The organism is Streptomyces sp. SJL17-4, assembly GCF_036826855.1.
GTDB lineage: Bacteria > Actinomycetota > Actinomycetes > Streptomycetales > Streptomycetaceae > Streptomyces.
Genome location: NZ_CP104578.1, coordinates 5,149,288 through 5,264,630, shown reverse-complemented (window position 1 = coordinate 5,264,630; position 115,343 = coordinate 5,149,288). Strand labels below are relative to the sequence as shown.

The window sequence follows — 115,343 nt, the reverse complement described above, 5'->3', positions numbered from 1 at the left end:
CAGCCCGAGGGACCTCGCCGGATGAGCCATGTGCAGCGCCCGCAGGTTCCGCAGCAGCCGCCTCGGCACGACCAGGGGTACAACCCGAACTTCACCCAGGCCCAGGGTTCCGGTTACGACTCCGGTTACAGCTCGGGTCAGGTCTACGGCGGCCCGCAGGGCGGCGGTCCTCAGGGCGGCGGGCGCGGCACCGTGCCCCCGCAGTACGCGCCGGGCCCCGGCGCCGGCGGCCCCGGCCGCCCCGCGCCGAACTGGCGCAAGCGCATCAAGGTCGGCTCGATCGTCCTGGTCGTCGGCGTCCTCGCCTGGGGCATCGGCACCTACGCCTGGGCCAGCTCGCAGATGCGCAACGAGGTCGATCTCTCCAAGGTCATCGAGCGTCCCGCCGAGGGCGACTGCACGACGTATCTGATCGTCGGTTCCGACAGCCGTGAGGGCATGTCCGCCGAGGAGAAGAAGAAGCTCCACACCGGCTCCGCCGCGGGCAAGCGGACCGACTCGATGATGATCCTCGCGGCCTGCTCCAGCGGGGACACGATGGTCTCGCTCCCCCGTGACTCCTGGGTGACCATCCCGAGCTTCGTCGGCTCGGAGTCCGGCAAGTCGTACCCGGCGCGTGGCGGCGCCAAGCTGAACGCCGCGTACGCGATGGACGGCCCCGAGCTGCTCGTGCGGACCGTCGAGTTCAACACCGGTCTGCGCATCGACCACTACGCCGAGATCGGCTTCGCCGGCTTCGCGAACATCGTGGACGCGCTCGGCGGTGTCGACCTCAACATCGAGAAGGGCTTCAAGGACAAGAAGTCCGGGGCGGACTTCCAGGCCGGTGAGCAGACCCTCAACGGTGAGCAGGCCCTCGCCTTCGTCCGTACCCGGTACGCCTTCGCCGAGTCGGACTTCGCGCGGACGAAGAACCAGCAGAAGTTCCTCGCCGCCCTCGCCAACCAGGCGGCGACGCCGGGCACGATCCTCAACCCGTTCACGCTCTACCCGACGCTCGGCGCCGGTCTGGACACGCTGATCGTCGACAAGGACATGTCGCTGTACGACCTCGGGAAGATGTTCTTCGCCATGAAGGGCATCAGCGGCGGCGACGGCAAGTCCATGAACATGCCGCTCGCGGGCCCGGCTCCGCAGAACTCCTACAAGTGGGACATGGCGAAGGTGAAGCAGATGGTCGAGCAGATCCGGAACGACGAGAAGGTCACCGTCGAGTCGAAGTGACCCCGTCGCCCGTACGACGGGAAAGGGCGCCCTTCCTGCTGTGCGGGGGGCGCCCTTCGCGTACCTCTTACGGGAGGTTGCGGGCCATGACGATGCGCTGGACCTGGTTGGTGCCTTCGTAGATCTGGGTGATCTTGGCGTCGCGCATCATGCGCTCGACGGGGTAGTCGCGGGTGTAGCCGTAGCCGCCGAGGAGCTGGACGGCGTCGGTGGTGACCTCCATGGCGACGTCGGAGGCGAAGCACTTGGCCGCGGCGCCGAAGAAGGTGAGGTCCTCCTTGTCGCCTCCGGCGGAGACGCGCTCGCTCTTCGCCGCGGCGGCGTAGGTGAGCTGGCGGGCGGCTTCGAGCTTCATGGCCATGTCGGCGAGCATGAACTGGACGCCCTGGAAGTCGGCGATGGGCTTGCCGAACTGCTTGCGCTCGGTGACGTAGCCCTTGGCGTAGTCGAGGGCGCCCTGGGCGATGCCGATGGCCTGGGCGGCGATGGTGATGCGGGTGTGGTCGAGGGTCTTCATGGCGGTGGCGAAGCCGGTGCCCTCGGCGCCGATCATGCGGTCGGCGGGGATGCGGACGTTGTCGAGGTAGACCTCGCGGGTGGGGGAGCCCTTGATGCCGAGCTTCTTCTCCGGGGCGCCGAAGGAGACGCCCTCGTCGGACTTCTCCACGACGAAGGCGGAGATGCCCTTGGAGCGCTTCTCCGGGTCGGTGACGGCCATCACGGTGTAGTACTCGGAGACGCCGGCGTTGGTGATCCACCGCTTGACGCCGTTGAGGACCCAGAAGTCCCCGTCGCGCACGGCGCGGGTCTTCATGCCGGCCGCGTCCGAGCCCGCGTCGGGCTCGGACAGGGCGTAGGAGAACATCGCGTCGCCCTTGGCCAGCGGGCCGAGGTACTTGTGCTTGAGCTCCTCCGAGCCGGACAGGATCACCGGGAGGGAGCCCAGCTTGTTGACCGCCGGGATCAGCGAGGAGCTGCCGCACGCACGGGCGACCTCCTCGATCACGATGACCGTGGCGAGGGCGTCCGCGCCGGCGCCGCCGTAGGTCTCCGGGACGTGCACGGCGTGCAGGTCGTTGGCGACCAGCGCGTCCAGGGCCTCCTGCGGGAACCGGCCCTCCTCGTCCACCGCCGCGGCGAACGGCACGATCTTCGCCTCCGCGAGCGCACGCACCGACTCCCGGAGCATGTCGTGCTCCTCGGAGGGCCGATACAGGTCGAAATCAGACGAACCTGACACTCTTACTCACTCCCACGCTGCTAACTACCGTTAAGTAACCCAAAGCGTAGGGCGTGACCCGGCCCCGGACCAGAGCACGACTATGCTCGGGCAGGCATTCCGCCCGACGTTCACTGGAGACCCGCATGGCCCTCAAGATCACCGTGATCGGCACCGGCTACCTCGGCGCCACCCACGCCGCGGCCATGGCGGAACTGGGCTTCGAGGTCCTGGGGCTCGACGTCGTCCCCGAGAAGATCGAGCTGCTGTCCTCCGGCCGGGTCCCGATGTACGAGCCGGGCCTCGAGGAACTCCTCGCGAAGCACGTCGTCGGCATCGAGGGTTCGAGCGGCCGGCTGCGGTTCACCACCTCCTGGGAGGAGGTCGGCGCCTTCGGCGACGTGCACTTCATCTGTGTGAACACCCCGCAGAAGCACGGCGAGTACGCCTGTGACATGAGCTACGTGGACGCCGCCTTCGCCTCCCTCGCCGGGGTCGTACGCGAAGGGGCCCTGGTCGTCGGCAAGTCGACCGTCCCCGTCGGCTCGGCCGAGCGGCTCGCGGACGTGCTCCCGCAGGGCGTCGAGCTGGCCTGGAACCCGGAGTTCCTGCGCGAGGGCTTCGCCGTGAACGACACCCTGCACCCGGACCGGATCGTCGTCGGCGTGCAAGGCGAGCGGGCGGAGAAGCTGCTGCGCGAGGTGTACGCCAAGCCGGTCGGCGACGGCTCGCCCTTCGTGGTGACCGACTTCCCGACCGCCGAGCTGGTGAAGACGTCCGCCAACTCCTTCCTCGCCACCAAGATCTCCTTCATCAACGCGATGGCCGAGGTCTGCGAGGCCGCCGGCGGCGACGTCGCCAAGCTGGCGGAGGCCATCGGCCACGACGACCGGATCGGGTCCAAGTTCCTGCGCGCCGGCATCGGCTTCGGCGGCGGCTGCCTGCCCAAGGACATCCGGGCCTTCATGGCCCGCGCGGGCGAACTGGGCGCCGACCAGGCGCTGACCTTCCTCCGCGAGATCGACTCGATCAACATGCGGCGCCGCGGCCAGATGGTCGAGATGGCGCGCGAGGCCCTCGGCGGCAGCACCTTCCTGGGCCGCCGGGTCGCCGTCCTCGGCGCCACCTTCAAGCCGGACTCGGACGACGTCCGCGACTCCCCCGCGCTGAACGTGGCCGGTCAGATACACCTCCAGGGCGGCCAGGTCACCGTCTACGACCCGAAGGGCATGGACAACGCCCGCCGCCTCTTCCCGACCCTCGGCTACGCGGAGTCCGCCCTCGACGCGGTGCGAGGCGCGGACGTGGTGCTGCACCTGACGGAGTGGCGCGAGTTCCGCGAGCTGGACCCGGCGGCGCTCGCCGAGGTCGCCTCCTCACGGGTGATCCTGGACGGCCGCAACGCGCTGGACTCCGAGCGCTGGCGAGCGGCCGGCTGGACGTACCGGGCGATGGGCCGACCGCGCGCCTGAGCCGCGGACATGAACGCGCCTGAGCCGCGGACATGAGGAAGAGGGGGCGCCGGTGGCGCCCCCTCTTCCGTTCCCGCGGTCAGGCCACCGCCGGCCTGATGCGGTTCGTCCGCGACAGGAACTCCGTCTCGCGCAGCACCCGCGTCACGTTGGCGTGCGCGAGGCCGACCAGCTCCTGGGCGGTCCAGCCCCGGTGGAGGAGCTCCGCGAAGAGCGGCACGTAGCCGACGGCCGGGGCGGTGGTGTGGGAGACGCCCACGCAGTGCGCGCCCGCCTCCTCGCGCACCCGGTCCAGGACGTCGGCGACGGCGGCCGGATCGTCGGTCACCGTGACCATGCAGACGGCGCCGTTCTCGCCGAGCAGGCCCACGACGTCGTCGGGCAGGTCCTCCGCGGCCGCCCTGGTGAGCAGGGCGGGGGCGCGGGTGACCGCGAGGGTGCGGCGGACCGTGTCCTGGTCGGCGCCGGAGAGGTCCACGACCAGGCCGATGCGGTTCATCTCCCGTACCGCCTCGCGGGCGAAGCGGTCGAAGCGGGTGAGGTTGACGGCCCGTACACCCAGGGCCTGATAGGCCCGCAGGGTCGCGGCGGAGGCGCCGAGCGCCGTCCAGCTGACCGGGCCGAGCAGGGCGGCGACGCGGCCGCAGTTGCGGGCGTGGGCCATCTCCGAGGTCGTGTGGGCGAGGCGCAGGTCCTCGGGGCAGGCGGCGACGAGCGCGCGGACGGCGTCGATGCGCCGAATGGTCCCGATGACGCCCGCCGTGTCTTCGCCGGGTTCGACGTGCAGCGACCAGAACTGGGCTCCTGCCTCCGCCGCGCGGACGGGCGGGAGGTCCTCCGGGTCGAGGGACCCGGGCAGTTCGGTGTGTCCCTCGACGACGGGCTGGGCGGCCAGGATGGCGTGGGCGCGGGACGTCTCGTCGAGCGGCGGGGGTGGCTCCGGAGGGTCCGGCTCCCCGGCGGAGGCGGCAGCGACAGGGAGGGTGGTGAGGGTGGGATGGTCGTCCAGCAGTTCCGCCATGGTCTTACTCCAACTCGGCGATGCAGTACCGCCCCGCCGAGTGCGGCGGGGCAGTACCGTCCACCGTGCCACCGGGCCCGTGCGGGGGCCCGGCGGGCTGAGCCGTCCGGGTGAACGCGCCGGTCCGGAGCCTGGCCCGGAGCCGGTCCGGAGCCTGGCCCGGAGCCGGTCCGGAGCCGGGTCGTCCACGCGCCGTCAGGCGCCCGGTGCGTCCAGGGAGTCGATCGTCGCGTTCGACGGCGCCGTACGGCTCCGCAGGTCGCGCGAGACCGCTTCCGCGTCGCGGAGGACGCGGACGGCGTTGGACCAGGTCAGCTTCGCCAGGTCCGGGTGGGACCAGCCGCGGTGCAGCAGTTCCGCGACCAGGTTCGGGTAGCCGGCGACGTCGTCCAGGCCGGCCGGGGTGAAGGCCGTGCCGTCGTAGTCGCCGCCGATGCCGATGTGGTCGATGCCGGCGGCCTCGCGCATGTGGTCGAGGTGGTCGGCGACCGTGGCGGCGGTGGCGATCGGACGCGGGTTCGCCTCCTCGAAGGCGCGGTGCAGCTTCATCGCCTCGGCGGTGGTGTCGAGGTGGTCGAAGCCGTGCGCCCGGAGGTTGTCGTCGGCCCGCGCGGTCCACTCGACGGCCGCGGGGAGGATGAACTTGGGCACGAACGTGGCCATCGCGACACCGCCGTTGGCGGGCAGCCGCTCCAGGACGTCGGTCGGGATGTTCCTCGGGTGGTCGCAGACGGCCAGGGCCGAGGAGTGCGAGAAGATCACCGGCGCCGCCGAGGCGTCCAGCGCGTCCCGCATGGTCGTCGCGGCGACGTGCGAGAGGTCGACGAGCATGCCGGAGCGGTTCATCTCGCGGACGACCGCGCGGCCGAAGGCGGAGAGCCCGCCGACACCGGGCTCGTCGGTCGCCGAGTCGGCCCAGTCGTTGTTGTCGTTGTGCGTGAGCGTCATGTAGCGCACGCCGAGGGTGTGCAGGGCGCGCAGGGTGGCGAGGGAGTTGTTGATCGAGTGGCCGCCCTCGGCGCCCTTGAGGGAGGCGATACGGCCCTGCTCGCGGGCCGCCTCCATGTCGTCGGCCGTCAGGGCCGGGGCGAGGTCGCCCGCGTACCGCTCCAGGAGCTGGTCGACGACGTCGATCTGCTCCAGGGTCGCGCTGACCGCGTCGTCGCCGGCCAGCCGGCAGGGCACGTACACCGACCAGAACTGGGCGCCGACCCCACCGGCCCGCAGCCGCTTGAGGTCGGTGTGCAGCGCGCCGGTCTGGTCCGCGCCGATGTCCATCCGGTCCAGGTCGTAGCGGACGTGCTCCCGGAGCGCCCACGGGAGGTCGTTGTGGCCGTCGACGACGGGGTGGCCCGCGAGCAGTTCGCGGGCCTCCGCCAGACGGTCCGCCGCGGCGCTCAACTGCCGAAGCCGAAGGAGTCGGCGCCCTCGACCTTGGCTCGCAGCCGCTTGCCCTTCTCGGTCGCCTGGTCGTTGAGCTCCTGGAGGAACTCGTTCATCCGGGCGAGGAGGGCGGCGTCGTGCGCGGCGAGCATCCGGGCCGCGAGCAGGCCCGCGTTGCGGGCGCCGGCGACGGAGACCGTGGCGACGGGGACGCCGGCCGGCATCTGCACGATGGAGAGCAGCGAGTCCATGCCGTCGAGGTACTTCAGCGGCACCGGCACGCCGATGACGGGGAGCGGGGTGACGGAGGCGAGCATGCCGGGCAGGTGGGCGGCGCCGCCCGCGCCCGCGATGATCGCCTTCAGGCCCCGGCCCGCGGCCTCCTCGCCGTACGCGATCATCTCGCGCGGCATCCGGTGCGCGGAGAGGACGTTGACCTCGTAGGGGATCTCGAACTCGTCGAGGGCCTGCGCGGCGGCCTCCATGACGGACCAGTCGGAGTCGGATCCCATGGCGATGCCGACGACGGGGGAGGTGCTGTGGCTGCTCACTCGGTGATCGTTCCTCGCAGATAGCCGGCGGCGTGACGCGCGCGCTCCAGCACGTCGTCCAGGTCGTCGCCGTAGGTGTTGACGTGCCCCACCTTGCGGCCGGGCTTCACGTCCTTGCCGTACATGTGAATCTTGAGCTGTGGGTCCCTCGCCATGCAATGCAGGTACGCCGCGTACATGTCGGGGTAGTCACCGCCCAGGACATTGCACATCACGGTCCACGGGGCGCGCGGGCGCGGATCGCCGAGCGGCAGGTCCAGGACCGCCCGGACGTGGTTGGCGAACTGCGAGGTGATCGCGCCGTCCTGGGTCCAGTGGCCGGAGTTGTGCGGGCGCATCGCCAGTTCGTTGACGAGGATGCGGCCGTCCGTGGTCTGGAACAGCTCGACGGCCAGGTGGCCGACGACGCCGAGCTCCTTGGCGATGCGGAGGGCGAGCTCCTGGGCCTGTCCGGCGAGCTCGCCGTCGAGGTCGGGCGCCGGTGCGATCACCGTGTCGCAGACGCCGTCGACCTGCCGGGACTCGACGACCGGGTAGGCGACGGCCTGGCCGTGCGGGGAGCGGACGATGTTCGCGGCGAGCTCGCGCGTGAAGTCGACCTTCTCCTCGGCGAGGACCGGGACACCCGCCCGGAAGGGATCGCGGGCGTCCTCGGGCGTACGGACGAACCAGACGCCCTTGCCGTCGTAGCCGCCGCGCACCGTCTTGAGGATGATCGGGAAGCCCCCGACCTCGGCGGCGAAGGCCGCCGCGTCCTCGGGGTCCGCCACGATGCGGTGCCGGGGGCTGGGCGCGCCGATCTCGTCGAGCTTCGCGCGCATCACCCCCTTGTCCTGGGCGTGCACCAGCGCGTCGGGCCCGGGGCGGACGGGGATGCCGTCCGCTTCGAGGGCCCGCAGGTGCTCCGTGGGGACGTGCTCGTGATCGAAGGTGATCACGTCACATCCGCGCGCGAAGTCACGCAGCGTAGCCAGGTCGCGATAGTCGCCGATGACGACCTCGCTCACCACCTGCGCCGCGGAGTCCTGCGGGGTGTCGCTGAGGAGCTTGAACTTGATGCCGAGGGGGATGCCCGCCTCGTGGGTCATACGGGCGAGCTGACCGCCGCCGACCATACCGACTACCGGGAACGTCACCCTCTTAGGGTATCCGCACCATCCGGGAACACTCGTCCGGCTGTGGTTTGGCACAAGAGCGACGGGGTGGCGGGGAGCCGGTTCGCCGGCTGTTTCCCCGGTACACGGGCGGGTGACAGGAGCGCTGGTTAGCATGGTTGGGTTGACGTCACCCGGACGTCATCCGGACGGACGGGACACAGCCATCACCATGAGTGAACCCGGCGCGCTGCGCACGCGACTCGACCGGCTCGCCCGGGAGGTCGCCAAGTTCGGGGTGGTGGGCGGTCTGGGCGTCCTGGTGAACCTCGGCGTCTTCAACATCGTCCGGGGTGCCACGGACATCCCGATGGTCCGGGCCAGCCTGATCGCGACAGTCGTCGCGATCGTCTTCAACTACGTGGGGTTCCGTTACTTCACGTACCGCGACCGGGACAAGTCCGGGCGCACCAAGGAGATGTCGCTGTTCCTGCTGTTCAGCGTCGTCGGCATGGTCATCGAGAACGGTGTGCTCTACGCGGCGACGTACGGCTTCGGCTGGGACGGCCCGCTCGCGAGCAACTTCTTCAAGTTCTTCGGCATCGGGATCGGGACGCTGTTCCGCTTCTGGTCGTACCGCACGTGGGTGTTCCGCGCGCTGCCGGCGAAGGAGGCGGTGCAGACCGCCGAATCGTTCCTGGAGCAGGCGCCGCGGCAGGCGACCCGACGGCAGCCCGACCGGGTCTGACCCACCCCTCCCGACCTGCGCTTTTACCGTACGGGACGGTCCCGGTGCTTGTCCGCGACGCTGCGGACCTCCCGGCTCAGGAACAGCGCGAAGACCGCCGGCTGCTGCTGGAGCAGCTCAAGACGGCCGCCGTCCGCCTCCGCGAGGTCGCGGGCGACCGCCAGGCCGATGCCCGTGGAGCTGCGGCCGCTGACGGCCCGCTCGAAGATCCGTGCGCCGAGGTCCGCCGGGACGCCCGGCCCCTCGTCGGTGACCTCGATCACCGACTGGTTGCCGGTGACGCGGGTCCTCAGGGCGACGGTGCCGCCGCCGTGCATGAGCGAGTTCTCGATCAGGGCCGCGAGGACCTGGGCGACCGCGCCCGGCGTGCCGACGGCCCGCATGCCCTGCTTGCCCGAGTGGACGATGGCCCGCCCCGCGCTGCGGTAGGCGGGGCGCCACTCCTCCAGCTGCTGTTTGATGACCTCGTCCAGGTCGAAGGCGACGGCGGAGCCGGTGCGGGGGTCGCGGGAGTTCGTGAGCAGCCGCTCGACGACGTCGGTGAGCCGCTCGACCTGGGTGAGCGCGATCGTCGCCTCCTCCTTGACCGTGTCCAGGTCGTCGGCGAGCGCCACCTCCTCCAGGCGCATGGAGAGGGCGGTGAGGGGCGTACGGAGCTGGTGCGAGGCGTCCGCGGCCAGGCGTCGCTCGGCGGTGAGCATCCGGGCGATGCGCTCGGCGGAGGCGTCGAGGACGTCCGCGACCCGGTCCAGCTCGGGCACCCCGTACCGCTTGTGCCGGGGACGCGGGTCGCCGGAGCCCAGCCGCTCGGCGGTCTCGGCGAGGTCCGTGAGGGGGGACGTGAGCTTGTTGGCCTGCCGTACGGCGAGGAGGACGGCGGCGACGACGGCGAGCAGCGCGACCGCACCGATGATCATGAGGGTGCGGCCGACCTCGGCGGTGACCACCGAACGGGACTCCTCGACCACCACGGTCTCGCCGCGCTCGCCCTCGGCCAGGCCCCGTGTGACGTCGCCCTCCGGGCGGGTGCCGATCTCGATCGTGTCGCGGCCGGGGATGTGGATCTGGGCGTACCGCTTGGCGCCGCTCTGCTCGGACAGGATGTCCGGGTTCACCGGCTCGCCGCCGATGAGCCGGCTGTCGACGATGGAGACGATGCGGAGCGCCTCCAGGTCCACGCTCTCCTGGGCACTGCTGGAGATGGTGCGGGTCTCGACGATGACGAGGGAGACACCGAAGACGGCGATGACGACGAGCACGACGGCGAGCGTGGAGTTGATCAGACGGCGACGCATGGCTTAACGGTGGCTCAGCTCTTCTCGAAGCGGAAGCCGACGCCTCTGACCGTGGCGATGTAGCGGGGGTTCGCCGCGTCGTCGCCGAGCTTCTTGCGGAGCCAGGAGATGTGCATGTCGAGGGTCTTCGTGGAGGACCACCACGTGGTGTCCCAGACCTCGCGCATCAGCTGGTCGCGGGTGACGACCCGGCCCGCGTCCCGGACCAGGACCCGCAGCAGGTCGAACTCCTTGGCCGTGAGCTGGAGCTCCTCCTCGCCCATCCAGGCCCGGTGCGACTCGACGTCGATCCGTACGCCGTGGGTCGAGGGGGCGACGACGGGCTCGCTGGAGCCGCGCCGGAGCAGGGCCCGGACCCGGGCGAGGAGCTCGGCGAGCCGGAACGGCTTGGTGACGTAGTCGTCGGCGCCGGCGTCGAGCCCGACGACCGTGTCGACCTCGTCGGCGCGGGCGGTGAGCACCAGGATCGGGACCGTGTGCCCCTCGGCGCGCAGCCGCCGGGCGACCTCGAGACCGTCCATGCCCGGCAGGCCCAGGTCGAGCACGACCAGGTCCACGCCGCCCTGGAGTCCGGCGTCGAGGGCGGTCGGACCGTCCTCGCGGACCTCGACCTCGTACCCCTCTCTCCGCAGGGCACGGGCCAGCGGTTCCGAGATGGATGCGTCGTCCTCGGCGAGCAGTACACGGGTCATGGGGTGATGGTAGTCCGCGGGGGTGGGGCGCCGGGTCATGATCCCCAAGGACCGGGTGACCCCTGGGTATCGAGCGGGCATCCTGCTCATGACCTTCGAATAGCCTTGCGTGGTTGCATCAACGCCTGTGATCCATCTCTCAAGTCCTTCCATATCCGGCACTGTCGTGTCGTATGGTGGCTCGACGTCTGTAGCGGTAATCGGGGACCTTTGGCCAGCTTCATGCGCCGAGGTCCTCTTTCTGCGTGAGGTCGGCTCAGCCGAACCTTGAGGACACGAATGACCTGTGGGCCGGGTCCCGGGACGCGAAGACGCATCTCCCGGGGCGTGGATCCCGGTGGAGTCCACTCCGATTCCGCCGGTGCCGGCCACCCCCACCGGGCGCACCACGCTCACAAGGCGCGCGTCCCGACAGAGCAAGGATCGACCATGGCTTCCAGCCTGACGAAGGCTTCGCCGCCCCCGGCGCACGAGAAGACCTTCCTCGGCCACCCCATCGGACTGGCCACGCTGTTCATGACCGAGATGTGGGAACGTTTCTCCTACTACGGCATGCGCGCGCTTCTCGTCCTTTACCTGGTCTCCGGCGGCGTGGACGCGGCAGCGGGAAGCCAGGGCGGCGGACTCGCCTTCAAGGCCACGACGGCCACGGCCATCTACTCCGTGTACGTGGCGATGGTCTACCTCATGGCCATGCCCGGTGGCTGGTTCGGTGACCGCGTCTGGGGCGCCCGTAAGACCGTCGCCATCGCCAGCTTCGTCATCATGGCCGGTCACGTGGCGCTCGCGCTGCCCGGTCAGGTCGCGTTCTTCGTCGGCCTGCTGCTGGTCGCGGTGGGTTCCGGTCTGCTGAAGGCCAACATCTCCACGATGGTCGGCCACCTGTACAAGGGTGCGGACGACCCACGTCGGGACAGCGGCTTCACCGTCTTCTACATCGGCATCAACCTGGGTGCCCTGCTCGCACCGGTCGGCATCGGCATGGTCGGCGAGCTCGTCAACTGGCACCTCGGTTTCGCGCTCGCCGCGGTGGGCATGGGCCTCGGCCTCCTGGTGTTCCTGCTGGCCGGCCGCACGCTGAGCCCGAAGAGCAGCCTCGTTCCGAACCCGCTCAGCGCCGCCGAGCGCAACAGCATCATCACCAAGGTCGCCATCGGCGTCGTCGTCACTGCCGTGTTCTACGGTGCCGTGGTCGCGATGGACATGTTCACCATCAAGTGGGCGCTGTACCCGATCACCATCGCCGGCCTGGTCATCCCGGTCGCCGTCCTCACCCGGATCAAGCGGGACAAGGACCTGTCCACGGTCGAGCAGACCAAGATGAGCGCCTACATCTGGTTCTTCGTGGCCGCCGCGGTGTTCTGGATGATCTACGACCAGGGTGGCTCGACCCTCTCGCTGTTCGGCAGCGACAACTCCGAGCGCAACCTGTTCGGCTGGGAGATGCCGAACGTCCTGTTCCAGTCGCTGAACCCGCTCTTCGTGGTGCTCCTCGCCCCGGTCTTCGCCTGGATGTGGTTGGCGCTCGCCCGCCGCCGCCGCGAGCCCAGCACCATCGTGAAGTTCTCGATCGGCCTGGTCGTCGTTGGCGCCTCGTTCTTCGTCTTCAGCATCCCGCTGAACCAGACCGCCGGCACCGACATCAAGGTCACCATGTGGTGGCTGGTGCTCATCTTCCTGATGCACACCGTCGCCGAGCTGTGTCTCTCCCCGGTCGGCCTCTCCGTCACCACGAAGATGGCGCCGAAGAAGTACGCCTCCCAGATGATGGGTGTCTGGTTCCTCGCCGTCACCGCCGGTGACTGCGTGACCGGTCTGCTCGGCCTCGCCGAGGTGCCGCTGAACAGTGTCGGCGTGGTCCTCTTCGAGGCGGTCGCAGCCGTGGTCGCCGGTATCGCGATCTACTCGTACCGCAAGAAGGTCAACGCACTGATGGGCGACGTGCACTGACGCGTCCCGCCTGATCGGGCGAACGGCCCGGCACACCGGAAGGTGTGCCGGGCCGTCGTCGTGTCAGCGCCGCAGCCGCGCCCACGGGGTGAAGGTGAACACCGCGCCGCCGAGCAGGATCACCGTGCCCGCGACCAGGGCGAGGGCGCGCAGGGCGCCGTCGCTCTCGCCGCCGGTCTCGGCGAGGTTCCCGCCGTCGGAGCCGCCGGACGGGGTGCCCGAGCCGCCGCCGGACGGGTCCGTACCGCCGTCGGAGCCGCCGTTCGCCCCGCCCGCCTGCTTGCTCGTGTCCAGTTCGAGGGAGGCCTGGACGGCTCCCTTCACCTGGCAGGGGATCTCCATCTGGGACTCCCCGAGGGTGACCTTGATGGTGAGCGTGCCGGGGCTGAGGGTGGCCTTGCCGGTCGCGCCGGGCTTGTACGTGCCCTTCATGTCCGGCAGGTTCACCGGATCGCCCATCTTCAGGGCGGTGGGGTTGGGCGGTCCCGTCACGTTCACGGTGCCGCTGTCCGCTCCGCCGACCTTGATGGCCATGGAAGCCTTGAGGGCCCCGGCGGGGAGGGGGGCGGGGCTGTCCATGACGCCCTTGGCCGTCTTGACGGTGAGGTCGTAGGAGCCGCCGTTCTTCTTGGCGTCGATCGTCACCTTGGACGTGATGGCGTCGGGGCCGGGGGCCTGGCAGCTGAAGCCGACGGCCACCTCCTTGCCCGGGAACGACGTCTGCCCGCCGCCTGTGCCGCCCGAACCGGAGCCACCGCCCGAATTGGAGGATCCTCCGGTGGTGGTCGTACCGCCGCTCGTGGTCGTACCCCCGCTGGTAGTGGTACCGCCGCTCGTGGTCGTACCCCCGCTCGTGGTCGTACCCCCGCTCGTGGTCGTACCGCCACTGGTGGTCATACCGCCACTGGTGGTCGTACCCCCACTCGTGCTCGTACCGCCGCTCGTGGTCGTACCGCCTCCCCCGGCCGTCACCTTGATCTTCGCGGCGACCGGCACCGTCTCCTTCGGCGCGCACTTCGTGTCCGTCGACAGCGGCTTGGACACGTTGATGTTGTACTTGTCGGGCGTGAGGGTGACCTCGCCCGCCTTCGTCAGCTTCAGCTTCCCCTTCATCTCGGGCAGCACCATCGGGCTGTTCTTGGGAATCGGCGGGTTCTTCCGGGGTCCCTCCATCGCGACGGTGCCGGACCCCGCGCCGCCCACGGTGAGGGACCCGGTCGGCTTGACCGTGTCCGCGCCGAGGTCGAGCACGTCGGGGTTCTTCGACGCGGCCTGGACCGTCTTCCAGACGATCTCGACCTCGTCGCCGACCTTGGCCTCCGCCGGTGCCGTGATCAGCACCTTCGTCGTGCCCTGCACGGGTGGAAGTCCGGAGATGGACGGCGGGATGCACTCCGTCTTGTACGAGACCTCGGCGGCCTGGGCGGGGCCGGCGGAAATCATGATCCCCGCGCCGCCGAGCATCAGCGCGACTCCGGCCGCGCTCATCCTCCGTTGCGTACTCACGCATGTCCCTTCGTCGTCGGACTACTCTCTGGGGCTGACGGTGCGGAGTCAGGACTGAACCACGGCAGGACCGCGGTCGGTTCGTCGTCCTCCGGGCCCTGGAGCGCGGAGTCGCGCGCGGGGCCGGAGGCACGTGTACGGAGCCGGGCCAGGGGCCCGGTCCGGGGTTCGGTCCGGGGCCGGGAGCGGGGCCGGCTCCGGGGGCGGGGGCCGGGCCGGGCGGGGCTCGTCGCCGGGCGGACCCGGTCCACCACGGCCATCCCGATCCGGAACAGCGCCGCCGGGACGACCACGGCGAGCAGCAGCCAGAAGAGCGTCACGCCCCAGGGCCTGCCGACCCCCCACGGCTGCTCGACCAGGACCTTGCCCGCGTACCGCACGGAGACCTGGTAGTCGCCGTGCGCGCCCGCCGTCAGTTCGACGGGGAGCCGGACGAGGGCCTTCTTGCCGGGGGCGATCGTGCCGCGCCACTGCCGTTCCTCGTACTGCGGCGCGAACACGCCGTGGCTGGAGCCGACCTGGAAGACCGGGTCCTTCACGGGGGCGGAGCCGAGGTTGCCGACGGTGAAGACGACCTCGCGGCTCGGCGGCGCCCCGAACCAGGTGAGGAGGCCGCTGGAGCCGTCGAGGCGTACGGCGGCGAGGACGGCGAGCCGCCCGTCGCCCGAAGCCTCGGGGAGCGGCGCGACGGGATGCCCGGCGACGGTGAACTCCCGGTCCACGGCGTCCTGTTGGCCGGTCACCCCGGCGACGTGCACCACGCAGGGGCAGGGCTTGGGCGGTTCGGCGATCGGGAGCTTCGCACTGAAGCCGCCCCGGGCGTCGACGGTGGCGGCCCGGCCCTCGGTGTTGGCGCAGGAGTTGGTGCCGCCGATGACGCCCTTGTCGGGTGCCGCCTGGCCGCAGACCAGCAGCATGAGCAGGGCGCCGGGTTTCCAGCCGCTGCCGCTGACGGTGACCTCGCCGCCCTTGCCGCCCTCCGCCCGGGAGAGCTCGACGGCGGGGCCGGGGGCCGCGACGGCGGGGGCGGCCGGGAGGAGCCCGAGGGCGAGCACGGCCACGAACACGGCCACGAGCGCGTCCGCTGTACGTATCCACCTCATGTGTGCACTCCCGCCGGGGCTCGCTGGGTACGGGACCTGCCGCGCCGCCGTACCGCGTATCCGCCGCAGCCCGCCGCCGCGAGCAGCAGTCCGGCCGCCGCGACGAGCGCCGGGCCCGAGGCGAAGGAGGCCTCGGCGCGGGCGGTGGCCGGGGCCGCGCCCTCGGCGGTGGCGGTCAGCCGGACGGTGACGGAGTCGAGGGCGGGCGGGTCGGGCCAGGCTTCGGTACGGGTGGCCCGCTGACCGGGTCTCAGGGTGAGCGGCAGGGGCCGGCCCGGCCGGTCGAGGACGGTGCCGAGGACGCCTTCGGCGCGCACCGCGAGGTGCGGGGCGAGGACGGTGGTGCCCCGGTTGACCAGGGTGTAGCGGAGGGCGCCGGTCGCGGTGTCGACGTGGACGTCCTCGACGGTGAGTGCGGCGAGCCGGGGGCCGCTGACCCGCAGCCGCAGGTCGACGCGTACCTCCCGGCCGGCGGCGGTGGCCCGTACCGCCCCCCGGTGTTCGCCGGGCGGGGTGTCCGCGGTGACGGTCACGGCGAAGGGCACGTCCGCCCGGGTCCTGGCGGGCACGGTCACGGTCCGGGCGGCGAAGGACACCGGTGCGCCCTGCCCGCCGAGCCGTACGGTGAGCGGCCGGGCGCCCGGGTTGGTCAGCGACAGGGTGTCCTGGAGGACGCTGCCGGCGGGGCCCTCCAGATAGGCGTACGGCCGCCCGGCGGCGGGCGCCGCCGTCCAGGTGGCCGGGGCGCCGGGGGGAGCCGCGGGCTCCTGGACGGCGGGGGAGGCAGCGACCCGGACGAGGGAGGAAGCTGCCGCCTGGAGTCCGGAGGAAGCCGCGGCCCGGGAGCCGCCCGAGCTCGTCGCTTGCGCGGCCGTAGGCACCGCCACGGCCGCCGCGACCGCCGCGACCGCGCCGGCGAGGGCGGTCGCGACGGCCACGAGCCCGGTGCGTGCCGCCGTCCGCATCAGCGAGCCGTGCGCCGCGTGAGCCAGAGGACTCCGGCCGCGCCGGTGAGGAGGACGGTGCCGCCGAGGGTGCCGAGGGCCACGGCGGAGTCGAGCGGTCCTGTCCTGGGCAGTTCGGCGCCGGTGCCCTCCTCCTCCTCGCCCTCGTCGGCGGGCGGTGGGGTGTCGGAGCCGCCGGAGAGCCCCGTCACCTCCAGTTCGAGGGAGGGCCCGGGGCTGTTCTTGGTGGTGCAGACGGCCGCGTCCATGCCGAGCGCATGCACGGTGAGCGTCCCGGCCGTGAAGGTGACCTTGCCGTTCTTCTTCGGGGTGTACGTGCCCGTGAGCGTGCCGATCCTGATCGGGGTGTCGGGCGGGATGGCGGCGGTGTTCGGCGTTCCCTTGACCTTGACGGTGCCGGAGTCGTCGCCGCCGAGGACGAGGTCGGCGCGCGGGGTCATGACGCCCTTGGGCAGTTCGACCGGGCTGTCGGAGACGCCCTTCTCGAACGACATGGTGATCGTGTACGCGCTGCCGTTCTTGACGGCCTTGATGTCGACGGGCGAGACGGCGCTCTTGGGCCCGATCTTCGTCTCGCAGGCGTAGTTGACGTCGACGACGGCCGCCTGGGCGGTCGGCGCACCGGCGAGCACGGCCGCGCCCGCCACCGCGACCGCTGCCGTGAGCGCGGCGGTCGTTCTCCTCCGGTTCGGCTCCTTGGACACCCCGAGCACCCCTCACCGCAATGGAACTGACGGTCTTTCAGATTGGGCGTCAAGGTACGCCCGGGGCCTTGCGGAGGGAAGAAGAAGGAAGGAAGAGGGACTGTGAAAGTCCTAGGCGGGCGCGGAGAGTTCGGCCCAGACCGTCTTGCCGGGGGCGCCGGGGACGCGCTCGATGCCCCAGTCGAGGCAGAGCCGCTGCACGATGAACATGCCGTGGCCGCCCGGGCGCCCGGACCGGTGCGGCGTGCGGGGCGCGGGGGTTCCGGCGCCCCGGTCGGTGACTTCGAGACGCAGGACCTTGGACCGCCGCAGGACACGGAGGCGCTCGGGGCCCTCGGCGTGCAGACAGGCGTTGGTGACGAGCTCGGAGACGACGAGCAGGACGTCCTCGGCGGCGGCCCTGCGGTCGGCGGTGGCGGCCGGCAGCCAGCCCCACTCGTGGAGCGCGGACCGCGTGAAGTCACGGGCGAGCGGCACGGTGCCGCTGGTCTCGCCCAGGGCGAGCGTGCGGACATCGGGAGTTTGGTCCATCAGCGCTTCACCTCACCGATCGACGGAGCAGAGGGCAGGACGTACGGGCGGTGCGGGCGGGACCGGTCGTGGGGGCGGGCCCGGCAGGGGCCGGCTCAGCCGGGCAGGGCTGTGGCGAGTGTCTCGTGCACGGTGAAGACGGCGTCCGCGCCCGTGATGTGGAACACCCGGGCCACCGCGGGCCGCATCCCCACGAGATGGACGCCACCACCGGCGGCGTCCGCCCTCAGCCGGGCGCCGAGGAGCACGTTGAGCCCGGTCGAGTCGCAGAACTCCAGGCCCGCGCAGTCGACGACGAGCCGCGAACGGCCCGCGTCCAGCGCCTGGTCCAGGGGGGAACGCAGCAGTTCGGCGGTGTAGTGATCGAGCTCACCCACCGGAGCGAGGACCTCACTGTCGTCCACGGTCCGGACCTCGACCCGCAGCCGCGCGGGCGGTGCGCTGCCGATGTTCTCGCGGTCCATGGCCATCCCTCTTCTCGCTCGCACGGATGCCGACTGACGTGCCTCGAACCCTACAAGCGGCGCACGCTCCGATGCACACGAGGTCCACTACATAACGGGGCAAAGTGGACTATCGATACTTGCGACCTTCGGCGTCGAGCAGGTAGGGCTAGTAGAGAACACCCGACACGACCGGCTTGGAGGCGCCGCAAACCGCAGCAGAAGGAACCACGAAGGAGACCCATGTCACCCCGGCTCGACGCCCCGCGTACCCCCGACGCGCCGTCGGCAGCAGTCCCCCTGGACCACCCGCTCGACCTGTCTGCCGAGCTCCTCCACGAGCTCCCTCACGACCGAGCGCTCGCGCTCCCCCTCGACCGGCCGCTCGACCACATGGGACCGGTCGACGCACGCGCCCTGTCGAAGCAGCTCTTCGCCCGGCTCGCCGAGCTCGAAGAGGGCACCCACGACCACGCGTACGTCCGCAACACACTCGTCGAACTCAACCTGGCCCTGGTCAGGTTCGCCGCCGCCCGCTTCAGCACCCGGAGCGAGCCGATGGAGGACATCGTCCAGGTCGGCACCATCGGCCTCATCAAGGCGATCGACCGCTTCGAGCTCACCCGCGGCGTGGAGTTCCCCACCTTCGCGATGCCCACGATCATCGGCGAGATCAAGCGCTTCTTCCGCGACACCTCGTGGTCCGTGCACGTGCCCCGCAGACTCCAGGAGCTGCGGCTCGACCTCGCCAAGGCGGGCGACGCGCTCGCCCAGCGCCTCGACCGCGCCCCGACCGTCGCCGAACTCGCCGAGGAACTCGGCATCTCGCCGGAGGAGGTCGTCGAGGGCATGGCCGCGAGCAACGCGTACACCGCGAGCTCGCTCGACGCGCAGCCCGACGAGGAGACCGGCACCGGCGGCGAGGCCACGCTCGCCGACCGGCTGGGCTACGAGGACCACGGCCTCACCGGGATCGAGTACATCGCCTCCCTGAAGCCGATGATCGCCTCGCTGCCCGCCCGCGACCGGCACATCCTCTCCCTCCGCTTCGTCTCCGGCATGACCCAGTCGGAGATCGGCACGGAGCTCGGCATCTCGCAGATGCACGTGTCCCGGCTGCTCGCCCGCACCCTCGCCAGGCTGCGCCGGGGGCTCACTCTGGAGGAATGACCTCCACCGGCTTCCCCGAGCCGCCAAGATGGCTGCGGAAAGGGCCCGTTCACGGTCTTTCGACCCGTGACGGGCCCTTCCGCGCGCCACGTCCCGAGCCCTCTCCCGCGGTAGCCCGTACGGCCAACCGCACGGCCGCGAGGCCTTGTTGACGCGGCGTCCGGAATGGGCCACATTGAGCCCGGGGGTTCAGGGGGGAATCACATGGTTTCTGCGTACGCGGAACTGGAAGACCGCATGCGCGGCAGGCTCGGGGGCAGGGAGTGCCTCTATGTGCCGTCGTGCCGCCTCGGTCTCTATCTGGCACTGCGCCACTGGTGCGAACCCGGCGGCAAGGTCCTCATGTCGCCGGTCAACGACGACGTCATCTTCTTCGTCGTCCTCGCCGCCGGGCTCCGCCCCGTACAGGCGCCGCTCGATCCCCGGGACGGCTCGATCGACCCGGCCGCCGTGCCCGAGTCCGTCTGGGGGGACCTCTCCGCCGTCCTCACCACCAATCTGTACGGGAACCCCGACCCGGCTCCCGAGCTGCGGGGCCACTGCGACCGGCTCGGCATCCCGCTGATCGAGGACGCGGCCCACGCGATCGGCTCCAGCGTCGGCGGGCGCCCGGTCGGCACGTACGGCGAGGCGTCCGTCTTCAGCCTCTCGAAGCACACCGGCGCCAAGACCGGCGGCTTCCTCGCCCTCGCCGACCCGGCGCTGCGCGGGGAACTCGCCGCCGCCCGCGACGCGTTGCTGCACCCGGCCCGTCCCACCGCCGAACTCGCCTACCTGCTCCGGCCGTACGCCGAGGCCACCCTGCGCGGACTGCGCCTGGTCGGGGCCGCGCGGGCCGCCGTCCGGCGGCTCGGCCTCGAAGAGCGGGAGGAGATCCGGATGCCGCTGCGCGCCGAGGAGCTGGCCCGGGCCCTCACGGCGGCGCCCGCGCTCGAACCCTTCCACTCCTGGGTCCGGGTCGACATGCACGACTACCGGCTGCGGCCCGGCGCCGGGCGGCTCCGCCGCACCACCCGCAGGTTCGCCCGGCTCGACGAGGTCCTCGACGCCCACCGGGAGGGCACCGCCCTGCTCCTGGCCGCCGAGTACGGCACGGCGGAGGTGTTCCCGGGCGGTGTGCCGGAGGAGTCCCCGGCCGGCGCGCCGCAGCCGCTCTACCGGGTGCCGCTGCTCGTCGAGGACCGGGACGCGGCCGTCGCCGCACTCGCCCGGCGCCGGATCACCACCGGCTACCTCTACGACCCGCCGCTCGACAGCTACGCGGGCGAGGCCTTCACCGACCCCTCCCCCGCGCCGGAACCGGCCGCCTGGTTCGCCCGGCACGCCCTGCCGGTGGACCCGCGCCGCGCGGCCGAGGCCCTCGCCGTGCTGCGCGGCGCCGGGATCCGCCCGGCGCGGCCGTCGATGGTCCCCGGCAGGTCGCGGTGACGGAGACGGTACGGCTGCGGGGGCCCGACCGGGACGACGCGGCCGCCACGGCCGGCATGGGCGGTACGCCCGACACGGCCGGTCAGGCCGGTGACGCGAGTCGCGAGCAGCCCGCGTCAGCCGAGGCGAAGAACGGCAAAAGCTCCGGCTCCGGTGACAACTCCATGTTCCGCAACGCCTACGCCCTGATGCTCTCCACCGGCGTCTCGGCGGCCCTCGGGCTCGGCTTCTGGCTGATCGCCGCCCGCTACTACTCGGAGGAGGCCGTCGGCCAGGGCTCCGCCGCCATCGCCGCGCAGCGGATGCTCGCCTCGATCACGGCGACCACCCTGTCCGGCGCCGTCGTCCGGTACGTGCCCCGGGCCGGCCGGGCCACCGGCCCGCTGGTCGTGCGCCTGTACCTGGTCAGCACGGTCGTCGTCACCGTGGCCTGCGGCGTCTTCCTGCTCACCCTCGACCTGTGGGGGCCGTCGTACGCCCCGCTCGGCACCGTCTCCGCCGGGATCTTCTTCACCGCGTCCGCGGTCGGCTGGGCCCTGCTCACCCTCCAGGACGGGGTCCTCACCGGCCTGAGACGGGCGATCTGGGTCCCCGTCGGCAACGCCGTCTTCTCGCTGGGCAAGCTCGTCCTGCTGGTGCTCCTGGCGACCGCCGTGCCGGTCCTCGGCGTCTTCGTCTCCTGGTCGGCGGCGATCGTGCTCTCCGTCCTGCCGCTGGGCTGGCTCGTCTTCCGTCGGCTCATCCCCCAGCAGGCCCGAGCCGACCGGGACCGCGAGCCGCCGAAGATGCGGGAGATCGGCAGGTTCATCGCCGGTGACTCCGTCGGCGCGTTCTTCAGCCTCGTCATGATCAGCCTGCTGCCGGTGATGGTCGCCGTCCGCTTCGACGCCGCCCACAACGCCTTCTTCTACACGGCGTACACCGTCGGCGGCACCATGGAGTTCATGGCCATCAACATGGCCTCCTCGCTCACCGCGCACGCCTCGCACAGCCCCGAGTCCCTCGCCGAGGGGGTGCGGGGCGCGCTGCGCCGCATGGTGCTGCTGCTCGTCCCCGTCGTGCTCGTCCTCGTCGTCTTCGCGCCGCTGATCCTCGCCCCCTTCGGCCAGGGCTACCAGGACAACGGCTCCACCGTGCTGCGGCTCCTCGCCGCCGCCGCGCTCCCCCGGGTCGCCGTGGAGCTCTACATCGGCGTGCTGCGGGTCCAGGGCCGCACGGGCATGCTCGCCGCCGTCCAGGGCGCGATGTGCGTCCTCGTGCTCGGCAGCGCGGCCGTGCTGCTCGGCCCGTACGGGATCAGCGGGGCCGGGATCGCCGTCCTCGGCGGGATGACCGTGATGGCGGTGGCCTGTGTGCCGGGCCTGCGGGCCACCCTCAAGGGCCGGGCACCGGCCGAGCGCCCCCGGGCGGCGGCCCGGGTGAAGGAGCGCGAGGAGGACGGGTACGGCACCAACTGGGCGCGGGAGAGCGCCTATCTGCGCGGGGCGCACGAGTCGGTGACGCCCGCGTTCGGCATCCCCGTGTACGTACCCCGGCAGCGTGACGACGAGCCCTCGGGCCCGCTCGCGCGCCCGCTGCCGCCGCAGGTGTCCCGGACGGCGGCGCCGGACGCCCCCGACCGGTGGGGGCCCTGGCTGTGGCTGCTGCTCGGCCTGGCCGCCGGGCTGTTCTGGTTCCCGCTCGCCCGCTCCGGCGCACTGGACGTGGCCGCGCTGTCCGGCACCGGGCTGCTCGCCGCACTGCCCCCGGTCACCCTCCTCGCGGGGCTGCTCCTGGTCGCCCTCCAGGGCGCCGCCGTCGGGCTCCGGTTCTTCCGGCCCGTGTTCGCCGCGGCGGTCCTGCTCGCCACCTTCCTGGCCCTGCACACCGCGCCGCCCCTGCTGGGTCTGCGGCCGGCCGACGCGGCGGGTCCCGGGGCGACGCTCCTGGGCGACGGGGTCGAACGGGCCGTCGCGCCCATCGCCCTCCAGGCGCTGAGCCTGCTCCTGACGGCCGTGCTGCTGCGGGTGGTCGGGGTGGGCGCGCGGGTCACGGCCGGTGTGGTGTGGGTCCTCGTCTGGGCGGGCTGGGCGGGGCAGCAGGCCTTCGCCACGGCCCCGCTGCCGCTCTTCCTGGGCCTGGCGGGCGGCACGATGGCGGTGTGCGCCTTCCGGGGCCTGACGTCGGGGCGCCACTGACCTCTCGCACCCGGGTCAGCGGTTCGGCACGTCCTGGCGGAAGTACGGGTCCTGGCCCGCGGTCCGGTATCCCTCGAGGCCCGGGCCCGAGTTGATGGTCAGGTCGCAGCCGGGCCCGGGAACGGCCCGGTTCCAGTGGACGTACGCGCGCGCGTCCGGCAGGGTCGGCGCCACCTTCGGGATGGCGGTGTACCAGTCGCGCTGCCGCGCGGGCTTCTTCGGGTCGGGGGCGGTGGAGAACTCGGAGAGCATGATCGGCTTGTCGTCGGAGATGTTCTTCCGGAGCCAGTCGTAGCTGGGGCGCTGGCTCCGGTCGAAGTCGAGCCAGTCCGGCGACTTGTGGCAGAGGTAGTAGTTGTACTGGTCCATGCCGATCCAGTCGACGTAGTCGTCTCCCGGGTAGAGCGCCTGCATCCGCTCGGCGTTGCCGAGGTAGCCCGAGACGGTCCACACCCACACCACGTTGGTGACGCCCAGCTTCTCGAAGCGGTCGTGGAGGTGACGGTAGGCGGCGACGTACTCCTCGGGGGTCCCGGCGCCCTCGGGGATGCGGAAGTCCGCCTCCTGGTCGAAGGAGAAGAAGACCCGCTTGCCGTACTCCTTGATCCGGCGGGCCTGCGGGTCGATGACGGAGGTGTCGTACTTCCCGGAGGCGATGTTCTTCCAGCCGAGCTGCCGCTCGGTCCAGTTGGCGTGGTGCTTCTCGGTCCACACGGTGGACTCCCAGGCCAGCATGAGGAGTCGCTCACGGCCGAGTTCACGCTCGTCGGGGGTGAGCAGTTCGCCGTCCGCCTTGCTCCCCGACATGTCGTGGTACGTGTAGACGAGGTCGAGCTTGCGGCCGATCTTCTTCTCGAAGGCGTACACGGGCCGGGTGAGCGAGCTGTCCTCGTCGTGCGGGATGTACGCGCCCCACCAGGCCCCGCACGGGGCGACGAGGGTGGCGTCGGGGGTGCAGCGGTCGTCGCCCTCGGCGAGGGTCGACCAGACCCCTATCCCGGCGGTCAGGGCGCCGACGGCGGCGAGCGCGATCGCGAGCCGGGCCCAGGGCCCGCCCTGGGCGTGCCGCCCGGTCATCCGCCCCCACCGGCCCCTCGTGCGCGGAATCGCGGCGGGCGGAGCCGGAGCGTGCGGGTCCGGGAGGGCCGGGCGCCGTCGCGCTCGACGGCCCCGCGGGTGGCGGCGGGCAGCGGAACTCCGGGGAGGACGGCGACGACGCTCACGAAGAGGGCGAGGACGACGAGGAAGAGGGTGAGCGAGAAGGCCTCCGTCAGGAAGAGGGTGGTCGCGACGAGGGTGGCCACGGACAGGCTGACCGGTGCGGCCAGCGCCAGTGCTTCGAGTCGGGCGCCGGGGCGCAGTCCGAGGGGCTGCGGGAGCAGCAGGGCGAGGCCGGGCGCGAGGACGACGAAGGCGAGGACCGGGATCCAGCGCGCCGGGGAGCCGCCGGGGAGCGCGGTCGCCGCGAGGGCGACCCATCCGGAGGCCGCGAGGGCGGCTCTGCGCTGGACGCGTGGGGTCAGGCGTGGGTGGGCCATGGCGTACCTGCTCCTCGTACGGGTGGGCCGACGGGCGTGCCGTCGGAGGGGTGTGCGGCCGGTGGTGGGCGGTCGTGCCCAGCCGGTCGTGTTCAGCCGGTGGTGGTGGGCCGGTAGCGCAGGACGAGTCCGTACCGGCTCTCCTCCACGACCGCGAACAGCGGCGACGCCTTGAGCGCCTCGCCGACGCGGTCGAAGCCGCCCTCCGGGAGGTAGCCCTCGCCGATGACGGCCTCGCCCTGGGTGGGGGTGAGGATCACATAGGCCGGGCGGCCCGTGGGGATGCCGCCGGCGAGGTAGCCTGCCGGGTCCTTCAGCATGCGGAGGTTCTCGTCGACCTCCTGCTCGGTGAAGAACCAGCGCTCGTAGTGGTCGTAGCGGTAGTACGAGTCGGCGAACGCGCCGGTCGCGGCGAGGATCAACGCCCCGTCGGGCGCCCGGTCGAAGGCGCGGCGGGTGAGCGCGGTCTCGCCGGGCGGCGCGTAGTGCATGCCCTCCTTGCCGTAGTACGAGGGCAGGAAGCCGGCGAGCATGGCGACGAGGGTGAGGGGCAGGGCGACGGCGGCCGTGCGGCGGGCGACCGCGGCGGCGCGGCTCGCGGCCCCGGCGGCGGGGACGAGCGCGGCGGCGGCGAAGAAGGCGGCGCCGGGAAGACCGAACAGATAGACCCGGAAGATCATCTCGCCGCCGTAGTCGTTCACGGCGAACATCGGGAGGGGCGCCGCGGCGGTGAGCAGCAGCGGCAGCGCGCTGCGGACCAGCCTGCGGCGGAGGAGCACGGCGGCGGCGGCGAGCCCGCCGAGGGCGAGCACCATCAGGATGTTGGCGCTGCCGACGAGTTCCGGGCCCGGCCCGGTGGGGTCGCCCGCGAAGCCGGGGCGCGAGTTGCCGAGCAGGTCGCCGGCCTTCTCGCGCAGGGTGCCGAGGGTGTCGAGGAACAGCTCCCGGCCCATGGTCAGGTTCCAGACCAGCATGATCAGGCCGGTGACGGCGAGGAGCCCGAGGTTGCGGTAGCGGCGGGTGAGGCAGAGCGCGAACAGGCTCGCGCACAGCATCACGGGGGTGAGCTGGTGCGAGGCGTTGATGGTGGCGATGATCGGGACGAGGAAGAGGACGGCGACGGCCCGCTGCCGGGTGGTCGTGGGCGGCGGTACGGCCGCGGCGGCCGGGTCGAGCGTGGCGCGGTCGCGGAGTCTTCCCGCCGAGCCGGGCAGCACGAAGTGCCGGACGACGACGGCGAAGACGGTGAGGTAGAGCAGGTACGAGAAGCCCTGCGGCGAGAGGTAGTCCTGGCCCACCCAGTTCGCCAGCTGGAAGATCCACACACCGGTCCACACCAGGCGCCAGTCGTCGCTGAACGTGCGGTAGACGAGGATCAGGACGGGGACGGTGAGCAGACCGAGCGCGACGGGCGCCCAGTTGATGAACGAGGCGGCGGCGTCCACGCCGAAGGCCCGGACGAGGGCGGCGTCCAGCGAGAAGAAGCCGGGCCACTGGTCGTAGGCGGACATGCCGCCGGAGAGCTCGGTCCCGGGGTGGACGGTGCCCTGGTCGAGCAGCCTGCTGATGATCGCGTCGTGCTTGGACGCCCAGGCGTAGCGGACGGTGTCGTAGAGGATCGCGGGGGGCGCCTTGAGGGCGACGAGCATCGCCGCGCAGTACGTGGCCGGCCAGAGGGGCGCGGTGCCTGCTCGGCGCAGGGTGATGACGAAACCGCAGGTGAGGACGGCGAGGGCGGCGTAGAAGGTGAGCGGGAAGCGGTCGAGGAGACCGAACTCGTCCATGCTCCGGAAGTCGATGCCGGGCAGCGCCGAGAGCCAGAGGGCGCCCGCGACGAGGAGGGGGACGAGGTTGAGGGCGTCGGGGGAACGGAGGGCGGTGGCGAGACGGCCCCGGACGGCGGTGGCACCGCCGGTCTCCCGCTCCCCCGCCTCTCGGACCCCGGTCTCCCGCTCCTCCGCCCCCCGGTCCCCCGGCTCCTGGTCCGTGGCTGAGGGCTGCGGTGGCACACCGCTCCCGGTCACCGGTGCGGGCCCCTGACGCTGCACGGCCTCTCCCCCCACGAACTATCCCTTTCGCCGAAGTACAGGAACGTACTTCGGTTATGTTCGGGCTTTCAACTGCCGGGCGGATTGCCGGAGTTGTCGATCTTCGGACGGGCCGGACCTCAGCCGGCGAACTCGGGCCCCCTGAGCAGGGCGCGGGCTCTGCGGTACATCCGCCAGCCGACCGTGGGCAGCGAGTCGGGGTATGGCGCGGCCTTCGCCCCGCGCCCCTCCATCCACTGCTCGATGTCGGCGACGGTGTGGCCGCGGCGCAGGATGAGCCGGGCGATGCGGTAGATCTCGTCGGTCCCGGAGCTGAGCGCGTGCCGGACGGCGACGGCCGAGGTGTAGCCGGCGGCCGCGGCGGCCCGCCGTACGGCCGGGCTGTTGTAGCCGTGCGGGTAGGCGAGATGTCGGACCTCGTGCCCGAGGACGTCCTCCAGCACCGCCTTGGACTCCCGCAGTTCCCGGCGGAGCGCGGCCGGCGCGAGGGTGTCGAGCTGCGGGTGGGTGGCGGTGTGCGCGCCGACCTCCATCCCGTACTGCTCCAGGAGCGGCGCCTGGGCGAGGGTCATCATCGGCGCGGGCGGCAGCAGACACGGCCGGCCGCGGGTGATGGCCCCGGTGGTGAGGTACGCGGTGGACGGCAGGTCGCGGGCGGCGAGCGCCTCGGCGGTCGGCCCGACCAGGTCGGCGAAGCCGTCGTCGAAGGTGAGGACGACGGGGCGGGGCGGCAGCGGGGCGCCGGTGGCGAAGTGCGCGGCGAGGGCGCCGACGGTGACCGCGGTACGGCCGCTGGCCACGATCGCGTCGAGCTGGGCGGCGAACTCCTTGGGCGGGACGGTGAATTCGGCGATCCAGTCCGGCGGGTCCTCCATCACGGCGTGGTAGAGGAGGACGGGTATGCGGGTGCGCAGGGGGGCGCCGCTCATCGGGTGTCCGCCTTCCGCAGCCGGGCCTTCGCGTAGCCGATCGGGCCGTAGAGCATGCCGCGTCGCTCCAGTCGGGAGAGGGAGGCGGGCCAGGGGTGGTGCTGGGTGCCGTGCTCGCCGGGAACGCCCCCCTCGGGGATCTCCCCGCGCTGGGCGGTCATGGCCCGGGCGTGGGCGAGGCCGCGCGGCAGCCGGGCGAGCAGGGCGGGCAGCAGGCGGGGGCTGCGTACCAGGGTGGCGGTGAGGTACGCGGTGAGCCCGGCGCCGTAGCCGTACGCCTGGTTCCGCAGGTCCTGCCAGGTGTCGCGGTGGTGGTGCCAGACGAGGGCCTCGGAGGTGTAGCGGAGGCGGAAGCCGGCGGAGAGGACGGCGACGAAGGCGTACAGGTCGTCGCCGCCCCTGGCCGCGGTCCCGGTGCCGGTCGCCGGGTCGAAGCCGCCGGCCCGGCGGAGGGCGTCGGCGCGGAAGGCCATGTTGGCGCCGGAGCCGAAGCTGCCGGCGGTGAAGGGGAAGAGCGGTTCGTCGGCGGGCGGCCGGGCCGGGTCGTACAGCCGGGGCGCGAAGCCCTTGGCGAAGCCGCCGTGCGATTCGAGGAGGACCTGGGCGGGGGTGCTCAGCCGGGCGGGCAGGATGAGGCCGGTGACGCAGCCGAGACCGGGGTCGCCGGCGAAGGGCGCGGTGAGGGCGGTCAGCCAGTGCGGGTCGGCGATCACGTCGTCGTCGGTGAAGGCGACGACGGCGCCCTCGGCGGCGGCCAGTCCGGTGTTGTGGGCGGTGGCGAGACCGGGAGTGTCCTCGCGGACGTACCGGACGCGGTCGGCGTACTCGGCATGCTGGGCGTACTTGCGGGTGACGAGCTCGTGGGTGTCGGTGGTGCGGGGCGCGTTGTCGACGACGATCAGCTCGAAGTCCGGGTGGTCCTGGACGAGGAGCGAGTCGAGGGCCCGGGCGAGGGACTCGGGCCGCTCACGGGTGGCGACGACAACGGAGGTACGGGGCGGGGTGAGCGCGTCGGAAGCGTCCTCGGAAGAGCCCTCGGCAGCGTCCTCCCGGGCCGCGGCGAGTCGTTCGGCGTCGGTCCGGGGCTTCCCTTCCTGCGCGAGCCGCCGCCGGGCGAGGGCGGCGAGCACCTCGGCGGGGTCCTCGCCGTCGGCGACGGTACCGACGACGGTGGCGGCGGGCCGGCCCCGGAGCCGTACCAGCGCGTAGACGTCACCGGGCACGACGGCCGGACCGCCGGGCGCGGGCCGGAAGCCGAGGACGGGCCCGTCGGGGGCGTCGAGATCGAGCTCGGCGACGGAGAGGGGCCGGGGGACAGGGGGGCTGCTCATCGGGGGTCTCCCCAGAGGCGTACGAGGGCGGGTGCGGCGGGGACGGCGAATGCGACGGGTGCCGGGATCGCGCGGACGGCGAACGCGACACGTGCGGGGAGCGCGGGGACGGGGAACGCGACACGTGCGGGGAGCGCGGGGACGGGGAACGCGACGGCTGTCCGCCCCGCCGGCGCGGATCGCGGCTCCGTGGTGGGGCTAACGGTGGCCCCGCAGACGAGCGAGACCGTTGAGCGCGGCGCGCCCCCGGGCCGCGAGGGCCGGCCGGGTGCGGACGAAGCGGTGGACGCGCAGCGGGGGCTCCCGGCGCAGCCAGTGCAGGGCACCCCGCACACCGGGGCGGACGACGGCACCCTCGTGCACCGTCAACTCCCCCGTCTTCAGGGCGTCCTTGTACTCGGCGGCGCCGCGCCCCAGGTCCAGCATCCCGATCCCGGCGGCGGCAGCGGCCTCGGCCATCCGCAGATGGAGGACGAGCCCCGGCGAGTACTTCGCGAACTCGGGGTCGTACGCCGGGAACCAGCAGGACAGCACGGTGCGGGACCGCAGCCCGAAGTGGGCGGCGATCGGGCGCTCCCCCACGTACAGCACGGACAGGACGCCGGAACAGCCGGGTGTACGGAGCGTGTGGAGGCGGCGGACGAGGGCGCTGATCCACTCCTGGGCGAAGCGGTCGCCGCGGCCGGTCCTGCGGTACTGGGCGGACTTCCACTCCATGAGGGTGCGCAGGGCCGCCGGATCGCGCTCGTCGAAGACGAAGCGCACCTCGCCGTCCGCCTGGCGGCCGAGCCTGCGCTCCTTGGCGAGGGTGGTCTTCAGGAACTTGGGCGACTGGACGCGGAGCAGGGCCTCGTAGGCCGCGTACCCCTCACCGACGTCGATCACGGGCGAGGCGAAGAACTCGGTGGCGGCGCCCTCGAAGACCGGCTGCCCGTCCTCCAGGTTGTCGAACTCCCAGACGGCGAGACCGCAGACGCGCAGCAACGCCCGTGCTCCCGGGCGCAGTCCGGAGCGCAGGACGGCTCCCTGGCTGTCGGAGACCCCGAAACCGATGGCACGGCCCCCGCCGAGGAGACCCTTCTCGTACGGCAGGAAGCCGACCGGCTCGCCGTCCTCCCACCAGACGGCGACCCGCGAGCGCGGGCGGACTTCGGCGACCGCGCGGGTGAACTCCGGTTCCATGAAGGGATTCGCCGGCCCGCCGGACTTGGCACGCAGCTCCCGCCAGGCCTCGATCTCGCGCTCGCCCAGCTCCCCCGGACGCACGACGCGCACGCTCACAGCACTCACTTGCCGACCCCCCGGTCTACCCCCTGAGCACTACCAGGACAGGACGGTACCGGTCCGCGGTCGCCTGCGGCAGGGATACCGGGGCTTTCCGTGACCAACCCGTGAAGGAGGGGACGAAACCCGGTGGCCGGCGGACCGGGTCCGTCGGTACCGTCGGGGCCCCCGCGGACCGCGCCCGCGGCTGCCCCTGAGAGAGAGTGAACCCCCGTGACCGCCGCCCGACGCCCGACGACGACCCTGTGGCGCCCGACCGGTCCGGTCGAGCTGGACCTCGTGCGGGAGCTGGGGTGGCGGGCCTGGCCGCCGCGGCTGCCGGAGCAGCCGATCTTCTACCCGGTCCTCGACGAGGAGTACGCGGTGAGGATCGCGCGCGACTGGAACGTCAGACACGACGGCGCCGGCTTCGTCACCCGCTTCGAGGTCGACGCGGAGTTCCTCCGCAGGTACCCGGTCCGGCAGGCGGGTGGCCGGACGATCCTGGAGCTGTGGGTGCCGGCGGAGGAGCTCGACGAGTTCAACGCGCACATCGTGGGCGAGATCGAGCTGGTCCACACGTTCCGCTGACCCCCGACGCCTCGTCGCACGCTCAGACCACCCGCACGCCCGCCCGCCAGACCTCCGTCACCAGGGGGACCCCCGGACGGTAGGCGAGGTGGACGTGGGACGGGGCGTCCAGGACGGTCAGGTCCGCGCGGGCGCCGACCGTCAGCCGTCCGACGTCCGTGCGGCGCAGGGCCGCCGCGCCGCCCGCCGTGGCCGACCAGATCGCCTCGTCCGGGGTCATGCCCATGTCCCGTACCGCGAGGGCGATGCAGAAGGGGACCGAGGACGTGAAGGACGAGCCCGGGTTGCAGTCCGTGGACAGGGCGACCGTCACCCCCGCGTCCAGGAGGCGGCGGGCGTTCGGCCACTGCGCGCGCGTGGAGAACTCCGCGCCCGGGAGGAGGGTCGCGACCGTCGACCCGTTCGCCAGCGCGTCCACGTCGGCGTCCGTCAGGTGCGTGCAGTGGTCCGCGCTCGCCGCGTCCAGTTCGACCGCCAGCTGGACGCCGGGGCCGTACGTGAGCTGGTTCGCGTGCACCCGGGGGTGCAGGCCCTTCGCCTTGCCGGCGGTGAGGATCGCGCGGGCCTGGTCGCCGTCGAAGGCACCCTTCTCGCAGAAGACGTCGACCCAACGGGCGTACGGGGCGCACGCGTCCAGCATCTCGCCGGTCACCAGCTCCACGTACGCGGCCGGGTCGTCGGCGTAGTCCGGGGGGACGATGTGCGCGCCGAGGTACGTGACCTCGTCGGTGTGCTCGGCGGCGATGCGCAGGGCGCGGGCCTCGTCCTCGACCGTCAGGCCGTAGCCGGACTTCGTCTCGAAGGTCGTCGTGCCCTGGCGGAGTGCCTCACGGAGGTAGCGGGCGACGTTCGCCGAGAGCTCGGCGTCGGTCGCGGCGCGCGTCGCCGCGACCGTGGTGCGGATGCCGCCCGCCGCGTACGCCTGGCCGGACATGCGGGCGTTGAACTCGGCCGTGCGGTCGCCCGCGAAGACCAGGTGGGAGTGGGAGTCGACGAAGCCGGGGACGACCGCCCTGCCGCCCGCGTCGACCCTGTTGTCAGTGGCCGGTGCTTTGCTGGATTCACCGACCCAGACGACCCGGTCGCCGTCGACGACGACGGCCGCGTCCTGGATCAGGCCCAGGGACGAACCATCACCGAGAGAGGGGTCATTGGTGACGAGGCTGGCGATGTTGACGATGGCGGTGGCGGTCGTCGCCACGGCGCTGTTCGCGCTCGTGGGGGCGGAGCTCGCCGCCGGGTTGTTCGTCGCCGCGGGGCCCGTGTTCATGATGAGAGGTGTCTCCTTCAGGCGCTTCAGCCGCGCAGGGCGGCGATCGAGTCCGCGAGGGCCTGGGCGGCGTCCGGCACGGAGCCGTGGACCCCGTCCCGTACGACGTGACGTCCGCCCACGACCGTGTGCCGGACGTCCGCTGCCGACGCTGCGAATACCGCCGTCTCGGCTGCCAGACGCGGTACCGGTCCCGCTGTCCTGACCGAGTCCAGCGCGATCGTCGTGAAGTCGGCGAGGGCGCCCGTCTCCAGCGTGCCCGCGTCCGGCCGGCCGAGGGCCGCGTGGCCGTCGGCCGTGGCCGCGCGGAGGAGTGCCGCCGCCGTCCAGTGGCCCCGGGTGCGGGTGCGCAGGCGCTCGTTCAGCTCCATCGCCCGCGCCTCCTCCAGGAGGTCGATCACGGCGTGGCTGTCGCTGCCGAGGGAGAGCGGGGAGCCGGCCTGCTGGAGGGCGACGGCCGGGCCGATGCCGTCGGCCAGGTCCCGTTCCGTCGTGGGGCACATGCACGTGCCGGTGGACGACGAGCCGATCAGGGCGATGTCGGCGTCCGTCATGTGGGTGTTGTGGACGCCCGTGGTCCGTGCGCCGAGCACGCCGTGGTCGGCGAGGAGCTGGGTGGGCGTGCGGCCGTGGGCCGCCAGGCAGGCGTCGTTCTCGGCGGTCTGCTCGGAGAGGTGGACGTGGAGGGGCGCCTGCCGGTCCTGGGCCCAGCGGGCCACCGTCGCCAGCTGGTCCGCCGGGACCGCCCGTACGGAGTGGATCGCCGCCCCGATGCGTACCCCGTCCCGCTCCTTCAGTGCGCTCACCCGCTCGGCCCAGGCCTCGGCCGTGCCGTCGGAGAAGCGGAGCTGGTGCCGGTCGGGGGCGGCGCCGAAGCCGGAGGAGAGGTACGCCGTGTCGAGGAGGGTGATGCGGATGCCCGCCTCCCCCGCCGCCGCGATCAGGGCCTCGCCCATGGCGTTGGGGTCGGCGTACGCGGTGCCGCCGGGCGCGTGGTGGAGGTAGTGGAACTCGCCGACGGCCGTGATGCCCGCCAGCGCCATCTCCGCGTACACGGCGCGGGCCAGGGCGAAGTAGCTGTCGGGGGTGAGGCGCTGGGCCACGCCGTACATGACCTCGCGCCAGGTCCAGAAGGTGCCGGAGCCGACCTGGACCGTGCCGCGCAGGGCGCGGTGGAAGGCGTGCGAGTGGGCGTTGGCCAGGCCCGGGATCGTCAGGCCGCGGAGCACCACCGCGCCCGGGGGCGGGGCGTCGACCCCGGTGCGTACGGCCGCGATCCGGCCGTCGGCGGACACGTCCAGGGCCACGCCCGGCTCGACGTTGGTGTCGAGCCAGGCGTGTTCCAGCCAGTACGTCGTCAGCGGCACGCCAGCTCCTCCAGTACGTCGGCGAGTGCGAGGACCCCGGCCGCGCAGTCGTCCTCGGCCGCGAACTCGGCCGGGGAGTGCGAGACGCCGGTGGGGTTCCGTACGAACAGCATGGCGGTCGGAATCGATTCGGAGAGGATTCCCGCGTCGTGTCCGGCGCCGGTGCCGAGGACCGGGACCTTTCCGGACGCACCCAGGATCCGGGACAGCTCGTCGCGCAGGGCGTGCGAGAAGTCCACGATCGGGGTGAAGGACTCCTGGACGACCGTGAGGTCGATGCCGTGCCGCCGGGCGTAGTCGCGGGCCGCCGTCTCGACGCCCGCCACGACCGTGTCGAGCGAGTCCTGGTCGGCGGCGCGGGCGTCGAGCCAGCCGCGGACCAGGGAGGGGATGGCGTTGACGCCGTTCGGCTCGACCGCGATCTTGCCGAAGGTGGCGACGGCGCCCGCCAGCTCCGCCTCGCGGCGGGCGGCGAGGACCGTCTCCGCGTAGGTGAGCATCGGGTCGCGGCGGTCGACCAGGCGGGTGGTGCCCGCGTGGTTGGCCTCGCCCGCGAAGTCGTACCGCCAGCGGCCGTGCGGCCAGATGGAGGAGGCGATGCCGACGGCGTCCCCGGACAGGTCCAGGGCGCGGCCCTGCTCGACGTGGAGTTCGACGAACGCGCCGATACGGGCGAGCCGTTCGGGGTCCGGGCCGATGGCCGCGGGGTCGTGTCCGGCCGCTTCCATGGCCTGGGGGAGGCTGATGCCGGAGGCGTCGCGGAGCTCGTACGCCTGCTCCTTCGTCAGCCGGCCGGCGGTGAGGCGGGAGCCGACGCAGGCGAGGCCGAAGCGGGCGCCCTCCTCGTCGCCGAAGTTGGTGATGGCGAGCGGGCGCTTGAACGAGACGCCGCGCGAGCGGAGTTCGTCGAGGGCGGCGAAGGCGGAGACGACGCCGAGGGGGCCGTCGAAGGCGCCGCCGTCCGGGACGGAGTCCAGGTGGGAGCCGGTGACGACGGCGTCCCCGGCCGTGGGGTCGCCGAGCCAGGCCCACTGGTTGCCGTTGCGGTCGGTCTCGACGTCCATGCGGCGGGCCTCGGCCTGCATCCGGAACCAGAGGCGGCAGTCGGCGTCGGCCTCGGTCCAGGCGTAGCGCCGGTATCCGCCGGAGGCGGCGCTGCGGCCGATGGGCCGCAGCGACCGCCACATGGCCTGGAAGGTGGCACTCACGCGGAGGCCTCGGCCGCGCCGGACGCGCCGGACGCGTCGTCGCCCTCGCGCATCGGGATGCGGACGCCGCGCTCGTCGGCGACCCGCTCCGCGATGTCGTAGCCCGCGTCGACGTGGCGGATGACGCCCATGCCGGGGTCGTTCGTCAGGACGCGGCGGATCTTCTCGCCCGCGAGCTTGGTGCCGTCGGCGACCGAGACCTGACCGGCGTGGATGGAGCGGCCCATGCCGACGCCGCCGCCGTGGTGGAGGGAGACCCAGGACGCGCCGGAGGCGACGTTCACCATGGCGTTGAGGAGCGGCCAGTCGGCGATGGCGTCGGAGCCGTCGAGCATGGCCTCGGTCTCACGGTACGGGGAGGCCACCGAGCCGCAGTCGAGGTGGTCGCGGCCGATCGCGAGGGGCGCGGCGAGGGTGCCGTTGCCGACCATGTCGTTGAACATGTCGCCGGCCTTGTCGCGCTCGCCCTGGCCGAGCCAGCAGATACGGGCGGGCAGGCCCTGGAAGTGGACGCGCTCGCCGGCCATCTTGATCCAGCGGTGGAGCGATTCGTTCTCCGGGAAGAGGTCGAGGATCGCCTTGTCCGTCTTGTGGATGTCCGAAGCCTCGCCGGACAGGGCCGCCCAGCGGAACGGGCCCTTGCCCTCGCAGAACAGCGGACGGATGTACGCCGGGACGAAGCCGGGGAAGGCGAACGCGCGGTCGTAGCCGGCCAGCTGGGCCTCGCCGCGGATCGAGTTGCCGTAGTCGAAGACCTCGGCGCCCGCGTCCATGAAGCCGACCATGGCCTCGACGTGCTTCGCCATCGACTCGCGGGCCCGCACCGTGAACCCGGCCGGGTCCTTGGCGGCCGCGTCGGCCATGTCGTCGAAGGCGACGCCGACCGGGAGGTACGCGAGCGGGTCGTGGGCGGAGGTCTGGTCCGTCACGATGTCGATCGGGGCGCCCTCGGCGAGCATCTGCGGGAGCAGCTCGGCGGCGTTGCCGAGGAGGCCGATGGAGAGCGGGCGGCGGGCGTCGCGGGCCTCGGTGGCCAACTGGAGCGCGTGGGCGAGGTTGTCGGCCTTCACGTCCAGGTAGCGGTGCTCGATGCGGCGCTCGATGGCGCGCGGGTCGACGTCGATGCAGATCGCGACGCCGTCGTTCATCGTCACGGCGAGGGGCTGGGCGCCGCCCATGCCGCCGAGTCCCGCGGTGAGGGTGATCGTCCCGGCCAAAGTGCCGTTGAACTTCTTGGCGGCGACGGCGGCGAAGGTCTCGTACGTGCCCTGGAGGATGCCCTGGGTGCCGATGTAGATCCAGGAACCGGCGGTCATCTGGCCGTACATGGTGAGGCCGAGCTGCTCCAGGCGCCGGAACTCCTCCCAGTTGGCCCAGTCGCCGACCAGGTTGGAGTTGGCGATGAGGACGCGCGGGGCCCACTCGTGGGTCTGCATGACGCCGACGGGGCGGCCGGACTGGACGAGCATCGTCTCGTCCTGCTTCAGCGTCCGGAGCGTGCGGACCATGGCGTCGAAGGAGCGCCAGTCGCGGGCGGCCTTGCCGGTGCCGCCGTAGACGACGAGCTTGTCGGGGTGCTCGGCGACCTCGGGGTCGAGGTTGTTCTGGAGCATCCGGAGGGCGGCCTCCTGCTGCCATCCCAGGGCGCTCAGTTCCGTACCGCGCGGGGCCCGTACGGGGCGGGGTCCTGACATGGCGGTGCCTCCTCGAATGTCGTTCAGATATTCACATCCTGGCGGCTTGAATAGTTGTAGTCAACAGCTGCGGGGCCGCACGTCCCGGTGATGGGATGGACACATGGCCTCCTCCCGCCGCGATCTCGCCGTCCGAGCCTCCGTCGACCAAGGACTCCTCTCCCCCGCCGAACCGGTCGTCGCCCTCCTCGACACCGCCGGCATCCGCGCCTCCGCAGCCGCTCTGACCAGCGCGTTCGCCGCCGTCACCGATGCGCCCGTACTGCACGCCTTCGCCGTGAAGGCCGCCCCGCTCGTCCCCGTCCTCCGCCTCCTGCACGAGTCCGGGCTGGGCGTCGAGGTCGCGAGCCCCGGCGAGCTGGCCCTCGCGCGCGCCGCCGGAGTCCCGCCCACCCGCACCGTGCTCGACTCCCCCGCCAAGACCCCCGCCGAGCTGCGCCAGGCCCTCGCCCTCGGCATCGCCGTCAACGCCGACAACCTCCAGGAACTGGCCCGCCTCGACACGCTCGTCGCCTCCGCCCCCACCGCCTCACCCCTCGGGATCCGGGTGAACCCGCAGGTCGGAGCCGGTTCCATCGGCGCCCTCTCGACCGCGACCGCCACCTCCAAGTTCGGCGTGGCACTCCGCGACGAGGGCGCCCGCAAGACCGTCGTCCAGGCGTACCTGGAGCGGCCCTGGCTGACCCGGCTGCACACCCACACCGGCTCCCAGGGCATCCCGCTCGCCCTGATGGCCGAAGGCGTCGGAGAGGCGTACGCGCTGGCCGAGGAGATCAACCGGGCGGCCGGCCGGCAGCAGATCGACACCCTCGACATCGGTGGCGGCCTGCCGGTCGACTTCGGCTCCGACGAGGAGACGCCGACGTACGCGGAGTACGCCCGGCTGCTCGCCGACACCGTCCCCGGGCTCTTCGACGGCCGCTACGGCCTGGTGACCGAGTTCGGCCGCTCGCTGCTCGCCAAGCACGGCACGGTCCTCGCCCGGGTGGAGTACACCAAGACCTCCGGCGGCCGCCCCATCGCCGTCACCCACGCGGGTGTGCAGCTGGCCACCCGGACGGTCTACGCCCCCGAGGCCTGGCCGCTGCGCGTCCTCGCGTACGACTCCGAGGGCCGCCCCCGCACCGGGGAGGTCGCCGTCCAGGACGTGGCGGGCCCCGCCTGCTTCACCGGGGACATGCTCGCCACCGGCCGGGCGCTGCCGCTGCTGCACCCGGGTGACGTGGTGGCCGTCCCGGACACCGGCGCGTACTACTTCGCCCACCACTACGCGTACAACAGCCTGCCCCGGCCGGGCATCCACGGCTTCACGGTGAGCGACGCCGGCGCGGTCACCTTCACGACGGTACGGAAGCCCCAGACGCTCGCGGAGATCGTCGCCGAGTCGGGCGGGGAGCACGCGGACGCCCTCGTCGGGTAGCGCGGGCCCCGCGTCGCGGTTTCGATGAAGCCATGACTGGAACGGGACCGGGTTCGAACACCACCACCGTCGTCGTCGAGCGGCGGGTCGACGCCTCACCCGGGCGGGTCTGGGAGTCGATCACCGATCTGCCGGACATGCCCCGCGTCCTCTCGGGCGTCGAGCGGGTCGAGGTGCTCACCGAGGGCGGCTTCGCCGTGGGCACCCGCTGGCGCGAGACCCGGCGGATGCTGGGCAAGGAGGCCACCGAGGAGATGCTGGTGACGGAGTGCGAGCCACCCGACCGGTACGTCACGGTCGCCGACTCGCACGGCATGCACTACGTCTCCGAGCTCACCCTCACGCCCGACGGGGCGGGGGCGACCACCCTGCGGATGACGTTCTCCGCCCGGCCCGTCCGCGGCCTCAAGCAGGGCTTCCTGGGGCGGCTGATGGCCCGCTTCGGCGCGAAGGCGGTGGCCAAGGCGCTCACGAAGGACCTGTCCGAGATCGCGAACGCGGTGGAATCGAAGACCTGACCCGCGACCTGACACACAATCCCGCGTGATTGCGGTCGGGTACTGGCATGTTCCGATGGAAAATGCCAGAACCCCTCCCCCGGAGCACTGCGTTCAGTAACGTCACCGTCACTGCCGTACGTTCGCACGCCGCATCGGGAGGGGAATCCGCGTGCCCGGAATCGACGAGTGCCTTCTGGAGGCCATGGCCCTGCCGGGCGCTCGCGGAGCCTCCCTGGTCGACTGGACCAGCGGGCTCGCCCTCGGGACGGCGGGCGACTCACCGGTCGGCGACCATGAGACGACAGCCGCCGAGACCGCAGAACTCGCCCGCGCCGCCGCCGAGTTCGACTCGTTCGCGGCAGCGGAGGAGACCCCCGGCGGCGAACCGCCCGTCGAGGACCTGATCGTCACCACCCGCGCCGGCTACCACGTCCTCCGCTTCGTCGAGACGTCCTTCGACAGCAGCGTCTTCCTCCACCTCTGGCTCGACCGCGACACCGGCAACCTCGCCCTCGCCCGGCTCCGCCTCCGCGACCTCGCCGAACGGCTGGTTCTGGGGTGAGCGGGCCCGGAGCGAGCGCGGTCGCCACCCCCGTCTCCCCGATGCTGGTCCGGCTCGCCGCCGAGAAGGCCACCGGCGCCCTGCTCCGCGACCACGGCACGCTCTACCTCGTCGACGGCCGCGTCGTGCACGCCGAGAGCCCCGCCGCCCCCGGCGTCGACGTCCTCCTCACCACCGGCGGACGGCTGCCCCGCGAGGGCTGGGACGAGGCCGTCGACCGGGCCGGCGCCCATCGCTCCGTCGGCCGCTTCCTCGTCGACAGCGGCCGGCTCCACGACGGCGAGCTGGAGATCTGCCACCTCGGCGCCGTCTTCGACGCGGCCTTCTTCGCCCTCTCCCCCACCAGCGGCCCGACCCGCTTCCGGTACGGGGTCGGGCACTGGTTCGGGACGGTGCGGCCGGTGTCGGCGGAGGCGGTCGAGCGCGAGACGGTCCGCCGCCGTGAACTCCTCGACGCCGTCTGGCCGTACGCCGCCGTGGACACCGCCCCCGTCACCCCGCGCCCCGCCGCCCCCGGCCAGACCGTGGGGGCGCGCCAGCGGGCCCTGCTCGCCGCCGCGGACGGGCGGCGGAGCCCGGCGGAGCTGGCCCGGGTGCTCGGCCGCCCCGCCTTCCACACCCTCCTCGACGTCCGGCGGCTCGCGGCCGCCGGGCTCGTCGAGACGCCGCTCGACCCCACCCCCGTACCGCCGCCACCGCCCTCGCCCACCCTGTTACCGGCCCTGCCGGTGGCCGATCCCGACATCGCCCTGCTGCGCCGGCTCCGTGACGCCCTGGAGGCACACCTGTGATGAGGCGTGCCCTGCGCCTGCGCGCCGAAAGGAAACAGCTCATGACGGCAGAAGCCGAGGTCCTCGGCGAGCTCAGACGGCTGCGGGCCCGGCTGCCCCAGCTGACCGGGGCGCTCGCGGCCAGTGCCGACGGGCTCGTCCTGGCCCACGACACCGTGGACGGCGAGGCGGAGAGCGTGGCCGCGCTGACCGCGGCGGCGCTCGGCGTCGGCCAGCGGCTGACCGACAGCACCGGCCAGGGCCGGTTCCGGGAGCTGCTGGTACGCGGTGAGAACGGCTACGTGGCGACGTACGCGGCGGGCGGCTCGGCCGTCCTGACGCTGCTCGCCGAACCCCGGATCAATGTCGGGCGGCTCCATCTGGAGGCCCGCAGGTCCAGCGTCCGGATCGGCGAACTCGTCGACGGCGCGCTGGAACGCAAAGACCTGAACTGAAGCGACGCACCAAGAGAAGCGAACAAGCAGAGAAGGAAGTGCGACACCCATGGCGAACACCGAGACCTCCCTCAAGGAAGCGGCCTCCATCGAAGGCGCCCTCGGCGCGGCCCTCGTCGACTACACGAGCGGCATGGCGCTCGGCACGATCGGCGGAGGCAAGGACCTCGACCTCAACATGGCCGCGGCCGGCAACACCGACGTCGTCCGGGCCAAGGTCCGGGCGATGGAGATGCTCGGCCTCGGCGACGAGATCGAGGACATCCTGATCACCCTCGGACGGCAGTACCACATGATCCGGCTGCTCAAGGGGCAGGGCAAGACCGGCCTGTTCCTGTACCTCGCCCTGGACAAGGACCGGGCGAACCTGGCGATGGCCCGCCACCAGCTGAAGAAGATCGAGTCCGCCCTGGAGGTCTGACCCGGCCCTCGCGTGCGCGGGGCCCGGCACGGTCCGAAAGACAGGCCCTAGTCGACGAACAGGCCCCGCGCCGCCGCCTTCGTGTCGAACTCCTCCAGGCGCGCCTGCGCGTCCGGGAGTTCGTCGGCCATGGCCTCCAGCAGGACCCGGCCGAGCATCATCGGCGCACAGGCCGTGTCGAAGGCGAGCCCGGTGCCGACGGCGGCCGGGATGAGCAGGTCGCTGTGGGCGGCGACGGGCGCGAACGCCGACTCGGCGACGGTCACCACCGTGAGCCCGGCCGCCCGCGCGTACTCCAGGGCCTCGACGACCTCCCGCGGATGCCGGGGCAGCGCGAAGCACAGCAGGGCCGTGGCCCCGGCGCGTACGGCGGCGTCGACGCGGTCCGTGAGCATGGAGCCGGCCTCGTCGAGGAGCCGGACGTCCGGGTGCACCTTGCCGGCGAAGTAGGCGAAGCCACGCGCCTGCGAGGAGGCGGCCCGCAGGCCGAGCACGGGCAGCGGGCGGGAGCCGGCGAGCAGCCGGCCGGCCTTCTCGACGGGCGCGGGGTCGGCGAGGAGCCCGGCGAGGTGCCGGAGGTTCTCGATCTCGGCGAGGACGGCCTGCTGGTACTCGTTGAGCGCCTCGTCCTCCCCCTCGGCCGCGCCGGGCTCAGGGGGCGCGACCTCGCGCAGATGACGGCGGAGCGCCGGGTACCCGTCGAAGCCGAGGGCGACGGCGAAGCGGGTGACGGAGGGCTGGCTGACCCCGGCGAGCTCGGCGAGCTCGACGCTGGACAGGAAGGGCACGTCACCGGCGCGCCGCACCATGCAGTGCGCGATCCGTCGCTGTGTCGGCGTCAGCCGGTGCCCCTCGAAGAGCGCCTGCAGCCGACCGGCCGGGCTGTCGCTCATGCCGCCGCCCCCTCTCTCTCACCTATTCACCCGCAAAGGGCTCTGCATAAGGATATGCAGGGGGTGCGCCGGAGAGAAGTGCGAGCGGGAAGCCCGGCAGAGCCGGAGGAAGTCGGCGCGGGGACCGCCGCACCCCCGAAACGGGGGGCGGGACGACGGCGGTCCCCGCGAGGACACGGGCCCGGGTCAGGGCCGGTCTCCGCGTCCGTGGCGTCGTCAGGAGTCCGGGAGCCGCTCCGGAAGTCCGTGACGCCGACAACCACCACTGTGCCGGACGCGTGTTAAGCGGGTGCTGCGCGTACGTGTCGCGCTCGTACCGATTGCGCGAACGCACCCGCGGCACCCGCCCGGGGAACTACTTCGTGCCGCCGTTGGCCAGGAAGGCCAGCAGGTCCTGGCGGCTGACGACGCCGGTCGGCTTGCCCTCGACCAGGACGATCGCCGCGTCGGCGGACTCGCCGAGGACGGACATCAGGTCGGCGACCGGCTCGCCGGAGCCGACCTGCGGCAGCGGCGCGCTCATGTGACGCTCCAGCGGGTCCTCCAGGGAGGCGCGCTGCTTGAAGAGCGCGTCGAGCAGCTCGCGCTCGACGACCGAACCGACGACCTCGGCGGCCATCACGTCGGGGTGGCCGGCGCCGGGCTTCACGATGGGCATCTGGGAGACGCCGTACTCGCGGAGCACCTCGATGGCCTGGCCGACGGTCTCGTCCGGGTGCATGTGGACAAGGGAGGGCATGGTGCCGCCCTCCTTGTGGCGCAGGACGTCGGCGACGGTGGCGGTGGAGGTGTCCTCCAGGAAGCCGTAGTCGGCCATCCACTCGTCGCTGAAGATCTTCGACATGTAGCCGCGGCCGGAGTCCGGCAGCAGCACGACGACGACGTCGTCCGGGCCCAGCTCCTTGGCGACCTCGAGCGCGGCCACGACGGCCATGCCGCAGGAACCGCCGACGAGGAGGCCCTCCTCCTTGGCGAGGCGGCGGGTCATCTGGAACGAGTCCTTGTCGGACACCGCGACGATCCGGTCCGTGACGGTCCGGTCGTACGCGGTCGGCCAGAAGTCCTCGCCGACGCCCTCGACGAGGTACGGGCGACCGGAGCCGCCGGAGTAGACCGAGCCCTCCGGGTCGGCGCCGATGACCTTCACGGAGCCACCGCTGGCCTCCTTGAGGTAGTTGCCGGTGCCGGAGATGGTGCCGCCGGTGCCGACGCCCGCGACGAAGTGGGTGATCTTCCCGTCCGTCTGCTCCCAGAGCTCGGGGCCGGTGGTCTCGTAGTGGGAGCGCGGGTTGTTCGGGTTGGAGTACTGGTCGGGCTTCCAGGCACCCGGCGTCTCACGGACGAGCCGGTCCGAGACGTTGTAGTACGAGTCCGGGTGCTCCGGGTCGACCGCCGTGGGGCAGACGACGACCTCGGCGCCGTACGCCCGCAGTACGTTGATCTTGTCGAGGGACACCTTGTCGGGGCAGACGAAGATGCACTTGTAGCCCTTCGTCTGTGCCACGATCGCCAGGCCGACGCCGGTGTTGCCGGACGTGGGCTCGACGATGGTTCCGCCGGGCTTGAGCTCACCGCTCTGCTCGGCCGCCTCGATCATCCGCAGGGCGATCCGGTCCTTGACCGAGCCTCCGGGGTTGAAGTACTCGACCTTGGCCAGAACGGTCGCCTGAATACCCGCTGTGACGCTGTTGAGCTTCACCAGCGGGGTGTTGCCGACGAGGCTGATCATCGAGTCGTGGAATTGCACCGTAATCTCCGGGGTCTCCGTAATGGTGTGGCCAGCGTATGCGTAGTCGGAGCGGGTTACGGGGCAGTTAGACCCTGAACGGCTTGAAGGAGGTGACGGCCCCATGTCGAGGGCGAGGGTGGCGCGGCGGATCGCGGCGGGTGCGGCGTACGGCGGCGGGAGCATCGGACTGCTGGGTGTGGCGGCGGTGGGCGTCCTGCTGGCCGAGATGCAGATCGCGAAGCGGACGGTGGGCGGTGGCGCGGCCCCGCTGCCGCCGGGGGCGGACGGCCTCTACGGCCGCGCGTTCGGCACGGACGACCCCCTGCGGCTGGCCCTTCTGGGTGATTCCACGGCGGCGGGGCAGGGGGTCCGCCGCTCGGGCCAGACGCCGGGCGCGCTGCTCGCCTCGGGGCTCGCGGCGGTGGCGGAGCGGCCGGTGGTGCTGCGGAACGTCGCGCTTTCCGGTGCCCGCTCGGACGATCTGGAGCGGCAGGTGTCGCTGCTGCTGGCCCAGCCCCTCGGACCGCCGGACGTCTGCGTGATCATGATCGGCGCGAACGACGTCACGCACCGGATGCCGCCGACGGAGTCCGTACGGCTCCTGGCGTCGGCGGTCCGGCGGCTGCGGACGGCCGGCGCGGAGGTGGTGGTCGGGACCTGCCCGGACCTGGGGACGATCGAGCCGGTCTACCAGCCGCTGCGCTGGCTGGCCCGGCGGGCCTCCCGGCAGCTGGCGGCGGCCCAGACGATCGTGGTGATCGAGCAGGGCGGGCGGACGGTGTCGCTGGGCGACCTGCTCGGCCCGGAGTTCGCGGCGAACCCCCGCGAGATGTTCGGGGTGGACAACTTCCACCCGTCGGCGGAGGGGTACGCGACGGCGGCGATGGCCGTGCTGCCGACGATGTGCGCGGTGCTCGGCGTATGGCCGGAGACGGACCGCCTGGAGCCGGCGCGGCGGGAGAACATGCTGCCGGTCGCGAAGGCGGCGGCGGAGGCGGCGCGGGAGGCGGGCACGGAGGTCACGGGTGCGCGCGCCCCCTGGGCCCTGCTGAAGCACCGCCGCCGGCGGCGGCTCCCGGTCGCGGCGGAGGCATCGCCGGACACCGAGGGGGAAGGGGCCACGGAGACTCCCGCCTCCACCAACTGAGCGCTCGCTTAGAAAAGAGGTCCGCATCACATGCCCAGGCCGGTGACCCCATGCGGTACGTACGGGTAACTTCCCTTTCAGTCCGCCCACTCCGCACCCTCATGGAGCCGTGATGCCCGAAGCCGTGATCGTCTCGACCGCCCGCTCGCCCATCGGCCGGGCCTTCAAGGGCTCCCTGAAGGACCTGCGGCCGGACGACCTCACCGCGACCATCGTCCAGGCCGCCCTGGCCAAGGTGCCGGAGCTCGACCCGCGCGACATCGACGACCTGATGCTGGGCTGCGGTCTGCCCGGCGGCGAGCAGGGCAACAACCTGGGCCGCATCGTGGCCGTGCAGATGGGCATGGACCACCTGCCGGGCTGCACGATCACCCGCTACTGCTCCTCCTCGCTGCAGACCTCCCGCATGGCGCTGCACGCGATCAAGGCGGGCGAGGGCGACGTCTTCATCTCGGCCGGTGTCGAGATGGTGTCCCGCTTCGTGAAGGGCAACTCGGACTCGCTGCCCGACACGCACAACCCGTTCTTCGCCGAGGCCGAGGCCCGTACCGCCGAGGTCGCCGCCTCCGAGGGCTCCACGTGGCACGACCCGCGCGAGGACGGCATCGTCCCCGACGCGTACATCGCCATGGGCCAGACCGCGGAGAACCTGGCCCGGATGAAGGGCATCAGCCGCCAGGAGATGGACGAGTTCGGCGTCCGGTCGCAGAACCTCGCCGAGCAGGCCATCAAGAACGGCTTCTGGGAGCGCGAGATCACCCCGGTGACGCTCCCGGACGGCACCGTCGTCTCCGCGGACGACGGCCCGCGCGCCGGCGTCACCCTGGAGGGCGTGCAGGGCCTCAAGCCGGTCTTCCGCCCCGACGGCCTGGTCACCGCCGCCAACTGCTGCCCGCTGAACGACGGCGCCGCCGCGCTCGTGATCATGTCGGACACGAAGGCCCGCGAGCTCGGCCTGACCCCGCTCGCCCGCATCGTCTCCACCGGCGTCTCCGGCCTCTCCCCCGAGATCATGGGCCTCGGCCCGGTCGAGGCCTCGAAGCAGGCCCTCAAGCGCGCCGGCCTGACCATCGGCGACATCGACCTGGCCGAGATCAACGAGGCCTTCGCGGCCCAGGTGATCCCGTCCTACCAGGACCTGGGCCTGGACCTGGACAAGGTGAACGTCAACGGCGGCGCCATCGCCGTCGGCCACCCCTTCGGCATGACCGGCGCCCGGATCACCGGCACGCTGATCAACAGCCTCCAGTTCCACGACAAGCAGTTCGGCCTGGAGACCATGTGCGTCGGTGGCGGCCAGGGCATGGCCATGGTGATCGAGCGCCTCTCGTAGGACCGAGCGCCTGCCGTAGGACAGGAGTGCGCCGGGGCGCGTCTCCTCGTACCGAGGCCTCCAACCGCACCGCGTCCGAGCCGTGACCGAATCTCCCCCAGGATGTGACCTACGTCCCGGGGGAGTTCGTTTTCCCAGGTCAGAGCCGTTTCGGGACTAAACGCCTGGCAGAAATACCTGTCCAATTCGTGACGTAATGCACTGACAGCGAGCCCCACCCCAGGACAAGCTGATGTAGAAGTCGGGGGATCGACTCGGAATCGGGAGTACGTCAGTGAGCGCCATGCCTCTTGCCCTGCTGCTGACCACGGCCGCTGCCACGGCCGTGGGCGCTGCCGCCCTGCACGCCGTCCACGGTCTCCGCAAGCAGGTCACCGACCTGCGGAGCGAGCTGGCGGCCGGACACGGCGCAACGGTGCCCGCGGCCCGCGCCACGCCCGCCGCCGAGATACGGGCCGCGGTCGCGGAGGCGCTGGCCGAGGAGCGCGAGCGCGAGCTCGCCGAGGCGCGCGCCTTCTGGGCCGCGCAGGAGGCCCGCGACGCGGCCGACGCCCCGTCCCTGCTCGGCGGCCTCGGCAGCCCGGCCGACGACGGCACCTTCTTCGTCCCGCGCCAGGCCGACTTCGTGGGCCTTGAGGCAATGGCCCTGGAGGCCATGGAGGCGGAGGCGGCCGCGCTCGACGGCGTCGACGCGCTGGACGCCCTCGACCCGGTCGACGCCCTGGAGGAGTACCCGGAGGACTCGGCCGAGCTGGCCGCGGCCCGCCGCCGGCACCCCTCGCACCCGGACTTCGTGCCGGTGCAGACCCCCGTCGTCACCGACCACGAGCGGACGGTGGCCCGCCTCGAGGAGCTGGCCGACACCGCCACGGCGCTGACCGACGTGCGTCCGGGTCCGCTCGGCACGCTCGACGTGTACGTCTTCGCGGACGGCACGACGCTCTGCATGACCCCGGGGCACCGCGAGACCGCGGAGCGCCTGGCGGAGGCCCTGCGCTCCGGTCGTACGCCGGTGCTGCTCGGCGGCTCGGGCGTCTCGGGCGCCTTCGCCCTCACCTTCTCGTACGGCGAGGCGGACGACGAGAACGTCTACATCCTGGCGGACCGCGTCATCGCCTCGCTGTAACCCCTCCGGGGCCCCTGGGGCCCCCTGGCGGCCCTGTCACAGCCCCGAGCGCTCGCTTCACAGCCCCGAGCGCTCCGCCGCCTCACGGACCAGACCCACGGCCTCCGCCAGCTCCCCCTCACGGGAGTCGGCCGGGGCCGTTCGCAGGATTTCGGCCAGATCGTTCCCGGCGACGACCAGCTGGTCGGCCACGGTGAAGACCCCCGCGTCCGGCATGGTCCTCGGCTCCCGCTCCGGGTCCTCGGCACGCTGGGCGCGCACCGCGAGCTCGCGGGCGAGGGCCAGTCCCTCGGCCGCCGCACCGCGCTGGAGGCGGCTCTGCGGGGCGGCCCGCAACCGGTCGGCGAAGCGTTCGACGGCGGCGGTCAGTTCACTCGTATCGCGCACCCCGCGACCCTACGCGCCGTCCCGGCCCTCTTGCCAACGGGCGACCACTTGGGCACGGTGACGTGAAGAAGTGCCAGGAGTACGAGGAGCACACGGTACGACGCGTCCGGAGGCGCCGATGTCCCACACATTCTCCGAAGAGACCCACCGCAACATGCTGGCCCGCATCCCGGGCCGCACCGGCCGTGAGATCGCCGACTGGATGCGCACCGTCGAGGAGGGCCCCTCCCTCCTCCGTTTCGAGGAGCGGGTGAGCTGGCTCCGCGGGGCCCATGAGCTGGCGTACGGCCACGCGAAGGCGATCCTGCACGAGTACGACCTGCGGCGGGCGGCCCGGAGACTGCTCTGAGGCCCGGGCTCGGCCACTACGACGGAACGCGGAAGGGCCCGCCCGGCACGAAGCCGGACGGGCCCTTCCCCCGAGTCGGGACGCGTCAGTCGTCGCCCTGCAGGATCGACAGCAGACGCAGCATCTCCAGGTAGATCCACACCAGGGTCATGGTGAGACCGAAGGCGGCCAGCCAGGCCTCCTCGCGCGGCGCGCCGTACGTCACGCCGTCCTCGACCTGCTTGAAGTCGAGGGCGAGGAAGCAGGCGCCCAGGATGATGCCGATGACACCGAAGAGGATGCCGAGGCCACCGCTGCGGAAGCCGAGGCCGTCACCGCCGGCGAAGACGGCGAACAGCAGGTTGGTCACCATGAGGAGCATGAAGCCCATCGCGGCGGCCATCACGAAGCCGTAGAAGCGCCGGTTGACCCGGATCCAGCCCATCTTGTAGGCGATCAGGACGCCGGCGAAGACCGCCATCGTGCCGAGGACCGCCTGGATGACCACGCCGTCGGCGATGTACGTCGACACGGCGGCCGAGATCACTCCGAGGAAGACGCCCTCGAAGGCCGCGTAGCTCAGGATGAGCGCCGGCGACGGCTTGCGCTTGAAGGACTGCACCAGCGACAGCACCAGGGCGACCAGGGCGGCGCCGATGGCGATGCCGTAGGACTTGCCCAGGTTGGCGGGGTCGACCGGCAGGAGCAGCCAGGACAGGACGGCGGTGAGCACGACCGTACCGAGCGTCATGGCCGTGCGGCTCACGACGTCGTCGATCGTCATCACGTTGCCGCGGGCCTGCTGCGGGGCGCCGAGCTGCGTGTCCTGCGGGGCGTACGGGTTGGTGGCGTACGGGTTCGTCGCGCCCTCGGCATACGGGTTGCCGGTGGCGTACGGGTTGGTTCCGACGGCGGGGCCCCCGGCCTGCGGCTGCTGGCCGTTGAAGCCCGCCGTGCCGTTGTCGCGGCTGAACCCCCGTCGCGAGAAGACCGGGTTGCTGCTCCTCATCTCACTCCTCCATGGCGTGCCGCACGCGCGCGGCCTCGCGTCAAGAGTAATGCGTAGGCAAAAGAAACTCTCTAGTGCTCGGGGAGGATCTTTTCCCGTACGTTTTCGATCTTCGCGCGGCGCCGGGCCGCAGGTGTGTCACCTGGGCCCGGGTGGTGCCCGGAACCGGACTCGAACCGGTACGGCCCGAAGGCCAGCGAGGTTTAAGCTCGCCGTGTCTGCATTCCACCATCCGGGCGTCGCGAAGCTCCGCGTTGGCACATGAGCCTATCGGGGCGCTTCCCTCGTTCAGCGGAACATCCTCCCGATGTTGTCTTATTTTATTGACGTCTGAGGGTGCGTCAGCGCAGGTGGGAGCCGTTTCGCCGAACTGTGACAGGGGTCGCAGGCGCAAAGCCGCACCCCCCGGAATGACGAAAAGTCGTCGCACGTCTGTCACGTCGGCGCGAACCCGTCTCTCAGGGCCGCCGTCATACCTCAGGAGGAGGATCGGGGCCCCCGGTCCGACTCGAGACTGCCCCGGGAACGGGCATGTGGGCGGACGATCCGAGCAGGAACGCTCGACACGATGGAGGGGTTCCCGCAGAAGCCCCGCAGTGACAGGAGTCCCTCGTGACCACCACCCCCACCGTGTCCCGCGCCACCGCGGTGGCCGCCCGCGCCACGGATCTCTCCAAGGTCTACGGACACGGCGAGACCCAGGTGGTCGCGCTCGACCACGTCACCGTCGACTTCCGCCAGGGCGAGTTCACCGCGATCATGGGCCCCTCCGGCTCCGGCAAGTCGACGCTCATGCACTGCGTCGCCGGCCTCGACTCCTTCTCCTCCGGCTCGGTCCGGCTCGGCGAGACGGAGCTCTCCACCCTCAAGGACAAGCAGCTCACCCAGCTCCGCCGGGACAAGATCGGCTTCATCTTCCAGGCCTTCAACCTGCTGCCGACGCTGACGGCCCTGGAGAACATCACGCTGCCGATGGACATCGCCGGCCGCAAGCCCGACAAGCAGTGGGTCCAGCAGGTCATCGACATGCTCGGGCTCTCCGCCCGGCTCAGCCACCGCCCCACCGAACTCTCCGGCGGCCAGCAGCAGCGGGTGGCCGTGGCCCGCGCCCTCGCCTCCCGCCCCGAGATCATCTTCGGTGACGAGCCCACCGGAAACCTGGACTCCCGCTCGGGCGCCGAGGTCCTCGGCTTCCTGCGCAACTCCGTCCGCGAGCTGGGCCAGACCGTCGTCATGGTCACCCACGACCCGGTCGCCGCCTCCTACGCGGACCGCGTGATCTTCCTCGCCGACGGCCGGATCGTCGACGAGATGCTGCACCCGACGGCGGACGGCGTGCTCGACCGCATGAAGGCCTTCGACGCCAAGGGCCGTACGAGCTGACGCCGTAGCGCGGCCTCCGACCCCTCCGTCCGTCCTCCCCCTTTCCTTCAGGACACACCCATGTTCCGTACCGCCCTGCGCAACGTGCTCGCGCACAAGGCGAGACTGCTGATGACCGTCCTCGCCGTGATGCTCGGCGTGGCCTTCGTCTCCGGCACCCTCGTCTTCACCGACACCCTCTCCCAGGCCTTCCGCAACCAGTCCGCGAAGAGCTACGACGACGTGGCCGTCTCCGTCGAGATGTACCCGAACCCGGAGGAGGCCCAGAAGACCCCCGGCCTCTCCGGACAGGTCGTCGACAAGGTCGCGAAGCTCGACGGCGTCGCCTCCGTCACCCCCCGCGTCGACGGCTTCGCCGGTGTCCCCGACAAGGACGGCAAGCTGATCGGCGTCGGCTGGTCCAACAAGGGCACCAACTTCGCCCCCGGCAAGGACGGCAAGGACCGCGCGTACGCCTTCACCACCGGGAACGGCCCGGCCTCGGCCGGCCAGATCGCCCTCGACAAGGACACCGCCGACAAGGGCGGCTACAAGGTCGGCGACACCGTCCGCGTGGCCACCAACGGCCCGGTGAAGGAGTACGAGCTCTCCGGCGTCTTCACCACCGAGGACGGTGCCGTCAACGCCGGCGGCAGCCTCGTCGTCTTCGACACCGCCGTCGCCCAGAAGCTCTACCTGAAGCCCGGCTACTTCCAGAACCTGGCCGTCACCGCCACCCCCGGCACCGACGCCGACAAGCTCCTCGACGAGGTCCTGAAGGTCGTCCCGAAGGCCGCCACCGCGCAGACCGGCGAGGCCCTCGCCGAGCAGCAGGCCAAGGACATCGAGGCCGGTCTCGGCGCCCTCAACCAGGTGCTCCTCGGCTTCGCGGGCATCGCGCTCTTCGTCGGGATCTTCCTGATCTCCAACACCTTCACCATGCTGGTCGCGCAGCGCACCAAGGAACTGGCCCTGATGCGCGCCGTCGGCGCCTCGCGCAAGCAGATCACCCGCTCCGTCCTCGCCGAGGCCGGTCTGGTCGGACTGCTCGCCTCGGCCGTCGGCTACGTCCTCGGCATCGGTCTCGCCGTCGCGCTCCGCTCGGGCATGAACGCCTTCGACCTGAAGATCCCGGACGGCGACCTCGTCCTCGGCGCCACCCCGGCCGTCTCCGCCTTCGCCGTCGGCGTCCTGATCACCATGCTCGCCGCCTGGCTGCCCGGCCGCCGCGCCGCGAAGATCCCGCCGGTCGCCGCCATGAGCAGCGTCCACGCCACCGCGAGCACCAAGTCGCTCGTCGTCCGCAACTCCATCGGCGCGGCGCTCACAGCCCTCGGTGCCGTGCTCATCGTCCTCGGTGCCGGCCAGGGCGGCGACGACGGCCGCATGCTCATCGCGGGCGGCGCGTTCGTCACCCTCATCGGTGTGATCGTGCTGATCCCGTTCCTGTCCCGGCCCGTGATCGCCGTGATCCGCCCCGCCTTCGTGGGCCTCTTCGGGGTCTCCGGCAAGCTCGCCGGCCTGAACGCGGTCCGCAACCCGCGCCGCACCGGCGCCACCGCCTCCGCGCTCGCCATCGGTCTGACCCTCGTCACCGGCCTCTCGGTGCTCGGCGCCACGGTCGGCGCGGCCCTGGACAAGATGACGACCGACCAGATCAAGGCCGACTACATGGTCTCCATGGCCAGCGGCACCAGCCTCAGCCAGGAGGCTCTGACCGCCCTGGAGAAGGCCCCGGGCGTCACCGCGGTCTCCCCGCAGCAGAACGGCGCCTTCGAACTCAAGGGCTCCTACGTCTCGGCCTCCGGCGTCACCCCGGGCGACATCGAGAAGGTCCTCAAGCTCGACGTCGTGAACGGCTCGATGGCCTCCCTCGGCCAGGGCAAGATCGCCGTCGACGACAAGACCGCGGCCACGCGCGGCCTGAAGGTCGGCGACACCGTCCCGGTCGAGTGGCTCGACAAGCAGAAGGGCAAGCTCACCGTCGGCGCGGTCTACAAGGGCAGCGAGTTCGTCTCGCCGGTCCTGATCGACACCAAGCTGGTCAGCGCGCACGACGATCAGGCGGGCATCCAGCAGATCTTCGTCTCGACGGAGGGTGGCCCGAGCGCCGCCCACGAGAAGGCCCTGTCGAAGGCCATGGGCGACAACCCGGCGATCACGGTGATGGACCAGAAGGACATCCGTGACCTGTTCGGCGGCCAGATCAACATGCTCCTGAACATCGTCTACGGCCTGCTCGCGATGGCCCTGGTGATCGCGGTCCTCGGCGTCGTCAACACCCTCGCGATGTCGGTGTTCGAGCGTCAGCAGGAGATCGGCATGCTGCGCGCGATCGGTCTCGACCGGCGCCGGGTGAAGCGGATGGTCCGTCTGGAGGCCGTGGTCATCTCGGTGTTCGGCGCGGTCGTCGGCATCGGTCTCGGCTCGTTCCTCGGCTGGGCGATCGGTGAGACGTTCAAGAGCAGCCTGCCGGGCTACGCCCTGGTCCTGCCCTGGGACCGGATCGGGATCTTCCTGGTCCTGGCCGGCCTGGTCGGCGTCCTCGCCTCCCTGTGGCCGGCCCGGAGCGCGGCGAAGCTGAACATGCTCGCCGCCATCAAGACCGAGTAGAGCCGCTCGTACGACGCCGAGGGCCGGGTTCCGTGAGAACCCGGCCCTCGGCCGTGCCTCAGGCCTTCTCGTTCCAGACGCGCGGCCGCAGCGCCGTGCCGCTCTTCCCCGACAGCGGGGTCTTCACGGCGAGGAACTGGTTCACGCCGATCCGGTTGCGCTCGAAGGAGACGGCGGAGGCCGCCATGTAGAGCCGCCAGATCCTCGCCCGGCCCGGTGAGGTGAGCCGGACCGCCCGGTCCCACTCCCGCTCCAGGTTGGCCACCCAGCGGCGCAGGGTGAGCGCGTAGTGCTCGCGGATCGCCTCCACGTCCCTGACCTCGAAGCCGGCGTCCTCCAGGGTGCTCAGCGTGCGGCCCATGGGGGCGAGTTCGCCGTCGGGGAAGACGTACGCGTCGATGAAGGGGTCGACCTCGTACGCCTCCTCGTCGGGCTCGGGGCGCCGGGAGATCTGGTGGTTGAGGAGCCGTCCGCCGGGCTTGAGGAGCCCGTACAGGATGTCGGCGTACTCCCGGTACCGGACGGCGCCGACGTGCTCGGCCATGCCGATCGAGGAGATCGCGTCGTACGGGCCGTCCGTGACGTCGCGGTAGTCCTGGACGCGGATCTCGATCAGGTCGGTCAGGCCCTCGTCGGCGATCCGCTTGCGGGCGTACGCGGCCTGTTCGCGGGAGAGGGTGATGCCGACGACCCTGGCCCCGTACTCCCGGGCGGCGTGGAGGGCCATGGAGCCCCATCCGCAGCCCACGTCGAGGAGCCGGTCGCCCGCCTTCAGGTTCAGCTTGCGGGCGATGAGGTCCAGCTTGTCGCGCTGGGCGTCCTCCAGGGTCGCGTCGGGGCCGTCGGAGGCCCAGTACGCGCACGAGTAGACCATCGACGGGCCGAGGACCAGCTCGTAGAAGTCGTTGCCCACGTCGTAGTGGTGACTGATCGCCTGCTTGTCGCGGCGCCGGGTGTGCCGGCCGCCGCTGCGGCCGCGCATCTCCTCGGCCGGCGGCTGCGGCGGCAGCGGCGGACCGGCCAGCCTCAGCAGGGCGCCTGCGGCGGCCCGCAGCCTGGGATCGCGTACGGAGTCCCGTACGGCCGTGACGCGGCCCCTGGTGTCCGCCGCTCGCTCCCACAGCAGGCCCGAGAGCCCGTCGAGCAGCGCGTACAGGTCTCCCTCGACGTCCAGCTCCCCGGCCACCCAGGCGCGGGCCATGCCCAGTTCGCCGGGCTTCCAGATCATCCTCCGCAGGGCGCGGCGATCGCGGACGATCAGGACGGGGCCGCCCACTGGGCCGGCTTCACTGCCGTCCCAGGCTCGCAGTCGTACCGGGAGCGGTCCGCCCAGCAGCTCCTCGGCGAGACTCGTCAGCCGCGACGCGGCGTCGGCCATGATGCACACCTCCGTGATCTCGTGCCCCAGAAATGCTCGTCACCAAGGGAACACCGTCCGTAGGCGTTTGCAGTCCCGGCACAGCGCAATCAGTCGGCAAAACACGCGAAGGGCCGTCCGCACCACGGATGGCGGACGGCCCTTTTACGGCCTTGCGTGCACTGCTGGTACTGCGTGTACTGCTGGTACTGCGTGTACTGGTGGTGCTGCGTGTACTGCGGACTGCGGGTGTTACGAGGCCTTGGCCTTCTCCTGCGCCGGGGCGGCCGGCGCGGGGGCGGGCTTGGCGGCCTCGTAGAACTCCTCGCGCGGCGTCTCGATGGCGCCGAGGGAGACGACCTCACGCTTGAGGAACATCGCGAGGGTCCAGTCGGCGAAGACGCGGATCTTGCGGTTCCAGGTCGGCATCGCCATGCCGTGGTAGCCACGGTGCATGTACCAGGCGAGACGGCCCTTGAGCTTGATCTTCACCTTGCCCATGACGATCATCGCGACGCCCTTGTGCAGACCGAGTCCGGCCACCGCGCCCTTGTTGGCGTGGCTGTACTCCTTCTGCGGGAAGCCGCGCATGCCGGCCACCACGTTGTCGCCGAGGACCTTGGCCTGGCGCAGGGCGTGCTGGGCGTTCGGCGGGCACCAGGCGTTCGGGTTGCCCGCCTTGCGGCCGACCATGTCCGGGACCTGGGCGTTGTCGCCCGCGGCCCACGCGTAGTCGAGGCCGTTGATCTGGAGCTTCTCGTTGCAGTCCACGTGGCCGCGGGGGCCGAGCGGCAGACCGAAGCGGGAGAGCGCCGGGTTCGGCTTCACGCCGGCGGTCCACACGATCGTGTTGGAGTCGACCTCGAGGCCGTTCTTCAGCACGACGTGGCCGTCGACGCAGGAGTCCATGGAGGTCTCGAGGTAGATCTCGATCCCGCGGCTCTCCAGGTGCTCCTTGCCGTACTGGCCGAGCTTGGGGCCCACCTCGGGAAGGATCTTGTCGGCCGCGTCGACCAGGACGAAGCGCATGTCCTCGCGCGACACGTTCTGGTAGTACTTCGCGGCGTCCCGGGCCAGGTCCTCGACCTCACCGATGGTCTCCGCGCCGGCGAAGCCGCCGCCCACGAAGACGAAGGTCAGCGCCTTGCGGCGGACCTCCTCGTCGGTGGTCGAGTCGGCCTTGTCGAGCTGCTCGAGGACGTGGTTGCGCAGGCCGATGGCCTCCTCGATGCCCTTCATACCGATGCCCTGCTCGGCGAGGCCGGGGATCGGGAAGGTACGGGAGACGGCGCCCATCGCGATGACGAGGAAGTCGAAAGGCAGCTCGTACGCCTCGCCGACGAGCGGCGCGATCGTGGCGACCTTGCGGTCCTGGTCGATGGTGGTGACCCGGCCGGTGAGCACCTCGGCTCCGCGCACGACGCGTCGCAGCGGGACGACGACGTGGCGCGGCGAGATGCTGCCGGCGGCGGCTTCGGGGAGGAAGGGCTGGTAGGTCATGTACGACCGCGGGTCGACGACCGTGACGGTCGCCTCCGCGTAGCGCATCTTCTTGAGGATGCGCCGAGCTGCGTACAGGCCTACGTACCCGCCGCCTACTACGAGGATCCTGGGACGCTCCGTGGTGCTCATGAGATCGAGTATCCACCCCTCCTGAGGGGGGTGCTCGTGCGCCCCTTCACAAGCTCTCCGGACACCTCTGCTACACTCCGCCGCCCACGTGATCCATGTCATGGTGCTGCAAAGGAACCGGGGTGCAGGGGCGAACGTTGTTCACCCCTTGTGAACTGGCCCGGAGAGCCTCCGTTAACGCTGAACCACGGGGGCCGTTCACGCGATGGAAACAACGAGCGAATCGGCCTCCGCGCCTGCGAAAGGGCCCTGGGGCGCCCCCCGGAAGGCCCAAAGACCCCCTTCGGGCGCCACCAGGGCCCTTTTCCTTGTGAAGAACTTCACGAACTTTCCCGACGACATGTCGCCGAGGGCGTCGATAGGTGCCCGCTATGACACGGATAGGGCGATCCCATCGAGGATGTCGTGCTCGCTGACGACGACCTCGTGGGCTCCGACCCGCTCGACGATCTCCCTCAGGACGATGGCACCGGCGATGATCACGTCGACCCGGCCGGGGTGGATGACGGAGATCGCGGCCCGCTCGGCGTGGGTCGAGGCGAGCAGCCGGTCGGTGACCTCGGCGACCTGGGCGGCGGTGATCCGGGCGTGGTGGATCTTCTCGGAGTCGTACTCCGGGAGACCCAGGGCGATGGCGGCGACCGTGGTGACCGATCCGGCGAGCCCGACGAGGGTCTCGGCGGTGTCGATCGGGACGGTCTCGGCGGCCAGGTCGAGCGCGGCCCGGACGTCGGCGCGGATCGCGTCGGCCTCCTCGGCGGTCGGCGGGTCGTGCCGGACGTGCCGCTCGGTGAGCCGGACGCAGCCGATGTCGACGGAGCGGGCGGCCTCGACGTGCCGGTTGCCGACCACGAACTCGGTCGAGCCGCCGCCGATGTCCACGACCAGACGGCGGTCGTCGCCGTGCAGCTCGCCGGTGGCGCCGGTGAAGGAGAACTCCGCCTCCTGGTCGCCGGTGATGACCTCGGGCTCGACGCCGAGGATCTCCACGACCCCGTTCACGAAGTCCTGGCGGTTCTCGGCGTCGCGGGAGGCGGAGGTGGCGACGAAGCGCAGCTTCTCGGCGCCCAGTTCCTCGATGACCTCGGCGTACGCGCGGCAGGCGGCGAAGGTCCGCTCCAGCGCCTCGGGCGCGAGCCGGCCGGTCTTGTCGACGCCCTGCCCGAGCCGGACGATCGTCATCCGCCGGTCCAGCTCGACGAGGTCACCCGTCTCGGGGTGGATGTCGGCGACGAGGAGGCGGATGGAGTTCGTACCGCAGTCGATTCCGGCGACCCGGGTCATTCGGCGGACTTCCCCTCGTCGGAGCACGGCGTGACACAGGGGCCCTTCGCCCACCACTCCGGCAGCATCGCGAGCGCCTCGTCGCCGAACGGGTTCACGCCCGGTCCGGCGGCCAGCGAGTGGCCGACGAGGACGTGCAGGCACTTCACGCGGTCCGGCATGCCGCCGGCGCTCGGGAAGCCCTCCAGGACCTCGATCGCGTCACGGCGCGCGATGTAGTCCTCGTGCGCGGCGCGGTAGGCGGCGGCGAGCTCCGGGTCGGTGGCGAGCCGGGCCTGCATCTCCTTCATGACCCCGTTGGCCTCCAGGGTCCCGATGGCCGAGGCCGCCCGGGGGCAGGTCAGGTAGTACGTGGTCGGGAACGGCGTGCCGTCGGGGAGCCGGGGCGCGGTCTCGACCACGTCCGGGTTGCCGCACGGGCAGCGGTGCGCGATGGCGCGCAGGCCGCGGGGCGGCCGGCCGAGCTGGAGCTCGAAGGCGGCGATGTCCTTCTCGGTGGGCTCGGTGCGTTCGGTCTGCGGAGGGGGCGTTTCCATGTCTGCCTTGCTCGTCTGGTGCGGAGGAGGGGTCAGGGGCGGTCGGCGTGGTCGACGCCGTCCCAGAGGTTGTCGTACCAGGGGCGGTCCGCCGCGCCCTGGTCGCCGCGGGGCCGTTGCTCCGCGTCGGGGTCGTTCACGGTGAAGCCGGTCTCGCCGGGCAGCACGTAGTGGAGGTGCTCGCGGGCGAGGCGGCGGACGTAGGCCGGGTCCTGGAGGCGGGCCTTCTCGTCCCTGAGTTCCTCGACCCGGCGGGCGGCCTCGGCGGCCCTGCGCTCCTGCTCGGCGATCTCGCCCTGCTGGGAGACGTAGCTCCGCATCGGGTAGGCGAGTGCCACGACGAGGGAGCAGACGACCAGGGCGAGGAAGGCCGCGCGGCCGGTGAGCCGGGAGCGGCGGGCCTGGCGGCGGGTCTGGGAGCGGTAGACACGGGCGGCGGTCTGCTCGCCGAGCAGTCTGATCCGGGTCGCGGTGGAGAACCGGTCCCGGTCCTTCGCGGCCATGTCGTGTCGCCTCCCCTGTTCACGCGGACGTCCCCGCACACGGTACGGGACCGAGTACGGGGACGTACGGAACTACCGGGTGTGACGCTGTCAGCCCTTGAAGCGCGGGAAGGCGCTGCGGCCGGCGTAGACCGCGGCGTCGTCGAGGATCTCCTCGATGCGCAGCAGCTGGTTGTACTTGGCGACGCGGTCCGAGCGGGCCGGGGCGCCGGTCTTGATCTGACCGCAGTTCACGGCGACCGCGAGGTCGGCGATGGTGACGTCCTCGGTCTCGCCGGAGCGGTGGGACATCATGCACTTGAAGCCGTTGCGCTGGGCGAGCTCGACGGCGTCGAGGGTCTCGGTCAGCGAGCCGATCTGGTTGACCTTGACCAGGAGGGCGTTCGCGGTGCCCTCCTCGATGCCACGGGCCAGACGCTCCGGGTTGGTGACGAAGAGGTCGTCGCCGACGATCTGGACCTTGGAGCCCAGCTTGTCGGTGAGGACCTTCCAGCCGGCCCAGTCGTCCTCGTACAGCGGGTCCTCGATGGAGACCATCGGGTAGGCGGAGACGAGCTCCTCGTAGTACTCGGTCATCTCGGCGGCCGAGCGGGACTTGCCCTCGAACTCGTACTTGCCGTCCTTGTAGAACTCGGACGCGGCCACGTCGAGCGCGAGCGCGACGTCGGAGCCCGGGGTGTAGCCGGCCTCCTTGATGGCCTCGACGATGAGGTCGAGGGCGGCGCGGTTCGACTCGAGGTTCGGCGCGAAGCCGCCCTCGTCGCCGAGGCCGGTGGAGAGGCCCTTGCGCTTCAGCACGGCCTTGAGGGTGTGGTAGATCTCGGCGCCCCAGCGGAGGGCCTCGGAGAAGGACTCCGCGCCGATCGGGGCGATCATGAACTCCTGGATGTCCACGTTGGAGTCGGCGTGCGACCCACCGTTGAGGATGTTCATCATCGGAACGGGCAGCAGGTGCGCGTTCGGGCCGCCGAGGTAGCGGAAGAGCGGGAGGTCCGAGGCCTCGGACGCGGCGTGCGCGACGGCGAGGGAGACGCCGAGGATGGCGTTGGCGCCGAGGGAGCCCTTGTTCTCGGTGGCGTCCAGGTCGAACATGGCCTGGTCGATCAGGCGCTGCTCGGTGGCGTCGTAGCCGACGAGCTCCGGGCCGATCTGCTCGATGACGGCGAGGACGGCCTTCTCGACACCCTTGCCCAGGTAGCGGTTCGGGTCACCGTCGCGAAGCTCGATGGCCTCGAACGCACCGGTGGAGGCGCCGGACGGAACAGCAGCACGACCGGTGCTGCCGTCGTCGAGGCCGACCTCGACCTCGACCGTGGGGTTGCCTCGGGAGTCCAGGATTTCCCGGGCTACGACGACGTCGATGGACGGCACGAGCATCTCCTTTTTGGGATGTGACGCTGGATGTGACGCAAGGTCGGTGCAGGGTCGCTTGGCCTTGCGACAAGAGCCTAACCGGCTCGGGGGCTCCGGCCAGCCGGGCGCCCGCCCGCTGGGACGAAAAAGGACCCGAGGGCATGCATCTCGGGACGAAGGACCCCAGATCTACCAGTCGGTAACCACGGAGTCCTCCTGAAACGGGGGAACCCCGGCCCGACGCGCACGGGGGAGAGACGCGTCGGGCCGGGGTGGTCACCGCGGGAGGGTCGGAGGGTCCGCGTGAGCCGCCGGACTCACGCGGGCCGCCGGGCTCACTTCAGGTGAAGCTGCTGGCCCGGGTAGATGAGGTCGGCGTTGTCGACGACGTCGTCGTTCAGCTCGAAGAGCTCGGCCCAGCCGCCCTTGACGCCGTGCGCCTGGGCGATCTTGCTGAGGGTGTCGCCGGTCACGACCTTGTACTCGCCGTCACCCTTCTTGACCTTCTTGCCGGTCGGGGTGGTGACGGTCTTCTTCGCGGCGGCCTGCGGAGCGGCCTGCTGCTGCGTGGCCTTCTTCGGGGCCTGGCGCTGCTCGCTGCGGGTGGTCGGCTGCTCGGCCTTCCGCTCCTGCTGCGGCTGCTGCTGGGTGCTCTGCTGCGGCGCGCTCTCGGTGGCGCCACCGTCGTACGAGGCGCCGGAGAGGCCCACGCCACAGGACGGCCAGGCGCCCTTGCCCTGGCCCGCGAGGACCTTCTCGGCGATGGCTATCTGCTGGGACTTCGACGCCTGGTTGGCGGTCGAGGCGTAGGCGGTGCCGCCGTACGCGGCCCAGGTGGAGGCCGAGAACTGCAGGCCGCCGTAGTAGCCGTTGCCCGTGTTGATCGACCAGTTGCCGCCGGACTCGCACTGGGCGACGCGGTCCCACTCGGAGGCCGTGGCGGCCGAGGCGGTGCCCGCGGTCATCAGCGGGGCGGCCACGGCGACACCGGTGACGCCGACGAGCGTGGCGACCTGGGTGGCCTTGGAGGGACGGCGGTGTTTGCCCTTGCCGGAAAACAGCATGGAGATTCTCCTCACCGACGCCTGTGAGGTGAGCTGTCGGGTTCGGGCCGGAAAGTTGCCCGGCCGCGTGTCCTAGCACGCGGCTTCACCCCAAGCCGATCGTCGGCCGTCTGTCTCAACGGCCGGGGCCGGCACTTACCTTGGGTCCCCCACTCCTGCCTTCGGCGCTTGCGCGACGACTGTTCCCATCGGCCGACGGCAGGATTCGGCGTTTCGGTCGACGGGGCCCGCGGTGGCGAGCGGTGACGACCGTAGACACAGACCCACCGGAAGTTCAAAGAGGCGTATTGCGGAAATAACGCCCCTACTTGCCTTCCGATGGGGGGTGTTTGTGCAGGTGAGAGGTGACGGGAGCAAAGTTTGCGGGCGTGACACGCCAGTTGGGGCGAAGAGACCCATGTCTCACTTGCCCAGAACCGGACATACGCCCCCGAATCACTCCGCCGACGCGGTCGAACCGTTCGTCAGGTCGAGAGCCTGACCAGGGAGGATGAAGTCCGGATCGAGGCCCACGGTCTGCCGGTTGGCGTCGTAGAGGGCGGTCCAGCCCCCGGGGAGTTCGTTCTCCTGTGCAATGTCGGACAGATTGTCGCCCGGCTGCACGAGATAGGAGCCCGAGTTGCCCTGACTGTCAGTTGCGTCCGTTTCCTTCGAAGCGTCAGCCGGCGCCGCCTTCGGGGGCTTTTCGGTCAGGTTGTTGTCCGATGAAGCATGTCTACCCGATTCAGCGGAACTGTCCGGGTTGCCGGTTTCCTCCGGCGCGGCGTCACCCCGGTGCTTCCCGGTTCCGGGAGTGGCCGACGACACGTCATCCGTCGGCGCACCGGGCTCGGTGGCCCCCGGCGCGTCAGGGGTGCCGGGCGTACCCGGCGTACCCGGCGTAAGGGATGTATCGGGCGTGCCCGGAGTGGTGGGCACGGTCGGGTGGCTCGGGTCGGTCGACACGGAGGGGCTCGCCGGGGTGGTCGGCGTGACGGGAGCGGTCGGCGAGACGGGCGTGGCGGGCGCGGTCGGCGAAGCCGTCCCCGTGCCCTTCTTCGCGTCCTCGGACCCCTTCGCCCCCTCGGCGGCCTCCGAGGTCTCCTCGGAGGTCCCGGGCAGACCCGTGGTCCAGTTCGACTCGGGAACCGGCCCCGTGGGGGCCTTGGGGACGCTCGCGGGACCGGGGTCCACGCCCGGCGACGTGCCGTCGTTCGTCAGGCCGGCGATCGGCGCGCAGGTGGCCCACTCGTTGGAGCCCTTGGCAAGGGCCTTCTCGGCCACCGCGATCTGCTGGGCGCGACTGGCCAGATCGGGGCTGGGCGCGTACGTCAGGCCACCGTTCCGCTCCCAGCTGTCCTGGGTGAACTGGAGCCCGCCGTACATGCCGTTGCCGAAGTTGGCGCTCCACTGGCCGCCGGACTCGCATTCGGCGACCCGGTCCCAGGTGGCTGCGTCGGCCGCGGAGGCGGACCCGGTGGCGAGCAGCGGCAGCGCCATGGCGGAGCCGGTCACACCCGCGGCGACGACGATTGCGGGGGCCTGACGGGGGCGACGGTGACGTCCGTTCCCGGAACGCATAGGAGCGCCTTTCGCGTGACGACTAGGAGGGCGAGCCCAGTTGCCGCACATGGCCGAATTACTCAACCACGTTGACGAACCGAGCTGACGGGGAAGGTAGCCGTATTCGAACGCTCATCACAAGTCGATGCACCCGCGATCACGCGAAGATCACAGTTCTGACGGCTCGTCACTTTGTGGGAGTCGTACGGAAGGGGAGAACTCCACCGGAAGCGTGCGCAATCCGCGCATGATGAGCCCTCCGCGCCACCGCAGTTCCTCCGGATCGGCGGCAAGTCGCAGGTCCGGCAGCCGCGTCAGCAGGGTGGCGAGCGCGGTCTGCCCCTCCAGCCGCGCGAGCGGCGCTCCCAGGCAGTAGTGGATGCCGTGCCCGTACCCGAGGTGCTGGTTGTCGCGCCGGGCCAGGTCCAGGGTGTCCGGCCCGTCGAACCGCTCCGGGTCCCGGTCGGCGGCGGCGAGCACCACGAGCACGGGGTCGCCCGCCGGGATGTCCTGCCCGCCGAGGGTCAGCGGCTCGGTCGCGTACCGCCAGGTGGCCATCTCCACCGGCCCGTCGTACCGCAGCAGCTCCTCGATCCCGGTCTCCAGGAGCCCGGTCTCCCCCGCCGCGATCGACGCCTGGAGCAGCTCGCGCTGCTCGGGGTGGCGCAGGAGCTGGTACATGCCGTTGCCGATGAGGTTGACGGTCGTCTCGAAGCCGGCGAAGAGCAGGATGAAGGCCATGGCGGCGGCCTCGTTCTCGGTGAGGTGCTCGCCGTGGTCGGAGGCCTTGATGAGCCCCGAGATGAGGTCGTCCCCGGGCGCCTCGCGCTTGCGGTGGATCAACTCCGCGAGATAGCCGCGCATCTTCTTCACCGACCGCGCGACCCCGCCGCGCGGCCCCCCGCCGTGCCGGATCATCATCCCGGCCCAGTCGCGGAAGTCGTCCTGGTCCTCCTCGGGAACGCCGAGCAGGTCGCAGATCGCGTAGATGGGGAGCGGGAAGGCGAACTCGTGGATGAGGTCCGCGCTCCCCTTCTCCACGAAGGAGTCGATGAGCCGGTCGGTCAGCTCCTGTACGCGCGGGGTGAACTCGGCGACCCGGCGCGGCGTGAAGGCCTTCGAGACGAGCCGCCGCAGCCGGGTGTGGTCCGGCGGGTCGATGTTGAGCAGATGCGTCATCAGCTCGGCCTTGCGCTCGCCCGGGATGCCCGTCTTGCCCTTGGCGTGCGGGGACTCCTCGTGGTGCGCGGGGTTCTTGGAGAGCCGCTGGTCGGCGAGGGCCTGCCGGGCATCCCCGTACCGCGTCACCAGCCAGGCCTCGACCCCGCTGGGCAGCGTCGTCCGGTGCACGGGCGCGTGCTCACGGAGCCAGGCGTACGCGGGGTACGGATCGCTCGCGAACTCCCAGGTGAAGAGCTCGGGCGCGGGGGACGACACGGGGCAGGACGCGGGACCGGTTCCGGGGGTGGTGCTCACTCCCCGACCGTACAGGGCGGTCCGGAAGGTGCCGTCTGTCGGATCCTGTGATCAAGAAGGGGGTGGTGCCCTAGATTCTTGTCAGTGGATCCTCAGATGCTCAGAAGCACGTTCGCGGTCGTCGAGAGACGGGCCGAACACGCCGTCACCTTCTTCTACTCGCATCTTTTCTGGAACAACCCCGCCCTGCGGGAGCTGTTCCCCGAGGACATGCAGCCCCAGCGGGACCGGCTCTTCGCCGCGCTCACCCATGTGGTGACGCATCTGGAGTCCCCGGGGCTCGCCGCGTACCTGGGGCAGCTGGGCCGCGACCACCGCAAGTTCCTCGCCTCCCCCGCGCTCTACGCCGCCGTCGGGTCGAGCCTGCTCGCCGCCTTCGCGCACGCCGCCGGGGCCGCCTGGAACCTGGAGGCCGAGAAGGCCTGGACCGAGGCGTACGGGCACGTCGCCGATCTGATGCTGGCAGGCGCCGAGGAGGCGGCCGGGGCCGGGGAGCCGGCCTGGTGGGACGCGGACGTCGTCCGGCACGAGCGGTACGGCGAGGACCTGGCCGTCCTCACCCTGCGGCCCCGGCAGCCGCTCCCCTTCCTCCCCGGGCAGTACGTCAGCGTCAGCTCGCTGCGCGTCCCGCGCGTCTGGCGCACCTACTCCCTCGCGGACGCGCCCCGACCCGACGGCACGGTCGAGCTCCATGTGAGCCGGATCCCGGGCGGCGCGATGAGCACGGCACTCGTCGACCTGACGGGTCCGGGCGAGACGCTGCGGCTGAGCGCGCCCGGCGGCGGCCTCACCGCGTGCACCGAGCCGGGCGGACTCCGTACCTATATATGCGCGGGTACGGGCTGGGCGCCTATGAAGGCGCTCCTCTCCGAGGCGGCGGAGGCCGAACCGGAGCTGAAGGGCCGGCTCTTCGTCGTGGCGCGCGCGAAGGAGTACCTGTACGGCCGGGGGGACGCGGAGCGACTGAAGAAGCGTCTCGGCGGGCTCAGCGTCACCTACATCACCTCGGCCCCCGGCCACCGCAAGGACCAGGCGACCGAACGGCTCCTCCAGGCACTGCGGGCCTGCGTCCACTGGCCCGCGCACGACGTCTACCTCGCGGGCCCGCCCGGCTTCCTGACGGAGGTCGTCGAGACACTGGTGGAACTGGGCACGGACCCGGACCGGATCCACCACGACACGCTCCAGCCCGTGGGCCGCTTCACGGCCCGCCCGAACACCGCGGCCGAACGCCTCCTGGGCCCGCCGCCCCCGCTCTGGCACAACCCGGGGGCCCGGGCACCACGCGAACCGTAGCGCCGGCCGCTCCGGCCGATCAGGCCGCTCCGACCGACCAGGCCTCTCCGATCGGTGAGAAGGGCCGGCCGCTCAGGCCTTCACGCCCTCCGCGGCGCGGATCGCGTCCCGGTACGTCCGGGCCGCCGCGCGCAGCGCCGCCTCCGGGTCCACACCCTCCGCCTCCGCCCGTACCGCGAGGGCGAGCAGCTCGTAGCCGATGCCCTCGCCGTCCGGCAGGGGCACGTCGAGGCCCGCCGTGCGGACCCGGCCCGCGAGCTTCGCCGCGAGCGCGAGGCCCGGCTGCCCGAGGGGCACGCCGTCCGTCACGGACTCCCGCTGCTTCTCGATCGCCTTGGTGCGCAGCCAGTGGGCCCGTACGTCCTCCGGCGTCTCCGCCTTCGCGTCCCCGAAGACGTGCGGGTGCCGGTGGATCAGCTTCTCGACGAGGGCTCCGGCGACGTCGTCCACGGAGAAGGGCTCCTCCGCGTCGTCCTCGGCGATCCGGGCGTGGAGGACGACCTGGAGGAGGACGTCCCCGAGCTCCTCGCGCAGTTCGTCCCGGTCGCCGTCCTCGATCGCCTCGACGAGTTCGTACGCCTCCTCGATGCCGTACTTGGCGAGCCCCTCGTGGGTCTGCAGGGAGGTCCACGGGCATTCGCGCCGGATGCGGTCCATGATCTGCACGAGGTCGAGGAGCCGGGCGCCGGGCAGGTCGTACGAGCCGGGCAGCAGCTCCAGGTCGGGCATCGTGAAGCGGCCGGAGCCGGCGAGCCGGGCGAGGCCGTCGGTCAGCGCCCGGTCGCCCTCGCCGGAGGGCAGCAGCAGGACCGTACGCCCCCCGGCACACGCCTCGACGAGTTCCTCGGCGGTGGGCCGGAGGTGCTCGACGGCGACCCCGGCCTCCCGCAGGTACGGCAGCTGGGGGTGGTGCTCGTCGGGGCAGAGCACCCGGTCCGCGGCGCCCAGCGCCTGCCAGGCGGGCCAGGACAGCAGTCCGGGTGCCACGCGGTGGCTGGCGGTGAGCAGAACGATGCGGCCGGGGCTCTCAGAAGTCACCCCTTGAACTTACTCCGGCTCACGCACCGGCCGGGACGGCGCCCGGGTCCTGGCTGAGCTGCCGCAGCCAGGGCGCGGTGGTGTTGCCGAGCCGGACCTGGGCGTCGTCCCAGGCGCCGTAGCGCGGGTTCACGTCGATGGCGAGGGCCTTGGAGGCGGCGGAGAAGACCTCCGTCAGCTTCTTCTGTCCCTCGGGGGTGTCCGTGACGCCCAGCTTGGCGGCGATCTTGTTCATCAGGACGTTGCGGCGGACGACGTCGTCGATCTGGCCGGGCGCCACGCCCTGCTCCTGGAGGAGGACCTCGGCGAGCCGCTCCTCACCGCCGCTCTCGCGGACGAACGCGGTCCTGGTCTCCTGGAGCTCGGCGCGGGTGACGCCGACGCCGTTGTCCGCGGCGACCTTGTCGACGACCCGGTCGAAGATCATGACGTTGAGCTTGCGGCGGGGCAGGTCACCGGTGGCCTGGACGAGCTGGGCGGCCTGCGGGGAGCGCTCCTGGGCGGCGCGCACGTCCTTCACCTGTGCCTGCAGGCTGGAGACGTCGATCCGTTCGCCGCCGACGACGGCCGCCGCTCCTGGGTGGGCCTCGCCGCCGCAGGCGGTGAGCAGCGGGGCCGCGGCGAGCAGTGCGGCGGAGACGGTGAGCGCAGTGCGGCGGTGCAAAGGAGCCTCCCGGGCTGGTCGTGCGTCAGTTGAACGACCTTGCGGTGATCGATGTTAGGGAGTCGCCCGGGCCGGAGCCACTACTTCGGTGCGACTGTTTCCCACAACGACTCACCGGCACGCCGGGTGTCGGCCCGTACCGGTCCCGTATCCGCCCCCTCGCGCGCCCCTTCGTACGCCCCTTCGGGGGTCCCCTCGTACGTCCCCTCGTAGGTCCCCTCGTGGGTCTCCTTGACCAGGTAGTGCGGCCGGCGCTTGACCTCGTAGTAGATGCGGCCGACGTACTCGCCGATCAGCCCGACCATCACCATCTGTACGCCGGCGAGGGCGGTGACGGCGACGAGGAGGGTGACGTAACCGGGGGTGTCGACGCCGTTGACCAGCGCGTCCCCGACGATCCAGGCGGCGTAGCCGAGGGCGACGAGGACGAGCAGGAAGCCGAGGTGGACGGCGGCCCTCAGCGGCTTGTTGTTGAAGGAGAGGAGCCCGTCGAGGCCGTAGTTGAGGAGCTTGCCGAAGGTCCACTTGGAGCGGCCCTCCTCGCGGACGGCGTTCTCGTAGGAGAACGTCGTCGTCCGGAAGCCGACCCAGGAGAAGAGGCCCTTGGAGAAGCGGTTGTACTCGCCGAGGCCGAGGACCGCGTCGACGGTACGGCGGGACAGCAGCCGGAAGTCCCCGACGCCGTCGACGAGCTCGACGTCGACGAGCCGGTTGATCGCCCAGTAGTAGACGCGGGCGGTCAGGGTCCGGGTGACGCGGTCGCCCTCGCGGGTGCGGCGGGCGACGACCTGGTCGTACCCCTCGGAGTGCAGCGCGACCATGCGGTGCACCAGCTCGGGCGGGTGCTGGAGGTCGGCGTCCATGATCACGACGGCGTCGCCGGCGGCGTTGCGGAGGCCGGCCAGCATCGCCGCCTCCTTGCCGAAGTTCCGGCTGAAGGAGACGTACCGGACGAGGTGGGAGTCGCGCGCGGCGAGCTCCTGGAGGAGCGGGAGCGTCCCGTCCCGGCTTCCGTCGTCGACGTAGACGATCTCGAACTCGCCGTCCAGCTTGGCGAGTTCATTGGTCACGTGGTCGTGGAAACGGGCGAGGACGTCTTCCTCGTTGAAGCACGGGACGACGATCGAGAGCAGCACGCCGCCCACGACAACGGAGCACGGTGTCCCGGCCGGACCCCGTGGATGGCCTTCAGGCGACCATTGAATGAACTGGGTCGCGCGGAGCGGATTCTCCCGGTCGGACGCTGGCATATTCGACGGGTCATGCCGAACGCCACCCGTACGCGGGGCTCCACGCCGCCCGCCCTCACGCCCACCACCGTGGGCACCGCGACCCGGCTCACGGCCGAGGGCCCGCGCTCCCTGCTCCTCGCCGCGCTGCTCACCGTGCTCGCCGTCTGCGGCGGCGACGCCGTCGCCCGGATCTTCCCCTTCGGGCCGCGCCACCGGGCCGTCAACGACCTCGCGAACCAGTTCGTGCCGTTCCACGCGCACCTGTGGGACCTGCTGCGCGGCCGGGCGGACGGCGGGCTGCTGCTCGACTGGCAGGCGGGCTGGGGCACGAGCTTCCTCCCCGACTACGGCACGTACGTGTCGAGCCCCTTCGCGCCGCTGGTCGCGCTCTTCCCGCGCGGGGACATCGAGTACGCGGTGTACGCGATCACCGTCCTGAAGACGGCGGTCGCGGCGGTGGCCATGACGTACCTGCTGCGCCGCCTCGGCCCCGGCACCTGGTGGTGGGCGTCGGTCCTGGGCGCCTCGTACGCGCTCTGCGGCTGGTCGCTCGCGGAGGGCACGTACAACCCGATGTGGCTGGACGGCCTGATCGCCTTCCCGCTGCTCTGCCTGGTGGGCGAGTGGGTACGGGAGGGCAGCCGGCCGCTCCTCGGGCCGCTGGTCGTCGCGGTCTGCTGGGTGGCGAACTTCTACACGGCGTACATGGCGACGATCGGGGCGGCGCTGGTCCTGGTGGTCCGACTCGCGACGGCGGGCTCGGCGACGGCGACCGGTGCGACGGGTTCAGCGAGGGCCGGCGCGGCGACGGCCGGCGCGGCGACGGCCGGCGCGGCGGGCTCGGCGACGACCGGCGCGGCGGGCTCGGCGACGGCCGGTGCCTCGGCTTCGGCGACCGGCTCGGCGACGGCCTCCGCGTGGGGCGACGTCCCCCGTGGGGGCCGCGGCGCCCTCCGTACCCTGCTGCGGGCCGCCCTGACGACCGGCATCGGGATCGCCCTCGCCGCGCCCGTCCTCGCCCCCGTCTTCCTCGGTTCGCGTCACGCGCACCCGGGCCTGGTCAGGGAGTTCGACCCGGCACCCGCCACGGACGTCCTCGCCCGGCTGCTCCCCGTGACGTACAGCTTCTCGACACCGGCGGCCTTCGTCTCCACGGCGGTGCTGCTGCTCGTCGCCGCGCTGCTGTTCCGCCGCGACGTCCCCGGCCGGGAGCGGTGGCTGTGGGCAGGACTGTGCGCGGTGGTCGTGGCCTCGATGCAGTGGGGCCCGACGCACCTCCTGTGGCATGCCTTCGCCACCCCGAACGGCAGCCCGTACCGCCAGACCTTCGTCCTCTCCGGCGTCCTCGTCCTGGCGGCGTGGACGGGCTTCGCCCATGGCCGCCCGGACCGCCGGGCGTTGCTCGGCGGGGCGGCGGTGGTCGTGACCCTGACTCTGGGCGCGCTCCCGAGCCCCTTCCTCACCCCGTGGGCGCTGCTGCTCACGGCCGTCGGCCTGGCGGCGGTCGCGGGCGCGCTGCTGCTCCCGCGCCGGGGCCGGTACGGGGTGCTCGCCACGCTCCTGGTCGTCGGCACCGTGGTCGGCCAGGCGGCCGCGACGACGGCGTACGCGGACCGGGAGCGGCTGGTCCGGCTCGACGACTACCCGCCGTACGGTGCCGAGCAGCAGCGCCGGGCGGACGCCCTCGCGGAGGCGGACGGCTGGCCCGCGTACCGCACGGACTCGGGTCTGCCCCGGGTGGCGGGCAACGATCCGCTGCTCCTGGGCGGCCAGGGCGCCGCGTACTACAGCAGCCACACCCCGGCGGTCCTGACGGAGACGCTGACCGCGCTGGGCGGCGGCTGGACGTCCCGGGGCCGGAACCTGCTGAGCCTGGACAACCCGGTGACGGACGCGCTGTTCGGGGTGGGGGCGAGGTGGCGGGACGGGGAGGTGGTCCGCGCGGAGCCGCTGCCGCTCGTCACGGTACGGCGGCCGGGTCCGGCCCCGACGTACGGCAGGTCGCCCTTCCGCAACCAGGAACTGCTGCTCGGCGCGTGGGTCTACGAGGCTCCGGGGACGGGCGGTGCGTGCCGGGTCGGTACGGAGGTCTTCCTCTGGGCCCCGGACGCGACGGGTACGGCCCGCCTGGGCGCGTACGAGACGCGGCTGCTCGGCGGTCAGCCGAAGCGGCGGGCGGCGCTGACGTCGCTGGGCGTGCAGCGGGACCCGGTGGCGAAGCCGCTGGTCCCGCGCGGCGGGACCGCCGAGATCGCCTGCCTGGACCGCGACCGCCTGCGCACGGCCGTGGACGGGCTGCGCGCCCGGGCGGCGACGCGGGTCGACATCCGCTCCGACGGCCTCACCGCCACGCTCCCGCCCGGCACGACGGGCACGGCGGTGGTGGCCGCCCCGAGGATCGCCGGCTGGCGGTGCGAGGGCGGGCAGGCGGGTTCGTACGGCGGTCTCCTGGCCATCGACGTCCGCCCGGGGACGACGACCGTGACCTGCGACTTCCGCCCACCGGGCCTGCGTGCCGGGCTGGCGGCGGGGACGGCGGGCGCGCTGCTGCTCGCCGCGTCCCTGTGGCTCGGCGCCAGGGCCCGGCGGAGGGCGGAGGGTCCGGCGGAGGGCGGAGGTTCCGGCCCGCTCAGCCCGTGAGCGTGACGATGCGCCAGCCCACCGCGCCCGAGGCGCCCGCCCGGCCCGTGAGCACGAGAGGAAGTTCGGCGGGCGCGCTCGTGATCCGGTGCAGCACGGGAACGCCGTCGCAGGGCACGGTCCGGATCTCCTCGCCGTCGACGACGGGCACGACCGCGCCCTCGCCGGCGCAGACGAGGGCCAGCTGGTAGGCGGCTCCCTTCTTCAGCGGGGAGAGGTGGCGCACCCCGTCCTCCACCCGCTCGGTCCCGGACTCCACGAACTCGGGAGCGTCCGGAGAGACCGTGTCGAGGGCGTCCTTGACGCGCTTCTCCTGCGCGGCTGCCGCCGCGGTATTACGGCTCGTGGGTGCGGATGCGGTGGGTGAGGCGGGTGAGGTCGCTGCCGGGGCGGGACCCGGGCCGGTGCACCCGACGGCCCCGATCGAGAGAAGCCCGAGTGCGGCCCCCGTCAACAGATACGCGCGTATTCCGGTCATCAGTAGTCTCCCCGTGGTCGAACGGCCCCGACCTGCGACGTTAGGTCACGCCCTGCGGCCGCCGAGCGCCAATGCCGCTTCCCTGAGGAAGACTTGAGGGAGAAGCGCCAGGAGAAGTGCCCCCGGCTTCACAGGCGGCCGGGCACCCGCCGCTCCCATCTGACCTCGCCGTCCTCCACCCGGTCCGTGGGGGTGAGGCCGGCCGCGGCGGCGACGGCCGCCGAGGCCGCGTGGTCCGGGTGGACATGGGCCACGATCGTCCGCGCGCCGTGCTCCACGAGCAGGGCGACCAGGCCCTCGGCCGCCTCCCGCGCGATGCCCCGGCCCTGCCACGCCGCGCCGATCACCCACGCGACCTCCGCGACCCGCCCGTCCTCCGTGACCGTCGCCTGTACGGTCCCGGTCGGCCGGTCCTCGGCGCGGAGCCGGACCACCCAGTTGCCCCAGACCACCGCCGGGTCCGGCGAGCCCGCCGCCAACCGCTCGTACCGGGCCCGCAGTTCGGACGGGGTCAGCGGGGTGCCTCCGATGAAGGTGTGCAAGGCGGGGTCGGCGAGGACCCCGGCCATCTCCTCGGCGTGCGCGACGGCGAGCGGGACGAGGTCGAGGCGGGAGGTCCGTACCGTACGGCCGGCCACCCCGTTCCCCTCCCCCACGCTCATACGTTCCCCAGGAAACCGGGGTCGCTCTCGTCGAGTGCCACGCACGTCTCGCGCTGGGCATCCAGGAGTTCCGCCATCGTCACGACGCGGCGGCTGGTCGCGGTGAGGTCCTGGTGCGCCTCCGCCGACCACAGCGGCGGGTAGAGGGTGAGGCCCCGGTCACCGTCCAGCCGACGGACCTCGTCCTGCCAGCCGGGCCAGCGCAGGCCCGCGTAGAACTCCTCCGTGCCGCCGGACAGCATCCACGACAGCCAGGCCCCGTACCCGGCGCCCAGCGCGTCCCAGCTCAGCGAGTCCGGCGCGAAGTACACCATCTCGCCGGGCTGTCCGGGCAGCCCGACCCGGTCCGCGGGCCCGCCCTGGAGGACGAACACCCCGCCGAGTACGTCATGGGCCACGACGAGCCCCGCGTCGGGCCGCCACCCCGGGTCGGCCGCCGCGTCCGCGGGGAAGTCGTTGACCTGCGCGAGCGAGGGCAGCCGCCGGTCGTTGTCGCCGGCCGGGCTGCCGTACACCCGCAGCCAGCCGTCGTCGACGAACGCCCCGCCGCTGTGGAAGACGAACGCCCCCAGGAACGACCGCACGGTCACCTGCGTCCGCAGCAGCGCGGCAGCGCCCCGCGTGGGGTCGGCGTCCAGCACCTCGACGGGTACGGGCGCGGCCCGCAGCTTCTCGCCGAGGACCGGCCAGGCCGGGTCCTCGACCTCGGTCAACTCACTCAGTTCACGCACCGGTGCATGCTCGCACGCCGACCGGCACGCCCGTCCCTCCCGGCCGCTCGTTAGCCTGTCCGCGTGACCGGGAGAGGACGAGCACGATGACCACCCACTGCTGCGAGGCGATGAACCGCCGCCTGGACGTGGACTGCGACCAGCACGACGACCCCTTCGACTGCCCGGACGCGCTGATCGGCTTCAGTCCCAAGTTCCAGGAGTACGGGCTGCTCATCCATGACGGCGGCACGTCGAGCATCACCATCGACTTCTGCCCCTGGTGCGGACGGCGGCTGCCCGAGTCGCAGCGGGACCGGTGGTTCGACGAGCTGGAGCGCCGCGGGATCGACCCGTCGGAGGACGAGGTCCCCACCGAGTTCCAGGACGACCGCTGGCTGAGCGCGGGCTGATGGCTGGCTGACTGCTGGCTGAGCGCGGACTGACCGGCTGGGTGACCGCGGGCCGACCGGCCGGGTGACGCGGACTGACCGGCTGCCTCACGCCCCCGCGCGGCGAATCCCCGCCAGCAGCCCGTCCAGCGCCGCCACCGTCCGCTCCAGCGCCTCCGCCGACGTGGCGCTGTCGCCCCTCGCCAGCCACAGCGCCGCCTCGTTCATCGCGCCCGACAGCAGCCGGGCCAGCGGTTCCACCGGCTGTTCGGCGACGATGCCCGCCTCCACCAGCCCCTCCAGCGCCTCCGTCAGGTGCCGCGCCGAGGATTCCTCGTCCAGGGCGCGCCATTCCTCCCACCCCAGGACCGTCGGCGCGTCGACCAGCACGATCCGTCGTACGGCCGGGTCCGAACCGGCCGCCAGGAAGGCCCGGCAGCCGGCGCGCAACTGCTCCCAGGGGTCGGTCCGTTCGTCGGCCGCCGCCGCGACCCGGTCCCCCAACTCCCCCTGGACCTCGGCCACCACGGCCCGGAACAGCCCCGCCTTGCTCTCGAAGTGGTGGTAGGCCGCGCCCTTGGTGACCCCCACCGCGCGGGCCACCTCCGCGAGCACCACCCCGTGGTAGCCGTCCTCGGCGAACCGTCTCCGGCCCTCCGCGAGGAGCGCCCGCCGGGTCGCCGCCCGTTGCCCGGCCCGGAGGCCCTGGGCGCCGCCGGGTCCGGCCGCACCGCCGACTGCGGCCCGGTCGCCCGCTGCCTGCTCGTCCGCCGCCCGCTCGTCGGCCGCCCGTTCGTCCGGCATCGCCGCACACCGCCCTTCCCATTTCACATACCCGAGGTATGTTAGCTCTCGTCACTCACATACCCCGGGTATGTGGAATCGGAGCGAGCGACGCACGACGAGGAGAACGACCCCATGACGACCGGACGGCTCAGCAGCTTCTACCCCGTGATCCGCACCCGCGACGTCGCAGCCTCCCGCGACTTCTACACCCGCCACCTCGGCTTCACGACGACCTTCGAGGCCGACTGGTACGTGAGCCTCCACCGCCCCGACGCGCCGCAGTACGAGCTCGCGCTCCTCGACCACAGCCACCCGACCCTCCCCGCGGGCCACCGCACCCCCACCAGCGGCGGCCTGCTCCTCAACTTCGAGGTCGAGGACGTCGACGCGGAGCACCGCCGCCTGGTGGGGGAGGCCGGTCTCCCCGAGCTCCTCCCCCTCCGCACCGAGGACTTCGGCCAGCGCCACTTCATCCTCGGCGCGCCCGACGGCGTACTGATCGACGTCATCACCACGACCCCGCCGACCGGGGAGTACGCCGCCCAGTACACCTCCACCGCCCCGGAACAGGCCTAGACGGCGGGGTCGGTGGCCCTGGTGGCGCTGCCGAGGATCTTGGTCGGCGTGATGCGGACGACCACGCGGACCTGCTCCGCCGGAGCCTCCTCGTACTCCTTGCCGCCGCCCGGACCGAGGTACTCCTCGGCGATGCGGACGGCCACCGCCCGGCCGGTGTCCTCGGTGAGGGCGGCCGTGCCGCGTATCTCGACGTACAGGTCGGGGTCGGCGGGGTCGAAGACGGTCAGGCCGACGCGCGGGTCCCGGAGCATGTTCCGCGCCTTGCGCCGGCCTTGCGTGGTGGAGATCAGCACCTCGCCGCCGTCACGGCTGACCCACACCACCGAACTCTGCGGGGCGCCATCGGGGTTGAGGGTGGCGAGCACGGCCATGTACGGGGCGTCGAGCAGCCCCCGTACGGCGTCGTTCATCTCGGTGTTCTTCTGGGTTTTCATCTCGAAGGACATGTGAGGAGGCTATGCGGGCGCGGACTACGCGCCGCAGAGGGCCTGGTCGTGCAGCGTCTCCAGGGCCGTGTCGATGGGGTGGGGCTGCGGGGTCGCCTCCGCGCTCCGGGGGTTCCAGCGCTGGAGGTTGACCGCCATCGACATCTGACGGCCGCCGTCCGACCGGGTCAGGGAGATCGTGCCGGCTCCCCAGACCGTGCCGTCGTGACCCCAGAAGGTGCCGCAGCCGGGGACGACGACCTTGTGCAGGCCGAGGCCGTACTCGATCATCGTCCCGTCCAGGGCGCGGACCGGGACCGTGCGCTGCATCTGCGCCAGTGACGACCGGCTGACGATCCTGCCGTCGAGCAGCCGCGCGTAGAAGCGGTTGAGGTCGTCCATGGTGGAGACGAGGGCGGCTCCCGTACCCGTCCAGGACATGTTGTAGACGCTGTAGTCACGCGGCGGTTCGAGCAGGCCCCACAGGGACTCGTACATGCGCGGGTGCGGCCCGTCGATCGTCGGTCCGTCCGGGAAACCGGTGTGCCGCAGCCCCGCGCGGTCGATGACGTGACGGGTGATGTAGCGCTCGGCGGTGGTTCCGGTGACCCGTTCCAGGAGTTGGCCGAGCAGCAGCCAGTTGGTGTTGGAGTAGACGCCCGTGGGACCGCCGGGCTCGCCCGCGGGCGGCGCCGCGAGCCCCAGCTCGATCAGCTCGGCCGGCCGGAACTCGCGGAACCGGTTGTCGTCCAGGCTGGTGGGCGAGTTCCGCTGGAGCGAGGGGAAGGCGTACGGGATGTAGTCGGGGATGCCGCTCGTGTTGTTGAGGAGCATCCGGACGGTGATCCGCCTGCCCCTCTCCCCCGGTACGAGGTCGGGCAGATAGGCGCCGACGGGCGCGTCGAGCCGGATCCGTCCCCTCTCGACCTGCTGCATGACGGCCGCGGCGGTGAAGGTCTTGGTGATGCTGCCGACGCGTTGGCGCATGTCGGGGCTCATGGGCCGTCCGGTGGCGAGGTCGGCGACCCCCGAGGCCCCGCGCCAGGTCCGGCCGGCGTCCCGCACCTCGCCGAACACCCCGGGGACGCCCGCCCGGTGGACGGCGTCCATGGCGGTGCGCAGCTGTGCGGGCTCGACGCGGGTCGGCGTCGATGTCGTCCCAGCTGACGTCGCGGCCGTCGTCGCGGCCGTCGTCCTGGGCGGGGCGGGTGCGGCCGCCACCGTGCCGACGCAGGCGGCGAGCGCGGCCGCGCCGGCGATCAGGGAGAGGCGGATCTTCGATCGGAGTTTCACGGCGTACGTACTCCTTCGGTCGGGCGCGACGGGAGGGCGGTGTCGGCGATGTGAGTGGGGCCGGTGGTGTGGGTGCGGACAGTGGTGCGGGGGCGTGCGCGCTCCGGGCTCATCCGGCCAGGGCTCGGCGCAGGGCGGCGCCGAGTTCGGCGTTCTGCCGCTGCGAGACCTCGGCGGAGAGGATCGCCTGCGAACCGTGGAAGGTGCCGGGCCACTGGTGGATCTCGACCGACACCCCCGCCTGGAGCAGGCGCAGCGCGTACGCGAGGCCCTCGTCGCGGTTCGGGTCGAACTCGGCGGTGGCGAGGTAGGCCGGCGGCAGGCCGGTCAGGTCCTCGGCGCGGGCCGGGGCGGCGTACGGGCTCGCGGGGCGGCCGCCCAGGTAGTGGCGCCACGAGGCCGTGATCTTCTCCCGGTAGAACCACGGCGTGTCGGTGAAGTTCACCGCCGACCACGAGTCCTGCCGGTCGTCGAGCCCCGGCTGGTTGAGCAGCTGGAAGCGGATCGGCGGGCCCTGCCGGTCGCGGGCCCGCAGGGCCACCGCGGTCGCGAGATTGGCGCCGGCGCTGTGGCCGCCGATCGCGATGCGGTCCGGCTCGACGCCGAGTTCGGCCGCGTGCCCGACGGCCCACTCCAGCACGGCGTACGCGTCGTCCAGGGCGGCCGGGTAGGGGTGTTCGGGGGCGAGCCGGTAGCCCACCGAGATCACCACCGCGCCGGAGGAGGCCGCGATCCGGGCGGCCCACGGGTGCTCGGTGTCCAGGTCGCCCATGAGGAATCCGCCGCCGTGCAGCCACACGACGGCGCCCTGGGCCCCGTGCGGGCGGTAGACGCGCACCGGCACCGGCGGGTCGGCGGGAACCTCGTGGTCCTCGATGGTCATGTCCGTGGTGTCGGGGGCCGGTACGGCGGCGGCCAGTCGGGCGGCGCTCTTCCGCGCGGTGACCGGGTCCGTGAGGTCGGTGCGGGGGAAGAGCGGTACGAATGCTTCGAGTTCGGGGTCCATGACGGTCATCCTCGGCGAGCCGCCCGCGCCGGGTCGTCCGCCGTCCGTCGGGCATCCGGGGCCGATCGCGCGCCGATCGGCGCCCGCGTCCCGCCCGCCCGTCCTCCTATCCTGCTGCCATGGAGGCTTTGGCCGTACGACTGTCCGGACTCGACCCGTACGTCGACGGCGCGCTCCGCATCGTCGCGTTCTACGACACGCTGATGCGCAGGCGCGTGGACCTTCCCGCGCTCGCGCGGGCCTCGGCCGGTCTCGCCGAGTGCGTCACCGGCGTCGGACTCCACGGCACCGGGCGGACGATCCGCGTCACGCCCGACGGCCGCGAGGCCCCCGGCCCGGCGGGGCCCGCGTCCGGCACGGTCCCGGTCGTCCTCGACGACGAGGAGATCGGCACGGTGTGGCTGGAGCGGTCCGGCCCGGCCGGCCCGCTCGACGAGGTGCTGCTCGAACGGCTCGCCCTCGCCGTGGCGGGGGCCGTCGAACGGTACGGTCCGGCCCGGACGACCATGGCGGACCCCGCGCTCGTCGAGCTGGTCATCAGCGCCGAGACCGACGAGGCGGCCCGCGCGCGAGCGCTGCGGCTCCTCGGCTTCGCCGCCGGGCAGCCGGTCCGGGTGGCCGCCGTACGGTCGCCGCGACTGCCGCTCGACCAGGTGGGCGGAGTCGTCTGCCCCGGCCGGCCCGTGAAGGCGGCACGGATCGGCGGGGTCGGCGTGATCCTGGCCTCGGCCGTGGACCGGGCCCGGTTCCCCGCGGGCGTACGCGCGGGCATCGGCGCGGCCGACGGACCCGACCTGGCGTGGCGGGAGGCCCGTACGGCCCTGCGTCTCACCACCGAGCGCGAACCGGTGCTCGGTCACGCGGAGTTGGGCGCGCTGGCGCTGCTCGCGGAGGTGCCGAGGGAGGTGCTGCGCGGCAACCCCGACGTCGTGGCGCTCCTCGGGGTGGCCGGAGATCCGGGAGGCCCCGAGGAGGGGGCCCGGGAGACTCTGGACACGCTGGAGGCGTACTGCGCGGCGGGGTCGCTGCGCCGGGCCGCCGACGTACTGCACCTGCACCACAGCAGCGTGGCCCGCCGCATCGACCTGATCGGCAGGGCCCTGTCGGTGGACCTCACCACCCCCGCGGGCCTGACCAGGGCGCGCGTGGCCCTGACGGCATGGCGGTTGCTGGGCGACTAGGAACGGTCGCGGGGCGGGGCGGCGGGCGGGGCGGGGCGGCGTCGAACGGGTGGCCGTACGGCCCCGGGCGACGTACGGCCCACGTCGACGTACGGAGCCGGGGCGGCATACGGCCCCATGTCGGCGTACCGAGCCGGGGCGGCGGGCTCGGCCGTGGCGCCGGGGCCCGTGCCCGTGCCCGCCGGGCGGGCCGGGCGGGCCGGGTGGCTGTTGCCGGTCCCGGCGGAAACTTTCTCGGGTCCGGTCGCAACCTCGCGGGGTGATGCACGTCTGGTGGTGTGAAGGCGCTCTTCACACCGATCCACCCGACCATGTCCGTCCCCTTCCTCGGGAGAACCCCATGTCCAGCCACGCCAAGCGGAACTTCCGCCCCCGTCCCCGGGTCCTGGGCGTCATCACCGGTGCCGCGCTCCTCCTCGGCGGCGGCGGCTTCGCCGCGCAGGCCATCGCCGACTCCGGTCCGCAGCCCGCGCCGGCGGCGCCGAAGGTCTCGGTCCCGGACGCGGCCCCGACGGCAGCTCCGGCGGCCGCCCCGGCTGCCACCCCGGCTCCGGCCGTCGCCCCGAAGGCCGTCCCGAAGGCCGCCGCGCCCGGCACGCCCGCCCCGGCGGCCAAGCCCGTCGCCCCGAAGGTCGTCTCGCCCGGCACGCCCGGCCCGGCGGCCACCCCCGCGCCCGCGCCCGCCGCCGAGTCCGGGGCCCGGCCCGGCCCCGCCCCGGCCCCCGCGGTCAATCCGGCGGCCACCCCCGCGCCCGCCGCCCCGGCTCCGGCCGCGCCCCGCGTCCAGAAGTAGCAGCACGCGGTAGCACCGCGGAGCGGGCGGCCCGGCCGGGCTTGCGCAGGTCCGGCCCGGTCGCCCCTCCGTCCCGCAACGGATCGAGGACCGTGCAGTTGTCGTACGCCATACCCGCTCCCGGACCCACAGACCGGCCGTCGCCCTGGTGGGCCCGGCTGCTCGCCCGTATGCCCCGGACCCGGACACGGACCCGGGTCGACGACGTGCCCGGAGACGTACGGGGACGGCAACTGCGCGCGGTGGACGCCCCGGAGGACCAGGGGCCGCCGCCCACGCTCACCGAGCTGTACCGGGCCCGGCGGCTCGACATGGTGCGGCTCGCGCTGTTCCTCGTCGACGACCTGCACAGCGCCGAGGACGTCGTCCAGGACGCGTTCGCCGCCGTGTGCCGGACGTACGGCACCTCCCTGCACGGGCTCCAGGACCCGGGCGCGTACCTGCACACCGCCGTGGTCAACGCCGCCCGTTCCGTCCTGCGCAGGCGCCGCACCGCGCGCGCGTACACCCCGCCCCACCCGGTCTCGGAGCCACCCGTCGACGAGGGGCTGCTGCTCGCCGAGGAGCACCGGCACGTGCTCGACGCGCTCGCGCAGCTGACCCGGCGCCAGCGCGAGGTCCTCGTCCTGCGCTACTGGTCGGAGCTGACCGAGGCGCAGATCGCGCAGACGCTCGGGCTCTCGCGCGGCACGGTGAAGTCGACCGCGAGCCGTGCGCTCGACGCCCTGGAGAAGAAGCTGGAGGCGGGCCGATGAGACCGCGTGCCGAGGACCCCCTCACCGTCACCGAGGAGCGGCTGCGCGCCGCGTTCGCCGCGCGAGCAGCCCTCGTCACGTACCGGGACCTGCGCCGTGACGAGCCTCCGGAGGGGCGCGGCTGGGGGCTGCGGCGGGTGCGCGGAGTCGCGTTCGCCTCGCTGGGGGCCGTCGCCGCGGCGGCGGCCGTGGCGGCCGCGTACCTGTTCTTCCTGGTGCCCTCCGGCACGGTCTCCCCCACTCCGGCGCCGCCCGCCCGGCCCCCGGGTGTCAGCGAGTCCCCGGTCAGGCCCACCCCCTCCGCGGTCGCCCCGTCGGTCACCGGGCCGGGAGCGGCACCCGAGCCGGGGACGCCGCGGGGGCCCGGGGCCGGGGTCGGGGCCGATCCGAAGCCCGGGGCAGTACCGAAGCCCGGAGCGACACCGGAGCACGGGGCCGACCCGGCGACCCCGGCGACCCCGGCGGACCCGGCGAACCCGGCGAACCCGGAGCCCGTCGGCCGGCCGTAGCGAGCACGCGGTCGGGCTCGGAATGCGGGAAGGGCCGGAACCCCTGCGGGGGTTCCGGCCCTTCCCGGACGTGCGGGTGCGCGCGAACTACTTCGCGGGGACCTCTTCCAGGCACAGCACGAACTTGTCCGACTCCAGCTGCTGCGCGAGCGCCGACAGCTCCGTGCCGCACTTGTTCACGTCGAAGGTGTCGTCGATGACCTTGACGACCTTGAACAGGTCGGCCTTGCCCGAGGAGCAGTCCGTGGTGTCGACCTTGGGGTCGTTGTCCGGGCCCGTCACGGTGACGCACTCGCCGGCCTTGGCGTGCACGGGGGCCTCGCCGGTGAGGTACGGAAGGCCGAACTTCACGCCGAGGGCGATGGCGATCGCGACGACGACACCGCCGACCTGCTTGAGGATGCGGCTGCCCTTCTTCGCGGGGGCGGCGGGCTGCTCCGGGGCGGCGGGCTGCTCGGGGGTGAAGGGCGCGGGCGGCGTCGTCATGAGGGATTCCTTGGGGACGTGAACATGATCAGACGCGAACGCTACATGCATCAAAAGCGACAAAAAGGATCACGGGGATCTGTTCACCGATCAGTTGTCGACTCGTGATTCTGGCTCTCCGTCAGGAGCGCGGGCCCAGTTGACGCTGGTGCTCCAGCACGCGCCGCAAGTCCGCCGGAAGCGGGTGATACGGGCCGAACGCGCGCTCCGCGTCGAACAGCAGCCGCTGGAGCTGGTCCTGTCCGGCCGCGTGCTCCCCCGTCGCCACGAGCAGCAGCCCGATCCGCTGCCGGATGTCGAAGGCACGGGCCGGATCGCCCTCGTAGTACGGCAGGACCGCACGGAACTCGGTGAGCGCGGCGGCCGTCTCCCCCAACTGCTCCAGGCACAGGGCGGCGTCATAACGGAATTGAAGAGCCTGCGGATCCGCCGGCCCGGCCTCCGCGTCACGGTCCGCCGCGAGTCGGCGCAGCTCGGGCAGTGCACGCCGGTACTGGCCGTCGTCCATCAGCGTGGACGCGTACTGCTTGCGCAGGATGCGGACGACCGGCGACCCCTCGCCGTGCTCGGCCGCCGCGGCGGGCAGGATCCCGCCGAGCATGTCGACGGCCTGGGTGAGCGCCCCCTCCCCCAGCAGCCGCTTGACCTCGTCGACGGCGGCGGCGACGTCGGGGCGGGCGGGAGCCACGGGGGTGGCGGGGGCGACGGGAGTGGAGACGCCCGGCGGCGGATACGCGGCCCTCGGGTCGCCCCCGGGAGCGGTCGCGGGCAGGGGCGGCGGCGGGGCCTGCGCCGGAACGACCGGTGCGACCGGTGCGACGGGTGCGACAGGCGCCGCCGGTACGGCCGCCGGTGCCACCGCCTGCACGGCTGCCGGTGCGGCCGCAGCCGGGCGGTCCGGCCAGGGCGCGTGCGGGCGGAGGAACGGCCGGGTCGGGTCCATCGGCCCGGCCGGGGCCCCGCGCGCGGGGAGCAGCGGCAGCAGCTGTTCGTACACCTCGTGCGCGCCGGACGGCCGCTCCCGCGGGTCCTTGGCGAGCAGCCGGAGCACGAGTGCTTCGAGGGGCTCGGGAACCTCGGGGCGCAGCTGACGGAGCGGTACGGGAGGCTCGTACAGATGGCGGTGGAGGACGCCGAGCGCGGTGGAGCCGACGAAGGGCACGTTCCCGCTGAGGAGTTCGTGCAGCAGCGCACCGAGCGCGTACAGGTCGGTGGAGGGTCCGACGGCGCCGCCCATGGCCTGCTCGGGCGCCATGTAGGCGGGGCTGCCGATGGGGGAACCGGTGTGGGTGAGGCGGGTGGTGTCGCTGTCCAGGACGGAGGCGACGCCGAGGTCGAGGACGATGACGGACCCGTCGGGGCGGACCATCACGTTCCGCGGTTTGAGGTCGCGGTGCACGATCGGCACGGCGTGGACGGCCGCGAGCACGGCGCACAGCTGCGCGGCGACGCTGACCGCCCACCCCCAGGGGTACGGGTCGTGCTCGGCGAGGTGGTCGGCGAGGTCGGCGCCCTGCACGTACTGCATGACGAGGTACAGGTCCTCGCCCTCGCTGCCCGCGTCGTGGACGGTGACGAGACCGGGGTGGTCGACATGGGCGGTCACCCGGCACTCGCGCACGAAGCGGCGGCGCAGTTCGTCGGCGGCGGTGGCCGGGCCCGCCATGGTGGCCGGCCGGAGCAGCTTCACCGCGACCCGGCGGTCGAGCCTGCGGTCGTACGCCGTCCAGACCTGGCCCATGCCGCCCTGCCCGATGACGGTGGCGAGCTCGTAACGCCCGCCGATCACCCGCCCGTTCATGCCCGACCGTCGTCTTCCCCGGCCTGCCGCAGCAGGTCACTGAGCTCGTCGAGCTCGGCGCGGACCTGGTCGATGCGGGGGGCGTGACCGGGAAGGGGTGGTGGGACCTGGCCCGCGGGCGGGGTGGGGACGTACGGACCCGGCGCCGCGCCCTGGACCGGGCCCGAGGCCTGGCCCGGAGCCTGGCCCAGCACCGGTGCCTGGCCCGGCGCCGGTGCCTGGCCCGGCACCGGGCTCGGGGTCGTGGCGGCGGCCGGCGGGTAGCCGTACCCCGGCGTGGCGTATCCGGGAGTGGCGTACCCCGACGACGGCGTGCCGTACGGGTACGCCTGCGGCTGCTGATGCGGCGGCAAGTGGGGCGCCGGGGACGGCGGCGGCATCATGATCACGACGGGAGCCGGCTGGTGGTGCCGGATGTCGACCACCAGGAAGTAGCAGGTCACGATCGCCATCTGCACGAGCAGCACGATCATGCCCGCGGTGTTCATCCAGGTGTCGGCGAACCGCTGCTCCAGCGGCACCACACACCCGATGTTCAGGACCAACTGGGCCCAGAAGAGCGTCCAGTCACGCCCGGTGCGCCGCATGATCGCGATCCGGAGCATGGCGACCCACGCGAGGAAGCCGAGCGACAGGACCACCAGGACCGTGATGAGGACCCGGACGGTGATCGTGGCCGCCGACGGGCCGGTGGCCCGCGGCGGTGCGGGTGCGGGCGGGGCCGCGGGTGTGGGCACCTGACCGTACATACGACGCTCCCCCGGGACGGATGATCAGGCCACTACGGTTGATCAGACCAAGAGAGTATGACGGCCTTCACGCGGGCTCCACACTTCCGTCCGCGAGACCGTCGTACAGCCCCTGGACCAGCTGCTCGCCGAGGCGGGCGGCGAGCCGCAGGGCCTCCTCGAACTCGGCGAGCGACTTGAAGTGGGCGCCGTGCCGGCGCTGGTCGGCCAGGGGCAGCCGGGGCAGCTGGAGGCGGCGGACGTCGAGCCGCGTCGCGGTCGAGGCGAAGCTGCTGGCCTGCCGGTTGTTGGCGGTGCCGCGCAGGAATCCGGCGAGGAACCAGGGGTCGAGGGCGGCCGGTTCGGGCCGCAGGAGCTGGAGGTTGCGGCCGAGGGCCGCGCCGGCGGTGGCGGCGTCCACGACCCGGGCGACGGAGCCGCCGCCGAGGACGGGGACGACGACATCGCCCTCGGCGACGAGGACGGGCTCCTCGCGCTCCTCGCCCGGGCCGCCTCCGGCGGGGAGGGTGCCGGAGGGCGCGCCGCCGGACAGCACGTCGTGCTCGGTGAGGACGGGCACGCCGCCGCCGGCGGGGGCCGTGCCCGAGCCGCCCGTACGGAGCTGGAGGGCGCCGGTGCGGGCGAGTTCGCCGACGGTGGTGAGGGGGCGGGGCGCGGGGCGCGCGGGGACCGGGGTGGGGGCGAGGCCCTGGGTGCGGCGCAGGGTCTCGTCCAGGCGGTCTCGGACGGCGGCGAGTTCGGGGGCGGTGCCGCCTGCGGCGGGGGCGGTGAGATAGCGGGCGGGGGCGAGGTCGACCTCGTCGTCGAGGAGTTCGATGACGGGGACGGCGCGGGCGACGGACTCCTCGCCGCCGCGGCCGGTCCAGGCGTCGAGCACCGTGTTCCGCAGGGTGGTCCAGGGGAGTTTGTCGCGGCCGGCGTCCGGGACGAGCCCGGCGGTGTCCACGAACAGGGTCTCCGCCGGGGGCCGCTGGTCGGCGCCGGGACGGACAAGCACCCAGAGGTGGAGCGGGATGCCGTACGGCGGTGCGGCGCCGGCCGGGAGGGCGACGACGGCCCGGAGGGCGCCGCGGCGCAGCAGGTCGGCGCGGATGCGGCGGCCGGAGCGGCGGGAGGCGACGGCGGGCGGCATGAGGAGGACGGCGGCGCCGCCCGCGCGGAGCCGGGCGAGGGCGTGCTGCACCCAGGCCAGCTCGGACTCGGTGCGGGCCGGGAAGCCGTACTCCCAGCGGGGGTCGTAGGCGAGTTCGTCGTGGCCCCAGGCCCGCTCGTTGAACGGCGGGTGGCACAGGACCGCGTCGACGCTCAGGGACGGGAAGGCGTCGGCGCGGAGGGTGTCGCCGATGGCGGCCCGGATGTCGGCGTCGTCGTGGAGGGCGAGCCGGAGGGCCGAGAGGGCGGCCAGGTCGGGGTCGGCGTCCTGGGCGTAGAGCGCGGTGGGGTGCGGGACGGCGCGCAGCAGGCCGCCGGTGCCGGAGGCCGGGTCGAGGACGGTGGCGACGGGGCGGCCCTCGGGTACGGCGGCGGCGGCGAGGGCCGCCATGAGCTCGGCCAGCGGGGGCGGGGTGAGCGTGTACTGGCGGGGGTTGGCGTCGAGGTGGCGGCCGAGCAGGAACTCGAAGGCCTGGCGGGCGCCGCCCAGCTCGACGGCCAGCTCGACGGCGGCGCGGAGCAGGGGGACGGCGGGGACCGTGTCGGCCGGGGTGGGGGTGTGAACAGACCTGGGCAGACCGAAGCGGGCGGTGAGGACCTCTTCGAAGACGCCGGGCAGGAGTTCACCGAGGCGGTCGTCGGGGAGCGCGGCCAGCTCGGTCCAGGCGCCGGGGCGGGCGCGGAGGAGGAGCAGGACGCAGCCGGTGTGCACGAGACCTGCGACGGTGCCGGAGGGGTGGCCGGCGAGCTGCTGCCAGACGCGCTCGCGGAGCGGCACTTCGGCGAGTTTCCCCTGGTCGCGGAGCCACTGCTCGATGTCGGTGAGGGAGAAGGAAGGGCTGGTCTCGGTGCCGCCGACGGGCTTGGGGAAGTCGGCGTGGCGTCGCCGCCAGTTGCTGACGGCGGCCCTGCCGACCCCGGCGAGCCGGGCGATACCGGCGGCGGTGACCTCTGTCGTGCTCTCTTCGGGCACCTGTCCGTCTCCCCTCGTACGTGTGTGAACACACCGAGCATAGCGCTCGAACCGATTCACGGCGTGAGCGAACTCGAACCTCGTGAACGAGGTTGACTCGGTTCACAGTCTCTGCTGTGATTACTCCATCGGAACACGGAGTCCTGAAAGCGGAGTCCTCACAGCGCCCGGAAGGTGCCACAGCCATGTCTCAGCAGCAGCAGCGCAACTGGTTCGCCCGCCACAAGGTCCTCACCGCCGCCGGCGCGGTCGTCGCGGTCATCGCGATCGGTGCGTCGATGGGCGGGGGCGGCGACGCCGAGTCCCCCAAGGCGGGCGCGAAGCAGGAGCAGCCCGCGAAGCAGGGCGGCGACAAGGGCGACAAGAAGGCCCAGGACAAGCCGAAGGGCGCCACGATCGACGGCGACGGCGACTTCGAGGTGGGCTCCGACGTGAAGCCCGGCCTCTACCGCTCCACGGGCAACGAGGACGCGGGCTGCTACTGGGAGCGCGCGAAGAACGCCTCGGCCGACACGGACGCGATCCTCGCCAACGACAACGTGACGGGCACGAGCTACGTCGAGATCAAGGCCTCGGACAAGCTCTTCAAGTCCTCGGGCTGCGGCACCTGGGAGGCCGTCGACACGAAGGCGAAGGGCACGCCGGGCACGACGCTCAAGGGCGACGGCGGCATGTTCAAGGTGGGCGTCGACATCGCCCCGGGGACGTACAAGTCGACGGGCAACAAGGACGCGGAGTGCTACTGGGAGCGCTCGAAGGACGCGAGCCACGGCACGGACTCGATCCTCGCCAACGACAACGCGACGGGCACGGCCATCGTCAAGGTCAGCGCCTCCGACGCGTACTTCAAGTCCTCGGGCTGCGGCGACTGGAAGAAGACGGCCTGACGGGAGTTCACGGACGACCCGCGCCGACGCGATCGGGGGGGCGGTCCCATCCGAAAGCCCATCGCCGAGCATTCGTCCGTCAGCAGGACGCGACCGAGGTCAGTTCAGGGTCTCCAGGACCTCGGCGGGGGCCGGCGCGTGCTCCCGGGCCTCGCCGTCGACGGTCCACGAGCCGTTCCACTCGATCCGCCGGACCTGCCCGTGACGGTTCTCGTACTCCACGAAGCTGCCGGGCGCGCCCTCCAGGAGCTCCAGCTCCTGGAGCAGCACGTCGGGGGTGGTGAAACCACGGAGATCGCCTTCGCTTCCTCCGCCGGTCCTCGTGTTGTCGAACTTCATCCGGAGGAACGGAGCGGCTGCGCGGGTCATGTCCGCCGCGTTCAGCATCCGCTTGAAGCGGAAGAACGCCTCTTCGGACGTCTCGTTCCCGGAGAACTCCCGGACGTACGCCGGGAAGACCCCGACCACGACCTCGTTGAGTTCTTCGTTCCGGCCCACGTAGTAGCCGTGGATCTCGGGCTGGATGGCCACCACGGCGTCGAAGTCGTAGCCCGGGTGGGAGAACCCGGGAACGACCTCGAACGGGCGGGGGTCCTCCCCGAGCCCGGCACGGTGCTCACGCGCGAACGTGAGCACCGCCCGGGCCAGGTCCTCGTCGAAGGAGTCTCGGGCGTTCACCTGATAGATGCGCGTCCCCTCCGCGTTCATCGCGAGCGAGAACACGAACCGGAACATGGGCGACCAGCGCCACGCGCGCGCGAGGCCGGGAAATTCCTCAACCTTCGGAATGTCCCGCACGGCCCCCTCCACATCGACGTCGGTCATACGTTCCGCCTCCACGTGTAGAAATCTGGCAACAGAAAAGGGCGCGCCCTGCGGACAGAGCGCGCCCTCTTCATGACACGCCGGCCACCTCGGAGGTGGCCGGCCGGCGACGGTCAGCCGACCGTCATCCGTCGTTCTCCGCTCGGAGGACCTCCGCCTCGTCGAGGTTCATACCGATCATGTGCCGGAAAAAGTCCGGGAACGAGGGGTACCTCTCGACCTCCGCGCCGGCGATCCAGATCACCGGTGCCGCCACGTCTCCCGACGTCACGGGCATCACGAAGAAGTCGATCGTCGTCGTCGACGCGGCGATCGGCAGGAGGGCGTCACGGTCGAGCCCGGAGCGCACGAGCGCGTCGGGCTCCATCGTGTCCACCAGCATCCGCGCCGTCTCCATGGCCGGGGAGCCGAGGAGCTCCTCGGTGCCGAAGACGTCGATGTCCTGGAACAGAGCGGGCCATCCGTCTGCGGCGAGGAGGAAGGACACGTATGCGCGGTCGAGCTCGTGCCCGAGCCTCCCTGCCACCTCGCGGAGTCGTTCCGCGTCCGCCGGGGGACGCGGCTCCTCGAAGCGCCAGAGCTCATCCGTGTCCGATGCCCGCACGCGTTCCTTGGCGTCCCGCATGCGGCGCATCTCGTCAGGCCAGTCGGTCATGGCGTGCTCGCTTGGTTCCTGTTGTCGACGATGACGAACTTCTTGGGCTTGCAGCCCACGGGGCAGCGCTGCCCCTGGCCGGAGAGGCTGCTGTTGACCTTCAGATCCATGTCGATCCAGGTCGGCGGCGTACCGTGACCCAGCCACATGGCGTCAGGCGCGTGCCCGGCCACCCCAGTGTAGGGAGTGCCCGCGGCTTCGGCCCGCTTGCGCTCCTTCTTCGCCTGCCGGGCCGCGTCGGCGCGGATCGCGCCTCCGGTGGAGACCCGGCCCGTCGGGGACATCTTCCCGTTGGCGATGGCGTCGTTCGTCGCCGCCACGTACGCCTTGAACTGGTCCGCCTGGTCGTCCGTCGCCCATTCGGGGATGCGGACCTCGGCCTCGCCGTTCACATTGCAGTTGTGGACGAGGACCGCGGAGCCCGGATCGACGCCGCCGGAACCGGAGCCGGACGCCGCGTCCGCGGTCGTCACCGAGTCACCCGCGAACACGAAGTACGTGTGCAGGCCCTCGACGCTCAGGTCGTACGTGGTCCGCTGGGCCTTGTACGACGTGACGTCGACGATCGCGGTCGGGGCACCCGTGCCGTTCTGGAGCTTCTGGCCGACCCGGAGGTCGCCCGCCTGCGTCCAGGCGTTGCGGGTGGACTCGTAGAACTGGTGGTGTTCGGTGGTCTGGATCGTCTTCGGACCGGCCTCCGTCGTGATGGTGACATCGACGTAGTCACGGTCGGTCTTGGTGACGATCACCTGCTTGACCTCGTGGACCTCCTTGGTCTTCTTGCCGGGCTCGGCCGTGAGGACCTTGTCGCCCGCCCTGACCTTGGAGATCTGCTTGGTCGTGCCGTCCGCGAGCAGCACCGGCGTGGTTCCGGTGAAGCTGTGCGGCGTTCCGCCGCGACGGATCGGGCAGCCGGGACCGGACGAGGCACCAGGGGAGTCCTTGGCCTTCGGTCCCTTCCCCTTGCCCTTGGCTCCGAACGCACCGCCCATGACGGCACCGATCGTCGCCGCCTTCGCGGCTCCGGCGACCGAGCAGCCCTCCTCGCTGTTCACACAGGAGGTGCCGTACTCGACCGCGCCCGTGAGGGCTTCCTCACCGGCGTTCTCCGCGACGCTCGTCGCGATCTTGCCGGCCGAACCGGAGAGCAGCTTGCCCGCGGCGCTGGCCGCGAGACGACCGCCGACGCCACCGGCGGCACCGGTCACGGCGCCGATGGCGACCGCGCCGAGGAAGCCGCCGACCGACTTCGGACCGTCGCTCATCATGTAGCCGACACCGTTGGCAGCGGCGCCCGCGAGGGCGGCGCAGCCGATGGCTCCGACGCCGGCCGTGATCGCGGTGCAGCCCGCGAAGACGGCGATGCCGGTGGCCACCGAGGCGATGGTCGAGGCGTGTTGCTTGACGAAGTTGGCTGTCGCCTTCGCCGCCTTCTTGACGGCTCTGCCGACCTTCTTGGCTGCCTTGACCACCTTCTTGGCGACGTGTTTGACGGCCTTGGCGACCTTGCGGACCGCCCTCTTCACATGCTTGACGACCTTGTGGGCGACGCGTTTCACGGTCCTGTAGACCCGCTTGACGTATCTTTTGACCTTCCGGACGCTGTCGGCCACGTACCGGACGGCCTTTCTCACCGCCCGCTTGGCCCGCTTCACCACCTTCTTGACGGCCCGCTTGACCTTCTTGGCCGCCTTCTTGACGACCTTGGCGACCTTCTTGACGGCCTTCTTGACGTGCTTGTAGGCCGACTTGACGGTCTTCTTGACCTTCTTCTTGACCTTCTTGACGATCTTGTCGGCCCAGCCCGGCCAGTGACCGGTCGGGTCCATGCCCGTCATCGGGTTGCCGTCCGCGTACGCGTACCGGTTCGCCGAGATCGAGTTCGGGATCCCGCTGAGGGCGACGGTGTCACGGCTGTTGAACTGGCCGGTCTCCGGCGAGTACCAGCGCGCGGCCATGTTGACCTTGGCCGTCTCCGGGTCGGTCCAGCCGGACTGGTAGCCCAGCGAACCGAGCATCGACGCGGACTGGACGACCTTGCCGAACGGCGAGTAGGTCGTCGAGCCGGTCAGCGCCTCGCCCGTGGTGGTGAACTGCGCCACCACGTCCGTGTGCAGGTCCGTCAGGGCCAGCACGGAGCTGACAGCGGTCTTCACACCGATCACGGCGCCCCCGGCGTCCCGGCTGTAGCTCGCCAGACCGTCGGAGGCCACGTCGTTGCCGTCGCCGCTGTACTGGAACGAGTAGAGCGCGCTGCCCGTCTCGTCCTTGGCGTTCAGGACGCGGTCGAGACCGTCGTAGGTGTAGGTGCGGTTTCCTTCCTGGATGACGCGGTTGAAGGCGTCCACCTTCATGGTCGTCACCCGGCTGGCCTCGTCCGTCACCGAGCTGAGCGTGCCGCGCGCGGTGTAGGTGTAGGCGCTGTGGCCGTCCGACGTGAGCCGGTTCCGGGCGTCGTAGGTGTAGGTGTCGCCACCCACCCGGGTCCGGTTGCCGGACGCGTCGTAGCCGTAGACCTCGTTCGTCGTCCCGTTGTTCCAGGACATGACGCGGTCGGCCCAGTCGTACGTGTACGTGTTGGCCGACGAACCGGCGAGCCCCGTCGTCGTCTTCGACGTCAGGTTGTCGTTCGCGTCCCACCCGTATGTGAAGGACGCGAGCGTCTTGCCGGTGGGCGAGGTCAGGGTGTCGGTGGTCGGGCGCTCCAGCTTGTCGTAGCCGAAGGCGCGCTTCGCCTTGCCCGTGCCGTAGTCGATCGACGTCACGTTGCTGTTGACGTCGTAGCCGTACGTCGCCGTCGAACCGGTGACCCCGTCGTTGGCCGTCTTCAGGCGGCCGGCGGTGTCGTAGCCGAAGGTCGACGTGCCCGAGGCGTCGGTGCGGGAGGTCATCCCGCCGTCGCCGTCGTACGCGAAGGACGAGGAGCCCGAGGGCCCGTTCGCCGTCAGGAGCAGACCCCGGTCGTCGTAGGAGAAGGTGTTCTTCTCCTCACCGAGCCCGGCGACGGCCGTGATGCGGTCGTCGGCGTCGTAGTCGTACGTGTGGTCGGCCGTGACGGCCTCCGCACCCGTACCCGACTGGCGGACCAGTCGGCTCTTCGCGTCGTACTCGAAGGAGATGTTCACCCCACCGGGAGAACGGGACTCCTTGATCCGGCCCCCACCGTCGTAGACGGCCGTGAAGGTCCGGTCCGCGAGGTTCGGATGGGTCGGCGTCGACGGCTCGATCTGCGACTCCGGCAGACCCCACGTGTTGTACGTCGTCAGGAACGGGTTGCCCCGCCCGTCGGTGAACCGGGTCTGGTTGCCCGCCGCGTCGTACCCGTAGGTCGTGGTGATCGACTCGGTCGCGGAGACCGGCTCGACGACCTTCGTGATCAGACCCGAGGAGTCGTACGTGAAGGTCTTCGTGTGACCACGGTGGTCGGTCGCCGAGACCATGTTGCCGCCCCGGTCGTAACCGGTGCTCGCCGTACGCAGCACGGCACCCGTCTCGTCCAGGTCGTCCGTCCTCACCAGCTGGCCGAAGCCGTCGTACGTGTTGCGGGTGCTGGTTCCGTCGGGCTCGGTGGCGGTGAGCGGCTGCCCGTCCATGTCGTACGTGAAGCGCGAGACCTTGCCCGCGCTGTCGGTCACCTCGGTGACCTCGCCCTCGGCGTTGTACTTGTACGACTCCGTGACGCCCTGCGGCGACACGATCCGGGACAGCTCGCCGCCCGGCGCGTTGTACTCGTTGATCGCCGTGTAGGCCCGCTGCGTGGGCTGGCGCACGATGTCCGTGCTGGTCAGCTCGCGGCCCAGGTAGTCGTACGTCATCTCCTGGCGGGCGCCGTTCGGCCGGGTGGCCGACAGCTGGTCGCCGTTGGTGGAGTACGTGTACTTCGTCGTACCGCCGCCCGGCTCGGTGACCGAGGCCAGGTCGCCCAGCTGCGTGTACGTGTAGGTGGTGCGGTTGCCGAGCGAGTCGACCTCCGCCGTCACCTGGCCGAGCTTGTTGTACTCGTTGTACGAGGTGGCGCGGATCGGGGCCGACGCACCCGGCGCGAGGTAATCAGGAGCCGTCGTCGACAGTTCCTGGCCCTCCGCGTCGTACGCCGTCGTCACCACGTTGCCGAGCGGGTCCGAGGACTCCGTAGCCTCGCCGAAGGTGTTGTACCCGGTCATCGTGACGGGCCGGACCGAGACCGGGGTCCCGCCGTTCTGCTCCGCCATGACGGCCGGCTCGGTGACCGAGGTCTGCTGGCCGAGCTCGTCGTAGCCGTAGTCCGTGACGTTGCCCGCGGTGTCCGTCTGGGACACCGGCAGACCGCGCTGGTCCAGCTTCCACGTGGTCGAGCGGACCGTGCTGCCCGCGGCCGGCAGGGTGCCGCCCTTGACGGCGGTGACCTGCGCCGCGGTCAGCGCCTCGCTGTAGACCTGGACGTCGTCGATACCGCCCTTGAACTCGTAGTCGTAGTTCCCGGCGCCCATCTTGTGACGGCCGATCTGGAACGGACCGGTCGCCTCCCAGTTGCCCGAGACCGCGACTTCCTGGGCGAGCGTGCCGTTGACGTACAGACGCAGCTTGGACGCCTGGGCGTCGTACATGCCGACCAGGTGGGTCCAGGCTCCGGCGACCGCCGCGGACGGGGCGGAGACCGCCCGGTCGTAGGCGAGGGGCAGTGCGTCCGTCCGCGGACGGGCGAACGCCCAGCCGGTGTTGGCCGCGTAGTACAGCACGAAGCCGTACACGCTGCCGGCGTCCTGCGAGAGGACCGTGCGGCCCGTCGTCAGGTCGGACAGCTTGGCCCACGCGGAGACCGTGAAGCTGCCGGCCGTGTTCACGGCCGGGCCGGAGGCCTGCGCCCAGGAGTTGACGTCACCGTCGAAGACGGCGCTGCCGCCCCGGTCGGTGTTCCAGTGCATCCCGGTGCCGTGGGTACCGGTGTTGTTCGCGCCGGACGAGTCCGCCAGACCGAAGCCCGTCGTCTCGTCCAGCTTGTAGCGGGCCACCGGGGCCGTGGTGCCGTCGTGCGTGGTGGTTCCGGTGATGTTGCCCAGGGCGTCGTACCGGGTGTCCGTGGTGGACACGTCACCCGTCGCCGGGTCGCGGTCCGTCTCCGACACCACGTTGTCGTCCGGGTCGTAGCTGGTCTGCGTGGTCCTGGCGAGCCCGTTGGGGTCGAGGATCTCGGAGACCGTACGGTCGGCCGCGTCCACCGTGAAGGTGGTGCGGGTCTGCCCGTCGTTGGTGACCTGCTCGATCAGGTTGCCGGCGGCGTCGTAGGTGTTCGCCTGCTCCGTGAAGGACTTGCCGGTCTGCGGGTCCTTGCGGACCACGGAGGCCGACAGGCCGTCGTCGGTGTAGGTGTACGCCGTCTGCCAGCCGAGCGAGTCGGTGATCGACGCGAGGCGGCCGGCCGGGTCGTAGGCCCGGGACTCCTGGACGAGCGTCGTCGGAGCCGTCGGGTTGTACGGGTCGCCGGTGTAGCCGAGCAGGCTGGTGGTGAGCGGACGCTGCTCGCCGTCGAAGGTGTAGGTGTTGACGGTCCCCGCGGGGTCCGTCTCCTTCACCTTGTTGCCGTAGGCGTCGTACTCGAACGACGTGGTGTCGCCGCCCGGGTCCGTCCTGGTCGCCAACAGGTTGTTGGCGTTGTACGTCATCGACGTGACGCGCGCCGTGTCACCGCCGGTGAGGTCCTGGACCGTCTGCGACAGGATGTTGCCGTCGGGGTCGTACCCCGTGGTCGTCCTCGCCTGGTGCTTGGCGCCGGTGACCCGGTTGGTGACGGCCGGGGTCGTCTCGGTGAGGACCTGGTCGTTCTTGTCGTACGTCTGCGACGTGACCAGACCGGCCGGGTTCGCGTCCGAGACCTCCTTCTTGGAGATCTCGCGGCCCAGCTTGTCGTACGTGTACTCCACCGAGGCACCGTTGGCGTCGGTGATCTTCGCCAGGTCGCCGTTGGCGAAGTAGGTGTACGTGGTCTTCCGGCCGCCCGGAGTGGTGACCTGCGACACGAGACCCGCCGGCGTGACCGCCGTACCGCCCTCCGCCGCCGGGGTGGTGGCGGTGGTGTACGTGGTCGAGGCCGTCCGGCCGTTCGGGTGACCGGCCACGGGGGGCGTGGTCACCGACAGCAGGTTGCCGCCCGCGTCGTAGGAGTAGCTCGTGAGGTAGGCGTTGTCCGTCGGCCCGGTCGAGCGCCCGTCCCGCTCCGTGAGGAGCAGGTCGTTGCGCAGGTCCATCGGCGGGAAGGCCGTGGTCGAGTCCGGGTAGAAGGTGTAGTACTCCGTCGAGCACTTGTTCGCGGTCGTGTTCTGGCAGGTGGTCTGGGAGACCGCGTTGCCGCGCACGTCGTGACCGGTGATCGAGCGGTTGCCGTTGGCGTCCGTGATGGTGTGCAGGAAGCCGCCGGTGTCGTACCCGTAGGTGGTGCGGTCGCCCTCGGTGTCGATCGCGGCGAGCAGGCGGTTGCCCATCTCGGCGTCGTACACGTAGGTGAGGGTCTTCTCCGTCGGGTCGGTCAGCTTGACCGTCTTGACGGGGGCGATGCCGGAGGACGCCTTGTAGGCCGACCAGTGGGTCGCCACGTCCGCGTCGGTCAGGCCCTTGGAGTGGACCGCGACCTCGGCGATGGAACCGGTGAAACGGCTGACGTCACCCGGCGAGCTGTACCAGCCCTTGCCGAAGCCGCCGCCGATGAACGTCCGGGTGTTGCTCTGGTCGTTCGTGGCCGCGGCGCAGCTGCCCTGCTTGACGCCGTCCAGGTAGAGCGACTGCGTGGTCCCGGCCGAGGCCAGCACCGCGTGGTGCCACTTGTCGTCGGTGACGGTGCCCGTCGAGCCGAGCGTCGAGGTGGCGTTGCAGGCGCTGGTCCACCAGTGACCGTGCAGCTTGCCGTCGGCGCCGACGTACAGCAGGTCGCTGTAGGTTCCCGCGGCCCCACCGGCGTTGTCGAGCGGAAGGCTCTGGTCGCTCATGATCACGCCGGGCTCGGCGGTCTTGAACCACAGCTCCACGGACCGGTCCGGCTTGGCGTGCAGCGGGCCGAAGGGGATCTCCAGGAAGGAGGTGGACCCGTCGAAGGTCGCCGCGCTCGCGTCACCCGGCCCGAAGGGGCCCTCGACGCCCTGGATGACGTTGTTGTACGTACCGAAGCCGGTGTTCACCTGGTTCGCGGCCTGCGCCGCGCCCTGGGTGTCGTCCAGGCGCCAGTAGCCGGCCGGGGCGGAGCCCATGACGGCGGAGCGGTAGACCTGGGACGAGCCGGTGATGGTCGGCGGGTTGAGCTTCCAGGTGCCGCCGTTGCCGTCGGTGGCCTGGAGGACGCGGTCGTCGGTGGTGTCGTAGACGACCGACGCCTGGGTCTTCAGGCCGGGCGTGGTGATCTTCTGGAGCAGACCGGCCGACCGGGTGGCGGAGTCGTACTGCGTCTTGATCACGCCGGCCGAGAGCGGCTCGGAGAAGATCGCGACCTCGGCCATCTGGCCGTTGAAGTGCCCGAGCTTGTCGTTCGGGTTCATCGCCGGCCAGCCCATGGTGTTCACACCGGCGCCGAGGGAGATGTACGGCTGCACCCAGTCGTTGATGGTGCCGCTGAGCGAGCCGACCGCCGCACCGTCGAGGTACAGGGTCTGGCTGTTGGCGACACCGGTCAGGACGGCGTTGTGCCACTGGCCGTCGGTGACGACCGGGGTGGACGTGATCGTCGTCATGCAGCCCGGCGACATCGCCAGGCAGCCGCGCAGCTTGCCGTCGGTGCCCACGTACACCGCGGGGGTGTTCTTCGTGGTGTTGGCCACCGGGTCGGGGTCGCTGAGGGGCTTGTCGCCGTAGTAGAAGAGCACGCCTCCGGCGGTGCTCGTCTTGAACCACAGCGAGACGGAGGTGTACGAGGGCGTGGCGCCCGGCGCGGCCGGCATCTCGACGTACGAGGTGGTGCCGTTGAAGGTGGCCGCCTTCTGGGTGGAGCCCGCGAGGGGACCCGTCCCGCCCAGCGTCACGTTCTTGTACGTGCCGTTGTACTGGCCCTGGTTCGCGTCGAGGGCGTCCTTCGCGACCGTGCCCGACGTCTCGCCGAGCCGCCAGTAGGCGAACGGGTCGGCGTCGAGGACCGTGGTGCGGTAGTGGTTGCCGGTGGCGTAGGTGTACGTCGTGCACTTGGACCAGTCGGCCGGCGGGCACACCTTGGTGAGCTGGTCACCGGTGTGGGTGTACTGCCAGGTCTGGACCGAGTTCGCGTCCCCGGCCGTGGCCTGGTCGGTGTAGACGGTCTGGACGTGCCAGGCGGTGGCCGAGGCCGGCTGGTACCAGGTCAGGCCCAGGTTCCGCTTGGAGACCTCGTTCGTGATCTTCGTGAGGCGCTTGTTGGCGTCGTACGTGAAGGTCTCGGTGCGGCCCGCGTAGTCCTTGATGCTCTTCAGCGCGTAGGTGCCGGCCTTCGCGGTCGCCTGGGTGAAGGCGTACTCCGTGAAGTCCTTGTCCGTCAGCGCGTAGCCGCCGGTGACGGCCGCGAGGCGCGCGTAGCGGCCCAGCGGGGGCACGAAGGTGCCGTCCGAGTTGCGGCCGAAGGCGACCTGCTCACCACCCGGGTAGGTGATGATCACGCTGGTGAGGGCGCCGGTGCCGTCCTTGACCTCGACGGCCTTCATGTCGACGATCGTCGACCAGCCGGCGCCGAAGGCGGAGTCGACGCGGGGGTCGAGGCTGTTGTAGGAGCGCTCGATCTCCAGCGACGGGCCGATCACCGGCACGTCGGCGTCGGTGTCCTCGGTGGTGTAGTTGCCGTCCGAGGGGTCGAACTCGTGACCATCGGTGTTCATCGACAGGCCCGAGGTGACCGGCGGCTGCGGCACGGCCGTGGTGAAGCGGCTGCCCTCCACGACGGCCGAGGTGCCGTCGCTGGCCTCCGCGTACCAGTCGTAGTTCTTCGACCACTTCAGTTTGCCGGCGGGAACCTTCCAGCTGCCCTTGGTGATCGCGCCGGACGTGGCCACCAGGGTGGGGGTGCCGGTGGCGTCGCCGTCGTAGACCTCGAAGGTGTACGACAGGGGGTTGGGTCCCTTGTCGGCGTCGCTCGCGTAGACGAGCAGCTCCGGCTGGAGGGTGTTGGCCTGGAAGTTGGCCGGCGGGTACTGGGCGTTGATCTGCGGCGCCGTGTTCGGCGTGTAGGTCAGGTCCAGGGCCGGACGGAAGCCGGCGGTCGCCGAGTTGTCCGAGTGGAACTTCTTCCAGTGGAGCATGTCGTTGGTCGGCGCGGTGAGCGCCAGACCGTAGTTCGCGGCCCCGCCGGCGACATTGTTGAACCACGTCGTGTTGAGCGAGACCGGCATGCGCACACCGACGCTCGCCGAGCCGGAGCTGTTGGAGCAGGAGGCTCCGGGCGCCGGGGTGGCGGTGCCGATCGCGGCGCCGAAGGACGGGCCGGGGTACGCCGTGACGGCGGACGGCGTCCACGACTGCGTGATCGGGTGCACCGAGAACGACTGGGCCGCGCAGGTCGAGGACCACAGGGCGTACACGTTCAGGGTGGCGGCGGTGACCCGCTGCCCCGCGAGCGTGGTGCCGAGGGAGTTGAACTGGAGGAACGAGTTCGTCTTGTTGGTGCCCGAGTCGTACGAGCCGACCTTGATCTGGGTCTCGGTGGAGTGGTCCCCGCCGATGGTGTTCTGCGTGTACGTCGAGTTCGACGCGGTCACGGTCGGGTCGACGGTCACCGGGTAGACGCGCGCGGGGTCGTCGAGCCAGGCGCGGTCGGCGGTCATCCGCAGGGCGGGCTGCCCGTCGGCCTTGCCGTCGACGGTCGTCAGCTCGTAGGTGACGGCCCGGGACTGGGCGCGGTCGCCGGAGCGCGGGTCGACCTTGGAGTCCTCCATGTACGCGTGCGGGATGGTCGCGGTGACCTTGCCGTCGGCGTCGGTGAACTCCACGTCGCCGTCGGCGGCGACGCGGGGGGTGAGGCCCTTGAGGTCGAGCGGGAAGACCCAGGAGTTCTCGGCCCGCGGGGAGCGCAGGACGATGTTCTCCTTGAAGCCCTCGGCGAGCGGCACGAGCTGCACGTCGGTCTCGGGGAGGACCCCGGCGTACGTGAGGGTGCCGTCGGCGTCGACGGTGGGCTCGGTCTTCGCCGCGTCCCGCAGGGCGTAGGCGAGGGAGCGGCCCTTGCCGAAGTCGACGGAGGCGAGGGCCTTGTCGGCGGCGGTCGGCGCGAACTCGACGTCGAGGGAGTTGGCCGTCTGCTGGAGACGTCCGTCCTTGTCCTCGGTCAGGCTCGTGTCGATGGCCTTCCACGTGCCGTCCGCGGCCTTGAAGTTCGTGCGGCCGGGGTAGTGGCGGACGGTGGTGGAGCCGTCGGCGTTGACGTAGTGGTCCGAGGTGGCCGTGGACTTCTTCGCGTCGCGCTTGCTGGTGCGCGCGTCGAAGCTCTTGGCGTTGCCCGGCGCCTTGCCGGTGCGGGTCTCGGCGGGGTCGTCGGTCTCCCGCTCGAACAGCGGGAGTTCGCCCTTGCCCTTGCCGGGCTTGCGCCCGGCCTTGCCTTCGAGGCTCGTGGCGTCGGAGGAGGCCGCGTGGCTCTTGCCACGGGCCGTGCCGCCCTGCTGGTCAGGGGTGTCGAGAGGGTTCTCGCTCACCCACTTCCACAGCCCCGAGAGGGAGAGCTTGGGCATCTTCACCGGTTCGAGCGTGACGCCCGCGGCGAGCGCCGACTCGGTGGTGATCATGAGGAACAGTGAGATGAGTACGGAAAGAGCCGTAGCCCTCAGCCTGCGTCTGCCGGTGCGACCCGGTGGGAACAGGCGAGGGCTACGGACCCGGCGTATACGCATGGGCCAGCCTTTACTAACGCGATGCTTACAAAGCTTCGCGAGCCTGCCCGATGACAGATCACCAGTTCACACCAGGGTGCCGAACTTTACTCTCGCTTTACTCGACGGAGGGAACCCTTCCGGACAACTCCGCCCCGGACACCCGGACAGGACGCCCTCCGGCCCGTCAGCCCTCGCCGGCCAGGCGCTTCACCGTCGCCGTGATGTCGTCCTTCAGGGACGCCCCGGGCGCCACCCGGACCAGGTTGCCGTGGGCCGCGCCGCCCGCCTCACCGACCGTCACGAACCGGACCTTCGGGTTCTTTTCCACCGCCGCCTCGGCGGCCGCCACCTGCGGGGCGCCCGAGGCGACGACGATCTCGCAGTCCCGCTGCACCAGACCGTTGAGGAACGGACGGGCGTTCGCCACCGACTTCTCCCCCATCACCGGTACGAACGTCACGCGGATGCGCTTGTCCAGGGACGCCGCCTGCATCCCCTCCCAGACGGGAGCCGCCGGCGCGCCGGTCACGATGCCCCGCTCGTCGGTCAGCAGACAGGCGTCGTAGTCCTGATAGGCACGGGCCCGGGTGTCGGGCGGGGTGCCCGGACCCTCCGACCCGGCGAACATCCGGGCGCCGACGAGACCGAGGGCGAGGACCAGGACCGAGCCGAGGGCCCAGCCGACCCGGCCGCGCAACGCCCCCGCACCCGCGGCGAGCAGCCCGGGAACCCGGGCCGCCCCGGACTCCGCCGCCTCCTTCTTGGCCGCCTCCCGCTCGGTGACGCGCCAGGCACGACGGGTCTTCACCGGCCGGCCTCCTTGACGGTGAGGCAGTGCGCCGCCGCGCCCAGGGTGGTGGCCGCGAGCAGCACCACGTCGAGGAGGTACGCCGCGCCGTGGGTCTCCTCGGGCGTCAGCGCGATCTGGAAGCACCAGCCGACCGACGCGGCCGTGAACAGCAGCGCCGCGAGCCAGTCGTTCCGCGTCCCGCGCCGCAGGGCGAGCGTGAGCGAGGGAACGAAGCCGAGGACACCGAGACTCAGCAGCGGCACCAGCGCGAGCCCGATCCGGGCCCGCCGGCCCGGCAGCTCCTTGGGGCGCGGGGACTCCGCGCCCTTCTCCAAGCGGACGGCCTGGTTCACGATTCGCGGGACCTCTCACGGAGGCGCACGCCGGGGGCGGGGCGCACGGGTGTACGACAGGGGACGCCGTACGGTACATCCCCCGCCCCGAAGATCACCCCCGGGGTCCCGCTCGTCGGCGGGGCCCCGTACGCGTCAGAGGCTGTGCCGCACCCACACATTGGGCTCGACGTAGACCGCGTAACCGCGCGAGGCCTCGCAGTGGACGGGCACGAGCGCGCCCTCGACCTCGACCGGGCCGTCCGCGTCGAAGGCGAGGCCGGTCCACTTGCGCCACTGCTCGACCGAACCGGAGACGGTCATCGAGGCCGGGGCCACCGCCTCGATGACACCGCCCGCGCGGACGTGGACGCGCAGCCAGGCGTCGTGCGGCAGGCCGTCGGCCTCCCGCGTGCGGAACGCGTACTCGTGGATGGAGGCCGCGGCCTCCAGGTGCTTGCCGTTGGGGCGGACCGGGGCGACCAGCTCGGAGAACCCACGGCGCACGGCGTTCTCCCGCATGGCGGCCAGCATCCGGTGCGAGATGCCCTGGCCCAGGGCGCTCGTGTCGACCGTGATCTCGATGGCGCTGACGGTGTCGGCCTCGCGGCCGTGCTTCAGGTCGGAGAACGCCCAGAGCAGCACCTCGTCCCAGCCCCGCGCGGGCAGCTCGCGGCGCCCGTCGACGTCGAGGCGGAAGGGAACGCTGAAGCCACGGGCGACGACCTTGCCCTCGGCGTCGGTGGCGACGAGCACGTACTCCGGCAGCTCACGCACGATCCGCCCGATGTTCGCCCAGCCCACCGGGTCGTACATCATGAACTCGGGCCAGAGGTCGCGCATGCCCCACATCGGCCCTTCCAGTTCGGGGCGCTCGGCAAGGGTCGATATGTTCAGGTCCATGCGGGCAGAGTAAAGATCATTTCCCCTCGCGCCAACAGGATTTCTCCTCCGCGGCGAGCGCTACGGAAGCCTCTGCTGCGGGCAGGTGGTGAGGACCCGCCTCATCGCGTCCCGCTCGCCGCCCGTCACCCACACCCCGTACTTCTTCTTCACGGCGATCTGCCGGGCCACGTACGTGCAGCGGTACGCCTTGTTCGGCGGCAGCCAGGTCGCCGCGTCGCCGTCGGACTTGCGGCGGTTGGTGGAGGCGTCGACGGCGAGCAGGTTGAGCGGGTCGTTGGCGAACCGGCGCCGGGTCTCCCCGTCCCACTTCCCCGCCCCCTTCTGCCAGGCGTCGGAGAGCGCGACGACATGGTCGATGTCGACCTTGCTGCGCCCCCGGACGAAGCGGACGGTGGTCCCGGTGTACGGGTCGTCGGTGAGCGTGCCGGAGGCGATCTTGCAGCGGCCGTCGGTGAACCGGACGCCGGTCAGGTCGCGCTTGAGTATGTCGTCCCGGGTCCCGCAGCCGTTGCCGTCGACGTCCGCCCAGGCGCGTCCGAACTTCTCCCGCTCGTAACCGGTCTTCGGGGCGCGGCCCTTGACCGTGAGCGTCTCCACGGCGGCGAGGGCGGTCCCCCGCGCGGCGGGCCTGCCGCCCGCGCCATCGCCGGATTCCGGACTGTCGGCCCCGGGCGAGCAGGCGGTGGTGACGAGCGCGGCGACGGCGAGCGCCGAGGCGGCCAGGACTGATCGAAACGTCCGTTCTGTGAGCATCCGGAGATTCTAGGCCGGTCGCGGACGCCGAGACCTGGACGGTCGACCACCCGCTTTCCGAATGGAACGCGCATTCGACTAACGTTCACCCCTTCCATAACGCTCCATCAGGAGGGGTTCACTTGCGAAGATTCGGACCGGTCAGGGCCCTTTTGGCCACCTTGGCCTTCATATGCGCGGCGACGATGGTGTCCGCACCTCAGGCGCTGGCGGACACGGTGTCCTACGCGACCGCCCCGCCCATCAGGACGTTCACGTACAACATCTGTGGCAGCAGTGGCACCGAGGGATGCAACGCCACGCGGGAGGAGGACGACGCCCGCCACAAGACGATCGTCGACGAGACGGCGGGCGGCGTCTGGAACGCCGACTACATCTTCCTCGTCGAGATCTGCAGCTACCAGTTCAACCGCATGGACGCGAGCCTCAAGCCCCGCGGCTACACCGGTCGCTTCGTCGAGACCGTCCCGGCCGCGAGCCTCTACAACTCGGCCGGCCGGCCGCTCTGCGTCGACTCGTCCGGGAGCGGCACCCCCCGCAGCTACGGCATGGCCGTGTTCGTCCGAGGCTCCTTCGTCGAGTCCACGAACCTCACCCTGGACACGAAGGCCGCGATCCAGCAGACCGTTCCGGGCGCCAACGGCGAGGACATCAAGTCCCCCTGCATCAAGTCCTGGGTGCAGAACCGCCTGACCTGGGCCTGCTCCGTACACCTGTGGTGGGGCGCCCCGAACGTCCCCACCGACCCCGGCCCGGACGCCACCGCCGCGGAGATCGCCGCGTACAAGGACAAGCTGGCGCGGCACCAGGTGATGACCAGGGAGGCCGACGCCCTGGTCAGCAAGTCCAAGGAGTGGGAGCAGGCGGGCATCCCCGTCATCCTCAGCGGCGACTTCAACTCCTCGCCCTGGGGAGACGTCCTCAACCGCTTCTACGAGCCGGCCACCGGCGACGGCGCGTACGGCACGTTCATCGAGGCCGACGAGACCGACTTCGACGACATCAGCCCGTACGGCAACTGCCAGACCCCCGGCCTGACGCGGTGCCGGGTGGGCGAGCTGACGATGTACGAGTCGACACACCAGACCCGTGTGCAGAAGCTCGACTACACCTTCTTCAGCGCCCAGTTCTTCCGCGGCGTGGTCGGTGACGTACCCGCCGAGCCGAAGACGACCACCGGCAAGTGGATCTCCGACCACCTGCCGCTCCGCGGAGCGGCCTATTGGAAGGACTGCGGCGCCCACGAGGCCACCCCCGGCGCCGTGTACCGGCGTGACGCGGCCGGCGGGCTCTACCGCTACGAGGGCCGCGCCACCGGTGACACCGCCTCCCTCGCCAAGCCGTGCAAGGTCGGCTTCGGCTGGGGCATGATGAAGGAGGTCGCCCGGCAGGGAACGACCCTTGCCGCCATCGACACGGCCGGCGTCCTGTGGCACTACCCGCTCAGCCCGGTGGACGGTACGTACTCCGGCGGCACCCGCCACCAGGCCGGCACCGGCTTCCTGACCGACGACGCGCTCCTCGCCCCCGGCGACTTCGACGGTGACGGCACCGCCGACCTGATCACCCGCGTCGCGGACAAGCTCTGGCTCCACAAGGGAACCGGGGAGAACAGCTACGCCCCGCGCACACAGATCCTGGACACCAGCGGCGACTGGGCCGGCTACCGGTCCGTGGTCGCCACGGACTTCGCCGATACGGTGAACGCGCCCGGCACGGCCGACCTCCTCGCCATCGACGAGGCCGGCAACCTCTGGCTCCAGGAGGGGAAGGGCGACGGAACCCTCGCCGAGCGCAGGGCGATCGGCCACGGCTGGCAGGTCTACGACGAGCTCGCCGCCCCCGGCGACCTGAACGGCGACGGGAAGGCCGATCTGATCGGCCGTGAGTCCGCGGGAGACCTCTACTTCTACAAGGGCGACGGCGCCGGCGGCTACGCCCCGCGCGTGAAGGTCGGTTCGAGCTTCCCCGCCGGGGAGATGCTCTTCTGATGCTCTTCTGAAGGGCTTCTGATGCGCTTCTGATGCGCTTCTGACGCGCTTCAGATCAGACGGGGGAAGGGGCCCGGGTGTCGCACGTGCGACACCCGGGCCCCTTCGCGTTCCCCGGCACCTGACCGCCCCCGCTCACACCTTGCCGATGCCCAGCGTGTTCTCGGAGGGCAGCAGGCCGGAGCCGATCGCGGCGAGCCAGGGCCCGCCGAGCAGTTCCGCGAGGCGGGCCGTGCCGTCCGGGCCGAGGGCGGTCCAGGGGGCGGCGGCGAGTTCGTCCGTACGCCGCTCGACCTCGGCGCGCAGGGCGCGGCCGGCCTCGGTGGCGAACCCGTCCGCGTCCACCAGCCCACGGGCGGCGAGGCGGGCGCGCGCCGCCGCCCACTCCTCGCCGCTCCAGCCCCGGCTCTCGAAGACCCGCTCGGGCGCGGCGCCGACCGCCGCGAAGGAGACGAGCGACTCGACCGGGTCGAGCCCCGCGTCGACGAGGGCGCCGATGTGTCCGTCGCCCCGGTGCTCGCGCAGGATCGTCGCGGCCTGCCAGAGGACCAGGTGCGGGGCCTCGGGCCAGGGCAGGGCGGCGTTGGCGGCGGCGAGCGGGCGCTGCTCCGCCCCTGCCGCCCCTGCCGTCCCCTCCGCCCCAGCCGCCTCGGCGGCACGCCGGGCGAGGGCGGCGGCCTCGGCGAGCTCAGGACTCTTGACCGTGTCCTCGCCGAGGACGGCCCGGTAGGTGCGGTCGACGGCCCGGAGCCGGGCGGCGAGCACGGCGGCGGGCTGCGCGGGCGGGTTCGGTGCCGCCTCGCCCGGGACGTACCGGGCGACCATCCCGGGGCTGAAGCTGTAGAACACCGAGGTCACCAGGGCCGGGCCGGGCGCGCCGAGCGGCGCGGCCCGCCAGGCGAAGTAGGAGGGCCAGCGCTCGCCGGTGTCGTAGCCGAGGGCGGCGGCCTCGTCGAAGGCCTCGGGGGCGTAGTAGAGCAGGGCGTGCAGGGGTTCGAGCAGGTGCCACATCTGACGTACGCGTCCGGGTTCCACGGCGTGCTCCCTCATCTTCGACCGCCTTGTCGACCACATCATCTTGTCACTGACAAGATGATGTGCCCGCGCCCGTGAACTTGTCAATGACTAGATGAGGGCTAGGCTGCCGCCATGACGAGCCGGAACCGGAACACCTACCACCACGGCGACCTGCGGCAGTCCGTCCTCGACGCCGCCCTCGACGTGATCACCGCCGAGGGCCCCGGGGCGCTGAGCCTGCGTGACCTCGCGCGCCGCGCGGGCGTCTCGCACGCCGCACCCGCCCACCACTTCAAGGACCGCACCGGACTCCTCACCGCGATCGCCACCGAGGGGTACGACCTCCTGGCCGTGGCCCTCGCCGGAACGCCCGAGCTGCGCGAACGCGGGGTCGGCTACGTACGGTTCGCGACGGCCCACCCCGCCCACTTCCAGGTCATGTTCCAGCCGGAACTGCTCCGCGCCGACGACCCGGACCTCCTCGCCGCCAAGGAACGCGCCTCCGCCGAACTCCGCGCGGGCGTCGCCGGCCTGACGGACGTCCCGGACGCCCGGGCGGCGGGCATCGCGGCCTGGTCGCTCGCCCACGGTTTCGCGACGCTGCTCCTGACGCACAACGTGACCGGTGCGGTGGGCGACCGGGACCCCGAGGAGTACTTCCGCGAGCTCACCGGCCTGCTCTTCACGGCCCAACTCCCGCCGGGAGATGCCGAGCGAGGGGAATAGCCCGCGTCAGTCAGCAATTGACGGAGGACATGAGTGCCACACACACCCTCCGTCGTACCGCGATAGCCGTACTCACCACGGCGACCCTCGCCTTAGCCCCCACCGCCCTCGCCACCCCCGACCACGCGGGATCCGGATCGCCCTGGCGCGGCGCCTGGGCCGCGTCCCCGCAGGCGCCCAGCGCGCCCCTCGCCCCCAACTGGTCGCAGCAGGGCTTCGACAACCACACCGTGCGGCAGGTCGTCCGCGTCACCGCCGCCGGCACGCGGGCCCGGATCGAGCTGAGCAACCGTTACGGCACCACCCCGCTGCGCGTCACCGGCGCGACCGTCGCCCGTACGGCCGAGGGCGGTGCGGTGCGCGCGGGTTCGGTCCGCACCCTGCGCTTCGACGGCCGCTCGTCCACGACGATCCCGGTCGGCGGCACCCTCCTCAGCGACGGTACGCCGTTCCCGGTCGAGGCCTTCGAGTCGCTGACCGTCACCCTCTACCTGGCGGGCGAGACCGGCCCGGCCACCTTCCACCAGTTCGCGGGCGCCACCAGCTACCGGGCCGCCGGCGACCACCGCGCGGACGTGTCCGGCTCGGCCTTCACGGAGACCGGCACGTCCTGGTACTTCCTGTCGGGCGTCGAGGTGACCGGCGGCCGCGACTCCGCCCGACGCGACGGCATCGTCGCCTTCGGCGACTCGATCACCGACGGCGTGGGCTCCGCGACGGATGCGGACAACCGCTATCCGGACGAGCTCGCCGAGCGCCTCGCCGCGGCGGGCAGCCCGCGCGCGGTCCTCAACCACGGGATCGCGGGCAACCAGGTCGTCAACGACACGACCTGGGCCGGCGAGAAGGCCCTGACCCGCTTCCGCGAGGACGTCCTGAACGAGCGGGGCGTCCGTACGGTCATCCTCTTCGAAGGCATCAACGACATCGGCGGCAGCACGGTGACCTTCCCCGCCGCGCCCACCCCCGACGTCTCCGTGACCGAACTGATCAAGGGCCACCGCACCCTGATCCGCCAGGCCCACGCCAAGGGCCTGAAGGTGATCGGCTCGACCCTCACCCCGGTCAAGGGCTCCTTCTACGACACCCCGGCCAACGAGGCCAAGCGGGACGCCTTCAACGACTGGGCCCGCACCTCGGGCGCGTACGACGCGCTCGTCGACCTCGACCGCGCGGTCGCGGACCCGACGGACCCGGACCGCATCCTCCCCGCCTACGACTCGGGCGACGGCCTCCACCCGAACGACGCGGGCTACCGCGCGATGGCCGAGGCGCTGGACCTGGACGAGCTGTAGCCGCCGCGGCACCCCGTCCCGTACTACGGCACGGGGTGCCGCAGCAGCCACTCCTGGAACTCCCGGTGCCGGAACTGATAGGCGACACCGGAGGTCCGCATGAGCCCGGCGGAGACGGACCAGTCGAGGAAGCGGGCGAGGCGGAACGGGATGTCACGGCGGAGGAGGACGACGACGGCGTACTCGACCACCGCCCAACCCCCGAAGGAAGCGGTCACGGGCAGCACGAGCGCCAGGCCCGCGTCCAGCAGCTGGCGATCGTCCATCCTCGCCATCCAGGAGACCGCGGCCTGCGCGACGAGGAGCGCGGACCAGAAGTAGACCCCACCCCTGACCCAGCCCGGCGGGCCCACCGTGGCGACGTCCAGACGCGCGGTCATCTGGTTCAGGTAGAGGATCGAGGCCAGCGAGAGAATGACGAGGAGGAACAGCCAGTCCTCCGCGTTCTCCCACACCAGGGCGGTGGCGGCGAGCACCGCCAGCACCAGGTACGAACCGATCCCGAGCAGCATCAAGAGGCGATGTCGTCCCGGCTGCCACGCACGTCGCAGGCCCACGCGCCACAGCGGACTCCCGATCCTCGGCATGTGCCACACCTGCTGGGCATCGTCCCCGTTCATGACCACGGACGAGAACAGGCAGACGACCGTCACGGCGAGCCCTGCCGCGGCCGCCCACCCCCGGCCGAACACCGGGGCCACCCCGACCATCGCGGCTGCCCCACTCGCCAGTGCCATCGTTCCGAGCGCCACGGCCCGCGGCCACCTGCCCGCGAACCGCCCGCCGAAGTCCCACAGCGGCAGGTCCGTCGCTCCGTCCATGTGCGTCGCCAGCGCACTCAGCCAGCGGTGGACGTCCTCGGGCCGGAACCGCCCGGGGGCGTGCGGGGCCCTCTCCACCGCCGCCTTCACATAGCGGCCGAGCAACAGCTCCGCCACGGCGTCCGGGGTCGCGGGGACCAGCAGCTCCCCGGGGTCGCCCGCACGGTCGTAGACGATCGCCACCAGCGTCAGCCGCCACGGCGTGGAGAGCGCGCGGGAGAGGACGCCCCCCGGCGCGGTCCGCAGCTCGTCGAGGACCGGATCCCACAGCGCCGGGCGACGGGCCGCGTCACGCCGGGCCAGGAAGTCCACCGCCTGCGCCGGGGTCACCGAGGCGATCTCCAGGCGGGCCGCGTCCAGGATGTGACTGCCCGCCGCCTCCAGCGCGTCGTACTCCCGCGACCGGCAGGTGAGGACCAGCGGCGCCGGGTCGGTGCCGTCCTGATAGCCGCTCAGGGCGTCCAGGGCACGGGCCGCCCGGGAGCCCTCGGGGGCGGTCCCCGTCGCGTCCATCTCGTCCAGGCCGTCCAGGACCGGCAGGACCATGCGGGCGGCGACGACCCGGCGGGCGGACACGGGCGGCAGGCCGTAGTCGCGTTGGATGTGCCGGGTCAGCCAGTCGCGGAAGGGCTCGCCCGCGTCCCAGTCGGCCAGGGAGATCAGCACCGGCACCGGTTCGTGCTCGGCCCGCACCTCGATCAGCTTCATCACGAACTTGCGCGCCAGGACCGTCTTCCCGGCCCCCGGCTCCCCCGTGATCACCATCCGCCGGGGCCGCAGGTCGCGGTAGTCCTCCACGACCCGTTCGAGCCGCCCCGCAGGTGTCGCCGGGAGCGCGGCCGCACGGGCACCGGCGTACGGGCGGAAGGCGAAGGTGACGTCGATGGCCTTGAGGTCACCGCCCAGGGAACTGGTCCACTGGGGCTCGCCGATCGCCTTCACCTCCCGGGCCAGCCGGGCGACCGCCTCCGCGTCCGCGTCCTCCGGCCGCCGCCACAACGTCGCGAGCACCGCGACCCCGCCCACCACCGCGCAGACCATCGCGATCAGGTCCGTCCGCTCGGACAGCTCCATCGGGCCCGCGGCGTCCTCGCCGTCCAGCGCCCACAGGACGCCCGCCGCCCCCAGGGCGAGCAGGCCCGCCCCCAGCAGCCACCCTCGCAGCATCCAGCCCCCTCGTCCCCCGTCCGGCATGGGGACATCCTGCCGGACGGGGGGTGATCACACGCCTACGATCCGAGGATCGTCGTCAGGAACTCCCCGGTCCACGCGAGCAGTTCACGACCCACCACCGGCTTGCCGCCGATCTTGCCCGCCGTCGGGCGCGGCACCAGGATCTGGTGGACGGCCGGCTTGATGACCGTGCGCGGGTACAGGCGCTTCAGGCGCAGCTCCTGCGACTCCCTCAACTCCACCGGCGCGAAACGGATGTTCGGTCCCTGGAGCACGATCTCACCGACCCCGCACGCACGCGCCAGCATCCGCAGGCCCGCCACGAGCAGGAGGTTCTCGACCGGCTCCGGCAACTTGCCGTAGCGGTCGGTGAGTTCCTCTCGGACTGCCCTGATGTCCTCCTCCGAGTTCGCCGAGGCGATCGAGCGGTAGGCCTGGAGCCGGAGCCGCTCGCCCGGTGCGTAGTCGTGCGGCATGTGGGCGTCGACCGGCAGCTCGATCTTGACCTCCAGCGGGGCCTCCTCCTCCACCCCGCCCTCCATCTGCGCCCGGTAGTCCGCGACCGCCTCGCCGACCATCCGTACGTACAGGTCGAAGCCGACGCCCGCGATGTGACCGGACTGCTCGCCGCCGAGCAGGTTGCCCGCGCCGCGGATCTCCAGGTCCTTCATGGCCACGTACATGCCCGCCCCCATCTCGGTGTGCTGGGCGATCGTCGCGAGCCGCTCGTGCGCGGTCTCCGTGAGCGGCTTCTCCGGCGGGTACAGGAAGTACGCGTAACCCCGCTCGCGGCCACGCCCGACGCGACCGCGCAGCTGGTGCAGCTGGCTCAGGCCGAAGTTGTCGCCGCGCTCGACGATCAGGGTGTTGGCGTTGGAGATGTCGATGCCGGACTCGACGATCGTCGTCGAGACGAGGACGTCGAACTTCTTCTCCCAGAAGTCGACGACGACCTGTTCCAGGGCCGATTCGGACATCTGGCCGTGGGCGGTCGCGATCCGCGCCTCGGGGACGATCTCGCGCAGCCGTGCCGCCGCCCGGTCGATCGAGTCGACCCGGTTGTGGATGTAGAAGACCTGGCCCTCGCGCAGGAGTTCACGCCGGATCGCGGCGCCGATCTGCTTCTCCTCGTACGGGCCGACGAAGGTGAGGACCGGGTGGCGCTCCTCCGGCGGGGTGGTGATCGTCGACATCTCGCGGATGCCGGTGACCGCCATTTCGAGCGTACGGGGAATGGGGGTGGCCGACATGGTCAGCACGTCGACGTTGGCGCGGAGCTTCTTCAGCTGCTCCTTGTGCTCGACGCCGAAGCGCTGCTCCTCGTCGACGATGACCAGGCCCAGGTCCTTGAACTTGGTCTCGGAGGCGAAGAGGCGGTGGGTGCCGATGACGACGTCGACCGAGCCCTCCCGCATGCCCTCCAGGGTCGCCTTCGCCTCCGTGTCGGTCTGGAAGCGGGACAGCGCCCGCACCTTCACCGGGAACTGGGAGTACCGCTCGCTGAACGTGCCGAAGTGCTGCTGGACGAGGAGCGTCGTCGGGACGAGGACGGCGACCTGCTTGCCGTCCTGGACGGCCTTGAAGGCCGCGCGTACCGCGATCTCCGTCTTGCCGTAGCCCACGTCGCCGCAGATCAGACGGTCCATGGGGACGGTCTTCTCCATGTCCTCCTTCACCTCGGCGATGGTGGACAGCTGGTCGGGCGTCTCCGCGTACGGGAAGGCGTCCTCCAGCTCGCGCTGCCACGGGGTGTCGGAGCCGAAGGCGTGCCCGGGGGCCGCCATGCGCGCCGAGTACAGCTTGATGAGGTCGGCCGCGATCTCCTTGACGGCCTTCTTCGCGCGCGCCTTCGTCTTCGTCCAGTCCGCGCCGCCGAGCCGGTGCAGGGTCGGCGCCTCGCCGCCCACGTACTTGGTGACCTGCTCCAGCTGGTCGGTCGGGATGTACAGCCGGTCGCCGGGCTGGCCGCGCTTGGCGGGGGCGTACTCGACGAGGAGGTACTCGCGGGTCGCGCCCTGCACGGTCCGCTGGACCATCTCCACGTACCGGCCGACACCGTGCTGCTCGTGCACGATGTAGTCGCCGACCTCCAGGGTCAGCGGGTCGATGGTCTTGCGGCGCTTGGCCGGCATCCGCTGGCCGTCCTTGCCGGCCGCCTTCTGGCCGGACAGGTCGGTCTCGGTGAGGACGGCGAGCTTGAGGGCCGCGTCGACGAAGCCGTAGTCGATGGAGCCGGTCGCCACGTGCACGACCGACGGGGAGATCTCGGCCAGGTCCGCGTCCAGGCGGGCGGCGATGCCCTCGCCGCCGAGGACCTCGACCGTACGGGTCGCGGGGCCGTGGGCCTCCGTGACGTAGACCGTGCGCCAGCCGTCGGCCAGCCAGCCCTTGGTGTCGGCGAGGGCACGGGCGGTGTCGCCGCGGTAGGACTCGGGGGCGTGCATGCCGAGCGTGAGGGTGTCCCCGTCGGCACCGTCCGTCGTCACGTCCGCCGCGAACGGCGACACCGACCACCAGGACATCCCCAGCTCGCGGGCCCGGTCCCGGACGTCCGCGATCCCCCACAGCGAGGCCGCGCCGACGTCGATCGGGGCCTCGCCGCCGCCGGCGGTGGCCGCCCAGGAGGCCTGGAGGAACTCCTGGGAGGTCGCCACCAGGTCCGACGCCCGGGTCCTGACCCGCTCCGGGTCGCAGACGACGGCCATGGCGCCCTTCGGCAGCACGTCGAGGAGGAGCTCCATGTCGTCGACGAGGACGGGGGCGAGGGACTCCATGCCCTCGACGGCGATGCCCTCGGCGATCTTGTTGAGCAGCTCGCCCAGCTCGGGATGCGCCTCGGCGAGCGCCCGCGCCCGCTCCCGTACGTCCTCGGTGAGCAGCAGCTCACGGCAGGGCGGCGCCCAGAGCCCGTGCTCGGCCACTTCGAGGGACCGCTGGTCGGCGACCTTGAAGTACCGGATCTCCTCGACGTCGTCGCCCCAGAACTCGATCCGGAGCGGGTGTTCCTCGGTCGGCGGGAAGACGTCGAGGATGCCGCCGCGTACGGCGAACTCGCCGCGCTTCTCGACGAGCTCGACGCGCGAGTACGCGGCGGCCGCGAGCCCCTCCACGATCTCGTTCAGATCAGCGGTCCGGCCGGACCGCAGCGCGACGGGCTCCAGGTCGCCGAGGCCCTTGACCTGCGGCTGGAGCACGGAACGAATGGGCGCGACGACGACGCTGACGGGCCCGGCGGCCGGGTCGTCGTCCCTCGGATGGGCGAGGCGACGGAGCACGGCGAGACGGCGGCCCACCGTGTCCGACCGGGGCGAGAGCCGCTCGTGGGGCAGGGTCTCCCAGGAGGGGTACTCGACGACGGTGTCCGGGTCGAGCAGGGACCGCAACGCGGCGGCGAGGTCTTCGGCCTCCCGGCCGGTCGCGGTCACCGCGAGCACCGGCCGCCCCGAGTCCCGGGCGAGCGCGGCGACGGCGAAGGGCCGGGCGGCCGCGGGCCCGACCAGGTCGACGTGCGGGCGGTTCCCGTCGGCGGCGGCCTTCACCGCCTCGGCGAGGGCCGCGTCCTTGACGACGACATCGAGCAGACCGTGCAGGCTCATGAAGCTTTTCCATCCCGGTGGGTGACGGGGGCGGGCAACGCGAACAGCCCGACACGTGTCACGGGCCGGGGTGGTACCGGACGCGTACGGCCCGGTCGTCCCCCAGCCTACGACGTGCCACCGTCACTCGCCCGAAGGAGCGGGGCCACTCGGGAGGGTGATGGAGCTGGCAGCCCGTCGGCTCATAGCACTACGATTAGTCCAGTACTTAGTCCATCTTTGCTCCACCTAGCTGTGAGAGGCCGCGATGGAAGCAGCCCGGCAGTACAACGTCCACGAGGCGAAGACCCACTTCTCCAAGATCCTGGAGGCGGTCGCGACCGGCGAGGAGGTGATCATCAGCAAGTCCGGGGAACCTGTCGCGAAGGTGATCCCCCTGGCCGGGAAGGTCCACCGCACCGACTACGGCTCCCTGCGGGGGCGCATCACCGTGGCCGACGACTTCGACGACCTTCCCGAAGGCTTCGACGAGGCGTTCGGAGCCGACGAGTGAGGCTTCTGCTCGACACGCACGTCGTCCTCTGGTGGCTCAACGGCGACCTTCCGGACGAAACCCGCGAACTCCTGGCCAGGGAGCGCTGGGTGTACATGAGCGCCGTCACTCCGTGGGAGCTCTCCGTCAAGCAGGCCACCGGTAAGCTCGACGCCCCCACCGACGTGGCGGAGCGGGCCAGGGACACCCAGTTCCTGGCCCTGCCGATCAACGCGGAGCACGGCGTCCGCGCGGGCGCTCTCCCGCCGCACCACCGTGACCCCTTCGACCGGATACTGATCGCCCAGGCGCAGACCGAGGGACTCACACTCGTCACGCGGGACAAGCACATCCCGCTGTACGACGTGCCGGTGCTGACGGTCTGACCGACCGCGCAGCAGTACGGCCCCGGTGCATGTGCGCACCGGGGCCGTACTCCCCCGTTTCCCCCGTTCCGTCCCGCGACCGCGCTACTCGCTCGCGATCGCGTTCAGGACGTTCATCCGGCCCGCCCGGAACGCCGGGACCAGCGCCGCGAAGAGCCCCACGAACGCCGAGCCGACGAAGACCGTCAGGATCGTCGGCCACGGGATCTCCAGGACCCCGAGTCCCTCCAGCGCAAGGAGCTTCTGCGCGGCCGTGCCCCAGCCCATGCCCAGGCCGAGGCCGAGCAGCGCGCCGAACAGGGCGATCACCACCGACTCCAGGCGGATCATGCGGCGCAGCTGGCGGCGCGAGAGGCCGATGGCCCGCATGAGGCCGATCTCCCGGGTCCGCTCGACGACCGACAGGGCCAGGGTGTTCACGACGCCAAGGATCGCGACGACGATCGCCAGGGCGAGGAGCCCGTACACGATGTTGAGCAGCTGTCCGACCTGGTCCTGCAGCTGTTCCTTGTAGTCGGCCTGGTTGCTCACCTTGTACTGCGGGTACGGCACGAGCGCGTCCTTGAGGGCCTGGTAGGCCTCGGTCTCCTGGCCGTCCTTCGCGCTGGCGAGCAGCAGCAGGCTCTGCGGCATGCGGTCGGCGGGGACGTACTCGGCGACGGTGGTGACGTTGGTGTACATCGCCCCCTTGTCGACCTGCCCCGTGTCCGCGGTGATCGCCGCGACCTTCAGCTTCGCCTTCTCGCCGCCCTTGAAGGCGACGGTCAGGACATCGCCGACCTTCACCCCGTGCTCGGTCGCGTAGTCGCTGCCGACCGACATCGCGCCCTTGCCGTACGCGTCGGTGAGGGTGCCGGCGGTGGTCTCCCGACGCAGGTCCCCCACGTACGACGGCTCGGTGGCGGCCAGGTCGGCCTTCGTGGTCTTCCCGGCGGGGTCGGTGACGGTGGCGTCGACCCACCGGTACTCGGTGACGTGGTCCAGGCCCGGGGCCTTCTCCAGGGCGGCCTGGGCCTGCGGGACGATCGGCTGCCCGGTGCCGGACTGCACGATGAAGTCGGCGCCGACGGACCGGTCCAGCTCGTCGGTGGCCGAGGCGACCATCGAGGAGCCGACGACCGACAGTGCGGCGACGAGCGCGAGGCCGATCATCAGGGCCGCGGCGGTAGCGCCGGTGCGGCGCGGGTTGCGGAGCGCGTTCCGCTCTGCCATCCGGCCGACCGGGCCGAACATCCGCAGCACGACGACGCCCAGGGCGCGGACGACTCCGCCCGCGAGGAGCGGGCCGACGACGACGAAGCCAAGGAGGGAGAGGAGGACGCCGAGTCCGAGCCAGAGCGAGCCGGGCGCGGCCTCCTCCGCGCGGGACGCCGCCACGAGCGCGGCCGCTCCGGCGGCGGTGAGGCCGAGACCGATGCCGCCGCGGATCCGGCCGGCCCTGCCGTCGGCGGGGGTGCCCGCGTCGCGGAGCGCGGCCATCGGGGAGACCTTCCCGGCGCGGCGGGCCGGGATGTAGGCGGCGAGGACGGTGACGACGATGCCGAGGACGAGGCCGACGGCCGGGGTCGTCCACCTGACGGTGAGGTCGTCGGTGGAGAGCTCCATGCCGATCGACGACATGAGCTTCATCAGTCCGACGGCGAGCCCGACACCCGCGGCGACTCCGGCGACGGAGCCGAAGAGGCCGAGGAGCAGCGCCTCGATGAGGACGGAACGGTTCACCTGCTTGCGGCTGGAGCCGATGGCCCGCATGAGGCCGATCTCGCGGGTCCGCTGGGCGACCAGCATCGAGAAGGTGTTGACGATGAGGAAGATGCCGACGAGGAAGGCGATTCCGGCGAAGCCGAGCATCGCGTACTTCATGACGTCGAGGAAGCCGGCGACGTCCTCGCGGCCCGCGTCGGCGGCCTCGGCGGCGGTCTGCAGCTTGTAGTCCGCGCCGATGGAGGCGGCGATGCTCCGCTTCAGCGTGTCATCGCTGACGCCGGGCGCGGCGTCGGCCGTGATCTGCGTGAACAGGCCTTCCTTGCCGAGGAGTTCGCGCTGTGCGGTGGACGTCTCGAAGTAGACGACGGTGGCGCCGGGGTTGGTGACCTTGAACTCGACGATGCCGGAGATCTTCGCGGTGAAGTCACCCGCGACGGAGATCGTCCGCAGCTCGTCGCCGAGCTTCAGGCCGTGCTTCTCGGCGGTGTCGCCGTCGACGACCACCTCGGTGGGGCCGCGCGGCTCATGGCCGGACGCCATCTCCACCGAACGCAGCTCGTTGGGGCTCCAGTTGACGGCGATGGTCGGCGCGCCGCTGGTGGGCCCGACGTTCTTGTTCTTCGCGTCGACGACGGTGACGCTGGTCGAGATGACCGCGCCCTGCGCGGCCTCGACGCCCTCGACCTTGCGGACCTGCTCGACGAGCGAGGCGGGGAAGGCCTCGGGGCGGCCGGTCTGCGGGGTCTCGTCGTCGACCGCCGCGCCCTTGGGGCTGACGGTGACGTCGGAGGCGGTCGAGGCGAAGAGCTTGTCGAACGTCGTGTTCATCGTGTCGGTGAACACGAGGGTGCCGCTGACGAACGCGACGGAGAGCAGGACGGCGATGGCGGAGAGCGCCATGCGCCCCTTGTGCGCGAAGAAGTTGCGCAGCGAGGTCTTCAGGACGCTCATGACGTCCGCCCGCGCGCGTCGAAGTCCTTCATGCGGTCGAGGACGGCGTCGGCGGTCGGCCGGAGCATCTCGTCCACGATCCGCCCGTCGGCGAGGTAGAGGACCCGGTCCGCGTAGGAGGCGGCGACCGGGTCGTGCGTGACCATGACGATCGTCTGCCCCAGCTCGTCGACCGAGGTGCGGAGGAAGCCGAGGACCTCGGCACCCGCCCGCGAGTCCAGGTTTCCGGTCGGCTCGTCCCCGAAGATGATCTCGGGCCGGGCGGCGAGCGCGCGGGCCACGGCCACGCGCTGCTGCTGGCCGCCGGAGAGCTCGTTCGGCCGGTGCTTGAGCCGCTCGGAGAGGCCGACGGTGTCGACGACCCGGCGCAGCCACTCGGCGTCGGGCTTGCGGCCGGCGATGTCCATCGGCAGCGTGATGTTCTCGATGGCGCTCAGGGTCGGCAGCAGGTTGAACGCCTGGAAGATGAAGCCGATCCGGTCCCGGCGCAGCTGCGTGAGCTTCTTGTCCTTGAGCCGGGTGATCTCGGTCTCGTCGAGGAAGATCTCGCCGCTGGTGACGGTGTCGAGCCCGGCGAGGCAGTGCATCAGGGTCGACTTGCCGGAACCCGAGGGTCCCATGATCGCGGTGAACTGTCCGCGGGCGATGTCGACGTCGACGGAGTCCAGCGCGACGACCCGGGTCTCCCCGGAGCCGTACGCCTTGACGACCTGACGCGCCCGCGCGGCGACGGCCGTACTCCCTCCCTCCACCCGACCACCACCCCTCACGGAGGCGCTTCGCGCCGCCCCTTCCTCTTCGCCCCCGTGCCTGGGGATGTTCACAGCCGTGGTCACGGTCTTCTCCTAGGGGTGGAGCGGGTGGGTTTGTAAGTTCAAGTTAAGAACCGCGAGGGCCGGTTCTCCTCCTCCGCCGGGACGAACAGCCCCTGGCCCGTATGGGGGAGTTGCCCCTAGGGG

96 protein-coding genes, 1 tRNA gene and 1 riboswitch (1 of these 98 running past the window's edge) are annotated in these 115,343 nt (G+C 72.0%); of the genes, 34 read left to right on the top strand and 63 right to left on the bottom strand.

Annotated elements, in window-relative coordinates; all coding sequences use genetic code 11:
- On the top strand, positions 1-1,224 hold the 3' portion of the coding sequence (locus N5875_RS23730; RefSeq protein ID WP_338495773.1) for an LCP family protein. Its footprint begins 51 nt before the window's first position; the window shows 1,224 of its 1,275 coding nt (coding positions 52-1,275); the start codon falls outside the window, past its left edge; its stop codon occupies positions 1,222-1,224.
- Between the two features lie 67 nt (positions 1,225-1,291).
- Here the strand turns inward: N5875_RS23730 and N5875_RS23725 are convergent, their stop codons facing one another.
- Positions 1,292-2,464, bottom strand: a complete 1,173-nt coding sequence (locus N5875_RS23725; protein ID WP_338495772.1) for an acyl-CoA dehydrogenase family protein — start codon at positions 2,462-2,464, stop codon at positions 1,292-1,294.
- A gap of 125 nt (positions 2,465-2,589) precedes the next feature.
- On the opposite strand from N5875_RS23725, the gene N5875_RS23720 reads away from it, so the two are divergent.
- Positions 2,590-3,915: a UDP-glucose/GDP-mannose dehydrogenase family protein gene (locus N5875_RS23720; RefSeq protein WP_338495769.1), complete on the top strand. Its 1,326-nt coding sequence runs from the start codon at positions 2,590-2,592 to the stop codon at positions 3,913-3,915.
- Positions 3,916-3,994: 79 nt separating this feature from the next.
- Here the strand turns inward: N5875_RS23720 and N5875_RS23715 are convergent, their stop codons facing one another.
- The 4 genes from N5875_RS23715 to N5875_RS23700 form a co-directional block, all read right to left on the bottom strand.
- The gene (locus tag N5875_RS23715; RefSeq protein WP_338495767.1) at positions 3,995-4,936 is read right to left on the bottom strand and encodes a membrane dipeptidase; all 942 of its coding nucleotides are present in this window, start codon (positions 4,934-4,936) and stop codon (positions 3,995-3,997) included.
- Between the two features lie 195 nt (positions 4,937-5,131).
- Positions 5,132-6,337: a dipeptidase gene (locus N5875_RS23710; RefSeq protein WP_318210126.1), complete on the bottom strand. Its 1,206-nt coding sequence runs from the start codon at positions 6,335-6,337 to the stop codon at positions 5,132-5,134.
- Positions 6,334-6,831 (bottom strand): 5-(carboxyamino)imidazole ribonucleotide mutase, encoded by a 498-nt coding sequence (gene purE, locus N5875_RS23705; RefSeq protein ID WP_318210206.1) that lies wholly within the window; start codon positions 6,829-6,831, stop codon positions 6,334-6,336. Before purE ends, N5875_RS23710 begins: the two co-directional genes overlap by 4 nt.
- A gap of 35 nt (positions 6,832-6,866) precedes the next feature.
- Positions 6,867-8,006: a 5-(carboxyamino)imidazole ribonucleotide synthase gene (locus N5875_RS23700; RefSeq protein WP_318210127.1), complete on the bottom strand. Its 1,140-nt coding sequence runs from the start codon at positions 8,004-8,006 to the stop codon at positions 6,867-6,869.
- A 190-nt stretch (positions 8,007-8,196) separates the two neighbouring features.
- On the opposite strand from N5875_RS23700, the gene N5875_RS23695 reads away from it, so the two are divergent.
- Positions 8,197-8,712: a GtrA family protein gene (locus tag N5875_RS23695; protein WP_318210128.1), complete on the top strand. Its 516-nt coding sequence runs from the start codon at positions 8,197-8,199 to the stop codon at positions 8,710-8,712.
- A 23-nt stretch (positions 8,713-8,735) separates the two neighbouring features.
- On the opposite strand, the gene N5875_RS23690 is transcribed toward N5875_RS23695, so the two are convergent.
- Positions 8,736-10,007 (bottom strand): ATP-binding protein, encoded by a 1,272-nt coding sequence (locus tag N5875_RS23690; protein ID WP_318210129.1) that lies wholly within the window; start codon positions 10,005-10,007, stop codon positions 8,736-8,738.
- A 14-nt stretch (positions 10,008-10,021) separates the two neighbouring features.
- Complete coding sequence (locus N5875_RS23685) at positions 10,022-10,699, bottom strand: response regulator transcription factor (protein WP_318210130.1); 678 nt, start codon at positions 10,697-10,699, stop codon at positions 10,022-10,024.
- A 429-nt stretch (positions 10,700-11,128) separates the two neighbouring features.
- On the opposite strand from N5875_RS23685, the gene N5875_RS23680 reads away from it, so the two are divergent.
- Complete coding sequence (locus N5875_RS23680; RefSeq protein ID WP_338495764.1) at positions 11,129-12,649, top strand: oligopeptide:H+ symporter; 1,521 nt, start codon at positions 11,129-11,131, stop codon at positions 12,647-12,649.
- A 63-nt stretch (positions 12,650-12,712) separates the two neighbouring features.
- Here the strand turns inward: N5875_RS23680 and N5875_RS23675 are convergent, their stop codons facing one another.
- The 6 genes from N5875_RS23675 to N5875_RS23650 all read right to left on the bottom strand — a co-directional run bounded on the left by N5875_RS23675 (position 12,713) and on the right by N5875_RS23650 (position 17,922).
- Entirely contained in the window at positions 12,713-14,137 is a 1,425-nt protein-coding gene (locus tag N5875_RS23675) for a hypothetical protein (RefSeq protein WP_338495763.1), read from the bottom strand.
- 14 nt (positions 14,138-14,151) lie between these two features.
- Positions 14,152-15,258: a hypothetical protein gene (locus N5875_RS23670; protein ID WP_338495762.1), complete on the bottom strand. Its 1,107-nt coding sequence runs from the start codon at positions 15,256-15,258 to the stop codon at positions 14,152-14,154.
- Complete coding sequence (locus tag N5875_RS23665) at positions 15,255-16,223, bottom strand: hypothetical protein (protein ID WP_338495761.1); 969 nt, start codon at positions 16,221-16,223, stop codon at positions 15,255-15,257. Before N5875_RS23665 ends, N5875_RS23670 begins: the two co-directional genes overlap by 4 nt.
- Positions 16,223-16,927: a peptidase gene (locus N5875_RS23660; RefSeq protein WP_338495759.1), complete on the bottom strand. Its 705-nt coding sequence runs from the start codon at positions 16,925-16,927 to the stop codon at positions 16,223-16,225. Before N5875_RS23660 ends, N5875_RS23665 begins: the two co-directional genes overlap by 1 nt.
- A 111-nt stretch (positions 16,928-17,038) precedes the next feature.
- Positions 17,039-17,458, bottom strand: coding sequence for an ATP-binding protein (locus N5875_RS23655; RefSeq protein ID WP_338495757.1), 420 nt, complete (start codon positions 17,456-17,458; stop codon positions 17,039-17,041).
- Between the two features lie 95 nt (positions 17,459-17,553).
- Positions 17,554-17,922 carry an STAS domain-containing protein gene (locus tag N5875_RS23650; RefSeq protein WP_318210137.1) on the bottom strand — a complete coding sequence of 123 codons (369 nt, stop codon included), beginning with the start codon at positions 17,920-17,922 and terminating at the stop codon, positions 17,554-17,556.
- 222 nt (positions 17,923-18,144) lie between these two features.
- On the opposite strand from N5875_RS23650, the gene N5875_RS23645 reads away from it, so the two are divergent.
- The 3 genes from N5875_RS23645 (at position 18,145) to N5875_RS23635 (ending at position 22,676) form a co-directional block, all read left to right on the top strand.
- A complete protein-coding gene (locus N5875_RS23645; protein ID WP_338495755.1) occupies positions 18,145-19,071 on the top strand; it encodes an RNA polymerase sigma factor SigF in 927 nt (308 codons plus the stop codon).
- Between the two features lie 204 nt (positions 19,072-19,275).
- Positions 19,276-20,499 carry a DegT/DnrJ/EryC1/StrS family aminotransferase gene (locus N5875_RS23640; protein ID WP_338495753.1) on the top strand — a complete coding sequence of 408 codons (1,224 nt, stop codon included), beginning with the start codon at positions 19,276-19,278 and terminating at the stop codon, positions 20,497-20,499.
- A gap of 56 nt (positions 20,500-20,555) precedes the next feature.
- Complete coding sequence (locus N5875_RS23635) at positions 20,556-22,676, top strand: lipopolysaccharide biosynthesis protein (RefSeq protein ID WP_338499245.1); 2,121 nt, start codon at positions 20,556-20,558, stop codon at positions 22,674-22,676.
- Positions 22,677-22,691: 15 nt separating this feature from the next.
- Here the strand turns inward: N5875_RS23635 and N5875_RS23630 are convergent, their stop codons facing one another.
- The 6 genes from N5875_RS23630 to N5875_RS23605 all read right to left on the bottom strand — a co-directional run bounded on the left by N5875_RS23630 (position 22,692) and on the right by N5875_RS23605 (position 29,803).
- Positions 22,692-23,753 carry a glycosyl hydrolase gene (locus tag N5875_RS23630; RefSeq protein WP_318210141.1) on the bottom strand — a complete coding sequence of 354 codons (1,062 nt, stop codon included), beginning with the start codon at positions 23,751-23,753 and terminating at the stop codon, positions 22,692-22,694.
- On the bottom strand, positions 23,750-24,214 hold the full coding sequence (locus N5875_RS23625; RefSeq protein ID WP_318210142.1) for a hypothetical protein: 465 nt from the start codon (positions 24,212-24,214) through the stop codon (positions 23,750-23,752). The genes N5875_RS23630 and N5875_RS23625 overlap by 4 nt, the downstream gene beginning before the upstream one ends.
- A 92-nt stretch (positions 24,215-24,306) precedes the next feature.
- Positions 24,307-26,262, bottom strand: coding sequence for a hypothetical protein (locus N5875_RS23620; RefSeq protein WP_338495750.1), 1,956 nt, complete (start codon positions 26,260-26,262; stop codon positions 24,307-24,309).
- Between the two features lie 119 nt (positions 26,263-26,381).
- On the bottom strand, positions 26,382-27,191 hold the full coding sequence (locus tag N5875_RS23615) for a polysaccharide deacetylase family protein (protein ID WP_338495748.1): 810 nt from the start codon (positions 27,189-27,191) through the stop codon (positions 26,382-26,384).
- On the bottom strand, positions 27,188-28,522 hold the full coding sequence (locus tag N5875_RS23610; RefSeq protein WP_338495746.1) for a glycosyltransferase family 2 protein: 1,335 nt from the start codon (positions 28,520-28,522) through the stop codon (positions 27,188-27,190). Before N5875_RS23610 ends, N5875_RS23615 begins: the two co-directional genes overlap by 4 nt.
- Positions 28,523-28,720: 198 nt before the next feature.
- Positions 28,721-29,803 (bottom strand): GNAT family N-acetyltransferase, encoded by a 1,083-nt coding sequence (locus N5875_RS23605; protein WP_338499244.1) that lies wholly within the window; start codon positions 29,801-29,803, stop codon positions 28,721-28,723.
- Positions 29,804-30,019: 216 nt separating this feature from the next.
- Between N5875_RS23605 and N5875_RS23600 the strand changes: the two genes are divergently transcribed.
- Positions 30,020-30,376 carry a hypothetical protein gene (locus tag N5875_RS23600; protein WP_318210146.1) on the top strand — a complete coding sequence of 119 codons (357 nt, stop codon included), beginning with the start codon at positions 30,020-30,022 and terminating at the stop codon, positions 30,374-30,376.
- Between the two features lie 22 nt (positions 30,377-30,398).
- Here the strand turns inward: N5875_RS23600 and hutI are convergent, their stop codons facing one another.
- From hutI to hutU, 4 genes are read right to left on the bottom strand one after another with little or no spacing between them, the layout of a single operon-like run.
- Positions 30,399-31,646: an imidazolonepropionase gene (gene hutI, locus N5875_RS23595; RefSeq protein ID WP_318210147.1), complete on the bottom strand. Its 1,248-nt coding sequence runs from the start codon at positions 31,644-31,646 to the stop codon at positions 30,399-30,401.
- Positions 31,647-31,672: 26 nt separating this feature from the next.
- Positions 31,673-33,013 carry a formimidoylglutamate deiminase gene (locus N5875_RS23590; RefSeq protein ID WP_318210148.1) on the bottom strand — a complete coding sequence of 447 codons (1,341 nt, stop codon included), beginning with the start codon at positions 33,011-33,013 and terminating at the stop codon, positions 31,673-31,675.
- Positions 33,004-34,200, bottom strand: coding sequence for an allantoate amidohydrolase (locus N5875_RS23585; protein ID WP_338499242.1), 1,197 nt, complete (start codon positions 34,198-34,200; stop codon positions 33,004-33,006). Before N5875_RS23585 ends, N5875_RS23590 begins: the two co-directional genes overlap by 10 nt.
- Before the next feature lie 17 nt (positions 34,201-34,217).
- Positions 34,218-35,915, bottom strand: coding sequence for a urocanate hydratase (gene hutU / locus N5875_RS23580; RefSeq protein ID WP_318210149.1), 1,698 nt, complete (start codon positions 35,913-35,915; stop codon positions 34,218-34,220).
- A gap of 103 nt (positions 35,916-36,018) precedes the next feature.
- Between hutU and N5875_RS23575 the strand changes: the two genes are divergently transcribed.
- The 6 genes from N5875_RS23575 (at position 36,019) to N5875_RS23550 (ending at position 40,043) form a co-directional block, all read left to right on the top strand.
- Complete coding sequence (locus N5875_RS23575; RefSeq protein ID WP_338495743.1) at positions 36,019-37,335, top strand: diaminopimelate decarboxylase; 1,317 nt, start codon at positions 36,019-36,021, stop codon at positions 37,333-37,335.
- Between the two features lie 32 nt (positions 37,336-37,367).
- On the top strand, positions 37,368-37,853 hold the full coding sequence (locus N5875_RS23570; RefSeq protein WP_338495742.1) for an SRPBCC family protein: 486 nt from the start codon (positions 37,368-37,370) through the stop codon (positions 37,851-37,853).
- Between the two features lie 151 nt (positions 37,854-38,004).
- Positions 38,005-38,397, top strand: a complete 393-nt coding sequence (locus tag N5875_RS23565) for a hypothetical protein (protein WP_318210152.1) — start codon at positions 38,005-38,007, stop codon at positions 38,395-38,397.
- A gap of 41 nt (positions 38,398-38,438) precedes the next feature.
- Positions 38,439-39,188, top strand: a complete 750-nt coding sequence (locus N5875_RS23560) for a transcriptional regulator (RefSeq protein ID WP_318210209.1) — start codon at positions 38,439-38,441, stop codon at positions 39,186-39,188.
- A 41-nt stretch (positions 39,189-39,229) separates the two neighbouring features.
- A complete protein-coding gene (locus N5875_RS23555; RefSeq protein ID WP_318210153.1) occupies positions 39,230-39,622 on the top strand; it encodes a roadblock/LC7 domain-containing protein in 393 nt (130 codons plus the stop codon).
- A gap of 49 nt (positions 39,623-39,671) precedes the next feature.
- Positions 39,672-40,043: a hypothetical protein gene (locus tag N5875_RS23550; protein ID WP_318210154.1), complete on the top strand. Its 372-nt coding sequence runs from the start codon at positions 39,672-39,674 to the stop codon at positions 40,041-40,043.
- Positions 40,044-40,090: 47 nt separating this feature from the next.
- On the opposite strand, the gene N5875_RS23545 is transcribed toward N5875_RS23550, so the two are convergent.
- Together N5875_RS23545 and N5875_RS23540 are read right to left on the bottom strand one after the other, a co-directional pair.
- Positions 40,091-40,936, bottom strand: a complete 846-nt coding sequence (locus tag N5875_RS23545) for a MurR/RpiR family transcriptional regulator (protein WP_318210155.1) — start codon at positions 40,934-40,936, stop codon at positions 40,091-40,093.
- A 355-nt stretch (positions 40,937-41,291) separates the two neighbouring features.
- Positions 41,292-42,683 carry a cystathionine beta-synthase gene (locus tag N5875_RS23540; protein WP_318210156.1) on the bottom strand — a complete coding sequence of 464 codons (1,392 nt, stop codon included), beginning with the start codon at positions 42,681-42,683 and terminating at the stop codon, positions 41,292-41,294.
- A 118-nt stretch (positions 42,684-42,801) separates the two neighbouring features.
- Between N5875_RS23540 and N5875_RS23535 the strand changes: the two genes are divergently transcribed.
- The 3 genes from N5875_RS23535 to N5875_RS23525 all read left to right on the top strand — a co-directional run bounded on the left by N5875_RS23535 (position 42,802) and on the right by N5875_RS23525 (position 46,271).
- Complete coding sequence (locus tag N5875_RS23535) at positions 42,802-43,812, top strand: SGNH/GDSL hydrolase family protein (protein ID WP_318210210.1); 1,011 nt, start codon at positions 42,802-42,804, stop codon at positions 43,810-43,812.
- Between the two features lie 112 nt (positions 43,813-43,924).
- Positions 43,925-45,145: an acetyl-CoA C-acetyltransferase gene (locus N5875_RS23530; RefSeq protein WP_318210157.1), complete on the top strand. Its 1,221-nt coding sequence runs from the start codon at positions 43,925-43,927 to the stop codon at positions 45,143-45,145.
- A gap of 274 nt (positions 45,146-45,419) precedes the next feature.
- Positions 45,420-46,271, top strand: a complete 852-nt coding sequence (locus N5875_RS23525) for a hypothetical protein (protein ID WP_338495740.1) — start codon at positions 45,420-45,422, stop codon at positions 46,269-46,271.
- A gap of 57 nt (positions 46,272-46,328) precedes the next feature.
- On the opposite strand, the gene N5875_RS23520 is transcribed toward N5875_RS23525, so the two are convergent.
- Positions 46,329-46,658 (bottom strand): hypothetical protein, encoded by a 330-nt coding sequence (locus N5875_RS23520; RefSeq protein ID WP_229313735.1) that lies wholly within the window; start codon positions 46,656-46,658, stop codon positions 46,329-46,331.
- A gap of 118 nt (positions 46,659-46,776) precedes the next feature.
- On the opposite strand from N5875_RS23520, the gene N5875_RS23515 reads away from it, so the two are divergent.
- Positions 46,777-47,007: a DUF4287 domain-containing protein gene (locus N5875_RS23515; RefSeq protein ID WP_030315254.1), complete on the top strand. Its 231-nt coding sequence runs from the start codon at positions 46,777-46,779 to the stop codon at positions 47,005-47,007.
- Between the two features lie 85 nt (positions 47,008-47,092).
- Here N5875_RS23515 and N5875_RS23510 read toward each other — a convergent pair whose 3' ends face one another.
- Positions 47,093-47,995, bottom strand: coding sequence for a Bax inhibitor-1/YccA family protein (locus N5875_RS23510; protein WP_318210159.1), 903 nt, complete (start codon positions 47,993-47,995; stop codon positions 47,093-47,095).
- A gap of 153 nt (positions 47,996-48,148) precedes the next feature.
- Positions 48,149-48,233, bottom strand: a tRNA-Leu gene (locus tag N5875_RS23505).
- Between the two features lie 374 nt (positions 48,234-48,607).
- Here N5875_RS23505 and N5875_RS23500 point away from each other — a divergent pair.
- Positions 48,608-49,378 carry an ABC transporter ATP-binding protein gene (locus N5875_RS23500; protein ID WP_318210160.1) on the top strand — a complete coding sequence of 257 codons (771 nt, stop codon included), beginning with the start codon at positions 48,608-48,610 and terminating at the stop codon, positions 49,376-49,378.
- A 60-nt stretch (positions 49,379-49,438) separates the two neighbouring features.
- Positions 49,439-51,970 (top strand): FtsX-like permease family protein, encoded by a 2,532-nt coding sequence (locus N5875_RS23495; RefSeq protein WP_318210161.1) that lies wholly within the window; start codon positions 49,439-49,441, stop codon positions 51,968-51,970.
- 58 nt (positions 51,971-52,028) lie between these two features.
- Here N5875_RS23495 and N5875_RS23490 read toward each other — a convergent pair whose 3' ends face one another.
- The 9 genes from N5875_RS23490 to N5875_RS23450 all read right to left on the bottom strand — a co-directional run bounded on the left by N5875_RS23490 (position 52,029) and on the right by N5875_RS23450 (position 62,717).
- A complete protein-coding gene (locus N5875_RS23490; protein WP_318210162.1) occupies positions 52,029-53,348 on the bottom strand; it encodes a cyclopropane-fatty-acyl-phospholipid synthase family protein in 1,320 nt (439 codons plus the stop codon).
- A 231-nt stretch (positions 53,349-53,579) separates the two neighbouring features.
- A complete protein-coding gene (locus N5875_RS23485; protein WP_318210163.1) occupies positions 53,580-54,959 on the bottom strand; it encodes an NAD(P)/FAD-dependent oxidoreductase in 1,380 nt (459 codons plus the stop codon).
- 369 nt (positions 54,960-55,328) lie between these two features.
- Positions 55,329-56,243 (bottom strand): Ppx/GppA phosphatase family protein, encoded by a 915-nt coding sequence (locus N5875_RS23480; protein ID WP_338495735.1) that lies wholly within the window; start codon positions 56,241-56,243, stop codon positions 55,329-55,331.
- Positions 56,240-56,779 (bottom strand): DUF501 domain-containing protein, encoded by a 540-nt coding sequence (locus N5875_RS23475; protein ID WP_318210165.1) that lies wholly within the window; start codon positions 56,777-56,779, stop codon positions 56,240-56,242. Before N5875_RS23475 ends, N5875_RS23480 begins: the two co-directional genes overlap by 4 nt.
- Positions 56,780-56,811: 32 nt before the next feature.
- Positions 56,812-57,282: a septum formation initiator family protein gene (locus tag N5875_RS23470; RefSeq protein WP_015034100.1), complete on the bottom strand. Its 471-nt coding sequence runs from the start codon at positions 57,280-57,282 to the stop codon at positions 56,812-56,814.
- A 90-nt stretch (positions 57,283-57,372) separates the two neighbouring features.
- Complete coding sequence (gene eno, locus N5875_RS23465) at positions 57,373-58,659, bottom strand: phosphopyruvate hydratase (RefSeq protein ID WP_055599385.1); 1,287 nt, start codon at positions 58,657-58,659, stop codon at positions 57,373-57,375.
- Positions 58,660-58,970: 311 nt separating this feature from the next.
- The gene (locus N5875_RS23460) at positions 58,971-59,699 is read right to left on the bottom strand and encodes a transglycosylase family protein (protein ID WP_338495726.1); all 729 of its coding nucleotides are present in this window, start codon (positions 59,697-59,699) and stop codon (positions 58,971-58,973) included.
- A 3-nt stretch (positions 59,700-59,702) separates the two neighbouring features.
- Positions 59,703-59,876, bottom strand: a riboswitch (cyclic di-AMP (ydaO/yuaA leader).
- A gap of 258 nt (positions 59,877-60,134) precedes the next feature.
- Positions 60,135-61,259: a transglycosylase family protein gene (locus tag N5875_RS23455; protein WP_338495724.1), complete on the bottom strand. Its 1,125-nt coding sequence runs from the start codon at positions 61,257-61,259 to the stop codon at positions 60,135-60,137.
- A gap of 150 nt (positions 61,260-61,409) precedes the next feature.
- Entirely contained in the window at positions 61,410-62,717 is a 1,308-nt protein-coding gene (locus N5875_RS23450; protein ID WP_318210168.1) for a cytochrome P450, read from the bottom strand.
- A gap of 96 nt (positions 62,718-62,813) precedes the next feature.
- On the opposite strand from N5875_RS23450, the gene N5875_RS23445 reads away from it, so the two are divergent.
- Complete coding sequence (locus N5875_RS23445) at positions 62,814-64,013, top strand: globin domain-containing protein (RefSeq protein WP_318210169.1); 1,200 nt, start codon at positions 62,814-62,816, stop codon at positions 64,011-64,013.
- A 72-nt stretch (positions 64,014-64,085) separates the two neighbouring features.
- Here the strand turns inward: N5875_RS23445 and N5875_RS23440 are convergent, their stop codons facing one another.
- From N5875_RS23440 to N5875_RS23430, 3 genes are all read right to left on the bottom strand, one after another.
- Complete coding sequence (locus tag N5875_RS23440; RefSeq protein ID WP_318210170.1) at positions 64,086-65,051, bottom strand: nucleoside triphosphate pyrophosphohydrolase; 966 nt, start codon at positions 65,049-65,051, stop codon at positions 64,086-64,088.
- A 19-nt stretch (positions 65,052-65,070) separates the two neighbouring features.
- A complete protein-coding gene (locus tag N5875_RS23435) occupies positions 65,071-65,715 on the bottom strand; it encodes a SurA N-terminal domain-containing protein (protein WP_318210171.1) in 645 nt (214 codons plus the stop codon).
- Between the two features lie 80 nt (positions 65,716-65,795).
- Positions 65,796-66,851: a glycosyltransferase family 2 protein gene (locus N5875_RS23430; RefSeq protein WP_318210172.1), complete on the bottom strand. Its 1,056-nt coding sequence runs from the start codon at positions 66,849-66,851 to the stop codon at positions 65,796-65,798.
- A gap of 126 nt (positions 66,852-66,977) precedes the next feature.
- On the opposite strand from N5875_RS23430, the gene N5875_RS23425 reads away from it, so the two are divergent.
- Positions 66,978-69,587 carry a YfhO family protein gene (locus N5875_RS23425; RefSeq protein WP_338495720.1) on the top strand — a complete coding sequence of 870 codons (2,610 nt, stop codon included), beginning with the start codon at positions 66,978-66,980 and terminating at the stop codon, positions 69,585-69,587.
- Here N5875_RS23425 and N5875_RS23420 read toward each other — a convergent pair.
- The 3 genes from N5875_RS23420 to N5875_RS23410 form a co-directional block, all read right to left on the bottom strand.
- Positions 69,577-70,065: a hypothetical protein gene (locus N5875_RS23420; RefSeq protein ID WP_338495718.1), complete on the bottom strand. Its 489-nt coding sequence runs from the start codon at positions 70,063-70,065 to the stop codon at positions 69,577-69,579. The two genes, N5875_RS23425 and N5875_RS23420, sit on opposite strands and share 11 nt — an antisense overlap.
- Positions 70,066-70,193: 128 nt before the next feature.
- Entirely contained in the window at positions 70,194-70,727 is a 534-nt protein-coding gene (locus N5875_RS23415) for a GNAT family N-acetyltransferase (RefSeq protein ID WP_318210175.1), read from the bottom strand.
- Positions 70,724-71,458 (bottom strand): DUF2625 domain-containing protein, encoded by a 735-nt coding sequence (locus N5875_RS23410; RefSeq protein ID WP_318210176.1) that lies wholly within the window; start codon positions 71,456-71,458, stop codon positions 70,724-70,726. Before N5875_RS23410 ends, N5875_RS23415 begins: the two co-directional genes overlap by 4 nt.
- Positions 71,459-71,544: 86 nt before the next feature.
- Between N5875_RS23410 and N5875_RS23405 the strand changes: the two genes are divergently transcribed.
- Complete coding sequence (locus tag N5875_RS23405) at positions 71,545-71,850, top strand: hypothetical protein (protein ID WP_338495715.1); 306 nt, start codon at positions 71,545-71,547, stop codon at positions 71,848-71,850.
- A gap of 87 nt (positions 71,851-71,937) precedes the next feature.
- Here N5875_RS23405 and N5875_RS23400 read toward each other — a convergent pair whose 3' ends face one another.
- Positions 71,938-72,633, bottom strand: coding sequence for a TetR/AcrR family transcriptional regulator (locus tag N5875_RS23400; RefSeq protein ID WP_338495713.1), 696 nt, complete (start codon positions 72,631-72,633; stop codon positions 71,938-71,940).
- A gap of 114 nt (positions 72,634-72,747) precedes the next feature.
- On the opposite strand from N5875_RS23400, the gene N5875_RS23395 reads away from it, so the two are divergent.
- Positions 72,748-73,191, top strand: coding sequence for a VOC family protein (locus tag N5875_RS23395; protein WP_318210179.1), 444 nt, complete (start codon positions 72,748-72,750; stop codon positions 73,189-73,191).
- Here N5875_RS23395 and N5875_RS23390 read toward each other — a convergent pair.
- The 3 genes from N5875_RS23390 to N5875_RS23380 form a co-directional block, all read right to left on the bottom strand.
- Positions 73,188-73,640 (bottom strand): PPOX class F420-dependent oxidoreductase, encoded by a 453-nt coding sequence (locus N5875_RS23390; protein ID WP_318210180.1) that lies wholly within the window; start codon positions 73,638-73,640, stop codon positions 73,188-73,190. The two genes, N5875_RS23395 and N5875_RS23390, sit on opposite strands and share 4 nt — an antisense overlap.
- A gap of 24 nt (positions 73,641-73,664) precedes the next feature.
- Positions 73,665-74,912, bottom strand: a complete 1,248-nt coding sequence (locus N5875_RS23385) for a serine hydrolase domain-containing protein (RefSeq protein ID WP_338495711.1) — start codon at positions 74,910-74,912, stop codon at positions 73,665-73,667.
- A gap of 109 nt (positions 74,913-75,021) precedes the next feature.
- The gene (locus N5875_RS23380) at positions 75,022-75,918 is read right to left on the bottom strand and encodes an alpha/beta hydrolase (RefSeq protein ID WP_318210182.1); all 897 of its coding nucleotides are present in this window, start codon (positions 75,916-75,918) and stop codon (positions 75,022-75,024) included.
- A gap of 119 nt (positions 75,919-76,037) precedes the next feature.
- Between N5875_RS23380 and N5875_RS23375 the strand changes: the two genes are divergently transcribed.
- From N5875_RS23375 to N5875_RS23360, 4 genes are all read left to right on the top strand, one after another.
- The gene (locus N5875_RS23375) at positions 76,038-77,099 is read left to right on the top strand and encodes a helix-turn-helix domain-containing protein (protein WP_318210183.1); all 1,062 of its coding nucleotides are present in this window, start codon (positions 76,038-76,040) and stop codon (positions 77,097-77,099) included.
- 340 nt (positions 77,100-77,439) lie between these two features.
- Positions 77,440-77,892 (top strand): hypothetical protein, encoded by a 453-nt coding sequence (locus N5875_RS23370; RefSeq protein ID WP_338495708.1) that lies wholly within the window; start codon positions 77,440-77,442, stop codon positions 77,890-77,892.
- A gap of 92 nt (positions 77,893-77,984) precedes the next feature.
- Entirely contained in the window at positions 77,985-78,647 is a 663-nt protein-coding gene (locus N5875_RS23365) for a sigma-70 family RNA polymerase sigma factor (RefSeq protein ID WP_318210936.1), read from the top strand.
- Entirely contained in the window at positions 78,644-79,156 is a 513-nt protein-coding gene (locus N5875_RS23360; RefSeq protein ID WP_318210935.1) for a hypothetical protein, read from the top strand. Before N5875_RS23365 ends, N5875_RS23360 begins: the two co-directional genes overlap by 4 nt.
- A gap of 87 nt (positions 79,157-79,243) precedes the next feature.
- Here the strand turns inward: N5875_RS23360 and N5875_RS23355 are convergent, their stop codons facing one another.
- The 4 genes from N5875_RS23355 to N5875_RS23340 all read right to left on the bottom strand — a co-directional run bounded on the left by N5875_RS23355 (position 79,244) and on the right by N5875_RS23340 (position 84,317).
- Positions 79,244-79,642 (bottom strand): hypothetical protein, encoded by a 399-nt coding sequence (locus N5875_RS23355; protein ID WP_318210934.1) that lies wholly within the window; start codon positions 79,640-79,642, stop codon positions 79,244-79,246.
- Between the two features lie 121 nt (positions 79,643-79,763).
- Positions 79,764-81,443: a protein kinase gene (locus tag N5875_RS23350; protein WP_338495707.1), complete on the bottom strand. Its 1,680-nt coding sequence runs from the start codon at positions 81,441-81,443 to the stop codon at positions 79,764-79,766.
- Positions 81,440-82,192, bottom strand: coding sequence for a hypothetical protein (locus tag N5875_RS23345; RefSeq protein ID WP_338495705.1), 753 nt, complete (start codon positions 82,190-82,192; stop codon positions 81,440-81,442). Before N5875_RS23345 ends, N5875_RS23350 begins: the two co-directional genes overlap by 4 nt.
- Before the next feature lie 67 nt (positions 82,193-82,259).
- A complete protein-coding gene (locus N5875_RS23340) occupies positions 82,260-84,317 on the bottom strand; it encodes an N-6 DNA methylase (RefSeq protein ID WP_318210931.1) in 2,058 nt (685 codons plus the stop codon).
- Positions 84,318-84,502: 185 nt separating this feature from the next.
- Between N5875_RS23340 and N5875_RS23335 the strand changes: the two genes are divergently transcribed.
- Positions 84,503-85,204 (top strand): hypothetical protein, encoded by a 702-nt coding sequence (locus tag N5875_RS23335; RefSeq protein ID WP_318210930.1) that lies wholly within the window; start codon positions 84,503-84,505, stop codon positions 85,202-85,204.
- Between the two features lie 99 nt (positions 85,205-85,303).
- On the opposite strand, the gene N5875_RS23330 is transcribed toward N5875_RS23335, so the two are convergent.
- The 7 genes from N5875_RS23330 to N5875_RS23300 form a co-directional block, all read right to left on the bottom strand.
- A complete protein-coding gene (locus N5875_RS23330; RefSeq protein ID WP_318210929.1) occupies positions 85,304-86,029 on the bottom strand; it encodes a hypothetical protein in 726 nt (241 codons plus the stop codon).
- A 124-nt stretch (positions 86,030-86,153) separates the two neighbouring features.
- Positions 86,154-86,684 (bottom strand): SMI1/KNR4 family protein, encoded by a 531-nt coding sequence (locus N5875_RS23325; RefSeq protein ID WP_318210928.1) that lies wholly within the window; start codon positions 86,682-86,684, stop codon positions 86,154-86,156.
- Positions 86,681-97,381: a LamG-like jellyroll fold domain-containing protein gene (locus N5875_RS23320; RefSeq protein ID WP_338495701.1), complete on the bottom strand. Its 10,701-nt coding sequence runs from the start codon at positions 97,379-97,381 to the stop codon at positions 86,681-86,683. Before N5875_RS23320 ends, N5875_RS23325 begins: the two co-directional genes overlap by 4 nt.
- 271 nt (positions 97,382-97,652) lie before the next feature.
- Entirely contained in the window at positions 97,653-98,276 is a 624-nt protein-coding gene (locus tag N5875_RS23315; RefSeq protein WP_318210926.1) for a BMP family ABC transporter substrate-binding protein, read from the bottom strand.
- The gene (locus tag N5875_RS23310) at positions 98,273-98,611 is read right to left on the bottom strand and encodes a hypothetical protein (protein WP_318210925.1); all 339 of its coding nucleotides are present in this window, start codon (positions 98,609-98,611) and stop codon (positions 98,273-98,275) included. The genes N5875_RS23315 and N5875_RS23310 overlap by 4 nt, the downstream gene beginning before the upstream one ends.
- Before the next feature lie 135 nt (positions 98,612-98,746).
- Entirely contained in the window at positions 98,747-99,493 is a 747-nt protein-coding gene (locus N5875_RS23305; protein ID WP_338495698.1) for an N-acetyltransferase, read from the bottom strand.
- Positions 99,494-99,553: 60 nt separating this feature from the next.
- Positions 99,554-100,249, bottom strand: coding sequence for an HNH endonuclease family protein (locus N5875_RS23300; protein WP_338495696.1), 696 nt, complete (start codon positions 100,247-100,249; stop codon positions 99,554-99,556).
- Positions 100,250-100,434: 185 nt separating this feature from the next.
- On the opposite strand from N5875_RS23300, the gene N5875_RS23295 reads away from it, so the two are divergent.
- Positions 100,435-102,240, top strand: a complete 1,806-nt coding sequence (locus tag N5875_RS23295; protein WP_318210922.1) for a VCBS repeat-containing protein — start codon at positions 100,435-100,437, stop codon at positions 102,238-102,240.
- Positions 102,241-102,375: 135 nt separating this feature from the next.
- On the opposite strand, the gene N5875_RS23290 is transcribed toward N5875_RS23295, so the two are convergent.
- Positions 102,376-103,290 carry a hypothetical protein gene (locus tag N5875_RS23290; protein ID WP_338495693.1) on the bottom strand — a complete coding sequence of 305 codons (915 nt, stop codon included), beginning with the start codon at positions 103,288-103,290 and terminating at the stop codon, positions 102,376-102,378.
- 99 nt (positions 103,291-103,389) lie between these two features.
- Between N5875_RS23290 and N5875_RS23285 the strand changes: the two genes are divergently transcribed.
- On the top strand, positions 103,390-103,983 hold the full coding sequence (locus N5875_RS23285) for a TetR/AcrR family transcriptional regulator (protein ID WP_338495691.1): 594 nt from the start codon (positions 103,390-103,392) through the stop codon (positions 103,981-103,983).
- Positions 103,984-104,012: 29 nt separating this feature from the next.
- Entirely contained in the window at positions 104,013-105,278 is a 1,266-nt protein-coding gene (locus N5875_RS23280) for an SGNH/GDSL hydrolase family protein (RefSeq protein WP_338495689.1), read from the top strand.
- A gap of 23 nt (positions 105,279-105,301) precedes the next feature.
- Here N5875_RS23280 and N5875_RS23275 read toward each other — a convergent pair whose 3' ends face one another.
- Both N5875_RS23275 and mfd read right to left on the bottom strand, forming a co-directional pair.
- Positions 105,302-107,266: an NACHT domain-containing protein gene (locus N5875_RS23275; RefSeq protein WP_338495687.1), complete on the bottom strand. Its 1,965-nt coding sequence runs from the start codon at positions 107,264-107,266 to the stop codon at positions 105,302-105,304.
- 62 nt (positions 107,267-107,328) lie between these two features.
- The gene (gene mfd, locus N5875_RS23270) at positions 107,329-110,868 is read right to left on the bottom strand and encodes a transcription-repair coupling factor (RefSeq protein WP_318210917.1); all 3,540 of its coding nucleotides are present in this window, start codon (positions 110,866-110,868) and stop codon (positions 107,329-107,331) included.
- Between the two features lie 247 nt (positions 110,869-111,115).
- On the opposite strand from mfd, the gene N5875_RS23265 reads away from it, so the two are divergent.
- Together N5875_RS23265 and N5875_RS23260 are read left to right on the top strand one after the other, a co-directional pair.
- Positions 111,116-111,361 (top strand): type II toxin-antitoxin system Phd/YefM family antitoxin, encoded by a 246-nt coding sequence (locus N5875_RS23265; RefSeq protein WP_318210916.1) that lies wholly within the window; start codon positions 111,116-111,118, stop codon positions 111,359-111,361.
- A complete protein-coding gene (locus N5875_RS23260) occupies positions 111,358-111,726 on the top strand; it encodes a type II toxin-antitoxin system VapC family toxin (RefSeq protein WP_318210915.1) in 369 nt (122 codons plus the stop codon). Before N5875_RS23265 ends, N5875_RS23260 begins: the two co-directional genes overlap by 4 nt.
- An 84-nt stretch (positions 111,727-111,810) precedes the next feature.
- Here the strand turns inward: N5875_RS23260 and N5875_RS23255 are convergent, their stop codons facing one another.
- A complete protein-coding gene (locus N5875_RS23255) occupies positions 111,811-114,384 on the bottom strand; it encodes an FtsX-like permease family protein (protein WP_338495685.1) in 2,574 nt (857 codons plus the stop codon).
- Positions 114,381-115,136: an ABC transporter ATP-binding protein gene (locus N5875_RS23250; RefSeq protein WP_318210913.1), complete on the bottom strand. Its 756-nt coding sequence runs from the start codon at positions 115,134-115,136 to the stop codon at positions 114,381-114,383. Before N5875_RS23250 ends, N5875_RS23255 begins: the two co-directional genes overlap by 4 nt.
- Positions 115,137-115,343 lie beyond the last annotated feature (207 nt).

Coding starts and splice junctions, on each gene's coding strand:
- N5875_RS23720 (WP_338495769.1), top strand. CDS start 2,590: ATGGCCCTCAAGATCACCGTGATCGGCACCGGCTACCTCGGCGCCACC.
- N5875_RS23570 (WP_338495742.1), top strand. CDS start 37,368: ATGACTGGAACGGGACCGGGTTCGAACACCACCACCGTCGTCGTCGAG.
- N5875_RS23495 (WP_318210161.1), top strand. CDS start 49,439: ATGTTCCGTACCGCCCTGCGCAACGTGCTCGCGCACAAGGCGAGACTG.
- N5875_RS23360 (WP_318210935.1), top strand. CDS start 78,644: ATGAGACCGCGTGCCGAGGACCCCCTCACCGTCACCGAGGAGCGGCTG.
- N5875_RS23715 (WP_338495767.1), bottom strand. CDS start 4,936: ATGGCGGAACTGCTGGACGACCATCCCACCCTCACCACCCTCCCTGTC.
- purE (WP_318210206.1), bottom strand. CDS start 6,831: ATGGGATCCGACTCCGACTGGTCCGTCATGGAGGCCGCCGCGCAGGCC.
- N5875_RS23610 (WP_338495746.1), bottom strand. CDS start 28,522: ATGAGCAGCCCCCCTGTCCCCCGGCCCCTCTCCGTCGCCGAGCTCGAT.
- N5875_RS23685 (WP_318210130.1), bottom strand. CDS start 10,699: ATGACCCGTGTACTGCTCGCCGAGGACGACGCATCCATCTCGGAACCG.
- N5875_RS23630 (WP_318210141.1), bottom strand. CDS start 23,753: ATGACCGGGCGGCACGCCCAGGGCGGGCCCTGGGCCCGGCTCGCGATC.
- N5875_RS23470 (WP_015034100.1), bottom strand. CDS start 57,282: ATGGCCGCGAAGGACCGGGACCGGTTCTCCACCGCGACCCGGATCAGA.
- N5875_RS23390 (WP_318210180.1), bottom strand. CDS start 73,640: ATGTCCTTCGAGATGAAAACCCAGAAGAACACCGAGATGAACGACGCC.
- N5875_RS23355 (WP_318210934.1), bottom strand. CDS start 79,642: ATGACGACGCCGCCCGCGCCCTTCACCCCCGAGCAGCCCGCCGCCCCG.
- N5875_RS23560 (WP_318210209.1), top strand. CDS start 38,439: ATGCTGGTCCGGCTCGCCGCCGAGAAGGCCACCGGCGCCCTGCTCCGC.
- N5875_RS23345 (WP_338495705.1), bottom strand. CDS start 82,192: ATGTACGGTCAGGTGCCCACACCCGCGGCCCCGCCCGCACCCGCACCG.
- N5875_RS23320 (WP_338495701.1), bottom strand. CDS start 97,381: ATGATCACCACCGAGTCGGCGCTCGCCGCGGGCGTCACGCTCGAACCG.
- N5875_RS23635 (WP_338499245.1), top strand. CDS start 20,556: ATGGGCGGTACGCCCGACACGGCCGGTCAGGCCGGTGACGCGAGTCGC.
- N5875_RS23375 (WP_318210183.1), top strand. CDS start 76,038: ATGGAGGCTTTGGCCGTACGACTGTCCGGACTCGACCCGTACGTCGAC.
- N5875_RS23395 (WP_318210179.1), top strand. CDS start 72,748: ATGACGACCGGACGGCTCAGCAGCTTCTACCCCGTGATCCGCACCCGC.
- N5875_RS23545 (WP_318210155.1), bottom strand. CDS start 40,936: ATGAGCGACAGCCCGGCCGGTCGGCTGCAGGCGCTCTTCGAGGGGCAC.
- N5875_RS23640 (WP_338495753.1), top strand. CDS start 19,276: ATGGTTTCTGCGTACGCGGAACTGGAAGACCGCATGCGCGGCAGGCTC.
- N5875_RS23380 (WP_318210182.1), bottom strand. CDS start 75,918: ATGGACCCCGAACTCGAAGCATTCGTACCGCTCTTCCCCCGCACCGAC.
- N5875_RS23690 (WP_318210129.1), bottom strand. CDS start 10,007: ATGCGTCGCCGTCTGATCAACTCCACGCTCGCCGTCGTGCTCGTCGTC.
- N5875_RS23625 (WP_318210142.1), bottom strand. CDS start 24,214: ATGGCCCACCCACGCCTGACCCCACGCGTCCAGCGCAGAGCCGCCCTC.
- hutU (WP_318210149.1), bottom strand. CDS start 35,915: ATGTCAGGACCCCGCCCCGTACGGGCCCCGCGCGGTACGGAACTGAGC.
- N5875_RS23670 (WP_338495762.1), bottom strand. CDS start 15,258: ATGAGGTGGATACGTACAGCGGACGCGCTCGTGGCCGTGTTCGTGGCC.
- N5875_RS23400 (WP_338495713.1), bottom strand. CDS start 72,633: ATGCCGGACGAACGGGCGGCCGACGAGCGGGCGGCGGACGAGCAGGCA.
- N5875_RS23415 (WP_318210175.1), bottom strand. CDS start 70,727: ATGAGCGTGGGGGAGGGGAACGGGGTGGCCGGCCGTACGGTACGGACC.
- N5875_RS23275 (WP_338495687.1), bottom strand. CDS start 107,266: ATGCTGCGAGGGTGGCTGCTGGGGGCGGGCCTGCTCGCCCTGGGGGCG.
- N5875_RS23445 (WP_318210169.1), top strand. CDS start 62,814: ATGCTCAGAAGCACGTTCGCGGTCGTCGAGAGACGGGCCGAACACGCC.
- N5875_RS23475 (WP_318210165.1), bottom strand. CDS start 56,779: ATGGAAACGCCCCCTCCGCAGACCGAACGCACCGAGCCCACCGAGAAG.
- N5875_RS23655 (WP_338495757.1), bottom strand. CDS start 17,458: ATGGACCAAACTCCCGATGTCCGCACGCTCGCCCTGGGCGAGACCAGC.
- eno (WP_055599385.1), bottom strand. CDS start 58,659: ATGCTCGTGCCGTCCATCGACGTCGTCGTAGCCCGGGAAATCCTGGAC.
- N5875_RS23615 (WP_338495748.1), bottom strand. CDS start 27,191: ATGAGCGGCGCCCCCCTGCGCACCCGCATACCCGTCCTCCTCTACCAC.
- N5875_RS23255 (WP_338495685.1), bottom strand. CDS start 114,384: ATGAGCGTCCTGAAGACCTCGCTGCGCAACTTCTTCGCGCACAAGGGG.
- N5875_RS23330 (WP_318210929.1), bottom strand. CDS start 86,029: ATGACCGACGTCGATGTGGAGGGGGCCGTGCGGGACATTCCGAAGGTT.
- N5875_RS23515 (WP_030315254.1), top strand. CDS start 46,777: ATGTCCCACACATTCTCCGAAGAGACCCACCGCAACATGCTGGCCCGC.
- N5875_RS23420 (WP_338495718.1), bottom strand. CDS start 70,065: ATGACCGGAATACGCGCGTATCTGTTGACGGGGGCCGCACTCGGGCTT.
- hutI (WP_318210147.1), bottom strand. CDS start 31,646: ATGAACACGGGCCCCGCGGCGACGAACAACCCGGCGGCGAGCTCCGCC.
- N5875_RS23510 (WP_318210159.1), bottom strand. CDS start 47,995: ATGAGGAGCAGCAACCCGGTCTTCTCGCGACGGGGGTTCAGCCGCGAC.
- N5875_RS23455 (WP_338495724.1), bottom strand. CDS start 61,259: ATGCGTTCCGGGAACGGACGTCACCGTCGCCCCCGTCAGGCCCCCGCA.
- N5875_RS23480 (WP_338495735.1), bottom strand. CDS start 56,243: ATGACCCGGGTCGCCGGAATCGACTGCGGTACGAACTCCATCCGCCTC.
- N5875_RS23665 (WP_338495761.1), bottom strand. CDS start 16,223: ATGCGGACGGCGGCACGCACCGGGCTCGTGGCCGTCGCGACCGCCCTC.
- N5875_RS23350 (WP_338495707.1), bottom strand. CDS start 81,443: ATGAACGGGCGGGTGATCGGCGGGCGTTACGAGCTCGCCACCGTCATC.
- N5875_RS23485 (WP_318210163.1), bottom strand. CDS start 54,959: ATGAGCACCACGGAGCGTCCCAGGATCCTCGTAGTAGGCGGCGGGTAC.
- N5875_RS23290 (WP_338495693.1), bottom strand. CDS start 103,290: ATGAGGGAGCACGCCGTGGAACCCGGACGCGTACGTCAGATGTGGCAC.
- N5875_RS23530 (WP_318210157.1), top strand. CDS start 43,925: ATGCCCGAAGCCGTGATCGTCTCGACCGCCCGCTCGCCCATCGGCCGG.
- N5875_RS23675 (WP_338495763.1), bottom strand. CDS start 14,137: ATGAGCGCGGCCGGAGTCGCGCTGATGCTCGGCGGCGCGGGGATCATG.
- N5875_RS23300 (WP_338495696.1), bottom strand. CDS start 100,249: ATGCTCACAGAACGGACGTTTCGATCAGTCCTGGCCGCCTCGGCGCTC.
- N5875_RS23460 (WP_338495726.1), bottom strand. CDS start 59,699: ATGCTGTTTTCCGGCAAGGGCAAACACCGCCGTCCCTCCAAGGCCACC.
- N5875_RS23305 (WP_338495698.1), bottom strand. CDS start 99,493: ATGGACCTGAACATATCGACCCTTGCCGAGCGCCCCGAACTGGAAGGG.
- N5875_RS23585 (WP_338499242.1), bottom strand. CDS start 34,200: ATGTGGCGGTCGCTGCGGCCCATCGGCCGCAGCGCCGCCTCCGGCGGA.
- N5875_RS23575 (WP_338495743.1), top strand. CDS start 36,019: ATGGCCTCCTCCCGCCGCGATCTCGCCGTCCGAGCCTCCGTCGACCAA.
- N5875_RS23265 (WP_318210916.1), top strand. CDS start 111,116: ATGGAAGCAGCCCGGCAGTACAACGTCCACGAGGCGAAGACCCACTTC.
- N5875_RS23490 (WP_318210162.1), bottom strand. CDS start 53,348: ATGGCCGACGCCGCGTCGCGGCTGACGAGTCTCGCCGAGGAGCTGCTG.
- N5875_RS23295 (WP_318210922.1), top strand. CDS start 100,435: ATGGTGTCCGCACCTCAGGCGCTGGCGGACACGGTGTCCTACGCGACC.
- N5875_RS23645 (WP_338495755.1), top strand. CDS start 18,145: ATGTCACCCCGGCTCGACGCCCCGCGTACCCCCGACGCGCCGTCGGCA.
- N5875_RS23550 (WP_318210154.1), top strand. CDS start 39,672: ATGGCGAACACCGAGACCTCCCTCAAGGAAGCGGCCTCCATCGAAGGC.
- N5875_RS23425 (WP_338495720.1), top strand. CDS start 66,978: ATGCCGAACGCCACCCGTACGCGGGGCTCCACGCCGCCCGCCCTCACG.
- N5875_RS23695 (WP_318210128.1), top strand. CDS start 8,197: ATGAGTGAACCCGGCGCGCTGCGCACGCGACTCGACCGGCTCGCCCGG.
- N5875_RS23680 (WP_338495764.1), top strand. CDS start 11,129: ATGGCTTCCAGCCTGACGAAGGCTTCGCCGCCCCCGGCGCACGAGAAG.
- N5875_RS23370 (WP_338495708.1), top strand. CDS start 77,440: ATGTCCAGCCACGCCAAGCGGAACTTCCGCCCCCGTCCCCGGGTCCTG.
- mfd (WP_318210917.1), bottom strand. CDS start 110,868: ATGAGCCTGCACGGTCTGCTCGATGTCGTCGTCAAGGACGCGGCCCTC.
- N5875_RS23555 (WP_318210153.1), top strand. CDS start 39,230: ATGACGGCAGAAGCCGAGGTCCTCGGCGAGCTCAGACGGCTGCGGGCC.
- N5875_RS23325 (WP_318210928.1), bottom strand. CDS start 86,684: ATGACCGACTGGCCTGACGAGATGCGCCGCATGCGGGACGCCAAGGAA.
- N5875_RS23285 (WP_338495691.1), top strand. CDS start 103,390: ATGACGAGCCGGAACCGGAACACCTACCACCACGGCGACCTGCGGCAG.
- N5875_RS23405 (WP_338495715.1), top strand. CDS start 71,545: ATGACCACCCACTGCTGCGAGGCGATGAACCGCCGCCTGGACGTGGAC.
- N5875_RS23280 (WP_338495689.1), top strand. CDS start 104,013: ATGAGTGCCACACACACCCTCCGTCGTACCGCGATAGCCGTACTCACC.
- N5875_RS23650 (WP_318210137.1), bottom strand. CDS start 17,922: ATGGACCGCGAGAACATCGGCAGCGCACCGCCCGCGCGGCTGCGGGTC.
- N5875_RS23335 (WP_318210930.1), top strand. CDS start 84,503: ATGTCTCAGCAGCAGCAGCGCAACTGGTTCGCCCGCCACAAGGTCCTC.